The following is a 115,343-nucleotide window of genomic DNA, read 5'->3' as shown; positions in this document are numbered from 1 at the left end:
GATATGAGTTTATATAAGTGGTATAAAGATGAGTCAGGAAATACCCCTTTAACTGATCCACGGGATTTTTGTAATTTGTGGGATGGGGGTGTTTATGATAACCTTGGTCTTGAAGTATTATATAGACCAGGATTTGGACTTAAAAAAGGAATTGATTTTTTAGTTGTAAGTGATGCATCTTCTCCAATTTATGAACAAGAATACTCTAGGGAGAACAGATTAGAAAATCTTCAACGTATTTGGGATATCAGTGTTAAAAAATTAAATGAATTAGTAGTTAGAAGCTTATTTAGAGATGTGATAAATAAGGGGAAAGGCGCTTATTTAAAAACAGGTACTTTTGTTTTGGATGTTCTAAAGAAGTTACCTATTCCCCACAAAATCATAATAAAACTTGGTGAAACATCTCTATCTCATGAGAGAGTAATACTTGCAATGAATTATCCTACAACTCTAATAGCTCCAACTTCTGAAGAATTTAAGTTGATTTTAAGACATGGTTATGAAACAGCATCGTGCATTAGGATAAAATCCATATTTGAAAAGTTATAGATATTTTTATCTTTAAGCTAACTAAGTGGAACAAGATTCTTCATACTTATATCTAAACATGGAGAAGAGTGAGTAAGTGCACCTAAAGATATAAAATCAACCCCCAAAGAAGCATATCTAGAAATATTGTCTAAAGTGATATTCCCGGAACATTCAACTAGAGCCTTGTCCTTAATTAAGCTCAAGGCTTCTTTTATGTTATCAAGGGACATATTATCTAGCATTATAATATCTGCTCTTGACTCTAAGGCCTCTTTTACCATATCTAAGGTTTCAACCTCAACTTCAACTTTTCTAACAAAAGAAGAATTTTCACGAGCTTTAGTTATGGCAGATTTAACTCCCCCTGCAAAAGCAACATGATTGTCTTTTAAAAGTATTCCATCAGATAAATTGAATCTATGATTTTGTCCACCGCCAATTTTCACAGAATATTTTTCTAAGGACCTTAGATTAGGAGTGGTTTTTCTTGTATCTAATATCTTTGTTTTTGAATCTTTTATAATGGATACAACTTTATTTGTATAAGTTGATATACCACTCATTCTTCCTAAAAAATTTAAGGCAACTCTTTCACCAGATAAGATAATTCGTGTACTTCCAGTAAGTTCACCTATTTTTTCTTTATTATAGACCTTATCTCCATCTTTTTTATATAAATCAACTTTAACCGAAAATTCAGAGTTTAAAGAAAGAAGTTCAAATACTCTTTTAAAAACCTCAAGTCCAGCTAAGACTCCATCTTCTTTTGCAATCAAATCAACTTTGCTTTTTGATTCAAGGGGTATAATAGCTTCTGTAGAAATATCTCCATTTGGAATATCTTCTATTAAAGCATCTCTAATTATTTTATCCAGTATAAGCAAATTCAACATTTATATTTCCTGCCTTTCTTTTAAATTCCTCAATTGTACTTATTCGATTTCTTGACAATATTTCCATAGGGGTACCTTTTATTTTAGGTGGATTGAAATTTATAAGAGACATGCTATTTATTGAAAGATTAATTGAGTTAGCAGCTCTTCTAGAAAACACAAGTGCTTCAAGAATAGAGTTAGAAGCAAGTCTGTTTGCACCATGAACTCCAGTACAACTGGTTTCTCCTACAGCATATAAGTTTCTAAGAGAAGTATAGGAATTTAAATCAACCTTTATTCCTCCCATAAAGTAATGCTGTGCTGGAGATACTGGTATTGATTCTTTAGTAATATCTATTCCCTTATTTAAGCAATTTTCATAGATAGCTGGGAATCTATTTATTAAGTAATTGCTGTTTAAAAAAGATATATCCAAATACACATGAGAACTATTTGTTTTCTTCATTTCCTCATATATAGCTTTTGATACCACATCTCTAGGCAAAAGTTCATTTACAAATCGTTCTCTTTTAGAGTTTAGTAAGATTCCTCCTTCTCCGCGCACAGATTCAGAGATTAAAAATCTTCTTTTAGAGGCATTCATCTCATATAAAGCTGTGGGGTGAATCTGGATATATTCTAGATCTTTAAGTTTTATGTTGTGTTTTAAAGCAATACTTATAGAATCTCCAGTTAATGCACGTTGATTTGTAGAATTTACAAATAGGCCACCTATACCACCAGTAGCTAAAATCACAATTTTTGAATGAATAAACAATTGAGAATTATCCTTTAGAAAAATACCACCTACACAAGTTTCTTCCTTTTCCATTAAATCTATAAGAGTAGTTTTTTCTAAAATAGTTACATTATCTAAGGATTTCACCTTATGGATTAAAGTTTCTTGAACTGATTTACCTGTAGTATCTTTTACATGTACTATTCTATTAACACTATGAGCACCTTCCTTTGTGAATTCAAAAGAGGAATCTTCCTTAAAGTCAAAAGGAACTCCTAAGGATTTTAGATTAAGAATGTTTTCCATGGATTCTTCTGCTAAAACCTTCACGGCTTCTTTATTGTTTTTATATTGTCCAGCTTTTAGGGTATCCTCAATAAATAAAGGAATATCTTCTTTAGATAAGGTAGTGGAAATTCCTCCTTGAGCTAAAAAACTGTTTGTATCTGCTATACTTTCTTTTGATACAATAGTTATATTTAAATCTTTTCTTAGATTTAAGGTTAGGTAAAGTCCCGAAATTCCGCTACCAACTATTAAAACATCAGTGAATAACTCCATATTAATCCCTTCTTTTAGATAATTTGTGTATTTAATTTAAGACAATAGGTGTAAGGAACTTAAGACAATATGTGCATGTTTTCTAGTGCTTTATAAGCTCTCATTCTGACATCTTCATCTAAAATTATTTCATTGGTTTCTTCTTTTAATGTAATATAGATGTCTTCTAATGTGGTTTTCTTCATATTAATACAAGTCATAGTAGTTCCAGGAACATAGAACTTTTTGTGAGGACTTCTTTTTTTCATTTCATGAAGAACTCCAGATTCAGTTAACACTATAAATTCATCTTTAGGGGAGCTTACCGAATAATCTATAATTTCACCTGTACTTCCTAAAAAGTTTGCCATATCCCTTATTTCTTTTTCACACTCAGGATGAACTAATACTTCTGCAAGAGGACGTAAATCTTTCAAGGCTTGTACAGTTTCTTTTTTTACTTTCTTATGAGTAATGCAATAACCATCCCAAAGATAAAACTTTTTATTTGGAAACTGTTCCGCTATATATTCTCCAAGATTTTTGTCAGGTAGAAAAATAATTTTTTCATTAGGTATGTTTTTCATGATGTTTAGAGCAGAAGATGAAGTAACACAAACATCACACAAGGCCTTAACATCTGTATTTGAATTGATGTAGCTTACAACTAAAGCATTAGGATGTTTCTCTTTTAGTTTAGATAAGCTTTGAACATCTGCCATGTCAGCCATAGGACAGCCGGCATCTGAGTTTGGTAAATATACTTTTTTATTTGGAGATAAAATTTTAGCGCTTTCAGCCATAAATTTTACGCCACAAAAAATTATAGCTTGCTCAGGACTATTCATAGCTATCTTACTTAAATAATATGAATCGCCAACATAATCAGCTATATCTTGAACTTCATCTCTTTGATAATAATGGGCTAAAATCAAAGCATTTTTTTCTTTTTTAAGATTTTTAATTTCATCTACTAGATTCATAAGTTAAACTCCTAAATAAATATTTTGTTAGTGTATATACAGCAGTATACTCCTAAAGTTTTGATAATTCAACCTAATAATAATTCACTGAATTTTGTTAAAATGTCAGTGTTTATATTATCCCATTAAGTTCACACTAGAAGTTAATAGTTTATTCATTGACCAAAAGTAGGAATTATGGCATAATATGAGGTATAAGATAACCTTTAAAATAATATGATTAACTGGGATGGGATAAGATGAGTACGATTGAGAATATTATAAATACATATAACAATATTAAAAACAAGTTAAGATTTGATGGAGAATATTTAAATTATTTTGCTTCAATACTTTCTACTGTTAATAAAAATATAATTAATTATGATAAAATAAAATATATAAGAAGATTTTTTTCAGATAGAACAGCTTGGCATTCATCTTTTAGAGGGACAGGACTTTATACAATATCAATAATTCTTTCTTTTGAAGAGGACTTAGATGAAAAAATGGAGAAGATTATAGAGATAGAGCAGGAGTTAGTATCTAAGGGTTTTAGAGAAAGTTCTTATTTGGCTTTAGCAAGTTATATTTTACATAAGAGTAAGGATAGCAATGTTATTCAAAGATTTATAGATATGTATGATGTTATACATGGTAAAAGTGATAAGATAACTTGTGAAGAAGATTATCCAATGATAGCGCTTGTTGTATACAAAAATATAAGTGGAGAAATTCTTACAAGTAAGTATGATGACTATTTTAGTGTGTACAAATTTGTTGAAGTTAAGAGTAATGACATCACTCAGGATATGGTGATTTCTTCTATAATTTTTAATAATGGAATAAACCTTAATGATAATATGATGAAGGAAAAGATTGAAGCACAATATGCTATTTTATATCCTATATTTTTTAATAAAACTGAAAATACAGTTAAGATGTTAGATATATGGGAGGGAAAACTTGAAGAGCATGTGGAGCTTCAGTTATTTATGGATGGAAGCTTTAGAAGATTTTTAGCCATGGTTTTAATATTACAAAACAACAAGGATATATCAAATGAAGATCTAGAAATGCTCATATCTTTATGCGTATTAAACTTTACTAAAACTCAGGAAACATCAATATTAAGTGATCTAGTGTAATGAGGGATAAATATGAATAAAAAGATTATTCATGTGGATATGGATGCGTTTTTTGCCTCTGTAGAAGTTATGGATAACCCAAAACTTAAAGGGAAACCAGTAATAGTTGGAGGAACAAGTGAAAGAGGAGTGGTAGCTACTTGTTCTTATGAAGCTAGAGCCTTTGGAGTTCATTCAGCCATGCCTTTATTTATGGCAAAGGAGAAGTGTCCTCATGGGGTATATCTGCCAGTTAGATATGGAAGGTATAAGGAGATATCAAGAAGGGTTTTCTCTATTTTAGAAGAGATTACGTCTATAATTGAACCAGTATCTATAGATGAGGCGTACTTAGACGTTACAAACAGTAAATTAACTGCTATGGAAGCTGCTTTATATATTAAAAAAGCTATTAGAAGAGAACTTGGAATTACTATTTCTGCAGGAATTTCTTACAATAAGTTTTTAGCTAAAATAGCTTCCGAATGGAACAAACCAGATGGAATAAAGGAAATAACTGAAGATATGGTTCCAGAAATACTTTTTCCACTATCAGTTTCCAAAATTCATGGATTAGGGGAGAAGTCTGTAAAAAAATTAAATAACATAGGAATATTCAGGGTAAAGGATTTATATGCTTTACCCAATGAGCTTTTCACTTATTATTTTGGTAAGTATGGAGATGATATATATAACAGAATAAGAGGAATAGATAACAGAGAAGTTAAGATAAATCATGATAGAAAATCTATAGGAAAAGAAACAACTTTAAGAAAAAATACAAATGATAGAGAAGAACTTTTAGAGTATATAGATAGATTTTCTAAAGAAATTTCAGATATTTTAATAGATAGAAATCTATCAGGAAGAACCTTAACTATAAAATATAAAACCTGGGATTTTAAATCTCATACTAAAAGTAAAACCTTAATGAACTATGTAGATAAATATGATGAGATATTTAAAAATGCAATAGACATATTAACTGATGAATTAATTGAAGAAGAACTTAGACTAATAGGATTATCTATATCTTCTTTAAAAGAAAATAAAATACAGCAATTAAGATTATTCTAGTAAAAGAATAGACATAAATTAATATATAATTTATAATCACTTAATGTAGAGAGAAATTAGTAAACCAATTCTTTTGAAAAAGTTTACTCAGGAGGAATGTATATATGAATAATAATGAATTATCAAAATTTATTGACCACACTGTATTAAAGGCTGAAACTTCAGAAAAAGCTGTAGAGAAAGTTTGCAAGGAAGCTTTAGAGTATAAATTTGCCTCTGTATGTATTAATCCTTGTAATGTTAAGTTGGCTTCAAAGCTATTAGAAGGAAGCGAAGTTAAGGTATGTACAGTTATAGGATTCCCTTTAGGTGCAAATACTTCAAAGGTTAAAGCATTTGAAACAGAAGACGCAATAGCAAATGGTGCTCATGAAGTGGATATGGTTATAAACATAGGAAAGCTAAAAGATAAGGACTATGACTACGTTAGAGAAGATATAAAAGCAGTTGTAAATGCAGCTAAAGGTAAAGCGCTTACAAAAGTTATAATAGAAACTTGCTTACTTACAGATGAAGAGAAAGTAAAAGCTTGTGAACTTGCAAAAGAAGCTGGAGCAGATTTTGTAAAAACTTCTACAGGATTTTCTACAGGTGGAGCAATACCTGCTGATATAAAGCTTATGAGAGAAACAGTAGGACCAGAGATGGGAGTTAAAGCATCAGGTGGAGTTAGAAATATAGATGATGCAGAAGCTGTTATAAAAAATGGTGCTACAAGAATAGGGGCCTCATCATCAATTGATATAGTTGAAGGAAGAACATCAAAAAGCAATTACTAAAATAAAAGAAGTACTCTTAAAGAATATGCATCTTTAGAGTACTTTTTTATTATTTTAATTGAAAAAAACTATTCCTAAAATTGGCTAATAAGAATATTTATATATTAAACAATTAAATAAGGAGGAAACTACTCTACCTTAAGAAGAGTGGTAAATTTTATGAAAAGAGAGTTAACTCCAAAAGAAGTAATTTACAATATTGATTTAAATCAAGCCTTTCCCTTTAATAATAGGAATAATGTACAACAATACTCAGATGTTTATAAAAAAATTCAGTTAGCCTTTGGAATTAATAAGGAAGGATATAATGTTTATGTTGTAGATACTTTTTCAAAAGATAAAATAGATGATATAACAAACTTTATTAAAGATATTCTAAAGAAAAGAGAAAAACCTAAGGATATTTGTTACGTGATTTATGAAGATCCTAGATATCCAACAGGTTTATTTTTAAGTAATGGCAATGGATTAAAAATGAAAAAGGTAGTTGAAGAGATAAAAGAATTATATTATGATTCTATAATTGATTTTTATAACTCATCTAATAATAAAGATAAAGAGGATATATTAGATGAGGTATACAAAAAAAGAAGCGAGCATATTGGAACTTTAGTAGATATGGCTAAGGAGGAAGGTTTTGATTTAAAGGCAACCACTCAAGGATTTGTGTTTATCCCACTTAAAGAGGGGGAGGCCATGAGTGAGAAGGACTATGACAATCTTATACAAAATGATAAAGATAATATTATTACAAGAGCAAGTAAACTCAAGACTGGGGCAGAAGAAATTCTAGAAGAACTTAAAGAGCTAGAACTAGATTCTATAGAAAAGATCAGAGATATTTTAGAAAAATATCTAGAAGATGTTATGAAAAATAACAGAGAAAGGTATTGTAATATATTTAAAGAAGATGAAGCTGCCTTAGAGTATTTAGAGTTTATTTATAAACATGTAGAAGAATCTATAATAAATAGCTATACAATTAACTTAGAAGATGATGAGGGAAAGATAGGAGAAATTCTTAATAAGTTTCAAGTAAATGTTATAGTTGATAACAGCGAAAATGAATATCCACAAGTAATATTTGAAGAAGATCCAACCGTAAATAATCTTCTAGGAAATATAGAGTATGAAAACCATAATGGTGTATATTCTACCGATGTATCATTAATAACTTCAGGTTCTATTTTAAGAGCAAATGAAGGTTGCCTTATAATAAGGATGAGTTCATTAATTAATAGTCCAGGTAGTTATTTTTATCTTAAAAAAGCACTTCTAAATAAAAAGGTATCCTATGATTATAACAGAGGATACTTTGAATTTCTTTCATTAAATGGATTAAAGCCGCTACCAATAAATATGAATTTAAAGGTGATATTAATAGGAGATTTTGAAATCTATGATTTATTATACTCAAATGATGAAGATTTCAAAAATATATTTCCTATAAGAGCTCATATGAAATCAACAATAGATGTTGATAATGATGTAATAGCTCAAGTGGTGAATTTAATATTTAAAATAGTAGATAACAACAAACTGCTTAAGATAACTGAAGATGGTATAAAGGAGATTTTTAAATTTTTAGCTAGAAAAGCATCTTCGAAATCAGAAGTCTTGGTAGATGAGTTAGAAATAGAAAAACTTTTGTTTTTGGCAAATAATTCAGCAGCTTTAGATGGGGAGATTAATGCTAAACATATAATAAAAGCTTATTATAATGAAGAGCATATAGAAGAAGAGATTTTTAAGATGTATAAAAGTAAAAAGATGATAATAAACGTAAAAGATAAGATTGTAGGTTCAATTAATGGGCTTGCAGTAATAGATTTAGGATATTTGAGTTTTGGAAAACCCATGAGAATTACTTGTGTATGTACAAAAGGAGAAGGCAGAATCATTGATGCTCAACGAGAAAGTAATTTAAGTGGTAAAATTCATGGTAAATCTTTAGGAATACTAAAGGCAGTTTTAAATAAATTTTTTTCACCTTATGAAAGAATACCTGTAAATTTTCATTTGAGCTTTGAGCAAACTTATGGAATGGTTGAGGGAGATTCAGCATCAGTAGCTGAGATAATAGCTATAATATCATCTCTAAGCAAAAGAGGAATAAAACAATCTATAGCCGTTACAGGCTCTATAAATCAATTTGGAGAGATTCAGCCTATTGGTGGTGTAAATGAAAAGATAGAAGGTTTTTTTAAGGTATGTGAAATTCTAGATACTGTAAAAGGTAAGGGGGTTGTTATACCAGCTGCAAATAAAGACGAATTAGTCTTAAGTCCTAAAGTTGAGGAAGCTGTAACTCGAGGAGATTTTAAAATTTATACAATGGATGATTTAACAGATGCTATGAAAATACTCATTCAAGAAGAAGGCGAAACCTTAGAAGAGTTATTAGCATTTATGAAACAGGAACTGAATAAGTATGGAAAGTAATGATTTAGAGGGCGTAAAGCCCTCTATTTTTATAAAAGAGTAAAAAAAATAATAAATTTATGTAAAACCTTTGACTACTCAAGTAAATTTATGGTAATATTATGGAAAAAGAAGGAAATATTCCTGCTGCTAGAGTAGAGGAGGTGAAATACTCTAAGGTAATTGCTTTAGAGTAATGATTATGTACTTAAAATTTAACAGGGATGAAGATAAATTAATAGTAACATTAAACGGGGAATTAGATCATCATAGCGCTGAGGAAGTGCGTGTGAAAATTGATGACAGACTTGATAGAGATAATGTTAGAAAGCTAATATTAAATTTTTCAGGTGTGACATTTATGGACAGCTCTGGAATAGGTGTGGTTATTGGAAGGTATAAAAAGCTTATAACTAAAGATGGAAAGGTAGTTATAGCGGAACCAAAAGGAAGTGTTAAAAGAGTATTTGAACTTTCAGGCTTATTTAAAATTGTTAAGGCGTATGATAGTATAGAGGAAGCTATAAACTGCCATTAATAGGGGGATAGAGGTATGGTTGATAATAAGATTAAATTAGAATTTTTAAGTAAATCACAAAATGAGGGTTTTGCTAGAGTAGCTGTGGCAGCCTTTATTTCTCAGTTAGATCCAACTGTAGAGGAACTTACTGATGTAAAAACTGCGGTATCTGAGGCAGTTACAAATTCTATTATACATGGATATGAGAACAGAGAAGATAAAATGGTTAAAATTGAAGCGTCTATAGAGAAAACTGAAGTAACTATAGTAATAGCTGATGAGGGTTTAGGAATTGAGGATGTTGATCAAGCTATGGAACCTTTATATACTTCTAGACCAGATTTAGAAAGAAGCGGTATGGGTTTTACCGTTATGGAAAGTTTTATGGACTCTCTTCAAGTTGAAAGTGAAAAAGGTAAGGGTACAAGAATTATTTTAAAGAAAAAATTCAACTCAATATAGGCCAGGTGATGAATTTATATGGATAAAGGGAATTTGAGAAGAGAGGAATATAATTATGAGGATAACTCAGAATTAATTAGAAGAGTCAAAGCTGGAGATAAAGAAGCCATGAATAGGCTTATAGAATTAAATACACCTCTGGTTTCTTCATTAAGTAAAAAGTTTATAAATAGAGGATATGATTATGAAGATATAATGCAGATAGGTTCTATTGGACTAGTTAAAGCGATTAATAACTTTGATGATTCATATAATGTAAAATTTTCTACCTACGCTGTACCGATGATAGTAGGTGAAATAAAAAGGTTTTTAAGAGATGATGGAATGATAAAAGTTAGTAGAAATACTAAAACTTTAGCTAAAAAGCTCCATTATTTCAGGGAAGAACTAACAAAAAAGCTAAATAGAGATCCAACTATAGATGAACTTGCAGAATACTCAGGGTTTAATAAGGAAGATATAGTTTTTGCCTTAGAGTCAGCTTCATCTATGCAGTATTTATATGACACCATACATCAAGATGATGGAGCACCTGTTTTGTTAATAGATAAGCTCAGTGAAACTGGTGAAGAAGATACAAGTATGATAGATAAAATTGCATTAAAAGAAGCACTTAGAGCACTTGACATAAAGGCTAGACAGATTATAGTACTTAGATATTTTAAGGATAAAACACAGGTTCAAGTTGCAAAACTTTTGGGAATATCTCAAGTACAGGTATCTAGGATAGAGAAGAAAGTTCTTCTAGAAATGAGAAAAAGACTTAGTGATTAGTACCTAAGTTCTATGAAAAATTCATAGAACTTATTTTTTTTGGAATAATATAAGTAAATAACTATGAAAAGGTGATGAATAGATGAAAAAAAAGGAAGAACAAATAAAGCAAAAGTTTAATACTTTATCAAAGGAAATAGAGCCTAAACCTAAGCTTTTAAAAAATTGCATACATGCTTTTTGGGTTGGTGGATTAATTTGTGTAATAGGACAGATGATATATAACTTTTTTGCATCTTATGGGCTACCAGAAGAGCAGGTATCAGGTATTACTAGCATAATATTAATTTTCCTAGGAGCTTTACTGACTGGCTTAGGTATATATGATAAGATTGCATCTTTTGCTGGAGCGGGTACAGTTGTGCCTATTACAGGTTTCTCTAATGCTATAGTTTCACCAGCTATAGAATTTAAAAAAGAAGGATTTGTATTTGGAGTTGCGGCTAAAATGTTTACTATAGCAGGTCCAGTTTTGGTTTATGGAGTAGGAACGTCTGTAATAATTGGAGTTATACATTATATTGTAATTATGATTTGGTAGAATTGGAGGATTATTTATGTATTTACATGACAAAAGAAGAGGGGAACAAACAGTTGAGTTCACAAATCCACCTAAAATAATTGCTACAACTTCGGTGGTAGGACCTAAGGAGGGGCAAGGACCCTTAATGGATTATTTCGACATTATTTTAGAGGATGATATAAATGGAAAAGATAGTTTTGAAAAAGCAGAAAGTTCTATGATGTACACTGCAATAACAGAAACCATAAAAAAAGCTAAACTTAAAGAAGAGGATATACATTACTTATTTGCTGGAGACCTATTAAATCAGCTTACTTCTTCAAGTTTTGTAGCTAGGGATTTAAATATACCTTTTTATGGACTTTTTGGGGCATGCTCTACTATGACAGAGTCCTTATCTTTAGCCTCTCTACTTATGGATGGAGGGTTTGGTGATTATATAGTTGCAAGTACATCATCACATTTTTCATCGGCTGAAAGGCAGTTTAGATTTCCGTTAGAGTATGGTTCTCAGAGAAAAGAAACTGCTCAGTGGACAGTTACAGGATCTGGCGCTATGCTTCTTGCAAAAGAGGGGAATTTCCCTAAGGTTACTCACGTAACTACAGGTATAGTAAAAGATTATGGAATATTAAATGCAGACAATATGGGTACAGCTATGGCTCCAGCAGCAGTAGATACAATATACAGACATTTTAAAGATTTAAATAGAAGGCCAGATGATTATGATTTAATTGTTACAGGAGATTTAGGTAAAGTAGGAAGAGAGCTTACCCAAAAACTTCTTTTAGAATATGGATATGACGTAAGTAAATGTTATATAGATTGTGGTGAAATTATTTTTGATAATGAAAAGCAGAAAACCAATTCAGGTGGAAGCGGATGTGGATGTTCAGCAGTGGTATCCTGTGGATATCTATATAAAAGAATGATGGCAGGAGAACTACATAGAATACTTTTAGTTTCAACTGGTGCTTTAATGAGTACTACTTCTTCCCTTCAAGGAGAAAGTATACCGGGAATAGCACATGGAGTAGTAATTGAATTTAATAAAGAAGGAGATAAATAAATGGGTGATTATATAAGTTCATTTATAGTAGGAGGAATTTTTTGTGTAATAGCACAAATACTTATGGATAAAACAAAACTTACTCCTGCTCGTATATTAGTCATTTATGTAACAGTAGGTGCAATATTAACATACTTCAACATATATCAAAAGATAGTAGACATAGGGCATGCAGGAGCTACTGTGCCATTACCAGGCTTTGGTTATTCTTTAGCTAAGTCTACGATAAAGGAAGTAACAGAAAAAGGTCTTATAGGTGCTTTCACTGGAGGGATTAAGGGGACTGCAGGTGGTATAGAAGCAGCTATATTTTTTGGGTACGTAATGGCACTAATATTTAATCCTAAAACAAAGAAATCCTAAAGCTGGGGCTTTAGGATTTCTTTGTTTTATGCGATAATATATATTATTGATTTATATTTAGCAAGAATTGTGAATTCTTTAGAGGAGATATTAGTGTGATTAATTGGTATTTAAACACTTGGAGTAAAGTTGTTGAATTTTTAGAAAGTAATAGTGAAGATGGTTTATCACAAAATGAAATAGATGAAAGAAGAAAAAAATGGGGAGAAAACAAAATAAGGATTCTTTATGATACAAAAGTTCTTAATACTTCTTTAAAGTATTTTTTGAATCGTTGGTTTTTATTGCCGTTACTTTTGTTTTTATATGGGGTGTACATAGGTAGATATTTTTCTTCCATAATACTTATAATAGTTCCATTAGTTGTTGTATATTTTAAAATAAGCAAATTACAGTTAAAGAAAAAAGAGCTTAAGGCACTTTCAGACATTAGTTATGGACAGGCGGTTGTAATAAGGGATGGATTTCCTTCAAGAATTAATTCAGAGGAATTAGTTATAGGAGATATTGTTGATATTAGACCAGGGGTGACGGTTCCAGCTGATATAAGATTAATAAAATCTGAAAATCTTAAGGTTAATGAAAAAAGTTTAACTGGAGAAGATTTTATATCTGATAAATATGAAAGTAAGTTAGATTATGAGGTTTCAAACTTAGCAGAAATAAAAAACGTAGTATTTAAAGGTACGGTAACTGTTTCTGGAAGAGCAAAAGGAATAGTTGTATCTACAGGAAACTATACTCAACTTGGTAAAATTATGAACATGCTTACATCAACTAATATTAGAAAAGAAACCATTGATGAGAAAGCAGAGTTTTATTGGAACAAAACTTTATCATATAGTTTTTTAGTAGGGTCTGTTTTATCCTTAATAGGAGTAATTATAAAAGGAGTAAACTATGAATTTATATATAATGTACTTATAAGCTCATTATCTTTTGGAGGAATAATTATTTTTCTATTATTCTTTAGACATATAAAGAAGATAACCTTACAGAATGACGTGCATATATTAAATCATTCTTGGTTTGACGTAGTTAATGATATAGAGATTTTATTTATAGATAAAACAGGGTCAATATCTAAAAATGAAATGCATGCAAAAAAGATATACACCGATGAAAAGCTGTACGATATAGATGACATCCATAAAGAAAATCTAAACTTTAATAGAATGATGGAGATAGGTCTTATAGCAAATAATGCAACCTATAATACTTCAGAGGATAAAGGAACAGGAGATATACGTGAAATAGCATTGTTAAAACTTGCAGCTATAAAGAAGGTTTATAAAGGGAGCATTGATTCACAAAATAGAAGAATATTCGATATGCCCATGGACTTTAATAAAAGAATATACACATCTGTAAATAAGATGTCTAAGGGGTATAGAGCTAATGTAACAGGAAATGTTGACGAACTTTTAGATTATTGTACTTTTATAATGAAAGATGGCATGGAAGTAGAACTTTCAGAAGAAGATAAGACAATAATAAGAGAAAAAGACTATGAGCTATCTAAAGATGGATTAGTAACCATGGGAATAGGTTATAGAAGTTTTAACTATGAACCATCGGCTAAGGAAAATATAGAAAGCAATATGGTTTTTGTAGGAATCATTGGTCTTGAAAATCCTATTGTAGATGGAATAGAGGAACTTATTACTAGACTTAGGAAGGAAAAAATTCTTCCTATATTAATAACAGAAGACAATAAGATTGCAGCAACCACTGTAGCTAAAAAAGTTGGAATTATAGATGATGATTCAGAAGTTATTTCAGGAATTGAACTTCTTAATGCTACAAAAGAAGAAAAGATAGAGGTACTTTCTAAAACTAGAGTATTCTCTAAAATTGCACCTGAACTTAAGAATTTTATTTTTACAATATTTAAAGAGGATAATTACAAAATCTCTTCAACAGGAGAGGAGATAGTTGATCTACCTTTACTTACATTATCAAACTTATCAATAGCTAAAGGCAAGGCTTCATCTTTAGTAAAGAAGGTAGCAGATTTATATATAAAAGAAGATTGTTTAGAGAAGTTAATATATTTAAAAAACTTAAGTAGAACTATTAATCTATTAGTAGATAGAGGAATCGGTTTATATTGGATATTTATGTTATCGCGAGGAATATCATTAAGCTTAGGATATATAATTTTTGATAGAATTTTAATAGATGAGTTTAGTTTGTTAATATTGAATGTAATAATATTGCCTCTTATAGTGTTTTATTCAATAGTAAAAAATGAGATTAAAGAGTTAACACAAGAATCAATGGCAGTTAGAATAAGTATAGTTGTTTTTGTACTTTTAGTTAGCAGTTTTGTTATTGGAGATATGGAGTATAGCTCTGTTATATTAGCACTAATTTCAGCTGTGACTATGTTTTTAGTTTCTTTGGAATATACTATTCCTAAAATTTTCATTAGAAAGTGAATTAACAGCACCTCCCAGGGTAAGAATTCTATAGGGAGGTGCTATTTTTATGAAAAATGAACAAATATTATTAAAGAAACCTCTAGTAATTATATTTTTATCTGTTTTATTAGGAAGTGTTTTATATTATTTAGGATTTAATGTATATAGCTTGATTTTAGTTGGGTTATTTATTTCGAGTTTATATGTTTTTGGAGGAAGAAAAGAGATTTTACTTTTCTCATTTTTTATAGTAATGAGTTTAGGAACAAATCATTTATATTATAAAGTTCAAACTAAAGATATTAGCAATTTTAAAGTAAGGATAAGAGAGAGTTATTACAATGAATATCTAGCTACCTATAAGGGCAGAAAAATATATGTTAAAGGAAGCAAGCTTAAGTTAGATAAGGGAAGAGAGTATGTCATAAATGGTTATTTTAAAACAGAAGTTGATAAAAATAAAGGAATAGTTGGTACTCTTGAAGGAAAGTATGTTTATGGAGAAAAAGAAGATGTAATAACTAAATTATATGAATATAGAGAATATTTATATAACAGAATGAAGTCGGTTTTAAGCGAAGAAAATGCGGCTCTTGTTTCTGCGACCTCCTTTGGATATGTGGATGGACTTACTTCTGAGCAAAAAGACTATATGAAGTATTATGGACTAATACATATAATTTCAGTATCAGGTTTTCATATGGCCCTTATATATAAGATTTTAAACAAGCTCTTTGACTACAGAATAACATTATTGATTTGTGTAGTTTATGCAGTTTTTACAGGAGCTTCAGCAGCTACTTTAAGATCTCTTTTTATGATTATTATATTAAAGCTTGGAGAAGCATTATATAAAAAGTATGACGACTTATCAGCTCTTTGTTTTTCAGGTATAATTCTTTGTTTAATAAGTCCCTATAATGCCTTAGATTTAGGATTTCAGCTATCATATTTAGCGACCTTAGGGATAGTACTATTTAATAATAAACTAGATAGATGTTTTTATAAATTTCCTAAGTACTTAAGAGAAGCGATGGCTATAAGTATATCTCCACAGATTTTAACGTATCCAATTTTAGGAGTAACCATTGGATACTTTTCTTTAAATGTAGTAATAAGTAATATAATATTGATGCCCTTCTTTACACTTATAGTTATACTTGGAAATCTTCTGCTTCTATTAAGTGTTTGGGATAAACTATTTATAATAACTTTAAAAGTTTGCGAATTCATAAGTGTAATAATAGATGGACTAATAAATTTATTAAACCATGTTTCTATTCCTCTTATTCCATTAGAGCGAGAAGTAATGTTTTATTATATAATATGTTTTGGAAGCTTTATATTTGTTAAAAAAGGTATAAATGCCTTTAGAAAACTTCCTATAGTTTTTTTTATTCCTGTTGCTATAAGCATTTACTCTCCTTTTCCAAAGGTAGATATAGATAAAAATAAGGAAATAAGAGTAAGCTATAGAGGAGAAATTTCTAAATATATAGTGGAAGATAATAAGATAAAAGAAAAGGATGCCTTAACTGGGATAAACAAAAGATACATAGATAAAATACCCTTAGCTAAAGGAGAAAGTTATATAATATTATCAAAAGGACTACTTGGAATAAAGACTCCATCTAAAGAAATATATTGCTTTTCAATAAATCAAAATAATCCTAACTATGATATAATACAATTGAATAACAATGAGAGATTTTTAGTAGTTAAGAATAAAATTATAAGATTTTGATAGTTAAGGAGATATATAGAGTTGATAAAACTTCAAGAGTTAGAGAAACAGATAAAAGATGGTAAACTTAATAATTCTTATTTGTTAGCTGGAACAGATGAGGCTTTAATGAAGAGTTTGATAGATAATATTACTGATAAAGTTCTTCCAAAGGATTTAAGAGATTTAAATTATATAAAACTAGATGGATTTAAAGTGAGTTATGAAGATATAGTTAATGCTTGTGAAACTCTGCCCTTTATGAGTGAAGTGAAGGTAGTTGTAATTTATAGAGCAAACTTCTTTAAAAGTCAAAAAGAGTTCTCTGAAAGTGAGTTTAAAAAGGTATTAGATTACTACAACAACACACCTTCTCACATAGTATTACTTTCTTATGTACTTTTAGATGATAAAAGAGATAAACCTCTTAAGCATAAAGGGATTTTAAATATAGATAAAAAAGCTACTGTAGTACATATAGATAGACAAAAAGAAGATAGATTAATAAGGGAAGCAGAAAATGTATTTAAAACTTATAATAAAGAAATAGGAAAAGTAGAGCTTAGATATTTTATAAATAAGGTTGAGAAAAACTTTGAGATAATAAGAAATGAAATAGGAAAGTTAGTTAACTATACAGAAGGTAGAGAAATAAAAAGAGAAGATATAGATACACTTCTACCAAGTAAAAGTGAAGAGGATATATTTGACTTAATAGACTTTATTTCAGATAAGAAGCCTGAAAAAGCAATAGTTCTTATGAATGACTTAGTTTTTAAAGGTGAGAACTTAAACAAACTACTTACACTTATAGAAGGTCAGTTTAAGAAATTATATGAAATCAAGTTTCAAGCAGAAAAAAACTTAAACCCTCAAGTTATTGCAGGTAACTTAAAGTTACATCCTTTTGTAGTTGAGAAATTAATAAAACAAGGAAAGAAGTTTTCTTTTAGACAACTTGAAGATTGTATGAGACTTTGTGTTGATACAGAAAAAAGAATGAAGAGTTTATCTACGAATGTACTTACTGAGATGGAGTTTCTACTTATATCTACAGTTAGAACATCATCAAGGTAGTAGTTTATAGTTGTCATTACTAGTTAATGGCAACTTTTTTAACTCTACCATGTAGAGTTAGAGTTTCTCAAACTTAGTTAAAGTTTGAGAGAGTTTTAATAAGTTATAGAGTTAACTTACTGAGTTTGTCAAAGTAACTTGATACTTTAACAAAAAAGCTTCATAAAAGTAAATTAACCGACCCAAACTAATTGGATCGGTTTATAAAATTAAGCCATAGCGTTTAATTTTGCAGCTAATCTTGATTTTTTTCTAGCAGCCATGTTTTTATGTACTACTCCTTTTGAAGTAGCCATATCTAAAGCTTTAACTGCACCAGCAAAAGTAACTTTTGCTTCATCAGCGTTGCTAGCAGCAACAGCAACTTCGAATTTCTTTATAGCTGTTTTTAAAGCTGATTTAATCATTCTATTTCTTAAAGTTTTAGTTTCAGCAACTTTAATTCTCTTTTGAGCTGATTTAATGTTTGCCATTCCTTTTCACCCCCTTCATTTTATTAGGGCCTCAGCACAGTTTTGGGGAAATCTGCGTTCGAGTTCACATTCAACAAACCATATTATAGCATTGAATATTTTTTTATTCAAGAAAAAAATTAAAATGCCACTAAAAATTATATGTAATATGAAATAATTTATCAATATATTGGGAAAATATAATATTACAATATATTTCTAGGAGGGTGTTTTAATGTTTAATGTACGTACGGATTTAGCTATTGAAGCTAGAGAGATTTATGCTAAAGAACATAAAAATAAAAGTGAAATAGATGGAGTAATAGTAAAGGAAGAAAATAAAAATAGAGTTAAGGTTACTAAGGTTGAGGTAACTAGTGAATCAGGAGCACAAAAAATAGGTAAACCAGTAGGTAACTATATAACAATAGATATGCCAGAGCTTACAAGTTATGATGGAGAAGTGATAGATGATATTTCAGAAGTTTTAGCAGATAACATCTCTGAGTTAGTAGATACTTCTAAAAGCAGTAGCACCTTAGTAGTAGGACTAGGAAACTGGAATGTTACTCCAGACTCTTTAGGGCCTAAGGTTGCAGAAAAAATAATGATAACCAGACATTTAAAAACTATGATGCCTGACTCTATAGATGATGCTGTAAGATCAGTTTGTGCTATAGCTCCAGGAGTTTTAGGGACAACAGGAATTGAAACTGGAGAAATAATTAAATCCTTAGTAGATAAGATAAAACCATCTTTAGTTATTTGTATAGATGCATTAGCGTCAAGAAGACTTGAGAGGGTAAATAGAACTATACAACTTGGGGATACAGGAATCGCTCCAGGTGCTGGAGTTGGTAATCATAGAATGCAGATAAATAAAGAAAACTTAGGAGTGCCGGTTTTAGCTATAGGAGTACCTACAGTTGTTGATGCAGCAACTATAGCTAATGATACTATAGATCTACTTCTTGATGAAATGATAGAAAACTCCGATAAAGGTGGAGAGTTTTATAGTATGCTTAAAACTATAGATAAAAAAGAAAAAAGCAAACTTATTAAAGAGGTTTTAAATCCTTATGTAGGAAGTTTGATGGTTACACCTAAAGATGTTGATACTATCATAGAAGCAGTTTCTAGAATAATATCAAACGGAATAAACTTAGCACTTCAACCAGATTTAGAAATTGAAGATATAAACAAGTTCATGAATTAATACAATATTGAATATATAAATAAATAATAAAGTAATAAAAAATTAATAATAATTATGTAAATTCTCCCATATAAATTTATAGAGATAAAATTTAAGGGGGAATTTACTTTGGTATATAGAAAATTTGCTAATAAAAAAGGTAATAATATAGATATAAAAAAAATCTTAATACTTCTTTTGGCGGGAATTTTTTTAATTAGATTTGGATATGTTGCTCTTTCTACAAAGAAAGATAACTCTAAAGCATACATTTCACTACTCAATAAAGGATTGCCCTATGCAGAGGCTGTTAATTCTACTGACACTACAAATAACCTTTCTATAAAGGATATGCTTATAGAAACAGTTGGATTAAGTAAACTAAGTTTATTTAGTCTTATAAAATCTGAAGTACCTTATTTTAATAACATCTCCACTCAAACAATAAGTCATGAAGATAATTCTATAGCAACCCTAAATCCTTTTGAATTGGATAATAATAGTCTTATAAAGTATACACCTGAAGAAGCTCCAGATCCAAATGCTGTTGCTTCTAAAGCTTATGAACCTAGTTTGAAGCAAACTTTAGATATAAACAAACCGAGAGTATTAATTTATCACTCTCATACTATGGAATATTATAATCCTGCAACTAAGGAAACAGCCAATGAAAATGATAGTGTTGTTGGAGTGGGAAATGCCTTAGCGAAAGAGTTAGAACAAAACTATGGAATAGCAACATTACATGATAAAACTAACCACTCTGTATCCTATGATGACAGCTATAAAAGATCAGGAGAAACGCTACAAAAGTATTTAAATCAGTATAAAAACTTTGATATAATCATAGATCTTCATAGAGATGCGGTAAGTGGCAAGGTACTCACAGCAAATATAAATGGAGAAGAGCTTGCACCAATAATGTTTGTAACAGCAAAAAACAATCCTCATTATGCAGAAAATCAAGCTTTAACTGATAAACTAAATGGGTTATCAAGAAATCTATTTCCTGGACTTAGTAGAGGGATAACAACTTATACAAGAGGTAAAGACTCTTTTAACCAAAGTAAAAATCCTAATGTTATCTTAATAGAAGTTGGATTTAATACTAATACAAACACCCAAGCTCAAGCTAGTGCAAAATATATAGCTAGACTAATAGCAGAAGCCCTAAAGAAAAGCTAGAAGTATAAAATTGGCAAAAAGTGAGCATCCTTATAGATAATATACCTAGGGGGTGCTTTTTTGAAAAAGTTAAAATTTTTAATACCTTTAGTAGTTTTTTTAGTTGTTACTTTTACAGGGGTAGTTAAGATAAATATGATTAATACTAAAGCATTAAGTGAAAGAACAGCTGAAACTCAAGGAATGGACCTGCAAAAAATAAAAGATGAGTTTGGAGAAGAGTTCTCTAGCTTCATTGTAGATAGCTCAAACATTAAAATACATCAAAGAAATAATAATAAATATTTACTTGAAGTTAATGGAGATGACTATGAAGTTAGTGGAGTTTTTAAAATTTTTAATAAGATAAATAATTCGATTGAATATTTAACCAATCAAATAAGAACATTATTTATGTAGAAGCTTCTTCTCAAGCTTCATTAAATTCTTAAAAAAGCCTACAAGAAATCTAAGAAGCATAGAGCATTGGTAAATTTTATTGACACTCTAAAGGTAAGTTGTGTTATAATTTATCAGAACCTAAATTAAGTTCTATTTATGATTTATTTTTACACGGGGGTGAGTACTATTCTGAGAATTTTAATTCTTAAGAATAGATGATGATATGAATAAGAATAGAAGGCAGTACATTAGAAACTTTTCAATAGTTGCACATATAGACCACGGTAAGTCTACACTTGCAGACAGACTCTTAGAGCAAACCGGAACCTTGACTCAAAGAGAGATGGAAGAGCAAGTTTTAGATAACATGGAGCTTGAGAAAGAAAGAGGAATAACAATAAAATCTCAAGCAGCTAGATTGATTTACAAAAGAGACAATGGTGAAGAATATATTTTAAATTTAATAGATACTCCAGGGCATGTAGACTTTAACTACGAGGTATCTAGAAGTTTAGCAGCCTGTGAAGGTGCTATTTTAGTTGTAGATGCTACTCAAGGAATACAAGCTCAGACTTTAGCAAACTGTTATTTAGCATTAGATAATAACCTAGAGATAGTTCCAGTAATAAACAAGGTAGATCTTCCGAGTGCTAGACCAGAGGAGATAAAAACAGAGATAGAAGATATAATAGGTATAGAAGCTCATGATGCACCTTTGATTTCTGCAAAAACAGGATTAAACATAAAAGATGTTTTAGAAGCTGTAGTTGAGAAAGTACCTGCACCAGAAGGAGATGAAGAAGCACCTTTAAGAGCACTTATATTTGATTCATATTATGATAGTTACAAAGGTGTTGTTTCTTACGTAAGAGTAAAAGACGGTATAGTTAAACCAGGAACTGAAATAAAATTAATGTCTACAAACAAGGTTTATGAAGTAACTGAGGTTGGAGTATTTACACCAGCATTTTTACCTATAGATCAATTAAGCGCTGGAGATGTTGGATACATAACAGCATCTATAAAAAATGTTAGAGATGCTAGAGTTGGTGATACCATAACAGAAAAAGGAAGAGAAACTAAAGAAGCTCTTGCAGGTTATAAACCAGCAGTTCCTATGGTTTTCTCAGGTATATATCCTGTAGATGGTGCAAAGTATGGTGAACTTAGAGAAGCTTTAGAAAAATTGCAGATAAATGATGCTGCATTAAACTTTGAACCTGAAACTTCTATAGCATTAGGTTTTGGATTTAGATGTGGCTTCCTTGGATTATTACATATGGAGATAATTCAAGAAAGAATAGAAAGAGAGTTTAACTTAGATATCATAACTACAGCTCCATCAGTTATATATAAGGTTTATAAAACAGATGGAACAATGATAGAGTTGACAAACCCTACTAATCTTCCACCAATGACTGAGATAGATTATATGGAAGAGCCTATGGTTAAGGCATCTATAATAACTCCAACAGACTATACAGGAGCAGTTATGGAGCTTTGCCAAGAGAAGAGAGGAAGCTTTATAGATATGGAGTATCTTGAAGCTACTAGAGTAGTTATTCATTATGATATTCCACTAAATGAAATTGTTTATGACTTCTTTGATACTTTAAAATCAAGAACTAAAGGATATGCATCTTTAGACTACGAGTTAACTGGATATATACAAACTGAGTTAGTTAAGTTAGACATACTTCTAAATGGAGAGTCAGTAGATGCACTTTCAATGATAGTACCTAAGGAAAGATCATATGCTAGAGGAAAAGCTATAACAGAGAAACTTAAAGAAATAATACCAAGACAGATGTTTGAGATACCTATACAGGCGTCAGTAGGTTCTAAAATCATAGCAAGAGAAACAGTTAAAGCTATGAGGAAAGATGTATTAGCTAAATGTTATGGTGGAGATATATCAAGAAAGAAGAAACTTTTAGAAAAGCAAAAAGAAGGAAAGAAGAGAATGAGACAGGTTGGATCTGTAGAAGTTCCACAAGAAGCATTTATGGCAGTTTTAAAAGTAGATTAGTTAATAAAGGGGATTGCAATTTAAATTGTGATGCCCTTTATTTAGTTGAGAATTGTTAGTTTATAGTGATGTATAAAGGTATCCTTAACTCTCAATTCTCAACTTTCCACTCTCAACTAATTAAAGGAGGATTTTATGAAAAAAATATCATTATACATACAGATACCTTTTTGTAAGCAAAAGTGTAAGTACTGTGACTTCTCATCTTATAGTGGGAAAGAAGATGTGATAAGTAAGTATGTAGATGCTTTAAATATAGAAATCAATAACGCTTCAAAGGACTATAGTTTTAAGACTATATTTATAGGTGGTGGAACTCCGAGTTATTTACCTTATGAGGAGTTAGAGAAACTACTTAAGAATGTAAGTAGTTTAAACTTAGAGGAAGATGTAGAGTTTACAGTAGAGTGTAATCCAGGAACTTTAACTAGAGACAAGTTAGAACTTATGAAGAAGTACAAAGTTAACCGACTTAGCTTAGGTTTGCAGAGTTCAAATGAAAGTTTGCTTAAAAGTTTAGGAAGAATTCATAGTTTCACAGAGTTTAAAGAAAACTACGACTTAGTTAGACAAGTTGGGTTTAAAAACGTAAATGTTGATTTAATGTTTGGTTTACCTAGTCAAACTCTGAAAGACTTTGAAGAAACTCTAAGTTCAGTAGTTGAACTTAATCCAGAACATATATCAGCTTACTCTTTAATAGTAGAAGAAGGTACTCCATTTTATAAACTATATGAAAAAGGAAAACTTAAGCTACCATCTGAGGAAGAAGAAAGAGCCATGTATGAGGATGCAGTAGAGTATCTAGATTCTAAAGGGTATAAACAATATGAAATATCTAATTTCTCAAAAGATGATAAAGAATGCAAACATAATTTAGTTTATTGGGAACTTGGAGAATATTTAGGCTGTGGAGTAGCTGCTGCATCACTACTCAATGAAACTAGAACTAAAAATTATGATAAAATTGAAGATTATATTTTGTCAGTAGAAAAAAAATCAAATGGTATTGAAGAAACTAATCATTTATCAAAAGAAGAACTTATGGAAGAGTTTATGTTTTTGGGACTTAGAAAAACATCAGGAGTAAGTGAAAAAGATTTTTTTGAAAGGTTTAATGTATCTATGGAAAGCATTTATAAAGATGTAATTAATAATCACGTAAAAAAAGGATTATTAAATAAAGATAATGGGAAAATATATTTAAATAAAGAAGGCATTCAACTAAGTAATTACGTTATGAGTGATTTTTTATTAAGTTAATAATAAGGAAAATATAAACAATAGCAATATAGAGAAAATAGCAGAAATTTTAAGTAATATATAGATTATTTCTCTAAATTGAGTCATAGCATAGTTAATTAATATTTCTGTTTATTGACAAAAAAACTTATAAATAATATATTAAATACGTAGTCGTTAGCACTCGATGATAGTGAGTGCTAATAAAAGAGGTGATACTATGGCAATAGATGAAAGAAAAATTAAGATTCTACAAGCCATAATTAGTGACTTTATAAACACTGGAGAGCCAGTAGGATCTAGAACTTTAGCTAAGAAATACGAATTGGGAATAAGTTCTGCAACAATTAGAAATGAAATGGCAGACTTAGAGGAGTTAGGCTACTTGGAACAACCTCATACATCTGCCGGAAGAGTACCCTCTAGTAAAGGCTATAGACTTTATGTGGATAAACTTATGTCTTACGAGAAACTAAGTTTAGACGAAGAATTAATGATTAAAAAGTATATTATTGATACTGCTTTATTTGAGGTGGATAGTATATTAAAGCAAGTCTCTTCACTTTTATCTGAACTAACTAGATTAACTTGTGTGGTTAAGGCCCCATCAGTTAGAAAAAGTTCAATGAAATCTGCACAATTAATACCTATAGATATAATAAATATTCTATGTGTAATTGTTACTGATAGTGGAGTAGTTAAAAATAGACTGCTTAAGATAAATAAACCTTTAAGTATAGAGACGGTAACAAAAATAAATAATATACTGAATGATAGGCTTGTTAATTTGAGTATAGAAGAAATTAACCTTGAAGTAATAAACAGGCTTACTCATGAATTAAAAGGGTTTGATGAAATATTAAATGGAGTTTTAGCTCTTTTATATGAAACATTAAAATCATCGGATTCTTCTGAGGTATTTATGGAAGGAACCACCAATATATTCAATTACTCTGAATATAACGATATTGATAGAGCTAAAGAGATTTTACAGCTTCTTTATAACAAGGATACTGTAAATCAATTAATAAGTACAGATCATGGAATATCAATAAAGATAGGTGATGAGAATTTCTTACCTCAAGCAAAAGACTGTAGTATTATTTCTGCTGAATACATTTTAGGAGAAACAGCTCTTGGAACAGTTGGATTAATTGGACCTAAGAGAATAAATTATTCTAAAGTTATTTCTATAATGGCAGAGGTAATGAAGGAGCTTAATAATGTTCTTAACAATCAGAGCTTAAAATAATACTAGAGAGAAGGGGTGTAAGGATTTTGGAAAAAGAGAATATTAACACTGAAGATTTAAAAAATGAAAACTTAGAAGGAGAGCAGATTACTGAAACAGAAGATACTTCTAAAGACGTAGAAGAAAATGTTGAAGAAACTGCTGAAGAAGCAGAAGTTTTAGAAGATAAAGAATTTGAAGAAGTAATCTCTATTGAAGATGTGCTTAAAGGAAAAAATTCTAAATTAAAAGAAGAAAATACAAAACTTAATAACGAAGTTGAGGCATTAAAGGAAAGACTAGTAAGATTAAGTGCTGAGTATGAAAACTTTAGAAAAAGATCTCAAAAAGAAAAAGAAGGTATATACACTGATGCATGTTACGATGTAATAAAAGAAGTGCTTCCTACTCTTGATAACTTAGAGAGAGCAGTATCAGTTGATGGATCAGTTGATGACCTTAAAAAAGGAATAGAAATGACTATAAGAGGCTTCAAAGGTTCTCTTGAGAAGTTAGGCGTTGAAGAAATAGATGCTTCAGGAGATTTTGATCCTAATCTTCATCAAGCTGTAATGCATGATCAAGATGAAAATTTTGGACCTAACAAGGTATCAGAAGTATTCCAAAAAGGATACAAAAAAGGTGAAAAAGTAATAAGATATTCAATGGTTAAAGTTGTAAACTAATTTAACTGAATTTAAGGAGGAAATTTAACATGGCAAAAGTAATAGGAATTGACTTAGGAACTACAAACTCATGCGTAGCAGTAATGGAAGGTGGAGATCCAGTTGTTATTGCAAACGCAGAAGGTGCAAGAACAACTCCTTCAGTAGTATCTTTTCAAGCAAATGGAGATAGATTAGTAGGTCAAGTAGCAAAGAGACAATCAATAACAAATCCAGATAAAACGATAATATCAATAAAGAGACATATGGGAACTAGCCATAAAACTAACATAGATGGCAAGGACTATACCCCACAAGAAATTTCAGCTATGGTTCTACAAAAAATTAAAGCTGATGCAGAAAGTTATTTAGGAGAAACTGTAACTCAAGCAGTTATAACTGTTCCAGCTTACTTTAATGACTCTCAAAGACAAGCAACAAAAGATGCTGGAAAAATAGCAGGATTAGAAGTGTTAAGAATAATAAATGAACCAACAGCAGCAGCACTTGCTTATGGTTTAGATAAAATGGATACTAACCAAAAAATATTCGTATATGACTTAGGTGGCGGTACTTTCGACGTATCTATACTTGAACTTGGAGATGGAGTTTTCGAAGTTAAAGCTACTAACGGAGATACAAAACTAGGTGGAGATGACTTCGACCAAAAAATTATAGATTTTATAGCTGAAAGCTTTAGAGCTGAAAATGGTATAGATTTAAGAAACGATAAGATGGCACTTCAAAGATTAAAAGAAGCTGCTGAAAAAGCTAAGATAGAATTATCTTCATCAACTCAAACAATAATAAACTTACCATTTATCACAGCTGATGCTACAGGTCCAAAGCATATAGATTTAACATTAACTAGAGCTAAATTCAATGAATTAACTCATGACTTAGTTCAAAGAACTATAGAACCAATGAGAAAGGCTTTAAATGATGCAGGTCTTAGCATAGGAGAAATAGATAAGGTATTACTTGTTGGAGGATCTACAAGAATACCAGCTGTTCAAGAAGCTGTTAAAAACTTTACTGGAAAAGATCCATCAAAGGGAGTTAACCCAGATGAATGTGTTGCTGTAGGAGCAGCTATTCAAGGTGGAGTATTAACAGGAGATGTTAAAGATGTATTATTACTAGACGTTACACCTTTAACTTTAGGAATAGAAACATTAGGTGGAGTTGCTACACCATTAATAGAAAGAAATACAACTATACCAACTAGAAAGAGCCAAGTGTTCTCAACAGCAGCTGATAGCCAAACTAGCGTTGAAATTCACGTAGTTCAAGGTGAAAGACAAATGGCAGCGGACAACAAAACTTTAGGTAGATTTACTTTATCTGGAATAGCTCCAGCACCAAGAGGAATTCCTCAAATTGAAGTTACTTTTGATATAGATGCTAACGGAATCGTTAAGGTTTCTGCAACAGATAAAGGAACTGGTAAGGAAGCTAATATAACAATTACTGCATCAACTAACCTTTCAGATGATGAAATAGATAAGGCAGTAAAAGAAGCAGAAAAATTTGCTGAAGAAGATAAGAAGAGAAAAGATTCTATAGAAATAAAGAATAATGCTGATCAAGTAGTTTACCAAACAGAAAAGGCTTTAACTGATTTAGGAGATAAAGTATCAGCTGAAGATAAGAGCAAGATACAAGCTAAATTAGAAGAAGTTAAGAAAATCAAGGATGGAGAAGACTTAGAAGCTATAAAGAAAGCTACAGATGAGTTAACTCAAGAATTCTATGCTGTTTCTTCAAAAATTTATCAAGATGCTAATGCTCAAGGCCAAGGATTTGACCCAAATAACATGGGAGCAAACCAAGGAGCAGCTCAAGATGATAATGTTGTAGATGCTGATTTTAAGGTAGAAGACGATAAATAGTTGAAACCATAGTGATAAATAGCATATAATATTTTGATAGGGAAGGGAGAACTACTCTTCCCTTTTAATTAAGTTTAATAGGTGGTGGATTTATGGCGTCAAAGGATTTATATGAGGTTTTAGGTCTTCAAAAAGGAGCCTCAGATGATGAAATTAAAAAAGCCTTTAGAAAGCTAGCGATTCAATATCACCCTGACAAAAATCAAGGAAATGCAGAAGCCGAGGAGAAATTTAAGGAAATAAATGAAGCATATCAAGTTTTAAGTGATCCTCAGAAAAAGGCTCAATATGATCAGTTTGGTACAACTGACGGATCAGGTGGATTTGGTCAAGGTGGTTTTGATTTCTCTGATATGGGAGGCTTTGGAGATATATTTGAAAGCTTCTTTGGAGGAGGCTTTGGGGGCGGTGGTGGCTCAAGAAGAAATGCCCCAAGGGAAGGTTCGGATCTTGAATATACTCTTCACTTAAGTTTTGAAGAAGCTATATTTGGAGTAGAAAAAGAAATTTCAGTAACAAGAACGGAAAATTGTGAAACTTGTCATGGAACAGGAGCAAAAGCTGGAACTTCACCTAAGACTTGTTCTAAGTGTGGAGGCTCTGGTCAAGTAAGAGTTGAGAGAAGAACTCCACTAGGAAACTTTGTTAGTTCTTCAACTTGTGATGTTTGTGGTGGAACAGGTAAAGTAGTAGAAGCACCTTGTGATACTTGCAGAGGTAAAGGAAGAGTAAGAAAAAATAGAAAGATTAAAGTTAATATTCCTGCTGGAGTTGATACAGGAAATGTTATGCCGTTAAGGGGACAAGGAGACCATGGTGTAAATGGAGGTCCTCCAGGAGATTTATATGTTAAAATATCAGTAGCTCCATCAAAGATTTATACAAGGAAAGGCTTTGATTTATATATTGATGAACATATCTCTATGGCAAAAGCAGCACTAGGAGTAGATATTAAGGTTCCTACAATTGATGGTGAGGTTAAATATAGCATACCGTCAGGAACTCAATCTGGAACATTATTTAGACTTAAAGGTAAGGGTGTTCAAAGAGTTAACTCATCAGCTCGTGGAGATCAATATGTTAAAGTTATAGTTGATATTCCAAAAGCTTTAAATGAAAAACAAAAAGAAGCATTAAGAATGTTTATGGAAGCTTCAGGGGAACTTCAAAATCAGGAAGTATCTCATGAAAAACATAAAGATTCAAAAAATAAAAAGAGCTTTATGGATAAAATATTCGGAGAATAATTTGTACTAAAGTATCTATAAAAAAATCTAGCTTATGCTAGATTTTTTTATTTTAAGTAATTGAAATAAAAGAGTTTATTTGCTTTAATTAAACTATAAACTTACATGTAAGAGGAGGAGCACTTATGGCTCAAAATATCGACTATACTATTCATGGAGATGACATGCAATTTGTTGAAGTATTATTAGATCCTAATGAAACTATGATTGCTGAAGCAGGTTCTATGATGATGATGGATAATCCCATAGAGATGGCAACAACATTCGGAGATGGTTCTTCTAAGGGCGGCGGATTCATGGATAAACTTTTCTCAGCAGGAAAGAGGGTAGTAACTGGAGAAAGTCTTTTTATGACTACTTTTACTAATATGGGTTATGATAGAGCCATGGTTTCTTTTGCGGCACCTTATCCAGGAAAGATACTACCTATTCAGTTATCTCAGTATAATGGAACTTTAATTTGTCAAAAAGAATCTTTTCTATGTGCTCAAAAAGGAACACAAATTGGTATAGAATTTACTAAAAAATTTGGAGCGGGAATTTTTGGAGGGGAAGGGTTTATTCTTCAAAAGCTTCAAGGAGATGGGTTAGCCTTCGTTCATGCAGGAGGAACCATACTAGAAAAGGAATTATATTCAGGACAGATTTTAAAGATAGATACAGGTTGTATAGTTGCTATGACAACTTCAGTAGACTATGATATTCAATTTGTAGGTGGAATAAAAAATGCATTATTTGGAGGAGAAGGGCTATTCTTTGCTACCTTAAAAGGACCAGGAAAGGTATGGATTCAAAGTTTACCGTTTAGCAGATTAGCATCAAGAGTAATGTCTGCTAGTATGGGAGGAAGAGCAGGAAGAGAAGAAGGAAGCATACTAGGAGGGTTAGGAAACTTCTTAGATGGAGATGGTTTTTAAAAGATACTTAGAGAAGTATAGTGAATGGATTAATCAACACTCAAATGGCAATTGTCAATTGAGTGTTGTATTATTAAGTTGAGGAATAACAAATTTTAATTGTGAAAGGATAAGAGATGATATACATAGTTTCACCAGCAAAATCATTAAATTTTAGTGATAAATCAAATGTAGTTAGTGATAGAACTCCTAATTTCATAAATGAATCAGAGAAACTTATAAAAGAATTGAAAAAGTTTAGTCCAGAGGATATATGTTCTTTAATGAAAATTTCTGAGAAACTTGGAGAACTTAATTTTTATAGATTTCAGCAGTATGAATTAAACCCTGTTAAAGAAGCTGTATTTGCATTTCATGGAGATGTTTATAGGGGATTAGATATAAACTCTTTAAAATATGAAGAAGTTTTGTATGGAGATAAACATTTAAGAATATTATCTGGTCTTTATGGGGTTTTAAAACCACTAGATAGAATTAAAGAACATAGATTAGAGATGGGAACAAAGCTTAAGAATAAAGCAGGAAAAGATCTATATGAGTTTTGGGGACATAAAATAGTTGATTTTTTAGATAGTGAATTAAGTAAAGAAAAAACTAAAGTTCTAGTAAACCTAGCATCAGAAGAATATTCAAAGGCAGCAAGGCTTGAGGAATTAAAGAAAAAGTATAAGGTTATTACACCTGTATTTAAAGATTATAAAAATGGAAGCTACAAGATAATTAGTATATATGCTAAAAGAGCTAGAGGTCTTATGGCAAGATATTTAATTGAAAATGAGATAGAAAGTATTGAAGGTATTAAAGATTTTGAGAGTGAAGGATATAAATATTCTGAAGAGAAATCTAACGAAAATTTTTTGGTTTTTATAAGAAATTAATCGCCAGTTGACATTGTAAAAGCCTTATTATATCATGGTTAAGTCAGTCAAAAAGTACAAGCCCATATATATCTGATAATATGGTTCAGATGTTTCTACGAAATTCCGTAAAAATTTCGCTATGGGTAAATCAATGGTGATGTTAAGTATTTACTGTACCAGTTTGGTTTACCTATTCCAAGCGGGTACTTTTTTATTGCATTACTTATGAGGAGGCTTTTTATGAAAACTAAAGAAAATAACATTTTAGAAAAAATCTTTAAGTTAAAAGAAAACAAAACAGATGTAAAGACAGAAATATTAGGTGGAATTACAACCTTTGTAACCATAGCTTATGCTTTACTAGTTGTTCCTAATATTTTAAAACTTGGAGGGATGAACTCTTTAGGTTTAAAGGGTGATGAGGCAGCAGTTTTAACTATAGCAAACGACCCTGTAGTTGGTTCTGCATTTGCATCAGTATGTATTGCAGCAGCAGTAGGTACACTTATTATGGCTTTTTATGCTAATATGCCTTTTGTATTGGCTCCAGGTCTTGGATTAGTTAGTTTCTTTGCTTTTAATATTTGTTTGAAATTAGGATATACATGGCAGCAAGGATTAGCAGCTGTATCTATATCAGGGATACTATTTATAATTATAACTTTAACATCTATAAGGGAAAAAATAGTTTATGCTATGCCACATAACTTGAAACTTGCTATAACAGCAGGTATAGGATTATTTATATCATTGATAGGTTTAAAAAGTGGAGGAATAGTAGTAGCTAATCCTGCAACCTTAGTAGCCTTTGGAGACTTTAGGAATAGTTCAGTTATACTAACAATAGTAGGTTTAGTTATTATGGCTGTATTAATGGCTAGAAACGTTAAAGGCGCCATGCTTATAGGAATTATAATAACTACTATAATAGGAATTCCAATGGGAATAACTAAACTCGATAATGTACATGTATTTTCACTTCCACCAATAGGAAATACTTTCTTAGCTTTAGACTTTAAAGGACTATTGTCTCATAATGGAGGAGGGCTAGTAGGAGCTATACTTACTATATTTATGGTTGTAATAACTTTGAGCTTAGTTGACTTATTTGATTCTTTAGGAACTTTAGTTGGAACTGCCCAAACTTCAGGAATGATAGATGAAAATGGAGAAGCTAAAAACTTGAGAAAATCTCTATTTGCAGATGCTATGGCAACAACTTTAGGTGGATTTTTAGGTACAACAACTTTAGCAACAGTTGTAGAATCAGCAGCAGGTATAGCAGCAGGTGCTAGAACAGGACTATCTAATGTAGTTGTAAGTATATTATTTATATGTTCATTATTCTTTAGCAGTCTTATAGGGGTGGTTCCTTCAAGTGCAACAGCGCCAGCTCTCATAATAGTTGGAGTACTTATGCTAAGTGCTGTTAAGGAAATAGACTTCTCAGACTTTACAGAAGCTGTACCAGCTTTCTTCACAATAGCTATGATGCCATTTACGTATTCAATAGCTAATGGAATAGCTGTAGGAATGATATTCTACCCACTGATGAAGGTATTTACAGGTAAAAGAAAAGATGTTCATCCAATTATGTACATAATGGCATTCTTATTTATATTAAGATTTATATTAATGCCAGATTAATATAAGCAATAGAGGGGACAGTTAATGATTATTTTCATTAACTGTTCTCTTTTTTAACTAATAATAACTATTGACAAGCAAGAATTATTTGGTAAAATATAGTTGTATAGGAAAAGTAGTAAGTGTATATAATGAATATAGATAAAATTAATAATTGAATATAATAATATAGATAAAGTGAGAGGAGATAGGATTATGCAAGTAAATTTTAAAGGAAATCCAGTAACATTAGTAGGAAAAGAAGTTAAGGTAGGAGATACATTTAGAGACTTTGTTGTTTCAAAAAATGATTTATCTCCATTAACATTAAAAGATACAAAGGGAGTAAGAATTTTTTTGGCGGTCCCATCTGTAGATACATCTGTTTGTGATTTAGAGGTTAGAACCTTTAATGAAAAAGTATCTGAACTTAAAGGGGTTACAGTTTACACTGTATCAATGGATTTGCCTTTTGCTCAAGCAAGATGGTGTGCAGCAGAAGGAATTGAAAATGTTGTAACTGTTTCTGACTATAAAGATAGAGCTTTTGGAGAAGCTACTGGAACATACGTTAAAGAGTTAGGGCTTTTAACTAGAGCAGCTTTTGTAGTTGATTCAGATAATAAGGTAACTCATGTAGAATATTTAGGTGAAATAGCAGAGCAACCTAAGTTTGAAGAAATAATAAATGCAGCGAAGGCAGCAAAATAATTAAATAAGTTTATAAGGGCTATGTAGTAAGGCTTTAGAAGATCCTTATTACATAGCCTTCTTTTTGGTTTTATGTGGTAAAATAGAATTGCTAATAAAATTCAAATTGACCATTTGTTAGATTTTAACATGGCTTTTAAAAGGTGAGGTAAAGAAATGAAGACGGATAAAAAGATAGTAGTACAATTTACGATTTTAACATTTTTTATAGCCTATATTGTAGCAGGTATATTGATTGTTCTTGGGCAATTTGGATATTCGGTTCATAATTGGGTTAACTCGTTAGGGGAATTCGTAATGAATATTCCTTTTGCCATATATATTTTATCGCCTGCTATTGCTTCATATATTGTTCTTAAGAAAAATAATAAAATAGCAGATTTTAAGGAGTGGCTCAAAACTGTATTTTATGTCAAAAATAAAATATATCTCTATTTGTTTGTTATTGGAGGACTTGCGCTTTATTTTTTGACTCATATGGTAGTCACAGGAACCGCTAAAATGGTCCTTCCATTTTATATGATTTTTCTTTCTTTGCCTGGTAATCTTATTATTGGTGGCTTAGAGGAATCTGGATGGATGTACGTATTGCAGCCTAGACTTGATAAAAAATATGGTTTTATTATATCTTCTATTTTGGCTGGGCTCATTTGGATTCCATGGCATATCCCACTTTTCTTTATTCCAGGGACGAATCATGGAGATGGACTAATTAACTTTTGGATGTTTTCGGTTCAACTCATTGCGTTTCGTTTTTTCAACGGAGCAATTTACAAGATATCAGGAAAAGGCCGTGTGTTTATGTGTGTATTATTTCACACCATGTTTAACGCAGCATCTCCTCTCTTTGGTACAATGACTATGACTTGGGCGGGGACTATTGCTGCGAATTCTGTTATTGTTCTTGTGTCAATTATAACAGTTGTAATATACAACAAAAAGAGTAAACCAATAGTACAAAATAAGGTGAGCAAGTGATATTTGATAGTCAATTGTTAATTCTAAAATGCCATAGACATAATTACTCTTTACGTGTAAAATATTATATTAGTCAATGGATGTAGAAAGGAATGAATTTAATGCAAGGAACTTGGATGGAAGTTAAGGTAATAACAAAAAGTGAGGCTCTTGAACCAGTATCAGCTATTTTTTACTCGTTAGATTGTAAGGGGGTAGCTATAGAGGATCCTAATGATATATTAGATAGAGAGCAAGGACCTTTAACTTGGGATTTTGCAGATTTAAATATATTAGAATATAAAGGAAAAGCAGCTTGTGTAAAAGGGTATTTTGCAGAAGAAGATAAGATAGAAGAAGTAGTTACTTATATTAAAGAGAAAGTTGAAGAGCTAAAAGAAATGGGCTTCGATTTGGGAGATGCAGAAGTTATCTCTACAAAGATGAAAGAAGAAGATTGGGCAAACAACTGGAAGCAGTACTATAAACCAACTAAGATAGGTAAGAAGATTGTAATCAAACCTATATGGGAAGACTATAAGGCTGAAGGCGAGGATTTAATAGTTGAACTAGATCCAGGTATGGCTTTTGGGACAGGAACTCATGAAACTACTAGAATGTGTGTTGCGGCTTTAGAAAGATACACAAAAGAAGATACTGTAGTTTTTGATATAGGAACTGGTTCAGGAATTCTTGCAATAGTTGCAGCTAAACTTGGAGCTAAGCATGTAGTTGGTGTTGACTTAGACCCCGTAGCAGTAGACTCTGCAAAAGAGAATTTAACATTTAATGATGTTAACAATATAGAAATACTAGAAGGTAATCTTTTAGATGTAGTTGATGGAAAAGCAGATTTAGTTGTTGCAAACATCATAGCAGAAATAATCTGTATTTTAACTCCAGATGTTAAAAAGGCACTTAATAAAGATGGAATCTTTATAACATCAGGAATAATTCATGATAGAAGAGAAATGGTTATAGCTAACCTTGAAGAAAATGGGTTTGAAGTTATAGAAGTTAATAAAGATGGCGAGTGGAATTGTATAATTGCAAAGTTGAAATAAGGAGAGAAGAGAATGCATAAGTTTTTTACTCCTAAAGAACTGTTTTATGAGAATGAGGCTAGAATACTAGGTGAAGATGTTAAACATATATATAGAGTTCTAAGACTTGAAGAAGGTGAAAAAGTAGTTATAAACAATCTTCAAGGAGAAGAGTTTTTAGGAAGAATAACAGAAATAACTAAGACTGAAGTTAAAGTAGTTATAGATGAAAAGTTAGAAGTTAATAATGAAAGCCCACTTGAAGTACATCTTTATCAAGGACTTCCTAAAGCTGCAAAGATGGACTTAATTGTTCAAAAAGGAACAGAACTTGGATTTAAAGAAATAACTCCAATAATAACTGAGCGAGTTGACGTTAAGTTAAAGGGTGAGTTTAAGAAGTTAGACAGACTTGAGAGAATAGCTTTAGAAGCTTCAAAACAAAGTAAGAGAACTTTTATACCTAAGATAAACTCTCCTATTTCTTTTAAAGAGTTAGAGGAAGAGTTAAAACTTATGGACTTAGTTGTAGTTCCTTATGAAAATGCTGAAAACTTTGGAGTTAAGTCTTTAGTTAAGAATATAGATAAAAGTGTAAACAAACTTGGGATTATAATAGGTCCTGAAGGTGGGTTTGAAGAAGAAGAAATAAACAAACTTAAAGATAATGGAGCTTATATTGTAACTTTAGGACCAAGGATTCTAAGAACTGAAACAGCTGGTTTTGTTTGTGGATCATTGCTTCAATATGAGCTTGGAGATTTAGGAGGAAATGAGTAATGAAAGTGGCATTTGCGACATTAGGTTGCAGAGTTAATGTATATGAATCAGAAGCTATGATGGAAAAGTTTATAAGAGAAGGATATGAAGTTGTAGACTTTAGCGAAGTTGCAGATGTTTATGTTATAAATACCTGCTCCGTTACTAACATGGGAGATAAAAAATCTAGACAGATGATTTCTAGAGGAAGAAGACAAAATCCAGATGCTGTTATTGCAGCGGTAGGATGTTACTCTCAGATAGCTCCTAATGAGGTTAGTAGCATAGAAGGCATAGATGTAGTACTAGGTTCAAGAAACAAGGGAGAAGTGGTCTATTGGGTTAATAAAGCTAAAGATGAAGGTAAGATGCAGGTTCAAGTTTCAGAAGTTCTTAGAAATAAGGAATTTGAAGATTTGAGAATCGAAGAGTATCAAGATAAAACTAGAGCTTTCTTAAAAATACAAGACGGTTGTAATAGATTTTGTGCCTATTGTTTAATACCATATACTAGAGGTGCAGTTTGTTCTAAAGATCCTAGAAAAGTTATTGAAGAGATTAAAGTTTTAGCTGAGAATGGATTTAAGGAAATAATACTTTCAGGAATACATATAGCCTCTTATGGAGTTGAATTAGATCAGAAGATAACACTTATAGATATAATTGAAAAAATTGAAACTATAGATGGAATCGAAAGAGTAAGAATAGGATCTATTGATCCAACTTTCTTTACTGAAGAAGTAGTTGAAAGAATCACAAAGTTTAAAAAACTTTGCCCTCACTTCCATCTTTCATTACAAAGTGCTTCTAATGGAACTCTTAAAAGAATGAATAGAAGATATAACATAGAAGAATATGAGAGTATAGTTAATATTTTAAGGGGAAAGATAAAAGATGTGTCTTTAACTACAGACATAATAGTTGGATTCCCAGGTGAAACAGAAGAAGAGTTTAATGAAACTTATAAGACTTTAAGTAAAATAAAGTTATCTAAGATGCATATATTTAAATATTCTCCTAGAAAAGGTACTAGAGCTGCTGACATGGAAAATCAGATAGATGGAAATGTCAAAGAGGAAAGAAGTAAAAAACTAATAGAGTTAGACCTAAAAAATGAAAAAGAATTTATAGAAAAATATATAGAGACAGAGATACCTGTTTTATTTGAGCAAAAGGTAAAAAATGAACAGGACTTATATGAAGGATATACTCATAACTATATAAAGGTTATAGTTTGTTCTAAAGAAAAAAACTTAATAGGTAAAATTATTAAAGTAAAAATAAATGATGCAGGAAATGGAGTAGCCTATGGAGAAATAATAGATTAAGGGGGTGAAAACATGAATGATTGTATTTTTTGTAAAATAGCAAAAGGAGAAATTCCGTCAAAAAAAGTCTATGAAGATGATAAAGTGTTTGTTTTTCACGATATAAACCCGGAAGCTCCAGTACATGTATTAGTTATTCCTAAAGAACATATAGCGAGTGCTAATGATATAGATGAAAGTAAAAGCGATATAATAGCACATATATACTTAGTTATCCATAAGATAGTAAGAGAACTAGGTATATCAGAGACTGGCTACAGAATAGTTAATAATTGTGGTGAAGATGGTGGTCAAACTGTAAATCATCTACATTTTCATATTCTAGGAGGAAGAAGTCTTAAATGGCCTCCAGGCTAACAATAATTATATGAAGTTCTTGACATTGTAAAATATAGTATTGTATAATATAGCGTGTGTTGTTTAAAGCCCACGGCTGTGCATTATAACATATTAGCTAGCGGAGGGAGGGATAGTAGATGTCAGAAATTAGAGTTGGAGAAAATGAAACACTAGAAAGTGCTTTAAGAAGATTCAAAAGAAAATGCGCTAGAGCAGGTGTTCTTTCAGAAGTAAGAAAAAGAGAACATTATGAAAAACCAAGCGTTAAGAGAAAGAAAAAATCAGAAGCTGCTAGAAAGAGAAAGTTTAAATAATAGCAGAGTTCTATAAAAGAATTTCTTTGAAAGAAGGTATTATATTGCCAACAATAAAAGAAAGACTTCAAGAGGACTGGAAACAGGCTTTAAAGGCAAGAGAAAAATTTAAGGCTGAAGTTTTAAGCATGGCTAAAGCAGCTGTACTTTTAGTTGAAAAAACTAACAATGTCAAAATTGAAGATGAGCAAGTTATAGAAATTTTAGCAAGAGAAATCAAGCAAAGAAAAGAAGCTATGCTTGAGTTTGAAAAGGGAAATAGACAGGATCTTGTAGATAAGTCTAAGACTGAGATTGAGATTTTGCTAAATTACCTTCCTCAACAGTTAAACGAGAATGAAATTCTTGAAATTGTAAAACAAGCTGCGCTTGAAGTTGGTGCCAACTCTCCTAAGGAGATGGGAAAAGTTATGGCGAAAGTCAGACCTTTAACTGTAGGCCGTGCTGATGGTAAACTTGTAAGTTCAATTGTTAAAGAATATTTAAGTAAATAATTTTACGTTATAAAAGGAGTTCACTTTGTGAGCTCCTTTTTTACATGCCATGAAATATCAATATAAATGATATTTTAAAATTTGTAATTTAATAAACCACATCATCATAAATTAATATGAAATGATTTTTTTTTGAGGGGTTTTATGGAGTCTAAGTGGAATAGAGCAAAAATGAAGTTAGCTGAAAACCTAGAAATACCAAATGATGTCATATTAAGTACGCCGAAAATAACTATCTCAAGTAATAATGAAATATCTATAGAGAATCATAAAGGGATAATAGCCTTTGAAAGAGAGTATATAAAGATAAATTCTAAAATAGGGACTATAACCATAAATGGAAAAGACTTTGAGATAGCTTTTATTGGAGGTCAGACTATAGTAATTCAAGGAGAGTTCAAATCAGTAATTTATGAGGGGATGGGGTAAATGGAGATATTAAAAAAACTTAAAAAGGGAACAATAACTATAGAGGTAAGAGCTATGATTCCAGAGAAATTTATCAATTTACTTTGGAGTCATGGCATTTATTCTAAAAATATTAGAAAAGTTGATTTAACAACATTTCTTGTGGAGATAAACTTAGTAGACCTTAAAGAAGTTCAAACTATAGCCAAAAGAATAAATGCAAAAGTAAAGGTTGTTGGAAAAAAAGGTTTAGCTTTTTATCTTATAAAAGCTAAAAGGCAAGTTTCTTTATGTGTAGCTGGAATAATATTTTTGGGGGTTATGTTCTACTTGTCTACATATATTTGGAGTATAGAGATTAACACTAAAAAAATATTGTCACCTTTTGAGATTAGAAGACAATTAAATTCATTAAATGTAAAACCTGGTGTTAAGAAAACATCTTTAGATGTTTATGCTTTAGAAAAGCAGCTAGAAGACACTAATAGCGATATAATGTGGGTAAAAGCAAGAATAGAAGGATCTACCTTAAAGGTAGATATTGAAGAGAAGGTAAACCCACCAGAGATTAAAGAAAAAGAAGACAATGAAGGTGTAATTGCTAAGATGGACGGGGTTATAAAAAGGATTTATACAATTTCTGGAACTGCTGTTGTTAAGCCTGGTGATATAGTTAAGGCTGGAGATTTGCTTATAAAGCCATATCAAGGAAAAGAAGGGCTTGAATATAAAATCAAGGCAGAAGGTAAGGTTATGGCAAGTACGGCCTATGAAAAGATATTAGAGGTACAAATAAGCGGTAAGTCAAAAGAGAGAACAGGAGAAAAAGACAAAGCTATATATGTCGAAGTTCTAGGAAAGAAAATTTATCTAAAAAAGCCTATAAAAACATATAAGGACTATGATAAAATAGAAGTCAAAGATAACTTTATAAAAAGTGAAGTTTATTATGAGGTATCAGAGAAAGAGCTAAACTTAAACGAAGATGAAGTTAAGCTTGATGTGCTAAATAAGTCAAGAGAAGCAGTTTTAAAAGAGATTGATAAGAAAGATACCATAGTACAAGAAATTCAAGATGTTGAAAACATAGGGGATGGAAAAATCATAATAAAAAATAAGTTTATAGTAGAGCAAGATATATCACAAATGAACAATTAACTTTAATAATAAAAAGTAGGTGAAACTATGGCTAAGAAATTGGATAACCAAAGAAATATACAACTAAAAAGAATTTTAACTTTCTTCTTCACCTTCTTATTAGCTTTTTTGATTTTAATGACTGCTATTGTCACTAAGAAATATAATTTAAATCCAGGGGATATAGCTAATGCGGATATAAAGGCCCCTAGAGATACAATAGATCAGATGGCTACAAAGGCTAAGGAAGATGAAGTTGTCCAGCAAATAGATAAACAGTATACATTGAAGACAGATGTATCAAAAACAGCAGAGGATAACGTAAAGAACTTTTTTCAAAAGATAATAGCACTTAAAGATTCTACAGTACAAGAGAATGACAAAATAGCTGCTATAAAAACCTTAAATGTAGTTAAGTTAGATGATGAAGACTATAAATATTTACTTTCTGTATCTAAAGAAGACATCACTTTATTTCAAAATAAGTCCTTAGAGATAATAGGACTTGTTTACAAGAAGAACATAGAAGAAGATAAGGCAGAAGATATACAAGCTGCAAAAAATGAAGTTGAAAACAACTTAAACAACAGTAGCTTTAATAGAAGACCTAGAGATATATTGAATCTTCTTATAACTTCTCAAATAAAACCTAACTTCTTTTATGATAAAGAAAAAACTGATGAAAAAATTCAAGAAGCACAGAAAAATGTTCCTAAGATAGTAATAAAGAAAAATCAAACTATAGTAAAAGAGGGAGAGCCTGTTACTGAGTCTCAGATAGAGCTTTTAAATGAATTAGGACTTCTTAAAAATTCTGCAGCTGGAGATAGTCTATATGTATATTTTGTATTAGGTATATTTGTTGCTGTAATATTAACTATTGAATATTTTTATATTTATAAATATTACAGAAAGATTTTTGATAATACAAACAATCTAATACTTATAAGCATAATTAACATAATATCTTTAGTTTTAGCAAGAAGTACGGCGCTTATATCACCTTATTTAGTGCCAATGATATTTGGACCAATAATGCTTACTTTGTTATTAAACTATAAAATAAGTTTAGTAGTTAGTTTGTTAAACTGTGTACTAATAAGTGGAGTTATAAGCTTTAAACCAGAAGTTATGATTTTAGCTTTTGTTTCTAGTGTTTTAGGGTCAACTTCTCTAAGAAAAATGCAACAAAGAAATGATATTCTTTTATCAACTGCATATATAGCACTTATGTGTGCAGTGCTTACATTTTCAACAGGTACATTATTATCAAATGACATGATGGAAGTGCTTGAAAGTACAGCTATGGGGGGAGTCGGGATACTTTTATCGGGAATACTTGCTATAGGATTTTTACCCGTATTTGAAACTACATTTGATATAGTAACTACTGTTAAGTTACTAGAACTATCTAATCCTAATAGTCCGCTGCTTAAGAAACTTTTAATGGAAGCACCAGGTACTTATCATCACTCAGTTTTAGTATCTAACTTAGCTGAACTTGCAGCAGAAGAGATAGGTGGTAACTCAGTATTAGCTAGAATAGGTTCTTTTTATCATGATATAGGAAAAACAAAAAGACCTTATTTCTTCAAAGAAAACCAAATAGGGAAAGACAATCCTCACGATAAAATAACTCCGAACTTAAGTACATTGATTATAACATCACATGTTAAAGACGGACTTGAGATGGCTAAAGAATACAATTTGCCAAAGGTAATAAGAGATATTATAGCTCAACATCATGGTACAACCTTGGTTAAGTATTTTTATTATAAGATGAAAAACTCACCAGAGGGTGGAGAAGAAGTTAAGGAAGCTGATTTTAGATATCCAGGACCAATACCAGAAAGTAAAGAAGCGGGAATAATAATGTTAGCTGATTCTGTAGAAGCTGCGGTAAGGAGTATAAGTGAACCAACAAAGGGGAAAATAGAGGAAATGGTTAATAATATAATTAAAGATAAGTTGCATTCAGGTCAGTTAGACAACTGTGATTTAACTTTAAAAGACTTAACCAAAATAAGACAATGTTTTTTAAAAGTTTTAAGTGGAATATATCATGAGAGGATTGAATATCCCACAGAAGAAAAAGGAGTAAAATAAATTGGTATATACTGATAATAGACAATCTAAATTAGAAGTGACTAAGGAATTTCAAGAGTTTATAGAAAGTACTATAGAGTTTGCACTTAAAGAAGAAGAGGTAAAGTGTGAAACTCAGATATCTTTAATATTTGTTGATAATGATGAGATAAAAGATATAAATAGAGAAACAAGATCTATAGATAAGGAAACAGATGTATTAAGTTTCCCAATGATAGACTATGAAAAGGGAAAAGTATTTAAAGAGCAGTATAGTAATTATGAGTTTGATGAAACTTATTTTGATGGTGAAGAGTTAGTACTTGGGGATATAGTAATATCTTTAGAAAAAGCTGTTGAACAGAGTGAAGAGTATAATCATTCCTATGATAGAGAAGCTGCTTATTTAGCAGTTCACTCTGTTTTGCATCTTTTAGGATATGATCATATGGAAGAGGATGAAAAGCAAGTAATGAGAGATAGAGAAGAGGCTATACTTAACAAGTTAAATATAACAAGAGATTAGAGGGGTGAGATTATGAAGGTTAAAAATTTGGTGGATAGCTTTAATCATGCTATAAATGGTATAATTCATTCTGTAAGAACTCAAAGAAATATGAAAATCCACATGTTCGCAGCAATATGTGTTTTAGGAGCATGTTTCTTTTATGATATTTCTAAGGTTGAGTTTCTTATATTGGCAGTAACTATAACAATGGTAATAAGTGCAGAATTAATAAATACTGCTATAGAGTATGCCATAGACTCTACCACAAATTTTTATCACCCTTTAGCTAAAATAGCTAAAAATGCTGCTGCTGGAGGCGTTTTGATAACAGCAGTTAATGCGATACTAGTTGGATATATAATATTTTGGGATAAGTTAAATAGAGCAACATTTGAGGTGGTAAACAAAATAAAAAACTCTCATCCTTATATGATATTTATTGTATTGATTATAGTGTGTATTGCAACAATAATAGTGAAAGCTATATTTGGTGAAGGAACGCCATTAAAAGGTGGTATGCCATCAGGACATAGTGCGTTAGCGTTTTCATTAGCTACAGCGATTTCTTTAATAACAGAGGAGCCCATTATAATAAGCTTAAGCTTCATAATGGCCTTTATAACAGCCCAGAGCAGGGTAGACTCAGAAGTACATTCTGTGGCAGAAGTTATCGTTGGAGCCATTTTTGGAACGGTTATGACTTTCATAATTTTTAAGCTTTTTAGTTAAAATAAGAGGAGGATTACGTATGGATATAAATGTTGAAGAGCTGGTTTTAGCTGCTATAGAGATTAGAGAGCAAGCTTACGTTCCTTATTCAAAATTTAAGGTAGGAGCAGCTGCTTTATTTGAAGATGGAAACATATATAAAGGATGTAATATAGAGAATGCTTCTTTTGGAGCAACAAATTGTGCTGAAAGAACAGCAATATTTAATGCAGTATCAAAAGGTAATAGAACATTAAAAGCAATAGCCGTTATAGGTGATACAGAAAAGTATACTGCACCCTGTGGTATATGCAGACAGGTAATGGCTGAATTTGCAGAAAATGAAAATATAAAAGTGATAATAGTAAAAAATTCAAAAGACTATATAATAAAAACATTAGATGAAATGTTACCAGGATCATTTACTAAAAAGGATCTTGAGATTTAGGAGGAAGAATGTTTAAATCAGGTTTTATAACTATAGTGGGAAGACCAAATGTAGGGAAGTCCACTTTAACTAACTATATTATGGGAGAGAAGCTATCAATAGTTTCTAATAAACCCCAGACAACTAGAAATAATATACAAACTATATTGACTGAGGAGGAGTATCAAATAGTGTTTGTTGATACTCCTGGAATACATAAACCAAAACATAAGTTAGGCGAATACATGGTTAACTCAGCAAAGGATTCTATAAAAGATGTAGATGTAGTGTTATTTTTAATAACTCCAGATGTAACAATTGGAAGAGGCGATAGATTCATATTAGAGTCTTTAAAAAATCAAAAAGCCCCTGTTTTTCTTGTAGTTAACAAAGTAGATGAAAACACTCATGATAAAGTTGCTGAAACTTTAGTAAACTATTCAAAAGAATTTGAGTTTGCTGAAATAATACCTATATCTGCCTTAAAGGGTAAAAACGTAGATACACTTAAAGAATTAATAGTTAAGTATTTACCAGAAGGTCCTAAGTACTATCCGGAAGATATGATTACAGATGTACAGGAAAAGTTTGTTATAGCTGAAATTGTTAGAGAAAAAGCCTTAAAGACCCTTAGAGATGAGGTTCCACATGGTATTGCTGTAGATATAATTCAAATGAAACAAAACGACAAGGGAATGTACACAATAGAAGTAGATTTAATCTGCGAAAAAGACTCTCATAAGGGTATAATTATAGGTAAGAATGGACAGAGTTTAAAGAAGATTGGAGAAACGGCAAGATATGAAATAGAACGTTTCTTAAGAGAAAAAGTAAACTTAAAGATTTGGGTTAAAGTTAGAAAAGAGTGGAGAGATAATCCACTACTACTTAAAGATCTAGGTTATAAGAAGCTTAAGTAAGCGGGTGGAGATATGTCACTTTTTGAAACTCAAGGAGTTATTATAAAAACCCAGGATTTTAAGGAAAATGATAAATTAGTTTGGATTTTTACAGAAAAGTCTGGAAAAATTACTACAATTGCAAAAGGTGCAAAGAAAGCTAAAAGTAGACATTTTTCTATAACACTTCCTTTATGTTATGGAGAGTATATGATGTTTAGAGGTAAAAATCTTTACTCATTATCAGAAGGTAAGATTATTAATTCCTTTCAAGGGTTATTAGGTAATTTAGAAAAACTTACTTATTCATCTTATCTTTGTGAACTTATAGATATATCTTTAATAGATGGAGAAAGTAATCCAAACTTGTTCAAAGATTTTGTTACTTGCTTATATTTATTAAATACCGATGCCATAGACTATGAACTTTTAGTAAGAAGCTTTGAACTTAAACTGCTTAAGTCTACAGGCTATGGTTTGAACCTTAATAACTGTGCAAACTGTGGCAAAAAGATTAATACTAGTAGTTACATCAGTCTTGCAAATTATGGAGGAATATGTGGAGAATGTACGAAAGAATATAGTATTCGTATTTCTACTGCCGCTTATAATGTATTAAGGTTTCTAAATTCTTCACCAATGGATAAGGTTCATAGGGTTAATGTAAATACAGAAATTAAGGATGAGATATTTAAAGTAACATCAAGTATCTTTTCTTCAAACTATGCTAAAAAACCTAAAAGTTTAGAAATGTTAGAATATATAAAGGAGAGATAGCTGTGAGTGAAATAACATTAGAAAAAGTAGATAAAGTAAGAGAAAGAACTAATACTACTTATGCTGAGGCAAAATATGCTTTAGAACAATGCGACGGAGATGTTTTAGAAGCTATAATATATTTGGAAAATATAAAAACATCAGAAAAAGAATCTCAAAAAGAAGGAAAGTATGAAAGCTTTGAAGAATTTAAAGCTTACATCAAAGAAGTAGTTAGAAAAGGAAATGTTACAAGAATCAAAATTAAAAAAGATGATAGAACTGTGGTAGATATACCTGTAAATGCTGGAGTAGCAGCAGGGGTTATAGCTATAATGCTTCCACAATTATTAGCTATAGGAGTAGTTACGGCTATAGTTACTAAGCTTACTATTGAGATAACTAGAGAAAATGGAGAAGTTGAAGTAGTAAATAAGTATATAAAAGGGGCATATGATGATATAAAAGACAAAGCATCAGATGTTGCAGAAAGTATAAAAAGCAAAGTTTCAGAAGTGAAAAACGGAGCTTATAACAAAAGTAATACCCAAAAAAGCTCAAATGAAGAAGAAACTTTTTATACCTACACTGTTAATTTTGAAGAAGAAGAAAAAGAAACAGATTGATAAGACTGTAAAATAAAGAAAATAGAAGCAAATTAACATTAATGAGATGAAAATTAAAGAATCATGGGAATATTCAGTAAATTTAATTAATTATTCAGAAAATTTAGTATAGTAAAAGTTGTATAACATGTTATAATAATCTTGTAAATATTATAACTAATTTGAATTGTCTGAATATTCCTTGATGAAACGAGGGATAGTATGAAGTTTTCCAATAGACAAGAAGAAATCATTAGGTTGGTGAAAGAAGGACAGCCTATAACATCAGAAGCCTTAGCAGAAAAATTAGGAGTAACAAGAGCGGCAATAAGACCAGATTTATCTGTATTAACAATGATGGGAATATTAGATGCAAGACCTAAGGTAGGATATGTATATTCATCGAAAACTACAAAAAGTCGAGTTTATGATTTTATTTCCAACATAAAAGTTAAAGATATAATGTCAAAGCCAACAATTGTTTCAGAAGAGACTATGGTATATGACGCTATTGTGTATCTTTTCCTTAAGGATGTTGGAACTCTTTTTGTTGAAAACGATGGAAATTTGACGGGAGCTGTTTCTAGAAAAGATTTTCTAAAGATAGCAATTGGAGGTACAGATATACATAAGGTACCTGTAGGCGTCATAATGACAAGGATGCCTAATATAATTTATGCTAGTCCAGAGGATTCGGCGTTTGTTGTGGCAAAGAAAATAATAGAACATGAAATTGATAGCATTCCAATTATAGAAAGAGAAGCACGAGAAGATAGAGAAATAATAAAAATGGTAGGGAAGGTATCCAAAACAAATATTACGAAGCTTTTTGTAAGACTAGGAGATAGTTAATAGTGCAACTTTCGGGAAAGTCCCGTTAGTATATATAACAATAATTTTCGTATCGAACGGAGGAGTATTGAGATGGAAGAAAAGAAGTACGTGTACCTTTTTAGTGAGGGAAATGCATCAATGAAAAACCTTTTAGGGGGAAAGGGTGCTAACTTAGCAGAAATGACAACTCTAGGAATACCAGTACCACAAGGTTTTACAGTAACGACTGAAGCATGTAACAAATATTATGATGATGGTAGAGTTATAGCTAACGAAGTTATAGATGAAATTTATGAGAAAATGCATGAACTTGAAAAAATTACTGGCAAAGAATTTGGAAATGTTGAAAAACCTCTTCTTGTTTCAGTAAGATCTGGAGCAAGAGCATCAATGCCGGGTATGATGGATACAATATTAAATTTAGGGTTAAATGATGAATCTGTTGAAGCAATGGCAAAACTTACAAACAATCCAAGATTTGCTTATGATTCATACAGAAGATTCATACAAATGTTCTCAGATGTAGTTATGGATGTTGAGAAAAGATTATTTGAAAATCTTATCGATGAGATGAAGGAAGAAAATGATGTTCATCTTGACACTGATTTAACTGCTGATGACTTAAAAGAGTTAGTAAAAAGATATAAAGCTCTTTATAAGAAAGAAAAGGGAGAAGAGTTCCCACAAGATCCTAAAGTACAGTTAATTGAATCAGTTACAGCTGTATTTAGATCATGGGATAATCCTAGAGCTATAGTTTATAGAAGACTTAATGACATTCCAGGAGCATGGGGAACTGCTGTAAATGTTCAAGAAATGGTATTCGGTAATAAAGGGGAAACTTCAGGAACAGGGGTTGCTTTCTCAAGAAACCCAGCTACAGGTGAAAATGCTATATATGGTGAGTACTTAATGAATGCACAAGGTGAAGACGTTGTTGCAGGTATTAGAACACCACTCCCAATTTCTAAATTACAAGTTCAAAATCCAGAAATATATAAACAGTTCGAAGATATTGTTAATACATTAGAAACTCACTACAAAGATATGCAAGATATGGAGATAACTATAGAAGACGGGAAATTATATTTCCTACAAACAAGAAATGGAAAGAGAACAGCTCAGGCTGCACTTAAAATAGCTGTAGATTTAGTTGAAGAAGGAATGCTTACTAAAGAAGAAGCTATATTAAAAGTTGAACCTAAGCAATTAGATTCATTACTTCATCCAAACTTTGATGAAACTGAATTAAAGAACACTGAAGTAATAGCTAAAGGATTACCAGCATCACCAGGAGCTGCTTCAGGAAAAATAGCATTTACTGCCGAAGAAGCTAAATTAAGAGCTGAAAATGGTGAAAAGGTTATCTTAGTTAGACTAGAAACTTCACCAGAAGACATAGAAGGTATGATTGCAGCACAAGGTATACTTACAGTAAGAGGAGGAATGACTTCTCATGCTGCGGTTGTTGCAAGAGGAATGGGAACTTGCTGTGTTGCAGGTTGTGGAGCTATTAAAGTTAATGAAGCTGCTAAAACAGTAGAAGTTAATGGAAAAGTTTTAACTTCAGAAGATTGGTTATCTATAGATGGATCAACAGGAAATGTTTATCCTACAGCATTAAAAACTGTTGCGCCTGAAATATCAGGATATTTTGCAACTTTCATGGGTTGGGCTGATGAAGTTAGAAAGTTAAAAGTAAGAACTAATGCAGATACACCAAAAGATACTATGCAAGCTGTTGAGTTTGGTGCTGAAGGTGTGGGATTATGTAGGACAGAGCATATGTTCTTTGCAGAAGATAGAATAATGGCTGTTAGAGAGATGATAGTAGCTAAAAATGAAGAGCAAAGAAGAAAGGCCTTAGAAAAGCTTCTTCCTATGCAAAAAGGAGACTTTGTTGGAATATATGAAGCCTTAGAAGATAGACCAGCTACTATAAGATTCCTAGATCCACCACTACATGAATTCTTACCACATTCTGATGAAGATATAGAAGCATTGGCAAAAGAAATGGGATTAACTTTTGAAGATTTAAAAGCTACAGTGGAAAGTCTTCATGAATTTAACCCAATGATGGGACATAGAGGATGCCGTTTAGCAGTTTCTTATCCAGAAATAGCTGAAATGCAAACAAGAGCAGTTATAGAAGCTGCAATTGAAGTTAAAAACAATAAGGGATACAATGTAGTTCCTGAAATAATGATTCCTCTTATAGGAGAAATAAAAGAGCTTAAGTTCGTTAAAGATGTTGTAATTAGTACTATCAAAGCAGTACTAGAAGAAACAGGAGCAGAGTTAGAATATAAAGTAGGTACTATGATAGAGATACCTAGAGCTGCAATTACTGCAGACGAAATAGCTAAAGAGGCAGAGTTCTTCTCATTTGGAACAAATGACTTAACTCAAATGACATTTGGATTCTCAAGAGATGATGCTGCTAAGTTCCTAAATGCTTACTATGAAAATAAAATATATGAGCAAGATCCATTTGCTAAGTTAGATCAAAATGGAGTTGGAACATTAGTTAAGATTGCAGTTGAAAAAGGAAGAGCAACTAGACCAGACATTAAACTTGGTATATGTGGAGAACATGGTGGAGATCCATCATCAGTTGAGTTCTGCCATAACATTGGTTTAGACTATGTTAGTTGTTCACCATTTAGAGTTCCGCTAGCAAGACTTGCAGCAGCTCAAGCACAAGTTAAAAATCCAAGATAATTAAATATAAAAAGGAGGCTTCAAGTAAAATCTTGAAGCCTTTAAATTTTTATTTTATAATTTTCTTCAATTGCAGCTATTATGTCAGTTGAAAAACTAAGTTGAAAATCAGTTCTATCAACAACTTTAGATAAAAGCAAATTAAACGAATTTTTATTGCACTTCTTTATATTTTTATAGTAGTCACGTGAAAGCTTCCAATACTTTTGTGGAAATATTAGATATGCTAAAATATACTTTATATCGTCTTTATTAAGTTTATTAATTGATAAATAGTTATTTATTAAAGATAAAGCTAACTCCACATTCCATTTAGTATTTTCTCGTTTTAATAATCTTCTCAAAAGATAGGAAATATCTTTTGCTACATAATCATATCTACACTTGTCAAAATCGATAACCCAAACATAACCATCAACATTAAAAATTATATTTTTATTAACATAATCACCGTGACATAGAGATTTTGTAAGATTATCAAAGTTTACAGTAGAAAGAATCTCTAATGATGTTTTAGCTAAATATTCATTAGCATCAAAATGTTTTAAATAGGTCTTAGAAAATTTATCTTTGTATTTAAATGCATAGTTTGAACAATTAAGCATGTGAGAAAAGTGTTTCATTGTAGATATGTATAAATTATCAAAACCCTTTCTAATAGTTGCGCCGTTAATAGGTAAAAAGTTTTCTCCTTCCTTATGCATTGTTGCTAGGTTTCTTATTGAATATATAACATGTTCTAAGTTATCAAAATCACATTTCACTCCATCAACCCAAGGAGTTAATATAAATAACATGTCTTTATAAGATACATATCTTCCTTTATTTATATTTGGTATTAGGTTAGGTACTTTAATACCTTTTTGGTGATACCACTCAATTGCAGAGTACACAAAAAGAAGATCCTGTTCACTATAATAAACTTTTTTTAAACAGAAATCCCCATAAACAGAAGAAATTTTATATACAGCACGTTGTTTTGCAGTATCCTTAAATTTTACTGGAGTAATGTCGCAATCAAAAATATTATATTGTGATAAAATAAATTCCTTAATCTCGTATATACTTAGTAACTCTCTTTTTTTATCTACAGCCTCTTTTGCCATAAATACCTCCTCTTTAAAAGCTCCTATTAATATGATATTAATGAATTTATTTATTTATTCTAATGGATAATAAAATTAAAGGATAAAATAATTATATGAAATAAAATATTAAAAACTTTCATAAATAATATATAGTGATTAAAAAATGAAGGAATTTTATGATTGATATAGAATAATAATTTAAGAGGTGAATTATATGAACATTAGGGAAAAAATTGAAAGAAATGAAGAGTTGACATTGATAAAAGAAGCCTCCTTTTCTAGTAAAACATTAGGTAGGAATACTCCTGAGGAAAAGGATGTTACTAGAACTGATTATATGATAGACAGAGATAGGGTTATACATTCTAAATCTTTTAGACGTTTGAAACATAAAACGCAGGTTTATATAAAAACTTTTGGAGATCATTACAGGACTAGATTAACTCACACTTTAGAAGTAGCACAGATAGGAAGAACAATTGCAGCAGGAATTGGGTTAAATGAAATATTAGTTGAGGCTATAACTTTAGGTCATGATTTAGGTCATGTTGCTTTTGCACATAATGGAGAAGAAGTTCTTAATGAATTTTTACCAGGTGGATTTAGACATAATGAACAAAGCGTTAGAGTGGTTGAAAAATTAGAGAAAAACGGCAAGGGACTTAATTTAACAGCTGAAGTTATAGATGGGATTTTAAATCATAGTGGATTTTCAAATGGAAAAGCAAAAGCAAAAACTCTTGAAGGGCAAGTTGTTAAATATAGTGATAAGATGGCATATATTAATCATGACATAGATGATTCTATAAGAGCAAATCTTTTAAGTGAAGATATGCTTCCTAAAGAAATTATAAAGGTTTTAGGAAATACCCATGGAGAAAGAGTGGATACATTAGTTAATGATTGTATAGAAAACACATTAAAAAACATAAATGATAATAATATTAAGGTTAGTTTAAGTAAAGAAGTTGGAGATGCTATGGCTGAACTTAGAAAGTTTATGTTTAAAAATATTTATTTAGGTGATGTATTAAAGGTTGAAAGAAACAAAGCTAAGTTTGTCTTAGAGAATGTAATAGAACATTTTTATAAAAACCCACAAGAAATGCCAGAAATTTATCAGAACATAGTGAAAGCAGAAGGATTACATAGAGGAGTTGCAGATTATATAGCAGGAATGAGTGACGATTATTGTATCAATATCTTCAATAATCTTTATGTTCCAAAGTTTGTAATTTATTAAAGAATTAAGAATAATAGAAGATGATTTTTGGTAAAATAAGTGAAGCTGGAAAGAATTTTGAAAATTTTACAGGAGTATACGATTGGTTTTAACAAATAATCGTAAAAACTTCTATATTTATTAAATTTCCCAAGAAGGATTTATAAAATTTATGTCGAATATAAATATAATTGTTGAAAAAAATATCAAAGTAAGGAGGGGAACTCCTTGCAGATTCAAGAAGCATTGATAGAAAGGATAAAGCAGGAAAATGATATTGTAGAAGTCATTTCTGAAACTGTAAGGCTTAAGAGATCAGGAAGAAATTATATGGGGTTATGTCCATTTCATAATGATAAGACTCCGAGTTTTTCCGTGTCTCAGGACAAACAAATTTATAAGTGTTTTAGTTGTGGAGAAGCTGGAAATGTTATTACTTTCTTAATGAAAAGTAAAAAACTAACCTTTATGGAAGCGATAAAAGTTTTAGCAGATAAAGCTAACATTCCTCTAAATTTAGAAAATGGAGAAAAAAATTCAACTGCAATTAAAAAAGAGTTGATGTATAAGATTAATACAGAGGCAGCTAGATTCTTTTTTTCTAATTTATTTAAAAGTAGAGATGTTATGAGTTACTTCCAAAATAGAGGGCTGTCTTCAAAAACAATTAAAAGTTTTGGATTGGGTTTTGCTAAAAATGATTGGAATAGTTTAAGATTTTATTTAAAATCTAAAGGTTACAATGAGGCAATACTTGAGGAAGTAGGGTTAATAATTAAATCAGAAAAAGGAAACTATTATGATAGATTTAGAAATAGAGTTGTATTTCCGGTTTTTGATTTTAAAGGTAGAGTAATAGGATTTGGAGGTAGAGTACTAGATGATTCTAAGCCAAAATATCTTAATTCTCCAGAAAGTTCAATCTTTGTTAAAGGCACTAATTTATATGGATTAAATTTTGCTATTAAAGATGGGCTTCCAGAAAGATATTTTGTAATAGTTGAAGGTTATATGGATTGTATATCCCTTCACCAACATGGAATTAAAAATGCAGTTGCATCACTAGGTACAGCACTGACACTAAATCAAGCAAGATTATTAAAGCGATATGCAGATAAGGTTATAATATCTTACGATGCTGATGCTGCAGGACAAAATGCTACCATAAGAGGATTAGAGATTTTAAGAAGTGCAGGTTTTGATGTTAGAGTACTCACAGTTCCTAAAGGAAAAGATCCTGATGAGTATATAAGAAGTAATGGTAAAGAGGCCTTTTTAAAACTTATAGATGAATCTCTTCCACTAATTGAATATAGGTTAAAAAGAGCAAAAGAAGGAATAGATTTTACTAACAATGAGCATGTAATTTTATATGGGCAAAAGGTTACAGAAATATTAGCAGAGTTAAATCCAATAGAAAAAGATGTTTATGTTAAGAAGATTTCAGAAGAAACAGGAATAAGAGAGCAGGCATTATATGACCTACTTTCTAAAAAAGTGACAAAATTCCAAAAAGATGAAAATTTTATGAATAATAAGGAAGAAAATGGAACAAAATCATATATAGAGCCTGCTTACCTTAAGGGAGAGAGGCAACTTCTTAAACTAATGACAAAAGATGAATATTTTCAATTAATAAAAGAAAATATAAGTGAACAGGAGCTAATTTCAAAAGCTCATCAAAATATTTACCGACTCATTATAGAAGGTAAAGAAGAAAAAAAAGACCACTTGGAGGATTTTGTAGAATACAATTGCAAAGATACAAATTCTCAAAGTGAATGGATTAAGATAAGAGAATTAGAAATATTAGAGGGTAATATAGAAGCATCTATCAAAGATTATATTTATAACATAAGAAAATATAGATTAGAGAATAAAATGCATACTATAAAGAAAAAGCTAAAGGAAAGTGAAGATAAAGGGGTTTTTGAGGATTTAATTAATCTAGCGAAAGAATTAAAGAATGTTGATTTAGAACTCAAAAGATTAAAAAGAGGTTAAATGGCGTAGCGGAAGGAGGTATTTTAATGGCTGAAAAAATTACTAAAGGTAAGGATAAGGTTGAAAAGACTGAGGATTTAAAAGATAAAAGTACAAAAATGACAGTTGTTAAGAAGTTAATTGAGAAGGGTAAGAAAAGTGGAAGCATAACATACAAGGAGATAATGGATGAACTTGATGAAATAGATCTAAACCCTGAACAAATAGAAAAGATATATGAAGTATTAGAATCCATGGGAATTGAAGTTTTAGGTGATATTGGAGAAGCAGAAGTCGAAGAAGAACTTGATTTATCAATCCCAGAAGGAATTGCTATAGATGACCCTGTTAGAATGTATTTGAAAGAAATAGGTAAGGTTCCACTGCTATCTTCTGAGGAAGAAATTCAACTTGCTCAGAGAATTGAAAATGGGGATAGTTATGCTAAAAAGAAGTTAGCAGAAGCTAATTTAAGATTGGTTGTATCTATTGCCAAAAGATATGTTGGTAGAGGAATGTTATTTCTAGATTTAATTCAAGAAGGTAATTTAGGACTTATAAAAGCCGTTGAAAAATTTGATTTTACTAAAGGATTTAAGTTTTCAACATATGCTACTTGGTGGATAAGGCAGGCTATAACAAGAGCTATAGCAGACCAAGCAAGAACAATAAGAATACCAGTTCATATGGTTGAAACTATAAATAAACTTATAAGAGTTCAAAGACAACTATTACAAGAACTTGGAAGAGATCCTTTCCCAGAAGAAATATCTAAGGTTATGGATTTACCTGTAGATAAGGTTAGAGAGATTCAAAAGATAGCTCAAGAACCAGTTTCATTAGAAACTCCTATAGGAGAAGAGGAAGATTCACATCTTGGAGACTTTATTCCAGATGATGATGCTCCAGCGCCAGCAGAGCAGGCAGCATTTACAATGCTTAAAGAACAATTGATTAATGTATTAGATACACTAACTCCTAGAGAAGAAAAAGTTTTAAGACTAAGATTTGGTTTAGATGATGGAAGAGCTAGAACTCTAGAGGAAGTTGGAAAAGAGTTTAATGTAACTAGAGAAAGAATAAGACAGATAGAAGCTAAAGCTTTAAGAAAGCTAAGACATCCTAGTAGAAGCAAAAAGTTAAAAGATTATTTAGATTAGTTATTAGCACCTTTTTAGGTGCTAATTTTTATATCCTATGCTATAATGATTTTTGAGGTGATTTTAATGGAAGAATTTAAGCCTAAAAAAGGCTTAGCATTATTGGAAATTATAATGTATATAGTAGTTGCTAATGGGCTGTATTTAGCAGTAAATAGCTTTGTAAATTCTTACATAGAATTAACATTACTGCAGCTTTTAGTTATTTTATTTAATATATATTGTATTTACTATTTATTAATCACACTAACTTTGAAGTATCAGATAGAAAATAATATAGTAATAATAAATTCGTTAATGGGTATAAGAAAAATAAAAATATACTTAGATGATATCGATGGATACAATGTTAGTACAGGTCCTATAAAAGGGTTTAAACTTTCGGGATTTGGAAGAGATAGGTATGGATTTGGTAATTATGTTGTTGATAAAGTTGGGGTTACCCATATGTTTGCATCCTCTAATAGTGAAGTAATATACTTACATTCATCAGAGATAAGTTATGGAATATCACCAATAGACGCTGAGAAATTTAAGAATATAATAGAAGAAAAAGATATAGAATTACAGGAATTTGAAACTAAAGTAAACAAAAATAGAAGATTATATAAAGATAAAAAGTTATTTGTTCCATTTATATTAACTACAGTAATAATCTTTTATATAATCTTAAATCCATTTATATTATATTTAAAACAAGCATTGCCAGCATCAATGCCACTAAGCTTTGATGGTAAATTTAAACCCATAGTAATGGGAACTGGTAAAAACTTTGCGTTTAAGCAAATGTCATATGGAGTTTTAAATATGATTATTCTATTTTGCATGTATTATGCTTCACATTTTAATGCAAAATATGATAAGAGATCTGCATATAAATTTATATATATAGCTTTAGCTATAGCCTTAGCATTTCTCTTGTTTCAAATTAAGATATTAAATGTCTATCTATAGAACGGAGTAATTATGGAGTTAAGCAAAAGATTAATGTGTATAGTGAATAACATGGATAAGTGTGAAAGTGTGATTGATGTTGGAACAGACCATGGATATATTCCTATTTATGCAGTTAAAAATAAAATATGCACTAAAGCGATTGCTTCAGACATAAACAAGGGGCCAAAAGAGAAGGCAGAAAGCAATGTTAGGTTTGAGGGTGTTTCTGATAAGATTCAATGTAGATTAGGTGCAGGTTTAGCCACTGTAAGATTAGGAGAAGTTGAAGCTGCTATTATTGCGGGAATGGGCGGTAATTTAATAAGAGATATTATTGTACAAGACATAAAGAAGGTACAAAAATTTGAATATATGATTTTACAACCAGCTCAAAATGCAGAAATCTTAAGAGAGTTTTTATATAAAGGTCCTTTTGAGATTTTAAAAGAAGACTTAGTTATAGATGAAAATATATTTTATGAGGTTTTTAAAGTAAAGTACAATAAAAATAAAATAGATGAAGTAAAAGTTAAGGAAGATTACTTTTATTATGAAGTTAGCACAAGACTTATAGAGGATAAACATCCATTGATTAAAGATTTTATAGAAAATAAACTTTATAGATACAAAACTATTCTTTCTTTTATAAAAGAGGATACTGAAAGTGCTGTTAAAAGAAAAGAAGAAATAACAGCTAAAATAAAAAGATTAAAGGAGCTAATAATATGAAGTTAGAACAAATAATTAATATTATGGAAAAGATAGCTCCACCTATATTAAAAGAAGATTATGATAATGTTGGGCTTATGGTTGGAGATAAAACATCGGATATTAAGAAGGTGTTAATAGCATTAGATTGTACACTAGATGTAATAGAAGAAGCTAAAGAACATACTGTGGATCTAATTATTACTCATCATCCATTAATTTTTAGAAAACCATCTACCATAACTACAGATACTTTGATGGGTAAAAAAATAATTAATCTTATAAAAAATAATATAAATCTCTATTCAAGTCACACAAACTTTGATTCTGTTAAAGAAGGTTTAAATGATAAAATAGTTGAACTTCTTGGATTTTCAGCTAAATCCATATTAGAACCAACAAAAGTTAAAGGTTTTGATGAGAGTGGGATAGGAAGATTTGTGGAATTAGAAGAAGTAATAACATTAGATGAGTTAATAGATAGAGTTAAAATCTCTTTAAATATTAGTAATTTGAGATATGTTCCATCTGGAAATGATAGAATTAAAAAGATAGCTATAATAAATGGAAGCGGTCAAGATTTTTTCTCTATAGCTTATAATAATGGGGCAGACTGCGTAATCACAGGTGATACTACTTATCATTATGCAAGTGATTATAAAGAAATGGGATTAAATATTCTTGATATAGGACACTTTGGAAGCGAGTGGCCAGTGTTTATGGAACTATCTAAAAAAATTATAAAAGACATTAAATCAGTTGAAGATGTTGAAATTTTAATATCAAAAAAATCAGAAGATCCATATAGATTTATATAGAGTTGATATAATAAGAGCTAGAGATAGCTTTTATTTTTTTTAATAGAGTATTTAGTTGAATAAGATTTTTATCATAAAACGAAACTAAAGCATATATATGTAGTAATATAATAACAATACTTTTAGAGGGAAAAAATGAGTAAAAAAAGAGAAAGCAAATATAAACCAGGGGTAGGTTATGTTAGCGGTAATAGGGAAAACTTAGCGGAAGATTCTAAAAAAGTTCTTGAAGATATAAAGGATATATATGAAAGTTCTAAATTAAAGAAGAATATAGAGTCAGGAAAAATAGGTAATATGAAAATCGGAAATATGAAGATCGGAAAGTACATTAGTAAGAAGAAATATTCTTCTATTGAGCTAACACCAACTAAACTTGGGATACTTGGAGTCATGTTTTTAGTTTTGTTATTTTCAGGAGTTGGAATGTTTGGTGTGGTTATTATTTTTCTTTTACTTATCGCATTGAGTATTTGTAAGTAATTCACTAAAGTTAGTAAAATAAATAATTTGCAAAATACACTCTTATATGATAAGATAAATCTTGCGAGTAAGCCAGTCAATCGCTGCTGACTTACGTCAGGAGAGGAAAGTCCGAGCTCCGTAGAGCAGGGTGCTGGTTAACTGCCAGTGGAGGCGACTCTAAGGAAAGTGCAACAGAGATATACCGCCCAAGTTTTTGGGTAAGGGTGGAAAGGTGAGGTAAGAGCTCACCAGCATATAGGTGACTATATGGCTATGTAAACCCCACCTGGAGCAAGACCGAATAGAGAGGCAAATGGGGCTGCTCGTCCCGCCTCTGGGTGTGTCGCTTGAGCCTATTGGGAACAATAGGCCTAGATAGATGATTGACTAATACAGAACTCGGCTTATAGACTTATCTCGCACAAAAAACACTAAGTTTTAGACTTAGTGTTTTTTATTATAAAAATTTTGGATTATAAGTTAACACTATAAAATAAGTGTCTAAAGTACCACGCTAACAGCGCCATCTTTTTCTTCTAACTTTCTATTGCTTTTAATAACAACTTTATCACGGTATTGATAAGTATCTAATATCAAACCGTTTGGGTACTTAAATAAGTTTCTAGTGTATTCATTAGTTTGTGTAACTTCTGTTTTAACTTGATCAAAATCAACTTCGAATGGTGTAAGAACTTCTATAACGTTAGTAAATGTATATTCAAACATAATTGTCACCCCCTTTAAAAAGTAATTCTACATGTAGGATGAAAATCCTTTAATAATAGATTAAAAATTGAATGAGGAATTTTAAACTGATTTTGTGTATAATATATTTATCAAATTTTATAAGGAGTCATAAAATGGATAAGATAATATGTATAGTAGGTGAAAGTGGAAGCGGAAAGTCTACTATTGCAGAAAGATTAGAAAAAGAAGGATATAATTATATACAAAGTTATACAACAAGGAAAAAAAGATATGATGGAGAAAAAGGCCATATATTTGTAGATGCTGCTACATACCATGAGTTTGCAAGTAGGGAAGATGAAGTAATAGCATATACATATTTTAATTTAAATCATTACTGGGCTACTAGAGAGCAATATAGGAATAAAGGTGTATCCGTTTATGTAATTGATCCAATTGGAGTAGATAAAATAAGAAAAGAGATAAAAGATGCTAAGATAATAGTGCTATATATAAAGACAGATAAGGAAATTAGAATTGATAGAATGTGTTTGAGAAAACATAATAGGCTTAATGTAATAGATGAGGATATTTTGCAAAGAGTAGAGCATGATAGTAAAGCTTTTAATATTATAAAATGTGATTATGTTATTGATGGCAACAGAAGTAAGGAAAGTATATTTAAAGATGTTGTTAAAATAATAAATTATAAATAACTATTTTGGAAAACATTAAAAAGCTAACCTTCTAATAATACATATAATAATTGAGAATACTATAGAATAATTAGGAGGTGCAAAATTGCAAATAAATGAATATATATTAAATATAAAAGAATTAACAAAGGATTTTATAAAAGAAAACCTAGGAGAATTAATTGATTTTGATGTAATGAGCCTTCCAGAAGAAAGAGGGATTTTCTTTATATATAAAAAAGACAGTAATGAGCTAGAATATATAGGAAGCGCAGATGAAGCTAACTCTAACATTAAAGATACATTATCAGAATATTTAAAGCCAGAGTTTACTCAATTAGAATTTCGTAATAAAGTTATGCACAGTATTTATAACTCCATTAATTGGGTGGAAAATGAAATAGGGGAAGAAGTAAAAAATGTAGAACAAATAAACAAAACCATAGAATATATTAAAGGGAATTATAAGATAAGAGTAATAGTATTTCCTTCAGATACAGAGCTTAAAGATATAAAACTTATAAAAAAGGCTTGTATATCTTTAGAAAATCCAAATTTAAATGATTAAAAATGGTAGTTCACGAATGAACTACCATTTAATTTTAAAGTATAGATCCTAATAAGAACCAAGGAAGTGGATTAAATCCTTGATTAGGGTATGGATGATAAGGGTAGCCGTAACCATATCCATAATTCCAATGTGGATTCATAGGATAAGGAGGTCTAGGTCTTGGTCTAGGCCTTTTCTTTTTTCTCATATCTTGAGATTCATCAAGTTCTGATCCAATAGGCATATAATAAGGATTAAGTACAAAAGGAATTTGGTGAATATCCGTATTAAAAGGGGTATATTCGCTATCTTCGTAGTCGTCATCATAAGATAAAGATCTGAAATAGTTACTGTAATCATCCAGACTCTCAGTTCTTATTTCTTCATCGATATTAACGTACATTTACATCCTCCAAAAAACATTCTTATATGTATAGTGTATAGATTTAGTGATTAAAATGTGAATTAATTATATAGAGAATTTAAAAAAAACTATATAAATCTATATTTAGAAGCATAAAATGATAATAATTATCTATTGAAACTATTTATTATTTAGTAGTTATAGTGTATAATGAAAGCAAATATTTTATAAAAAGGATGGTTGTACATGGAGAATACACAAAATAAAAAACAATGTCGCTGTGGAGGCAATAAATCAGTTGAATTAGTAAAGGATCCAAATGCAACATGCTCATGTGGCAAAAGAAAGTTAAGTGAAAAGAAAGAAGAGGGCTGTGGCTGCGGTTGCGGGTGTAGTTAGTTAAATTTAGCTGTTTAGGAGGTTTTACTTCCTAAACAGCTTTTTTATGTTATCCTTCACAAAATAAATGTATTTATGATATATTTATTTAGTAATGGAGGCGTTATAATGAAGAAATCTATAAATTTGAAAACACGCTTTACAATAAGCTTTAGTATAATAATCTTAGTACTTACTTTTATATTGAGCAGTGTAATTAGTATTAATTCTATAAGCATATATAAAAAAGAGATTGGAAACTCTTTATCAGAGAGAGTGTGGCAAATGTCTAATAGACTTGACCAATATATGTGGGCAAGATATGGTGAGATAAATGTTTTAAGTAAGTTAGAAATATTTAAAAATACATCTAATACTAAGGAAGTTAGAAAAGTTTTAGATGAGTTGAAGCTTAACTTTCCTTCATATTCATGGGTAGGTCTTATTGATCCAAATGGAGAGGTATTAGAATCTACTGATGGAATACTTAAAGGGAAAAATATATCTGCTAGACCTGTATACAATCAGGCTCTAAATAGTACATATATAGGAGATGTTCACGATGCTGTATTGCTCTCAAGTTTGCTTCCAAATCCTACAGGAGAAGCTATGAAGTTTGTAGATATAAGTACACCTATATTTTCAGATAATGGAGAACTTACAGGGATTTTAGCCTCACATTTAAGTTGGGGTTGGGCTAAAGAGGTTGAAGGAACTATGGTTCAGTCTAATAATAATAAGGAAAAAATGGACGTCTTTATTGTAAGTAAAGGAGACAATGCTGTTTTACTTGGACCAACTGAACTTATAGGAACAAATCTTAACTTGGAAAGTATAGATAAAGCAAGAGCAGGAGAAAATGGATGGTCGGTTGAAACTTGGCCAGATGGTAAAAAATATCTGACAGGATATATTTTAGAAAGTGGATATGAAAATTATCCAGGTCTAGGATGGGTTATCCTAGCGAGGCAGCCAGTAGAATTAGCCTATGAAGCTATACAAAATCAAATTATTTTTTCAGTGACATTTGGAATTTTGGCGGTAATAACATTTGTTATATTTGGAGTTATTAGTGCTAATATAATAACTAAACCTCTAAAACAACTTACTTTTGTAGCTAACAAACTTAGAGAAGGTGAAGATGTTGATGTGCCTAAATTTAAAGGAATACGAGAAATAGAGGTTTTATCATCCTCATTAGATAGTTTGATTAAAAGTTTAATAAAAACAAAAGGTGAACTCGGGGAGATGGAGGAGTTAGCTAATTACGATAAATTAACTCGCTTACCTAATAGAATAGCTTTAGGAAACTATTTAGAAAAGTTAGTATTAACAAAGGATGAAAATTTAACATTCACAATTCTTTATATGGATTTAGATGGATTTAAATCCGTAAATGATACTTATGGACATCATGTTGGCGATATACTTCTTCAGGAAGTAGCGGATAGAATTAAAGAAGATATAGGGAGTGGTGAACTTGCTGCACGTCTAGGTGGAGATGAGTTTGTGGTTGTCGCAATAAATTCTAATGAGGATGTAAAAGCTAGAGGAAGTCTAGTAGCAAATAAAATAATAGAAGATCTAAGCAGACCATTTGTCATAGAACAAAAAGAAATAAGAGTTGGATGTAGTGTAGGTGGTGCTGTATGGAATATTGATAGTACAGATACAATTGAGCTTACAAGAATGGCAGACCAAGCTTTATATAAATCCAAACGAAGTGGTAAAGGGAAATTTACGTATTATAATAAAGAAAACTAATAAAATGCTGTATACAGAAAATGTATGCAGCATTTGACTTTTAATTACTATTTATATATATTCTTTTAATTGAGCTATCAGCAATAATAGGAGAAAGTTTAACTGTTATAATATCTCCAACTTTTAGATTTGTAGCATCTATTAAAGTATTATCCATGTTTGGTTGACTAATTATATTGGTAGGCTTATCTTCAAAATATAGTTCCTTTAGAGGTACAAAAAATCTATAGATTATTCTTAGTAGATTTATTAAAGATAAACCATGTCTATTTACAGAACAATAAAAATTATGAATTTTACCGATGGGTAAGACACCGATAAGCATATCTTTCGGGGCTTTATATTTATCTCCATAACCAACAGTATTACCTTTTGAGACCTTAAAAGATTTTAGTATTTTGCTTTTAAAAGAATAGGTTTGTTTAAATCCTTTATCTAATCCGCTATATCCATAGAGTAAGTTCCCGATTCTAATAAAATTAGTAAAATCACATGCCTCATATAAAACATCATTTAAAAAGCCATTAGAATTTAAACAATGTATATTAGGAATAATTCCAATATAGGGAGTTACACATCTTTTAAAATTCTCAATCTGCTTTAAAGAATAATTAGTGTTTTTAGTATTATGAAGGTGAGTATAGATACCCTCAATGATAACATTTTTATAATTACTTTTTATATAGTCTATAAACTTAGGAAGTTTATCTATTTCAATTCCAAATCTATTCATACCAGTGTTAACATAAATATGAACTCTATATTGTTTTTCCATATTTAGATAAGATAAATCTTCTTCATCATCTATAGTTAAAATAATATTACTATTTATATCGTTATAATCGTGAAATACGCATAAAGGAGTTAAAACTAAAATATCTTTTTCTATAGTTAGACTTTGAGCTTCTTCTAAAGTTGAAACAGCAAAACTATCAACTAAAGGACTTAAGATAGAAGATATTTCGTTTATACCTAATCCGTATGCATTGGATTTAATTACTGCCATAAGTTTTTTTGAAGATTTCTTTTTTATAAGGTCTACATTGTGAATTATTTTATCTTTATAAACCTCACACCATACATTCATATTCATCACCTAATTTAAATATAGCCATAATTTGTTTCGTCTAATACAGTAGTTGTATCTAAGTTGTAAAAAGTAATAGATTATTTTTTTAAGTTACTTCTGATTTCCTTAAACTTTGGAAAGGCAGTTTTATATAGAAAATATAACAATTTACTTCTGATTATATATATTTCTCCTATAAACTCTATGAAGTCTCCACCAAAGCCTTTCTTAAACTTATATAGTCCAGAAAGATTTTTGTTTGCTTCAGTAGGTTTAGGGGTTCCTCTAAGGTCATAAAGCTCTAAGCCTAAGTCAATTGAGTGCTTAATCATTTCCCATTGCATTAAATAATTAGGCATAGTATTTCTTAAGATATCGTGTGATGCACCATAGAGATACCAGGCTTTATTCCCATAGTGAGCATAGATAGCTCCACTTAAGTATATAGTTTTACCTTCATATACACTTATGGAGGCGATTTTAGCTTTAGTTTCAAGTATCTGTCTGTCTAGATCTTTAATTGAGTTTTTTAGTTTATCACTTATATTTATGTTTGATGAATCTTTGTTAAGTTTATCAAGAAGTATATCTTGTTTTGCTCTCAACTCCGTGAGTTTTGCATTCATATATGAAAAATCTTTTTCATAATCATATTTAACTAAATACATTGTTATGTTAGGATGCAATTTATTTAAAAGTATATTAAAATAATTCCTGTCTCTTATTAAAAAACCATCTCGTTTGCCTGTTATTTTCATAAGTTCATAGAAGTTAGTTAATGTTTCCTGAGATATGTTAGTGGAATCATAACACTCAGTAGTTAAACCTCTAGAAGAAGCTGTTTTTATATTACGTTTAGTAGTTGAAGAAAATTTATTAAATGTAGCTGCTTTTATAGTATCTTTATCCCATTTAGGAAGAGCTAGTCTGAAAACAGTTCCAGGTTGTATAGAATCAAAATTAGTAGATGAGTTAACTTTGATTTTTTTTGAGGATAAAAATTTAAGTAATTTAGCCGATTTAGAGTTTATGGAGTCATTAACTTTGTAAGGAATGTCAGGATCTAAAGTTATAAAAGCTATCTTATTATCTTTCATAAACTTATCTAGGTATCTAAAAAATTCTTCTAAGAGGGTTTCATTTTCATAATTACAAATAAACCCTCTAGGAATATAACCTATATATCTAGGTAGAAAGGGCAGTTTTCTTATTAGGATTAAAGAACTTAGAACCATCTCATCGGTGTTTTCTTTAAAGCCTCCAATATATTTAGAAATCCAACTTTCTTTAACTTCTCCCCAGTTAGAACATTGAAATAAATGCCCTTTTTGAGAAGAATAGTTGAAATTATTAACTTCATCTTTTGATATATATTTAAAAACGTACATATTAAAACCTCCTAGGAAAAGAGTTCCTAGGAGGTATTTTATAATACTGATGTATCAAAATAACTAGATATTGTATCTAAGTTGTAAATTATTTGAAGGAGTAAGTATAGATAACATTGTTTCCATTATAGCCATCAGTGACTTGAAAAGCTAGTTTGTTATCATTACTCCAGCTTATGTTTGAGATAGCGTTTTTGTTTTGAAATATTTCTGTAGCAGTTAAGTTAGGATCATTTAAATTAACTAAACTTAATTTTGTAAAATTACCTCTCTCAAGAAATACAAGCATACTTTTATCATTACTAATATAGAATTCAGTTGAAGTTGTAGTAATTTTGTATCTTGAGTGTTTTTCAACATCATAAGTAAATATAATACCACTAACTTGGTCCGTAAGTAGAAGTAAGTTATTATTGATAACTTCTATAGCTGGTCTAATATACATATCACTAGGTATTTTTTTTGGAGACATGTCTTCTTTACTCATTTTATAAATTGAATACAATTCTAATTTATAATCATAACAAGAAAAATAATAAGTTGAACCATCGTTTGAGATGGAGATTGGTGATATTTCAGTTACATCTATATCAAAAGAACTATCAATAAAAGTGCGAGTACTCTTACTATCAAAATCATAAATAACTAAACTACTAAAATCATTTGAACTTGCTATAAATCCGCTACCATCAGGGAGCCAATTCATAGGAATTAGCCCTTCAGGAATTGGAGTAGATGCATTATCTAAAAGTGAATAGTAATAATATTTAGTGACATTGTTATACATTTTTTTATATACTTCTGGATTAAAACCATTAATAAATTTATTAGTGTAGTCCTCTCTACTTCCATATAAAAATCCATTACCTAAAGGAGATACCAAAATCATTGAAGATAAATTTTTAATATCTATTTTGGTAGAAGAATTAGTTTTTGTATTTAATATTTCTATATTGCTATTTAAACCCTTATAATAAAACATGTTTGATAGAAAAATTTCATCGTTATTTATCCAGAAACTGTTATCAAAAGGTTTATCTATATTAAAGCTGTCTGTAGAGTCTACTTTAACATAAGAGGAGGTATCTTCAATAGATGAAATATTAATAGGTCTATCATTAAGTACTATAGTATTTGTTTTTTTCCTAAAAATAGATGTTGGATTAAACCATAATGAAAGTATAGAGAAAGAAATAAATAAGACTAAAACTTTTAATACAAAATGTTTTTTCATCTCTAAACCTCCATTTTAGGAAAAGTAAGTGTAACCTTAGTTCCAACATTGACCTTACTTTTAATATCTATAGAAGCATTGTGTTTAGTTAAAATGTTTTTAACAATGCTTAACCCTAAACCTGTACTTCCTTTTTCTTTAGACTCAATCTTAGTAGCTCTATAAAAAGGTGAAAATATATTTTCTAGCTCAGTTTGTTTAATACCTATACCTTCATCTTGAACTATAAGTTTATAAGATGAATTTTCAGTTAAAGAAGTAATCTTAATAGAAGAGTTAGGATAACCGTATTTTATAGAGTTATCTAGAATATTTATTATAACTTCTTTAATCTTATCTTCATCACCATATATAGTCATATCTTCTTGTACATTTAAGTTTATAGATATACCATATCTATGAGCCTTAATACTTAGTTCTTCTGCAGTACTTTTTATGACTTTAGATAAGTTTAATTCTTTAAACTCATAACTAAAATCATTTGATGAGCTTTTAGATAGTTCGAGAAGTTGAACAACCATACGATTTAATCTATTTCCTTCAGAAACAATCTTATTAATGCCTCTATTAAAGAATTCTTCATCTGTAAAACCGTTATCTTTTAAGATTTCACCATAACCAACAATTGTTGTAATAGGAGTTTTAAGTTCATGAGTAACATTGTCAAAGAAGTTTTTTTGCTGAGCAGACAACTCTTTTAAAGTATCTCTATCTTTACTTATGATGTCTAGTTGACTCTTTATCTTATCAACCATGAGTTTAAAACTCTTACTTAACTTACTTACTTCATCTTTGTTAGAGTTAGTTTTAAGGGAGACATTCCAGTTGCCTTCTGTAATCTTTTCTGCTTGAGTTGTAAGAGTTGTTATGGGTTTTGTTATTTGCTTAGAGATTAAGTAAGAAAGAAACACACTTACAATGAATATAAGCACAGAAACTGGAATAACTCTGTTTAAGAAGCCGTAACTCTGATTAAATAAGTAAGTATAATCTCTAGAATATCTTAGAACAGCTATAACTCCATCATTACTGACTATTGGATAAGAAAAATAAACTGTAGTTTCTTGATTTTTATTATCAATAGTATAGGATATGTTTCCAGCTAAGGCTTGAGTTAAATCTTTAGAGTTAGTCAAAGAACTATTTCCCATAGAGTATAAAACTTGAGAGCCAGTGTTATATAAAGTTACACTAGTACCTAGCTTATTACTGATCTCTTTAGATAAGTTAGGGGCTTCAATCCTAATAGAAGTCTCATTAAGCTCTATTGTTTTTCCCAGGAAATATTGCTTCAAATATAAGTCGATACCATTTTTGGTATCAGTTACTTCTTTATTAATAAAATACTCGTTATTACTATTTAAAACTTCATAAGATGAACTTATTAAAGCCATTAGGGAGATAGATGTAATAAATATAAATGAGATTAAAAGTTTGTTTCTTATAGATAAACTCATATTCACCTCTTAATTAACAAGCTTATAGCCAATGCCAAAAGCTGTTTCTATAATAGAGTTGTTCTTATTTTCATCAAGTTTTTTTCTTACTCTTTGAACATGAATATCAACAGTTCTAGTATCACATACAAAATCTATTCCCCACACACTATCTAAAATCTGACTTCTTGAAAGGATTCTTCCTTTATTTTGAGCTAAGTAAAGTAGTAGGTCATACTCTTTATTAGTTAAGTCTACAACACTATTATCCTTAATTACAGAACGTTCATCAGTATGAATTTCTATATTATCTCTCAATTTAATTACATTAGAGTTATAAGAAGAAACATTAGAAGAGATTAGTTCAATTCTCCTAAACAAAGCTTTAACTCTTGCTATAACTTCTCTTATATTAAAGGGTTTAGTTATATAATCATCAGCACCCAATTCAATTCCTAAAATCTTATCTACCGGATCAGATTTAGCTGTTATCATAATTATAGGTACATTGTAGTTTTTAGTTATTAATTTACATAAATCCAAACCATTTATATCAGGTAACATTAAATCTAAAATAACTAAGTTGGGGATAAACTTATCTAATAACTCGCGAGCCATAGCTCCATTATTAGCAACTTTAGTTAAAAAGCCCTCTTTACTAAGAGCATAGGAAAGAATATCTCCTATAGACTCCTCATCTTCAACAATCAAAATTTTTTTATTCATGTTTAACACCTCGCATAAACATAGCTTAAACTTATTTTAGCATATAATACGTAATTTAAAGATAGGAACACCTAATTTGTTACAATACTGATACAAGTTAAGATAAAAGATTAATAGTTATTTTAAAATATTTAAATAATAGTAAAAATTACATTTATATAGTAGCTTAAGTGTGATAAAATAATGTCGATAATTAAAACACAGGCATGATAAATAATAAGGATTTTTGTCATTTATCACAATAAAAGGGGGAGTTTAATTGCCTAGAAACAGGAAAATGAACATAAAAGGGATACGTACTAAGCTAATGGTTAGTCTTATATCCATATGTCTAATACCATTAGTTATATTGGGATTGTCAAATTATAGACAAGCAAAAAACACTTTAAGTAAAAATTTTGAACTTACAAGTAAACAAACAGTAGGTGAAATTAATACATCACTTAATTATTATTTTGATGCGATGTCTATTCAACTAAAGATGGCAAGTCAAAATGTTAACTTTACAAAACCAGAAGGCACTGCTGATAGAAGTCAGTATACGGAAGCTTACTTAAAAGATATAAAAGCAAGTAATGTTGATGTTTTAAATGCTTATTATGGTACAGAAGGTGGAAAGTTTTTAGTTTATCCTAAAGTTGAATTACCTAGCGACTTTAACCATAAAGAAAGAGATTGGTATAAAGAAGCTATTAAAAATAAAGGAAAAGTTTTCTATACAAGTCCCTATGTAGATGTAGCAACTGGACAAACAGTTGTAAGTTTAGTTCAAACTGTAGAGGATAATGGTGCTATTGTAGGGGTTGTAGGAGTTGATGTTTCACTTGAAAGAATGACAACTACTTTTGAAAACTCTAAGGTTGGAAAAAATGGTTATGCGTATATAAGTGATAGTAACGGCGTTATAATAGCACACCCAAATAAAGAGATAGTAGGTACAGAAGAAGCAAGTAAGCTTTCTGTTTGGAATTACATAAAAACAAGTACAAGTGGATTTACAGATTATGAATATAATGGTGATAAGAAGTATGCAACTTTCACAACTAATGAAAACACTGGTTGGAAGATAATTGGTTCAATGAGTGAAGATGAAATAAGTGAAGATGTAGATTCAATAAATAATGCAATGTTTATTACAATAGGAGTAATGATTTTAATATCAACTATATTATCCTATTTTTTAAGTAAGTCAATGGCAAGTCATGCAAAGGCTTTAAGAGATGCATTTAGTAAAACTGCAAAAGGTGACTTAACAACTAGAGTAGATATAAAGTCAGGAGATGAATTTGGATTCTTAGGAAAAGACTTCAATATGATGATAGATAATATATCTGGTCTTATGTCAGAAGTTAAAGTGTCATCAGAAGTTGTATTAGAAACTTCTACAAACCTTGCAGCTATGGCAGGGGAAACAACAATATCCATAACTCAAGTTTCTAGAGCAATAGAAGAAATATCTCAAGGTGCTACAGAACAAGCATCTAATGCTCAAGATGGTGCAATGGGTATGAGTGTATTATCAGAAGGAATAGATGAAATTGCAGATACCACAAACCATTTAGAACAAGTAGCCTATGATGCATTAGATTTAGGACATATTGGATTAGATGTAGTTAAGGAACTTGCAGGTAAGTCAGACAGGACCAAAGAAGCTTCTAATGAAGTAAGTCAGATAGTTACAGACATGAGTCAGAAAACAGAACAGATTAATATGATTTCTGATGCTATAGCAGATATTACTGAACAAACAAACCTTTTATCTTTAAATGCAAGCATTGAAGCTGCAAGAGCAGGTGAAGCTGGAAGAGGTTTTGCAGTAGTAGCAGATGAAATAAGAAAACTTGCAGAACAGTCTAAACAATCAACAGAGGAAATCAGAAAAATAATTGAAAGCATACAAACTATGTCTAAAAATGCAGCTAAGGCAATGAATGAATCAAATGACTTAGTAAAAGACCAAGATATAGCAGTAGAAGAGACAGAAAAGATATTCATAAAAATATTGGATGCTATAAATGATTTAACTGAAAGAATCAAACAAATAGGTAGTTCGGCAAAAGTAATTGATGCTAAAAAAGATGAAGTAGTAGGACAAATTGAAAACATATCTTCTGTATCAGAAGAAACTGCTTCAGCATCAGAAGAAGTATCAGCTTCAACAGAAGAAATAAATGCAACTATGGATGAAGTTACAAGATATGCACAAGATCTTCAAGAGTTAGCTAAAGCTCTTGAATTAGGAATACAGAGATTTAAATTATAGTAAAAAAAGGTCATTCTGCTTAGGTGGAATGGCCTTTTTTAGTTTATAAAAGCGAAATAAATAAAAGTAATTATTATGTAAAAATAATTATGGACAAATATTGTAAAATAGGCTATAAAATAGTATAATTTTAAGAAATAATATTTTAGGGGGTGAAATTATGGTTAGTGAATTATTTATAAATACACTGTTACTTATTTCTTTTACATTCATAGGGGGACATTTATTAAAGGAATTACCTCAAAATATTATGAAAGATGTAAAAGAAAGAATATTATTAGGAATAGCTGGAGGAATATTAGGTATTTTCATGATGATCTATACCATAAATATTTTTGAAACGCAAACATTCTTAGATCTTAGAATATTAACTATAATGATTGTGGATATAGTAGGGGGAATAGCAAGCGCAGCAATAGCAGGAGTAATTATTTTATTTTTTCGTATAAATTATTTTGGATTAAATCAATCTTCTTTAGTTGCAATTATTCAAGTGATATCCTGTCTAATATGCTTTTATATTTTAAATAAAAAGATTAAAGAGTTTAATAAAAGATGGTTTACAGCCTTGGGAATTTCATGGGTGATTTTATTTTTAACTTATGGATATTTATTAAATGAAGTAGAAAAAAATTATTTGATTATATCAGAATTTTCTATAGCCTTTTTATTTGCTGGAACACTAGAATATTTTTTATTAAAATATGCGTTAAAATCAAATGAACTCTATAGAATATATAAAAAAAATTCCACTCAAGATTTTTTAACTGGACTAAATAATACAAGAAATTTTGATAAATTAGTAAATGAAACTTTTGTACAAGCTAAGGAAAACAAATTTAATTTATCTTGTTTAATGGTAGATATAGATCACTTTAAAAGAGTAAACGATACTTATGGACATCCTGTAGGAGATATAGTGTTGAGGGAGCTTGCAGATATTCTTAAAAATAGTGCTAGATCTTTTGATATCATAGGTAGAGTTGGAGGAGAAGAGTTTTGTATATTGCTTTTAGATTGTGGACAAGAAGAAGCCTTCCAAATAGCATCAAGAATAAGAAAAGCAGTAAAGATATATGATTTTGAAATCGGGAATAAAGAGTATATTAACATAACTGTATCCATAGGAGTATCAACCTATCCAGATAAAGTAGTTGATTTAGATAAGTTAAAAGAAATGGCAGATAGAGCATTATATACAGCAAAAAGAACTGGAAGAGATAAGATTTGTAATGATGATAGATGTATATTTGAGATATAGTAATTTTAGCTAAAAGAGTGAGACAAACGTATTAAAAGAAGATTTGTAGCACTCTTTTTATGAGATAAAATTACATATATTTGTTTTTTCTAAATAAATATATTTCTATGATTATTATTAAAATTAATAAAACCATAGATAAGGTAAAACCATAATAGTTATGAAGAAGAGGCATAATATCAAAGTTCATACCAAATATACCTGTAATTATAGTTGCAGGTAGGGATATAACAGTAATTATAGTTAAAACTTGCATTGTTTTATTCATCTTATTAGATGATAGGGAGTTATACATATCTATACATGAATATATTGAGGATTCTATATTTTCAACCATGTTTATAGTATTATCTAGAACAAAAATCAACTTTTCATATAGAGGTAAATCGTCTAACTCATCATCAAGATAACTTATCATAGACTTATAGAAAGCAGTATTTCTTTTTATTAAGGAACTTTCTTTTTTCATTATAAGAAGTTTTTTGAAATCAATATGACCTTTATCTATAGCTTTCTCAAATAGTTCATTTAAATCATCTTCTAAACCTAATAAGGTATCAGTGTAGGTTATAGCTAGATATTGAAAAAGGAAAAGTAATATAATTATAGAATTAAACCTGCCAGCGATAGAACCTTTTTCTTTTAAAAAGTCTATAAAATCTTGTTCTTCAAAATCTAAAATAAGAATATCATTGTCTATAACTGCACGTATTTGTATATTGAGATTATTAGTATTATAGGGAATCTTTAAAAATATGTTCTTTTTATCCTTTACAACTATATCAGTATGTATATTAGTAGTAAATTTTTCGCCCATACTTATGGTGTGATCTTCATCAATTATATAAGAAACTAAATTTGGAATATCTTTATTCCATTCTTTATCATATTCAATATTTAAATCGGAGAAAATAAGTGTGCTCATGTATTCACCATCCTTAAAAATAATTTTAACACAAATAATATATAGAGCAACTTTAAAAAAATTAGTAAGTAATATATAATTAGCTTAAATATAAACTAAAATATTGGAGGTAGTCTAATGGCAAAAATATTTGATACTTTTAAAATCAAAAACATAACTTTTAAAAACAGAATTATGATGGCACCTATGTGCATGTATTCAAGTGATGAAAGTGGAGAAGTTAAGGATTTTCATATTCATCACTATATAACAAGAGCAATAGGAGGAGTTGGCGGAATAATTATTGAAGCTACAGCTGTTGAAGAAAGAGGTGTAATATCTCAAAAAGACTTAGGTATATGGAAAGATGAACACATAGAAGGATTAAAAAAGCTAACAGATTCAGTTAAAGCTTATGGTGCACCAATAGGAATTCAACTAGCTCATGCAGGAAGAAAATCTGAATATCCAGGAGATATAGTTGCGCCATCTGAGATAGCTTTTGACGATAAAAGCAAAACTCCTAAAGAGTTAACAAAGGATGAAATTAAAGATGTAGTAGAGTCATTTAAAAAAGGTGCCCTTAGAGCTGTAAGAGCAGGCTTTGACTTTATAGAAGTACATGGAGCGCATGGATATTTAATAAATGAGTTTTTATCACCACTATCAAATAAAAGAGAAGATGAATATGGTGGAACTTTAGAAAATAGGGCTAAATTCTTAGACGAAGTATTAAAAGCAATAAAAGAAGTAGTTCCAGAAACTATGCCTATAGTTTTAAGAGTATCTGCCTCAGACTTTACTGAAGGTGGAAACACTCCAGAAGATACAGCTAAGATAATAAACTTAGTAAAAGAAAATGGAATAGATTTAATAAACGTAAGTGCAGGAGCTGTAGTTCATGCAAAAATCAACCTATATCCAGGTTATCAAGTAAAGTTTGCAGAAGTTATTAAGAGAGATACAGGAATACTAGTTATGGCTGGAGGATTAATCTCAGATAAGAAAATGGTAGATGAGATACTTGGAAATGAAAGAAGCGAGTTTGTCTTCCTAGCTAGATTACTACTTAGAGATCCATATGTGATTTTAAAATGGGCTAAAGAAGAAGGAAGAGATGACTTAATACCAGAACAATATAAAAGAGGATTTTAATATAAATATAGCTGCACACCAAGGATTTAGTGTGCAGCATTTAATAAATAACAAGCTTCATCATAATCATTTTTATGAACATAAATGTAATACATGGTTGAAACTGTAGAATTTTCACCAAAGCTTCCCATAGTTGCTCTACGTGAAGCAATTAAGTTAGGACTATTATTGCTAGAAAGTTTAATCTTATAATTAATATTATTCATTTGAAGGAGATGTTGAGCTCTATTAAAATTCTCAAGAGAATTACCTATAAAAACCTCTCTTTGATTCCAAAACATAATCATGAAAATCACTCCTTATAGTCTTTAACCCAATTATAACATATCTTAATTATGCTAGAAATCACTTTAGCAAAAAAAGACAGGATTTATAAAAAACCATAAACTATAATATAATCAACAGATATAAACAAGGTAGGTGTTTAAGCTTGAACTATGATGCCTGTATTAAAGAATCTATTGAATACATTGAAGACAATTTAGATAACAAAATAGAGTTAAAAGAACTTGCAGATAAAGCTTTTTTATCAAAGTATCATTTTCATAGAGTATTCCATTCTGTTGTTGGGGAACCAGTGGCAGAATATATAAGAAAAAGAAGACTTAAAGAGGCAGCAAGTGAACTAGTAACTACAGATAATAAGATAGTGGATATTGCGTTAAAATATCAGTTCAGTTCTCAAGAGGCCTTTACAAAAGCGTTTAAAAGGATTTATGGAGTTCCTCCAAGAGAATTTAGAACAAGTAAGGTTATGGTATTTGATAGAAGAAGTTCTAATGTAACTAAACTTTCTATGGCAGCATAAAGTTAAAAGGAGTGATAAATATGAGTTATGTACCAATGGTTGTTGAACAGACTAATAAAGGGGAAAGGTCTTATGACATATATTCAAGACTTCTAAAGGATAGAATAATAATGTTAAATGGAACGGTAACAGATGAAAGTGCAAATACTATAGTTGCTCAATTATTATTTTTAGAGTCAGATAATCCTGATAAAGATATTAACTTGTATATAAATAGTCCAGGAGGTTCTGTAACAGCAGGCATGGCTATATATGATACAATGCAATATATAAAGTCAGATGTATCAACTATATGTTTAGGATTAGCTGCAAGTATGGGATCTTTTTTATTAACAGCAGGAGCTAAAGGAAAAAGATTCGCTCTTCCAAACAGTGAGATTCTAATACATCAGCCTTCAGTACATGGAGGTTTTCAAGGACAGGCGACAGATATAAAAATTCATGCTGATTGGTTATTAAAGACTAAAGCTAAGCTAAACAGAATATATAGTGAAAGAACAGGTCAACCTCTTGAAAGAATAGAGCAGGATATGGAGAGAGATTACTATATGACGGCAGAAGAAGCTTTTAAGTATGGAATAGTTGATAAGGTCTTATAAAGAAAACACACTTCTAGGATTTTAGAGGTGTGTTCTTTTTTATAACTAATTACTTTGGGTCGTTATTTTCTCCTCCAGTTGAGAATATAAGATATTCATCTTCACCAATCTTAAGATAGATAGTTCTTGCAGGTCCTTTAAAATCTAAAGTATCACTATAGATTTTTTTGCCTGTAAGTTTATGTAATGGATCAGAAATATAATATTTAGGTTTATTTTCCCCAGTTAGTGTTATAGTATTTTCGTAACTAGGAAAACTAAAGCTGTCAAAAGTCAGTTTAGTTGGATAAGCAAAAATATTAAAAGTTCCGTAGATTGCTCTATTACTAAGCGCAATAAATAACAATAGTAGTATAAAAATTTTCAAAAACCTTAGTTTTGATATTTTCATATTAATCACCATAAAACCTTATTTAAAAGATGTTCTCAACTTAATTATAAAGGGCATTTACAATGTTTTCAATTAATTGGAATAATGGTAAGAAACATTTAAGATATTCATATTTATGTCTAAATAACATTAATCTAATTAAATTTCCGTGACGATGGTAACATTAGTTACTGAATTTATAAACTTTATTTACTATAATTTAAATATAAGTTAATAGTGGAGGGGTTAAAATGATTAGAAAAATTGTTAATATAGATAAAGAAAAATGTAATGGTTGCGGTATTTGTATAACAGCATGTCATGAAGGAGCATTAGAACTTGTAGATGGTAAGGCTACTTTAGTTAGTGATATATATTGTGATGGACTTGGGGATTGTCTTCCAGGATGTCCAATGGATGCTATTAATATAATTGAAAGATCAGCAGAAGAATATGATGATGATGCAGTTCAAGAAAGAATCAAAAGCAAAAATGAAAAGAAGAATAGAAGCATGGATATAATGGACTTTACACCATTTGGGATAGCTTCTCAAAATAATAAGATTAAGTCAACTAAAGATAAGGAAAAATCAGAAGAGGATGAGGTTTCTGCATTAAAACAATGGCCATGTCAGATAAAATTAGTTCAGCCAACAGCAGGCTTTTTTAGAGATGCTGAACTTTTAATAGCAGCAGATTGTACTGCTTATGCTTATAGAGACATGCATAGCTTAATGGAAGGAAAAGTTACCCTTATAGGGTGTCCTAAACTAGATGAAGGAGACTATTCTGAAAAACTTGCCTTAATATTAGAGAAAAATAATATAAAAAGTTTAAAACTTGTTAGAATGGAAGTACCTTGCTGTGGTGGTTTAGAAGTAGCTATTAAAAATGCTATGCTTAAGAGTGGTAAGGTAATACCTTGGGAAGTAGTAGTTATAAGTAGAGACGGAAGAATATTATAATAAAGAAGGTCACTTTATAGTTAAACATTATAAGGTGACTTTTTGTTTTTAGGCATGGTATAATTCTCCTATATCAATAAAGATAAGAGGAGGAATTATTATGAGAACTATAAAGTGGGGAATAATAGGACTTGGTGGTATAGCAAATAAGTTAGCTCAAGCTGTAACTTCAATGAGTAATGTTGAGTTAGTAGCAGTTGCTTCAAGAAGTAAAGAGAAGTCAGAAGCTTTTGGAAATAGATATGGTGTAACTAAAGATAAGTGTTATGGAAGTTATGATGAAATAGTTAAAGATAAAGAAGTTGAAGTAATATATGTAGCAGTTCCACATAATTTTCATAAGGAACTTTCTATATTGTGTCTTAAAAATGGTAAAGCAGTATTATGCGAAAAACCTGTAACTATAAGTGAAGAAGAGATAAGAGAAGTTATTAAAGTTGCAGAAGAAAACAAAGTATTCTTTATGGAAGCTATGAAGACTAGATTTTTACCAGTTCATAGAAAGACCAAAGAATTAATTGAGGAAGGAAAAATAGGGGAAGTTAGATTACTTCAAGCGGACTTTGGAAGTTTAGTTCCTTTTGACCCAGAAGGAAGAATATATAACAAGGATTTAGCTGGAGGAGCATTGTTAGATGTTGGAGTATATAATATATCCTATAGTGCATTTATATTTGGAAACAAGCCAAAGGCTATTGATAGCACTCTTTATATAGGTAAAACTGGTGTGGATGAAAATGTATCTGTAACCTTAACCTATGAAAATGGGGAACAAGCACAGCTTTATGGTGCAGTAAATGCTCCAACAATAAGAGAAGCTAACATAATTGGTACCAAGGGAAGAATATGCATCCCAAGATACTCAAGTGGAGAAAAAGTTATTTTAATGTCAGATGGAAAAGAGGAAGTAATAGACCTTCCTTTTGAAATAAATGGTTTTGAATATCAAATTGAAGAAGTAAGTAACTGCATAAGAGAAGGAAAACTTGAAAGTGAAGTTATGAGTTGGAAAGACTCCATAGAAGTAATGAAGATTATGGATGAAGTTGCTAGAGGAAAGAGAGTATAATTAATATATAGTTACTGGAGGTAATATGATGTATAATCATGAACCACAAGGATATATTTGTCCATTTTGTAACATAGTTAAAGGGATAGAAAATGAACATGTATATACAAAACAAAAAGATATAATATATAAAGATGAGTATATAACAGCATTTATAGCTTCAGGATGGTGGGAGAATAATAAAGGACATGTTATTATAATTCCTAATAAACACATAGAAAATTTATATGATTTATCTTCTCAAATATCTTATAAAATACATGATTTTGAAAGAGAAGTTGCAATTGCATTAAAAGAAGTATATAAATGTGATGGAGTTTCTACAAGGCAGCATAATGAACCTTCTGGGGATCAAGATGTCTGGCATTATCATCTTCATGTATTTCCAAGATATAAAAATGACAATTTATATGAAACAGATAGAAGGAACTCAGAACCAGAGGAAAGAATAGAGTATGCAGAGAAACTTAGAGAATATTTCAGAAATAAAAGGTCAGAATAAGAACTAACTTATTCTGACTTTTTAACTACCACTCTCTCCCTGGATCATTAGCCATAGAATTTACTGTTCCTTTGGGATAAAGAACAGAATAATGATCTAGTTTAGGATCACTATTAGTTTTAGTAGGAGAAGAGAATACAAATAATAATTTATATTCATCCCCAGCTGTATAACCTATGATTTCTTCTCCATTAGATTTTACATCATGAGCTGGTGTTCCATAGGCACTTTTTATTTCTGAAAGGGTTAGGTTTTTTAAGCTAGGATCAAAAGATCTTGCTTCAAATATCTGAGCTCCTTTATTAGAACCAAATACTAAATTATGTTTTGAGAAAGTTGAGTAGTTGCCTTTTGCAGAGGCTACCCAATCAGTTTTGTCAGCTGTACCTAATTTCTTTTCTATATCTGAAAGATTTGAGTTTTTCACTCCAAATTCACTGTTTATTATTTTCCCTTCCATAGCAAGCTTTTTAATATTATCTAAAATAATTTTATTATCAGCTTGACTATTAGAATTAGAAGGTGTTTGTGGCGTTGTATTTGGTTTAGAAGAAGAGTCACCACCAGTATTTCCGCTCTCATTAGTAGGATTTTGTGATACATTATCTTCAGATTCAGTAGAAGGTTTATCTTCGTTTGTAGGTTTTGAGAAATTAGAGCAACCTACAAGAAAAACAAATGAAAGAGTAAAAATAGTACAAATAATAGTTTTTTTCTTAAAGTATTTTAACATAGTAATCCTCCTTCAATTTAACTTATAAGAAGCCAATAGTTCTTATAATATACAATTAAAGATTATGCTTCTAGAAAGAGAAAGTCAATTACTATAAGGTTACAATAAAAGTATAAAAATGGTAAAAGGTTAATAATATCATGATGGGAAATGGTTATACATAGATAGAGTAGATGATGAAATAGCTAAAGATATAGAACAATTATTATTAATAAAGAAAAGACCAAATAAAAAGTTTAAGAGTAGTTAGAGAATTTATAAGAGGTAGAGGTGTGCTGGATTTTTGTGTGATTATAACTATTGACAAGTTGATTTAAAGTATGTATGATGAAAAGTTAAATGTTTTTTGAGAACATCCTTTGCCTAACAATATTATTCTAACTTAAAAACTACAAGTGTACAAGAAAAAATAAGAATGTTTAAGTATATATTTGAAGCTTGGGTGTTAGTTAATACTAGTATATAGTAGAGGGATATATGAGACTTAGTACTTTTAATAACTAATGCTATAATGTTTTTGGATAGAGACGTCTTTATACTAATTGCAGATAAATTTGGAGAGTGATTTTAGTGAAAACAGTTTATGAAACTGAAAGACTTTTATTAAAAGTAGTGGATAAATCCTATTCAGAAATGGTTCTTGATTATTATTTAAGAAATAAGTCCTTTTTAGAAGCCTGGGAACCAGTGAGAAATGAAGAGTTTTATACAAAAAAATATCATGAAGAGCAGCTAGATAAAGAACTAACAGAAATTAAAAATAATAACTCATTTAGACTATGGGTATTTAAAAAGGAAGATGATTCTAAAATAATAGGTTCTATAGCTTTTACAAATATAGTAAGAGGGATATTTTTATCAACTTATCTTGGTTATAGATCAGACCAAGACGAAATAAATAAAGGATATATAACGGAAGCAATTCAAAAAGGAATTGAAATTATATTTAATGAGTATGGGTTGCACAGGATTGAAGCTAATATTATGCCAAAAAACAAAATGTCTTTAAGAGTAGTTGAGAAATTAGGTTTTTATAATGAAGGATTATCATATAAATATTTAAAGATAAATGGAAATTGGGAAGATCATATACATATGGTTTTATTAAATAATAATATTAAATAAAAGTGTAAAAAATAAGGAGCACTTCATAAACGAAGTACTCCTTATTTTTATTTAGAATATTCTCCATACTCACAGCCAGTATTTCTAATTTCCATATGATCAATTAGAACTTTTTCACATAGTTTAATTTCATCATATCCAATACCTCATTGCAATAATTTTAATTTTATTATAACATAAATAATAACAAAACTTGAGGATTCACAATTCTTAAAGAAAAAATAACTATATTTTAATCTGTTTCTAATTAAAATGGTTAATAATATAAACAATAAGAAAAAAGGGGGCACAAAATGGATATATTAAGAAGAATACATACATTTGATAATTATATACTATTCACTATAAGTAGACGTATTAAAAATAGATATTTAGATAAAGCGATGCCCATGATAACTAGCTTAGGCAACTTGGGTATTATATGGATTATAATAGCTGGGGTTTTGATGATAAATGAAGAGCGTAGATTAATTGGAGAAGTAGTTCTATTAACTTTGATTATCAGTACTTTAGTTGGAGAAGGAATTATAAAACATATAGTTAGAAGAGCAAGGCCATGTAGTTACAAGGAGAGTATGCACTTATTAATTGACAAGCCTTTATCATATTCTTTTCCATCAGGGCATACATTATCATCTTTTGCTGTTGCAGAAGTTTTATCAGCGTATTTTGTGCAGTTTAGAATAATATTTTTAGCTATAGCTTTCTTAATAGCTTTATCAAGAATTTATTTATATGTTCATTACCCAACAGATGTAATAGCAGGAATGATAATTGGTATAGTCTGCTCTAAGATAGTGTTTATAATATTGCAGGGGGGATATCTTCAGGGAATGATTTTATTAGATAGAATATTTACATATTAGCATAGAAATCTTTATTTTAATGACAGGGAACGTATATTCTGGTATAATGTACAGGCATTAAAATAAAGGGTGCTTTTATAAATTACTTCCTAAATATAATTTAAAGTTGGAGAAGTTTTTAAAATCAACTTAACTAAAAAGGTATCATCTGTTTTTAAGGTGTGAAATTCTCCTTTATGGAGGGCTATAATTTTTTTGCAGTTTTTAAGTCCTATACTAGTACTATCAACTCTTTTTAGAGTATCTATTTTATTTTCTACGGTAATAACTATTTTTTCATTTTCTATATAGTATTTAATATTAACTTCTTTAGAAGTATCAGCATATTTAGATATATTAGAAAAAATGTTATCAAAAACTCTACGAATTGATATTAAATTAAGTTCTACAAAAAACAGCCTATCCCAGGAATCAACATTAAAGGTAAAACCGTTATTGCCTAAGGTTAAAATTTGCTCTTGAATTAACTGTTCAAATAGTTCATTTCCATTAAATATTTCTAATTTTAAGTCATCGCTAGTATTGAAGACTGTAAAGTATTCAAATAATTTATCAGATAAATATTTAATTTGGTATGCCTTTTCTCTACTATTATGAATATATTGATTAAAAGCTTCATTAGTTTTATATTTTTTGTATTCTATAATATCAAGATATCCAACTAATGCTGTAAGAGGAGTTCTAAGGTCATGAGATAGTGCAGTTATTAATTCACTATTAGCAAGTCTTGCTTCATTTTCGCTTTCTAGCTTTTCTATAAAAGACTTTCTCATATCATCAATACTTTGAGCTAAGGATGAAAGTTCATCATTACTTTTTATAGATATGTTATAATTCAAATCTCCACATTCTAATATTTTTATTTCCTTTTCAAGCTGACCTATGTAGCCTATCTTCTTATTAATAAAAAACAGCATAAGTATTATGAAAAGTAGTGCTGATATAAAGACTGAAAAGAATATTAATATATAGTAGTATTTATACTCAAAAAAACACTCCATATGTAGTTTAGCATTACCATCAACAAAAGGAATATCAACAAGAACATTAGTAGGAAATATAGGAGCTTCCTTGTATTGTTCATAATTTGTTACTTCGCTAGTTAAGTTAGAAGTATAAACTAGGTTATTATCCTTATAAAGATATATGTCTACATACTTTTCATTACCAGCCCAGTTTTTTAGAGAATCATAATCATTTATAGATAGCTTATTATATGAAACATAGTCTTTAAATTCTGATATAGCTTGCTTTTTTTTATCTAATAAAAAGGATGTTTTATTAAAATAGTTGTTTAATAATTTTTCACCAAGGTTATTTATTAAGAAAAAGATTAAAATAGATACTATAAACGAAAAGATTAATGATAGTATTAATTTTACTTCTAACTTAGTAAAGAAAGCTTTTCTACTCAATTCGATACCCCTTTCCCCAAACTGTTTTAATATATTCAGGATTTTGTGGATCTTCTTCTAATTTACTTCTTAAGTTTCTTATATGAACCATAACTGTATTATTACATGAATAGAAGTAAGGCTCTCTCCAGATGCTTTCATAAAGGTTTTGGGCTGAAAAGATTTTTTTTCGATTTTGTGCCATTAATAAAAGAATGTTGTATTCTATCTCTGTCAAAATAAGCTCTTTTCCATCTACTGAAGCTTCATTTGAACTTGTATTTATTATTAAGCTATTAATACTTATTGAATTGTCGCTATCTTTTATCTCTTTTCCTTTATATACATAATATCTTCTAAGCAAGGCTTTAACTCTTGATACTAATTCTGTATATGAAAATGGTTTAGATAGATAATCATCACTTCCAGCTGAAAAAGCCATATATTTATCTGAGTCTTGGGACTTTGCAGTTAAAAATAAAATAGGAGCACTTGTTTTTTCTCTAATTTCTATACATGCTTTAAAGCCAGTCTTTTTAGGCATTACAACATCAAGGATTATTAGATCAATTTCATCATCCACTTTGTTTATAGCATCCTCCCCATCTACTGCCTCAACTACATTGTATCCTTCACTTTCCAATAAAACTCTGACTATTTCTCTTATATCTTCATTATCATCTGCAATTAAAATATTTTTCATAATGCATTGATCACCTCCGCATGTTATTAGTATATATCTCAAAATATCTTAAATCTATACATTTAAAGCTACTTAAGATTTCTTAAGATTTGATGTACCTAAATCTTAAGATGTTAAAGATAAACTTTAGAATATCAAGTCAAAGCATAGATGAAGAAGGAGATAGTTATGGAAAAAACAAAAAAAATATTATTAGGGAAAATAGCCTTGATAATTTTAGGGATCATAGTTGTAATATTAGCATTTAGATATTTACCACAACTTATTGAATTAACTACATCACTTGATAAGTTTAGAGATTATATAATTTCTACAGGAAAGTTTGGGGCTTTTTTAGTTATATTTTTTCAAATAGTACAAACTGTAATTGCACCAATTCCAGGAGAAGCAATTCAGCTTGCTGGAGGTTATGTATATGGTGTCCCTTTAGGATTACTTTATTCAGTTATAGGAATGATGATTGGGTCAGTTATGATTTTTTACTTTACAAGATTCATAGGTGCCTCCTATGTAGAAAAACGAATAGATAAGGAAAAATATAAATGGCTTTTTGATATTATGGATAGCAAAAAGTTTACTGTTACCTTATTTGTGTTTTTTATTATCCCAGGATTACCAAAGGATTTTTTGATATATCTAGCAGGATTAACACCAATAAAACCAATAAAGTTTTTTGTAATTTTACTGGTAGGGAGGTTACCTTCAATAGCCGCTCCTGTGGTAATAGGTGCTAATATACATTATGAGAACTATACCTCAATAATAGTAATTTCAATTATAGCAGTGGTATTATTTATTTTGGGTATGGTATATAAAGATAAGATTATAGAAAAACTTTCAGGAGCTGAAGCTGAAGAAGTATAGTCATTAGGGATAGACTGTAAAAGAAAAGTAGTTTTGATAACATATATGTAACAATTATAGGAGGAGAATTTATGATAGAAACTAAAAAAGAAAATATAGTTACACTAACCATAGCTAAAAAAGAGGAATTACAGAAATTTAAAAAAGACCTACAAGAATCATTTACTTATGCAATAGTTAAAGAATTTGGGGAGGATTCAGATAAACCTATCCCTTCAGATAAAACTATAGAAGAATCTTTTAATGCTAAAGGAGCCATTGTTTATCATATATTATCAGATGGAAAAAAGGTTGGTGGAACTGTAGTTGTTATAGATAAAGAAACACAACACAATTCTTTAGATCTACTTTTTATTAATATAGATGCCCATAGTAATGGAATTGGCTATAAGGCTTGGAAAACCATCGAAGAAAAACATCCTGAAACTAAGGTTTGGGAAACTCATACACCATATTTTGAGAAACGTAATATCCACTTCTATGTAAATAAATGTGGATTTAAAATAGTAGAATATCTAAATAAAAATCATCTAGGTTCACATGAATCAGAAGATGAAGAATTACCAGGAGGAGAAGATTTCTTTAGATTTGAAAAAGTTATTCATCAATAGTTTTAATAAAGAAGTAAAAAATAATAAAAGGCTAAGTTGAATTAAAATATGTTCAATTTAGCCTGTTAAAGATTTCATCTTTTTTATAAATCCCAGTAGCAACAAGGGTTTTATCTATATTACTTTTATCAACTGCTATTGGAACAACTATTCTTTTAATTGCAGCTAAGTCAGCATCTTGACCAGTTACAGCCGTTTTTCCAGCTAAACCATGTTCACTTAAAGCTGCTATTACAGCACCAGCAGTTGCATCATTTGGAGCTAAAACACCATCTATTTTATCGGAAACATTATTTAGAATATCAGATACAATTGTGTATGAATCTATAGGAATCCATCCTTCAATTACCTTATCTGCTATTATTTTTACTGATCTATTTAGGACTAAAGGAGTTATATATTCCATAGCCCCTTCTTTGAACAGCTCTCCTTTAGGTGATCCAGATAAAAGAATGTAATTTCCTTTTGGAACATATGTTGTAAGGTACTTTCCTTGAAGTTCTCCCACTCTTATATTGTTAAAACCTATAAAAAAGTCTATATCGGAATTTATTGCAATTGCCTCATAGGAAATCACTTTTATTCCTACAGCATGAGCATCTTCCACTAGTTGTTTAGTACTTTCCTCATCTATTGGGACAATAATTATTATACTAACTTGTTCAGTTATCATAGTAGTAACTTGTTGAGCCTGTTTAACTGGGTCGAAATCAAAGTATTCTATTTCTAAAGTAGCTCCTTGAGCATCAGCTTCTTTTTTCATGGCAGCAGCGTCCCTAATCCATCTATCTTCTCTTTGATTAGGAAGGGAAACTCCTATTAATATTTGCCTAGGGATGTTTTGATTAGGGGTAAATAGATTTTTATTATTTAGTAAACGACTAACAGGAACATAAAAAACATCTGGAATTGATACATATATGCGGTTCACCTATTATGTTTAATATATTAATAGTTTATTGTTGTTATTTTATTATAGTTCAATAAAATAGAAATATTATTAATGTTTTATGGGTTTGACAAAAACACCCCCTTTACATGAGAACGTTAGTTCGATATAATAATATTAATTTCATTAATATTGGTAATAGAGGAGTAGTGAAAGATGAATGGGAATAAAAGATTAATATTTCATATAGATGTTAATAGTGCTTATCTTTCATGGGAGGCTGTTTATCGCTTGCAGCATGGAGATAAAGTTGATTTAAGGAATATATGTAGTGTAGTTGGTGGAAGTGAGCAAAGTAGACATGGAATAGTCCTAGCAAAGTCTATCCCAGCTAAGAAGTTTAAGGTGACAACTGGTGAAACTCTTTATAATGCAAGACAAAAGTGCCCGGGCTTGTTGGTAGTTCCACCTCGTTATGAGCTTTATATGCAGTGCAGTAATGCCTTAAATGAAATATTACAAGAATACACTAATAAGATACAACGTTTTTCAGTAGATGAAAGTTTTCTTGACTTTAGCAATATGGAGAACTTATATCCTGATCCAATAAAGCTTGCTGAGGAAATAGGAACCAGAATTAAAAAAGAATTAGGATTTACTGTAAATATAGGTATATCAAACAATAAACTTTTAGCTAAAGTGGCCTCGGATTTTCAAAAACCAGATAAAATACACACCCTATTTCCACATGAAATAAAGAATAAGATGTGGAAACTACCTGTGGAAGATTTATTTATGGTAGGAAGAGCTACACTACCTAAACTCCATAAATTAAATATCTATACTATAGGGGAACTTGCAAATTATGATCTTAGTCTTTTAACTTATCACCTCAAGAGTCATGGCAGACTTATATGGAACTATGCAAATGGAATAGATGATTCTGAGGTAAAAGCAGATAAAAATATTGATATGAAGGGGATAGGAAACTCTACTACTATACCTTATGATGTTAGAGATAGAGAAACTATTCAGTTGATAATTTTATCTCTTGCAGAGATGGTTGGAGAGAGGCTTAGAAAGTCTGAAAACTACTGTAAGGTTATTTCTATTTCTATAAGAAGTAGCGATTTCACAAACTATTCTCACCAAAGAAAATTAGTTTGCCCAACTGATTCAACACAAAAGATTGCAGAAACTGCATCAGAACTATTTAATGAAGCATGGAAGGGAGAACATGTGCGTCATGTAGGTGTTCATGTTACGGATTTATCTACAAATGCGTTTTATCAATATGATATTTTAGATTCTAGAAATGTAGATAAGATGCGTGACTTAGATAAGGTAATAGACAAAATTAGGCTAAAATACGGACAGAAATCAATAGTGCGTTCATCCTTCATAAAATCAGGAGTTAAAAACATGTCTGGTGGAGTAGGAGAAGATGAATATTTAGTTATGTCTAATTTATTATGAGGAGCTGGTATTAAGTGAAAGTTATAGCTAAATCCATCGATGTAATTGCCTGGTTTACTGAAGCTGGTGAGCCTAGTCCTATAAGATTTAGAATGAAAAATGAGGACCAATCTACTACCATAATTAAAGTAGATAAAGTGATTTTTAAAGAAAAAGAAAAACTAGCTGGAAATCCCATGCTAGTTTTTAGATGTCAAAGTATGATTAATAAAATAAATAAAATTTATGAATTAAAATATGAACTCCAAACCTGTAAATGGACTTTATTTAAGATGTAGAAGCAATAACACTTTAAAAGGCTAAGTTGAATTAAAACTATTCAATTTAGCCTTTTAAAGATTTCATCTTTTTTATAAATCCCAGTAGCAACAAGGGTTTTATCTATATTACTTTTATCAACTGGTATTGGATCAACTAGGATTGAGGGAACGTCCTTTAATCCGTTATTAATATCATTAGTTACATCAATTACACTTCCATTAACTAATCTAATAGCTGTATCCACAGCTGTTTTAGCAAGTTCTCTACTGTCCTTAAATACAGTCATCAATTGAGTCCCATCAACTATTCTTTTAACTGCAGCTAAGTCAGCATCTTGACCAGTTACAGCCGTTTTACCAGCTAAACCATGTTCACTTAAAGCAGATATTACTGCTCCAGCAGTTGTATCATTTGGAGCTAAAACACCATCTATTTTATCAGTAACATTGTTTAAAATATCAGATACAATTGTATATGCATTTAGAGGAAGCCATCCTTCAATTACCTTATCTGCTATTATTTTTACTGATCTATTTATAACTAAAGGGGTTATATACTCCATTGCTCCTTCTTTAAACTGTTCTCCTTTAGGGGACCCTGATAAAAGAATGTAATTTCCTTTTGGAACATATGAGGTAAGGTACCTTCCTTGAAGTTCTCCCACTCTTATATTGTTAAAACCTATAAAAAAGTCTATATCTGAATTTTTTGCAATTACCTCATAGGAAATCATTTTTATGCCTACAGCATGAGCATCTTCCACTAGTTTTTTAGTGCTTTCTTCATCTATTGATGCAATGATTATTATATTGACCTTTTCTTTTATCATTTCAGCTACTTGTTCAGCTTGTTTTACTGGATCGAATTCGAAATATTCTATTTTTAAAGTAGCTCCCTGAGCATCAGCCTCTTTTTTCATGGCAGTAGCATCCCTAATCCATCTATCTTCTCTTTGATTAGGAAGGGAAACTCCTATTAATATTTGCCTAGTGATGTTTTGATTAGAGTTAAATAGATTTTCATTATTTAGTGAATATCTAACAGGAACATAAAAAACATCTGGAATTGATACATACATGCGGTTCACCTATTATGTTTAATATACTAATAGTTTATTGCTGTTATTTTATTATAGTTCAATAAAATAGAAATATTATAAAAAAGGTGGTTGAATAAAATCCAACCACCTTAAATATATTACTTGTTTTTCTTAAAATCGATTTTCTGAGTCTCTTTAGTAGTTATTTTTGCACTATAACTGTCTATAAATAACCCATTTTTACTCAAGAAAACTTTTCTCTCTACGATTGTATCCATTAATGAAAGTATCTCTTCATCACTTAGGTTATCTTTAATGCCTGCAATTGTTAAAGTTGATTTATCGCCATTTTCGTTAAGGAAAGTTAGCGTTAGGGCTCTATCCATAATATTGCCTCCTCTTGTTAATAAACTTTACTTTTTTAAACTTCAATTAATTCTGATAGATCACTTTCAAGAAATCTACCTGTATTATCAGCTAAAACAGCCTTTATAGCTTTTGCTACAACAAGAAGATCCTCAGGTGTAGCATTAGGATTTAATCCAGAAAAGGTCTTTTTTCTATAGAGTATTTCTCCAGAACTTTTTGTTCCATTTTCAATTTCTAATATTAGTGATTTAGAAACTAAACTTGTTTCTGCAGGCATTTACATCACCTCCTCAGAAATTACTATCAATATAAAATACGCACAATTAAGATATTTTAACAAAGTACAAGTATAAAATTTGAACGAAAAATGTTTAAAGATATATTAAATTGTCTAATAGGAATTAGAAATACAGTTGTACAAACGTACAGCTGTACAACTGTACAATTGTACAGAAATACAAAAAATAAAGTGTACAATATTACAAAAATTAAACTGTACAGATGTACAAGTGTACAAATGTACAAAAATTCTTTTAAAAGCATATAGTATTATATAAATATTTTATAGGAGGTTTAAAATGAGTAGAGAAAATGATTTAGAACCAAAAGTAGAAGATGAAAATTTATTAGAAGAAGATATAATAGAAGATTGGGCGGAAATGCAACCATATGATAACATTGAAAGAGAATTCTTTCATAGCAGCATAAATAAAACTGCTAATATAATAAGTAGTGAAACAAAGTTAGAAAAAGAAAATATAGATAAAACTGAGATAGTAAATAATATTGAAAAAATGAGAAAGTTGTCTTTCAAAGATGATGTTGAGGTAAGGAGAGCCTTTTCTATTAGAAGTTCATCCTATAGAAAGATGAATGAGCTTAAGAATATACATCCAGATATAAACATTTCATTAAATAGAATAGTGGATGCTGCTTTTAATCATTATTATGAATATATAAAGGGCGGAGGAGAATTTGAGGATTATTAAAGGGATACGTTATTTTTAGTATCCTTTTTAAAATTGATTTTCTAAAATTTGTATTCATTTTAAGGTAATGTTAAAATTAATTTATGAAAGGGGAGATTATAAATGGAATATAAATACGTACTATTTGATTTAGATGGAACAATAACAGATTCAGGAGTTGGGATAATAAATTCAATTGTATATGCCCTTAAGAAATACGGAATTGAAATTGAGGACAAGGGTCAATTAAATAAATTTGTAGGTCCTCCTTTAGGAGATTCCTTTGAGAAGTATTATGGATTTTCAAAAGAGAAAGCTATAGAAGCAGTGGACTACTATCGTGAATACTACAAAGAAAAAGGTTTGTTTGAGAATCTAGTTTATGATGGTTTTGAGGATTTAGTTAAAACTCTAAAAGATGAAAATAAGGAGTTAATTGTAGCAACTTCTAAACCGGAAATATTTGCAAAACAGATATTAGATCATTTTAATTTATCAAAGTATTTTACATATATTGCAGGTAGTACTCTTGATGGAACTAGAGTTAAAAAGGGAGATGTTATTAGGTATGCCTTAGAGAGCTGTGAGATAAAGGATCTATCACAAGTAATTATGATAGGGGACAGGGAACATGATGTTATAGGTGCAAAACAAGTAGGTATAAAATCCATAGGGGTTTTATATGGATATGGAGATAGGGAAGAACTTGAGGGCGCAGGAGCTGACTTTATAGCTGAAAATGTTATGGATATATTAGACGTTCTTAAGGTATCATAGATTAGTCTCCTTTAGATACCCCTTGAGGAGTTAAGTGAACTTTTTCACCAATCTCTTTAAGTGGGGTTTTGGAGTTGCTTTTTAAGATATCTATGATTTTCAAATCTATTTAATCAAACATAAAGCTTAAAATCCTTTCATTTTTAAAGTGAAATTTATCCTCATAACAGTCTTAAAAATATATTAAAGGTTATGGATTATGCTAAAGCTAATAAGATTCTTGTTATAGGTGTTCAGCATACCTCTCTTTCTGGAGATACCTTTATTAAAAATACAAATGAGTGGGAGATACACCCTAAGGTTCTTGAGAAGCCTTTCATAAAGGATATAGAGTTGATTTTTTATCAGATGCTACTGGGACTATAGATGTAAAAAATAAGGTTGGAAGTATAAGTAGTAAAGAGTGGATGAGGGGTAATTAATATTAATTTAGAAAGTGAGATTATTTAAAAATATCATTCTGTAATATGAGCTATAGCTCTTGCAATAATGTACTATATGACTTTAATTTTAAGATGTATAATTTATAAAAATACTTACAAAGGAGTTTCTTTTATGAATATTACATCTTTTTTTATATACTGCATTATTGTTACAGTTACACCTGGACCTACAAATATTGTCATATTGTCTACAGTAAATAATTTCGGCACGAAAAAAGCGATTGAATATACATATGGAGCAACCATAGCATTTGGTTTATTACTTACCATTTCATCTGTTTTAAATACTATGCTTGTATCGGTAATACCTAAGATTTTGCCTATTATGCAGATAATAGGGAGCAGTTATATTGCTTATATTGCTTACCAAATATATAAAATGGATACCTCAAAAACAATTGAAAAACAGAATGTTACCTTTATGTATGGATTTCTTATGCAGTTTATCAACCCAAAGGTTATACTATTTACAATGACAGTAATTCCAAGCTTTGTTATGCCGTACTACACAAAACTATCTACGTTGATGATATTTGTTGTATGTATAACAATTATAGGATTTATGGCATTTGCTACATGGATACTTTTTGGTACAATCTTTAAAAGTTTTTTACAGAAACATCAAAAGGCTGTTAATATAATTATGGCATTATTTTTAGTTTATTCTGCAATAATGGTATCAGGTGTGGACAAGATGATTAAGGGGTGATTTATATGGAAAAGTTTATATATAAAAAGTCAGCAGATATTACTGTGTTGTCAGCAAGTATGTCAAATTTTAGATATAAGAAGCATGCTCACAAGGAATATGCAATGGGTGTAACCTTGCGTGGTATTCAGCAGTATAACTTGAATGGGAGTATTCAATCATCTCATAAAAATCGAGTTATGCTTTTTAATCCAGAACAACCTCATGACGGAATGGCACATGATGAGTCAGGTATTGATTATGTTATGCTATATATTGAGCCAAAATTATTTTTAGAAATTATTGAAAAAAAGGATATAGTTACTTTTGATTCTCCTATTGTATATGATTATAGGCTTGAACAAAAAATATTAAGTCTTTCTAATGCTATATTAAAAGAGAAAGATGAAGCATTATGTAGTGAGCTACTTTTATCTCTTGCAGATAGCTTTGCTCAAACTGATTTTGGTAGAAGCTACAAGAAAGAGAATACAGTAGTTAAAAAAGCAAAGGATATGATTTCTTGTAACTCAAAAGATATATTAAGTCTTGATGATATATGTAAAGAACTTGAAATGTCAAAATTTAAGTTTATAAGATTATTTAAAGAAAACACTGGAATATCACCATATCAGTATTTTCTTAACTATAAGGTAGAGCTTGCAAAGAAGTTAATAGAGAAGCATAGAGATGTTTATTCAGCTGTTGTAGAGTGCGGGTTTGTTGATTTAACTCATTTAAATAAACACTTTAAAAGAATGTATGGAATAACAGCATTTGAATATATGTCATACTTAAATTAGGGGATACTGTTAGGGTGATAAAAGGAGTTAAGTTGAAAGAGTAGATTACCATTAAAAGAATAAAGTAAATGATATTTTTAGATACCGTATAATTCAGAAGTGAGTTTGCGGTGTTTTTTATTTTTGAAATTCAAAAGTGCTACAAGAAATCTCTAAATACTAATATGTAGAATAACATCTTCTGTTATTCTACATCAATAACTATATTATGGTTATATTGGTTTGGAAAAGTGCCATTAGGACGAATTAATGCGAGTGTAGACGAGCTTGGTGAAATACCTGATAACGCATCGGCGACAATTGAAATAGTAAGGGATTAGAAGGTAAAAACTATAACATCATTTTTAAGAAAAAAAGCTAGTTCTAAATGAAAACTAGACTTTTTTGATAGGCAGAGGTTGGATTTTCGCCACCTCTGCCATATGATTACAGAATCATTATATATATCTTAGAATAAACTTTGCTGAATTTCTTCTAAGAACATCTTTGCAGCTTTTGTAAATATCTGATACTTCTTCCAAACAAGATAAAGTCCTGTTTCTACCTTCGGTTCCAATGGACGGAAGCAGAGATTGCTGTCACCTGAAGTATTCACAAGTTTATCAAAGGTAAAAGCATAGCCAAGTCCAGCCTCTACCATCATTGCAGGTGTAGTTATGAGGTTGAAAGTTGAAACAATATTTAAGTTTTTGGAATCATCCCCTAACCAACCTGACAAAACATTTCCATCAACCTGTTGATGGGCACATAGAACAGGTTGATTCTTTATGTCATCTGGAGAAATGGAGTTAAGTTTTGCTAAAGGGCTATCCTTTTGCATCAAGACTCCAAAAATATCATTTATCGGAAGCTTTAGATAATCATATTTTTGCAAATCTACTGGTGCAACCAGAACTCCGAAATCAAGTAATCCTTTATTAAGCTGATCCGTTACCTCTATGGTACTGCCGCTGAAAATATTATATTGAATCTGTGGATGAGTTTCTCTCAGTGACAGCATGGCATCAGCAATAAGCCGCATGGCATGAGTCTCAGCTGCACCTATGTGAACCACACCGCTAACCATTTCATCAAAGGAGGAAAGGGCTGTTTCTGTTCTTTCTACTAATTCAATGATTTCTTTTGCTCTTTTGCGCAGAAACATTCCTTCTTCTGTCAGTGTAATTTTTCTACTGCCTCTTTCAAATAACTTTCTGCCTACCTCTTCCTCAAGTTCGGTAAGCTGTCTTGAAAGATTCGGCTGAGTAGTACGTAAAACTTCAGCGGCTTTTGTTATGCTTTCTTCCTGTGCAACTGCAAGAAAATATTTTAAAATACGAACATCCATAATAACCCTCCTGGATTGTTATACTGTACACAAAGATTATTAATCGTTGTGCCTCCGTTATTTTTATAATACTACAGCAAACTATAAATAAAAAGCATGGTATAGCATAAAATATAAGTATTTGTAATTTTATTTTTTTGGAGCATAATAAATATATAAGAGGTCTGAACCTAAAGGAGGAGAAAAAATGAACAGTTTTATTTATGACATTCCAGTAAAAGTTTATTTTGGAGAAAATCAATTAGGACATCTTGGTGAAGAACTTGCTAAGTATGGAAAACGTGTTTTATTGACTTATGGCGGCGGTTCAATTAAGAAATCAGGATTATATGACACCGTGGTAGAAGAAATTAAAAAAAGCGGCTTAGAACTCCATGAGTTATCTGGAATTGAACCTAACCCTAGAATTGATTCTGTACGTGCGGGAGCTAATATCTGTAAAGAAAAAAACATAGATGTATTGCTTGCTGTAGGGGGTGGATCTACTATAGATGCAACAAAATGGATGGCAGCGGGAGCATGTGTTGAGCATGATCCCTGGGATTTCTTCAGTAAATGGGCACCTGTAGAAAAAGCATTACCTATTATAACAGTGTTAACTCTATCAGCAACAGGTTCTGAAATGGATAATGGAGGAGTTATCAGTAATCTTGAAACAAAAGATAAAATTGGCCGTGGGGAAAAACCCCTATTACCAAAGGTTTCTTTTTTAGATCCTACTAACACATATACCGTAAGCTCTTACCAAACAGCATGTGGTGCAGCAGATATAATGAGTCATATCATGGAAGTCTATTTTAATATGGAACAGGATTTATATATGTTGGACTGTTTTATGGAACAAATGATGAAAACAATTATTAAATATACACCAATTGCTATGAAGGAACCTGACAATTATGAAGCAAGAGCTAACTTGATGTGGACATCTTCCTGGGCAATCAATGGGTTTGTTAATGGAGGAAAACAACTAGCTTGGAGCTGTCATCCTATGGAACATGAATTATCAGCAATCTATGATATTACGCATGGATTAGGATTAGCTATTTTGACACCAAGATGGTTAAAATACTGTCTGGATGAAACAACTGTATCTAAATATGTTCAATTTGGTGTTAATGTATTTGGAATTGATTCATCCTTAGATCCAATGACAATTGCTAATAAAGCTATTGAGAAATTATCAGATTTCTTATTTAATACATTACAATTAGATGATACCTTTACAAAAGTAGGGATTGAAGTAAAGGATTTCCCTATTATGGCTAAAAAATCTTGTGGAAACAGTGTTTTACCAGGGTTCAAACCACTAACTCAAGCAGATATTGAGAAAATATTTGAAATGTGTGTATAGAGAGTATTAAGTTTAGGGGAGAGAAGATGAAAATAAAAAGAATTATATTATGTTTTTTAATGATTATACTGGTATCATTTGGAGCTTCTTTAACACTTAAAGCAGCGGTTGGTGTGGGTGCTTGGGATGCATTAGCTCTAACAGGAAGTTCAATAACTGGAATTCAAGTTGGTACAGTAGGAATGATACTTAATTTTCTATGTATTTTTATTGAGTTGGTAATACTAAGAAAAGATTTTAAGCTTAAACATGCTTTACAAATTGTTCTTTGTTTTATTATTGGATATACAGTGAATTTCTTTTTCTATGATGTATTAGGTGGAATTAATTTATCAAACTATTTTGTTAGAGTTGCTGTCTTAATCATAGGATATGTTATCAATGCCTTTACAGTTGCAGTGATTATGTTATTGGATGTTGTGACGTTTGCCTTAGAAGGTGCTTGCAAAGCAATATCTGATAAAACAAAGATTCTGTTTCATAATTTTAGACAGGGTGTAGATGTTGCATTCATTGTTATTACAATTATTATGGCATTTGTATTTAATGTTCCGTTGTCTGTAAGAGAAGGTACTGTTATAGGAATGATTATTTTTGGACCAATAATGGGAGTATTCATGAAACTATTAAAACCAATATTCCAAAAATATGATTTGACTGACTATAATTAAACCAGTGCGGATCATTAGTTTAATCATAAACTTTATATAGTAATTATGCCTCTATATTTGGTTGTAGAAAGAGTTAAATGAATGGCAAATCTTAAGGGGGTGAAAGTATGGAATATGAAATATTAAATAACGGTATAAAAATACCAAGAATAGGTTTTGGAGTTTATCAAGTATCATCAAATATTGCAGAAAGATGTGTAATAGATGCTTTAAGTAGTGGATATAGACACATTGATACGGCTAGAAATTATGATAATGAAAGAGAAGTTGGTAATGCTATTAAGAAATGTGGAATCACAAGAGAAGAGATTTTTCTAACAACAAAAATATATGGAGCCTACAGTTATAGAGAAGCTTGTGGATATATTGATGAAGCGTTAAATAAATTACAAACAGATTATATTGATCTTTTATTATTTCATTGGCCATCTGGCAATATTGTAGAGACTTATAGAGCTATGGAAGACTATTATAAAGCCGGTAAATTAAAAGCAATAGGTTTATCTAATTTTTATGGAAAAGATTTTAAGAAAATAATTAGTAACTGTGAAATAACTCCAATGGTTAATCAAGTTGAAGCTCATGTGTTTATGCAACAAAAGCATTTTAAAGAAGAAATGGATAAATACAATATAAGATTAGAAGCATGGTCACCATTAGCATGTGGAAAAAATAATATTTTTAATAATAAGATATTAAAAATAATTGCTGATAATCATAATAAATCAGTGGCACAAGTTGCATTAAGATTTTTATATCAGAAAGATATATTAATAATCCCTAAAACAGTAAATATTCAAAGAATGAAAGAAAATTTAGATATATTAGACTTCGAATTAAGTCATAATGAAGTTAAAGAAATAGAAAAATTAGATACCGAAAAAAGTTTATTCGGTTGGTACTAATTGAAGAAGACAAACGAATAGATGAGTAGTAAGGGAAAATAATAAGGAGATTGTCTTGTACAACCTCCTTTAAATTTCTCTTTTCTACTATAAGAGCCTTTGCCTTTTTTAGCTTTTTGAATTCCAGTGCCTCTTGATACCTCTTTATTGTGAGAATGAATGTCTTCAATTGGAGTTTTCACATAGCCGCCTTTTATTACTATTTTTTCTGGTTTTTTATTTTTCATAGCTTATCACCTCAATATAATTATTACACTAATAGTTTATATTATGCAATACAAGTGTGATAATATAATTAGCACATAAAGACAATTTTACATAAAGCATAAGGAGAGAGGGAAGTAATGAATATTAAGGAAATAGATATTTTAACAGAACGATTAGAATTGATAGGTATTAAGCCTTTGGACGCTAAAGCAATTTAAGAAAAGTTTTTGGTTTAATAATGAATGGACAGATGATGTAATATATGCAATCTTAAAAGAAGAGTGGGAAGAAGGGAAGTAGATTATGATTACAATTTATGATTGGTTTGGATATGAATTGCCTATAAAGGAACGTTACAAGTTAATAAAAGAAATAGGATTTGATGGGGTTTTATTATGGTGGAGTGAGAATTTTGGACGTAACGAATATAGAAAAGGACCACAAATTGCTAGGGATGCGGGTCTTTTTATAGAAAATATTCACACCCCAATACAAAATCAAAACAACCTTTGGAGTAACAATTTAGATGGAGAAGCTTTAACTCTATGTTATTTAAAATGTATTGAAGATTGTGCTGAATTTGATATTCCAACAATGGTTGTACATCTGCCTGATGAAGATCATACACACAATGAATTAGGACTTGAGAGAATGAAAAAAATTACTGAAAAAGCTGAGCAGCTTGGGGTTAATGTTGCACTTGAGAATTTAAGGAATCTTGTTAATTTGACATATATATTAGAGAAAATAGATTCTAAGCATATAGGATTTTGTTATGATTGTGGACATCATTATCGCTACTATCCTGAAAAGGATTTTTTATCTATGTATGGTTCAAGGTTAATGGCTCTGCATCTACATGATAATAACGGAAGTCGTGGGCAGCATGGTTTACCTTTTGATGGAACTACTGATTGGTCAAAAACGATGAAAGAAATAGCAAAAACTAATTACTCAGGAGCCATTGCAATAGAGCCTATGAACTGGGCTTATGAGGATTTATCTCCTAAAGAATTTTTACATAAGGCTTATGAAAAAGCTAAAAGGCTTGATGCATTAAAGAGTATCGTTAACTAAGGGCTTAGCTTTGAAATTGAATAATAGGACGTTAGAATAATATGATTTAATTAATTCTCAATTGTAATTTATTATTTATATGGAGGAAAATAAAATGCAGAGAATATGGATAACTGGCTCATCAGGGTCTGGTAAAACTACTTTGGCGAATATTATCGGAAGTAAACTTAATATACCAGTTTATCATAACGATAAAATTTTCTGGTTAGATAATTGGCAGAAACGTCCAGTAAATGAACAGATAAACATAGCTAAAGGTATATCAGAAAAAGATAGGTGGATATATGAAGGTAATAGGTTTAATTATTACAAAAAAGATGGTAGGTATAATAGATGTGATACAATTATTTTCCTAGAAATAAATAGATTCACGTGTTTGTATAGATTTGTGAGAAGATATTTAAAGTATCGAGGTACTCACCGTCCTGATATTACGGAAGGGTGTATAGAAAAAATTGATATTGATATTGTGAAGTATATCTTAATTGATTATCCGAAGAGGAAAAACGAAAGGCAAAAGTTATTCAACGAGGCTAAAAAAGATAAAAAAAATGTAGTTATTTTAAGTGGGAAAAAAAGTATAAATAAGTGGCTGGAAATATAATACTCTCAAATACCGTATTATTCAGAGATGAATTTTGAGGAGTTTTTTATTAATGGTGATAAAAAATAGTACCAAGTATTTTAAAATTATTATGAAATAAGTATTTATTTCATAATATAGCATTAGAAAAATATGTGAATTAAGGTATATAATTATATATGAGATGTTAAGCAGAAAGGGGAAGTAGCTTTATGAAAATAAAAATTTCTTTTGAAGTGAAAAACTTTGATTCTGTTAGGGTTATAGGTAAAGAGGTTATAGTAGGTAAGAAAAATCCTGTACCAGAATTATGGAGGAAAATGTTAAGTGATGGAACAAATGATTTTCTTCAAAGCATGCCTGAACGTGTATCTCCCATGGGAGATACAATTGGATGGATGGGGGAATATATTCACAGAGAAAAGAGTTTACTTATATTGCAGGCGTATTTGTAAAGCCTAACACCACTGTTCCAAAAGGCTTTTCTTATAGGGATATTCCTGATTGTATGATGGGTGTTGGATGGATACAAGGAAACACATCTAATTTAGAGAACGGAGCTCATAGTAAAACAGAGAAAATCATGAAAGAAAATGGATATATTCCTGATTATTCAGAAGTTGCAATCTCTATGGAATACTATTCATTCGATAAATATGTAAATATTGAGGATAATGGGAATAATATATTTACTTTTGGATATTTTTTACCTTGTAAAAAAGTAACAATATAATATAAAAAATAAGGGGAAGAGACTATTGTGCAATAAAAATGTTTTTCTGATAATTAAGTAATTCCATAAAAACATGTTATAATTTATCTACAGCAAAGATTAAATTATAGTTTTGAAGGAGAATAATTATGGGAATTAAAGTTTGTTCAAAGTGTCAGATGTATCCTGTACTTGAGAATGATGAACTTGGAATGAAATATTGGTATGAGTGCCCTGAATGTGGTGAAAAAACAATTAAGGTAACTAGTAGAACCTCAACTGTTAGAAGGCCTAGAATTGATGAAGAAGCAAAAGATAAATTAAGTGATGAGTGGAATTCTAAAAATTAATACTTATAGTATAAATTGACGAATTAAAAGTTTTTCAAATAGAAGAAATAAATAAAAATGAGCTCCGTTATAGAAATTAAGTCTATTACGGGGCTTGTTTTTTTAATTATTGTGATATAATTATCCTATAATTGTAAAATATAGTTATAAAACCGTATTTTACTATAAGACTTAGTTTTATGATAGATTTTAGAAGAATTATAAATAAAAGAAAAGAGGGATTATTTATGAAGGTTAGTCAAAAAGTATTGTTTATAGTATCAATTATATCTGCCATCATAACAATTAGTTTAGCAGTATTACATTTCTTTGATTTTTTTAATGGAAATATAGATATTATGATGTTATCTTTAGTAATTACATTACTACTTAGTACATTAAATCAAGTTAATAATTATATGGAGAAAAAGAAACTATTGGAGAAAAAATAAACTGAAAGAGTATTTGGATATCGTAAAGTAAGGGGAGAGAATTTATGGAAAAAAGATCATATAAAAATCTTGGTAGATTCATTTTAGCTTTTTCAATTATAGCTTCAGTTTTTATGGTTTTTATAAGTTTTCGTAATGGCGACTTTAAAGAAAACTTAAGTAATGGAAGCTTATTTAGTACGTTGATTTTTAGCTTAACATGCATTGTCCTTATATTAAGTGGAGTGAGTATGAAAACTAAGTATCCAGAATATTATAGATACCAAGTTATAGGTGCAATAATTTTATTATTAACGGTTTTGATAGTAGATATTATTCCTAGGGTGATTTATTTAATCTAAATTAATTTTTGTAAGATTGGGGTAAATGAGATGGGACAATCGTGGAGTGGACTTAGAAGAGAATTAGAAGAGGATTTAATTTGTGATTCTTTGAAAGGAAGAGTTAAATATTTTCTTACTCATTACCATAACGCACCAGATAAGTATGGGAGGGTGTGTGTTAGGGTTGATGGTAAGGAAGTAGTTAAAGGTAATCCTTATGATTTTTATGTTAAAGGGTATAGGTTAGAGGAATTAAGAGTTAAAAATGAGCTTAAAGCACCAAGTAGAGAATACACAGATAAGGAGTATCTGTACGAGGAAGAGAATGAGATAATTGAAGATAAAATTAGAGATATAGCTCATAAAGATGGTGTATTTGAAATTTATGATTTTACAAGGGCTATATATGAATATAAAAATTCAAGTATTATTGAAAGTATAAATTCTAAGAATATGCTTGTAAGAATGCTTGCAGTAATGGATAGAAGAATTGGTAAAAGAACATTGTTAAAGTTAGTTAGTGAAGTAGAAAAGCAACCAAATTGGTTAGCATTTTTTTATAAATTAAGGCTAGATGCAGATGGGATAAAGTTATAGTTAGGGCTATTATAAACTTGGGGGTACAAAATGTTAATACACACTGGAACTGTTCAAATAGAATCTGATTTCATAATAATAAGAAATACAAAGGAGTGCGACCTAGACTTTGTAGTTAAATGCGAAAGAGAACCTAATAATGCTCAGTATGTTGGACAATGGACAAAAGAACAACATAGAAATGCATTAGTTCAAGAGGATATTCTTCATTTAATAGTAGAAGATAAGACTGCAAAGAAAAATGTTGGATATATAATTATAGCAGGATTAACAAATTCAAATAGAAATATTGAATTTAGAAGATTTGTAATATCAAGTAAAGGAAACGGCTTTGGAAGAAAATCATTAAAGTTGATTAAAAAGATTGCTTTTGAAGAGTTAAAAGCGCATAGATTATGGCTTGATGTTAGAGAAAAAAACGAAAGAGCGCAAAATCTATATAAATCCGAGGGCTTTATAGAAGAAGGGATTTTGAGAGAATGTATTTTACATGAAGGAGCTTATGAGTCTTTAATTGTGATGTCAATTTTAGAGAGTGAATATATCAAGGGGAGATAAGAGATGAAAAGACTAAAATTTATATTTATTATGTTTTTAATACTTTCTTTGACCTCGTGTAAGTCAGCTTCGTATAATATGGAATCAGATATTAATAAAGGATATGCAGTTTCTGGGATTTCTAATAAGCATAATGTTGAGAAACTTGATGAATTTTTATTTAAGGTAGAGCAAGGCGAAAGTAGTGACTTAACTATTGTACAGCTCACTAAGGAAGGTGATCCTATTTACTTTAGTTTATCATATAGTGGTGATTCTATAATGTATAAATATGATAACTCAAAAGACAAATATGGAAAGTCTGATATTACAGAAGAGAAGGTTAATAAAAGTGATTTTTACAAAAATGAAAATAAGTATTATATTAAGACTTCTGAAGGTGAAATAGTACTTTTTGATTTAGAGTAGAGAAACATTTTAACCTAAGAAAATTATATGTTGAAAACTTAGCCAAGTAAGCAATATAATATTTATAAACTAATAGATAAATAGAAAGCTATGGAGGGCAATAGATGAATATACAAGTTGTATATGGAGCACCATCAGCTGAGGATTATGTGAGTCTTAGGCTTCGTTCTGGCATGGGGAATAAAGATTTAAAAAGAAGTGAAGTTGCTTTAAAGAACTCTTTGTTCATAGTAGCTCTATATGATGAAGAAAAACTAATTGGTTTTGGTAGAGTAGTTGGTGATGGTGGAATAACCTATGTTGTGAGTGACATTATGGTGGACAAGGATTACCAAAGAAGAGGCTTAGCAGAACAAATTATGAAGGCTATTGATGGTTATTTTGAAGAAAATACACATGAAGATAGTTATATCTGCTTAATAGCAAATCATCCAGCAGACATACTGTATAATAAACACAAGTTTGAGTATTTACCTGAAAACAAGAATGGAATGCTTAGAAATCAAAACAATGATAATAAAAAAATTAAATAGCGAAGGAATTAATGGATATGATAATAAGAAAAGCTGAAATAACAGATTTAAAAGAACTACTAGAAATTTATAATTATGAAGTAAAAAACGGAGTTGCTACTTTAGATTTAGAACCAAGAACCTTGGAGCAAAGAGAAGAATGGTTTTATAAGCACAACATACACAACCATCCATTATTTGTTGCGGAGATAGATAATTGTGTTGCAGGTTATGCTAGTTTATCTTCCTATAGAGAAAAAGAAGCCTATAAGAGTACCGTAGAGTTATCAATATATATAGGAGCTGATTACAGAAAAAAAGGAGTTGCATCCAAGCTTATGGAATTCACTTTAGATGAAGCTAAAAAAGACGAAAGAACTCATACTGTAGTTTCTGTTATAACAGCAGGAAATGAAGCTAGTAGAAAACTTCATGAGAAATTTGGATTTGAGTTTTGTGGAACAATAAAAGAAGTGGGAATGAAGTTTGGAGAATACAGAGATATTGAAAATTATAGATTAGGTGTATAGAAATATTAAGAAGTCGCAATATTCATAGATTGAATTTGCGGCTTTTTTACACTTAAATGCCTATATGATGTAAATCTTGTCCAATTATATACCATGATATGATATAATTGGAATAAATTAATTAGAGATTGTATTTAACTGGAGAAAATAAGATGGAAGGTAGAAAAAATGGAGTTAGTATATAGAAAGCTGTCATTAGAAGAATGTGAATGTATAAAGGAAATAGATCCATCTCAATGAACTATATGAAATTGATAGGAGAGATTATCAACTAGAGTTCTCCTTATAAATAAGTTAGTAAAGGAGTGATATTATGAATACAAGAGTTATAATGATTTTTCCTAAGTTTGAAAACATGCACATTATAAATAATATCAGAAAGAAATATGATCCATTATCAGATTTTGTAGAGCCTCATATTACATTGGTTTTCCCTTTTGAAGATGAGTTAAGTAATGAGGAGCTTAGCCTATATTTAAAAGAGGCTTTAAAAGATATAAAACCATTTGAGATTGAATTACAAGGTTTTAGAAAACAGGTAGACAAGTATGGAAACTACTTATTTTTAAATGTAGTACAAGGTATAGAGGTAATTAAAGAGATTCATGATATTTTATATAAAGATAAATTAAAGAAGTTTGATTTAGGGTATGAATACATTCCACATATGACAGTTGGAAAGCTGCCCTCTATTGAATTACTTGATAAAGCTTTTGAGGATGTACAGAAGTATAGTGATAAATTTAACACTGAAGTAAGAAAAATATCTGTTGAAATGATTGGTGAAGTTGAGGAATCAATTATATTAATAGAGCAGGAATTGGGGTCATAGAAAAATTACTAATTTGATTTAACAAGGTATATATGAAAGAAATAATATGCTAGACTTAGCTAGAGAATATTTTGATAAAGAAAAGGAAATGAAAAAAAGTAATGGCTAAAATGAATGGAATTTTAAGCGAAGTAAGAGTATATAAAGATATAGTAACCACGCATTTTCATAAGTATGGACAACTTATATTACCAATCATGGGTAGGTTAGATATTAAAACTAAATATAAAGAGCTTGAACTTGATGAAAAGCATTTGTTTTATTTACCTCCAAGTAGTATCCATACATTTAAATCAGAAAAGCAAAATGAGTTTTTGGTTTTAGATATACCTGAATATATTATTAATGAAAATAGTATTGGTACATTGCAGAAGGAAGTTGAATTATCCTTAGATGATAAATGGAAAGCAATTAGATTTCTAATCTTAAATGAGCTTAAAGATGGTTATTATAGCAGTGAAAAAATATCAAAGTTATATCATTACTTTAGTTCTTTTATATTTGAAAAGAGGATTGAGGATTCCGTTAAATATATTCATGAACACTATAATGAGGATATTAATTTAAAGACTTTGGCAGATATTGAACATTATAATTCAACTTATTATAGTGAATGGTTTAAAAAGAAAACAGGGGTTTATCTTACTGAATATATACAGAAATTAAGAATACAAAGGGCAAAAGAACTTTTAAGAGATACTGACTTAAACTTAATGCAGATTGCAAATGAAGTTGGATATAATTATAACTCATCACTTACAAAAGTATTTAAGATACATGAGAAAATTACTCCCTTAGATTATAGAAAAAGAATCAGAAGAATGAATAAGAAATAACTTGATTTAGGATAAGAAAATTGTTTTATTTAACATATAATATAAGTTAATAGTATAGAAAAAGAGAGCTATTTAAGACAATAGTTCTTTATTTTTATATATTAGTTTAAAACTAAAGAGTTATATAGGAGAGTGTTATAATGGCAACTTTTGAAGATCTTATGAAGTTAGATATTAGAGTGGGAGAAATAATTAAAGTAGAATTTTTTGAAAAAGCAAAAAAGCCTGCTTATAAATTATGGATTGATTTTGGTGATGAAATTGGAATAAAGAAGTCAAGTGCTCAGATTACTAAATGCTATAACAAAGAGGAGCTTATAAACAAACAGATTCTGGGTGTAGTAAATTTCCCAGAAAGACAGATAGCTGATTTTATGTCAGAAGTATTAGTGCTTGGAATTTATGCTGAGCAGGGAGTAGTACTAATTCAACCAGAGCAGGGCGTTAAGAAAGGCGATAAACTAGGATGATAAGATGATCTATGATATAAGAAAAGCCCCTGTAAGGGGGCTTTCACTTGTATAAAAAATAGGTTAGGAGAATCGGTTATGAACAAAAAACTATTAACTATAATACATCATATGAATATATACAAGTGTTGTTACACATTTTGTTAAAGACTAGAGGATAACACATTTTTCAGAAATGAAAGATGTGTTTTTTTATACGTTTATAAGGATATCTTAAAACAAACTCAAAAAATATTAAATTATTTTCTGAGTTTTGTTGACATTAATTTCATAGTTGCATATAATGAACATATGAACAAGTATTCATATGTTTGTAGATGAGGGAGAAGATTTTATGGAAGAAAAAGAAGTTATTCAAAGCTGTAATTGTACAGTAATTCATGAGGATATAGTTACTAGAGTTAAGGATTGTATACCTAAAGAAGAGGTTCTATATGACTTAGCTGATTTATTTAAGATATTTGGTGATACAACAAGAATAAAAATATTATGTGCTTTATTTCAAGCAGAGATGTGTGTATGTGATATAGCAGCATTACTTGGTATGACTCAATCTGCTATTTCTCACCAATTAAGAGTTTTAAAACAATCTAGACTTGTAAGATACAGAAAAGAAGGAAAGGTAGTCTATTATTCCTTAGATGACGAACATGTTAAAGGAATATTTAATCTTGGATTAACTCACATAGAAGAGAAGTAATTATTTATATTAGGAGGAGATTCCATGGATAAAGTAGTTGAGAAAAACATTAAAAGTGATTTTAAAGTAGTTAACAAAGGTGTAGAAAAACAAGATGATAAACTAATAAAAAAAGAATTTATCCTTAATGGTCTAGATTGTGCAAACTGCGCAGCTAAGATAGAAGATAAGGTATCAAAAATAGCTGGAATTGATTCAGCTTACGTAAATTTTTTGACTAAAACTCTAACGGTAGAAATAAATGAAGGAGATAGAGCTAAGGAATTAGTTTCAGAAATTAAAGAATTAGTTCCTAAAGTAGAATCTCATGTAAAAGTTGTCGAAGTTGGAAGTAAGAAGAAGGCAACAACAAGTCATTCTCATCATCATGAACATGGAGAGGAGCATGACCATGAACACGACCACGATCATGATGGACATGATCACGAACATGGAGAGGGAAGTAAAAAAGAAATAATTAAGTTTATTGTAGGAGCTGCGATATTTGGAGTTGCAAGTATAGCAAAGTTTCCCCCTATTACTGAATTAATACTATACGTTATAAGTTATATTATTGTAGGTGGAGAAATTGTTTTAAGAGCTCTAAAGAATATACGTAGAGGGCAAGTATTTGATGAAAACTTCCTTATGAGTATTGCAACTATTGGAGCTTTTGCAATAGGTCAATATCCAGAGGGTGTAGCAGTTATGTTATTCTATCAAATAGGAGAGATATTCCAAGGTATAGCTGTTAATCGCTCAAGAAAATCTATTACTTCACTTATGGATATAAGACCTGATTTTGCTAACATTATGGTTGGAGATGAATTAAAGAAGGTATCTCCAGAAGAAGTTAGTATAGGTGATATCATAGTTGTAAAACCAGGGGAAAAAGTGCCTTTAGATGGAAAGGTGATTAAAGGAACTTCTATGGTTGATACTTCAGCATTAACTGGGGAATCAGTTCCTAGACAAGTAGAAGCGGGAGACAATGTTTTAGGTGGAGTAATTAATAAAAATGGTCTTTTAACTATTGAAGTTGAAAAAGAGTTTGGAGATTCTACTGTAGCTAAAATATTGGATTTAGTTCAAAATGCAAGTAGTAAGAAAGCACCAACAGAGAAGTTTATAACAAAGTTCTCTAGATATTACACTCCAGCTGTAGTTTTTGCAGCAGTGGCATTGGCTATAATTCCACCACTTGTAATTCAAGGTGCAACTTTTTCAGATTGGCTTTATAGAGCATTAGCCTTTTTAGTTGTATCTTGTCCTTGTGCCTTAGTAGTATCTATTCCACTTGGTTTCTTTGGAGGAATAGGCGGGGCTTCAAAAAACGGTATACTTGTTAAAGGTGGAAACTATCTTGAAGCTCTTAACGATGTAGAAATTGTTGTATTTGATAAAACAGGAACACTTACTAAAGGCGTATTTAAAGTAACTGAAGTTAAACCTCAAGAAAATACCACAAATGATGAATTGATGTATTATGCGGCTCATGCTGAAAGTTATTCAAATCATCCAATAGCTACTTCAATATTAAATGCTTATGGAAAAGATATAGAAAAAGAAGTTGTTGAAAATTATGAAGAAGTCTCTGGACATGGTGTTAAGGTAAGTATTAAAGGAAAAGAAGTTTTAGCTGGTAATTATAAGCTTATGTATAAAGAAGGTATAAACTACAATGAAGTAGAGACAATAGGGACTGTAGTTCATGTAGCTATAGATAAAGAATACTATGGGTATATAGTAATATCTGATGAAGTTAAAGATGATTCAGCCAAAGCTATAAGAGATTTAAAAGCTTTAGGCGTAAAGAAAACAGTAATGCTTACAGGAGATAATAAAGCAGTAGGAAATAAGGTTTCTAAGGACTTAGGACTTGATGAAGTTCATGCTGAACTTTTACCAGATCAAAAGGTTGAAAAGTTAGAATTATTAGATAAACAAAAATCCTCTAAAGGAAAGCTAGTATTTGTAGGAGACGGAATAAACGATGCTCCAGTTTTGGCTAGAGCAGATATAGGTATAGCAATGGGTGGGGTTGGATCAGATGCTGCTATAGAAGCTGCTGATGTGGTTATAATGACTGATGAACCATCAAAAATTGCAGAAGCTATAAAAATAGCAAAGAAAACAAGAACTATAGTAATGCAAAACATTATATTTGCTCTGGCAGTTAAAGCAATTTTATTAGTACTTGTAGCTATAGGATTAGGAACTATGTGGGAAGCTGTATTTGGAGATGTAGGAGTAACTATTCTTGCAGTATTAAACTCTATGAGAGCTATGAAAATTGAAAAGAAATAGTTATATAAATGCAGTCATTTAAATAATGGCTGCATTTTTTAGGAGGTATACATGAATAACATAGATAACATTAAGATATATAAGAGATGGGTGGGGCTGTATGATTTATTATTTGGAAGTAAATATATCAGTAAACAAAGAGAAGCTGAGATATCAATGCTTAATTTGAAGGAGGAGGATAATATATTATTTTTAGGAATTGGAACAGGTGAGGATTTAAGTTTTATACCAAAAGGAATTAATGTGACTGGTGTAGACATTACTAATGAAATGCTCGATATAGCTAGGAAAAAAGTAGATGAATTAGGATTAGAAAAAGCTAACATAATTAATATGGATGGTCAAAAACTAGAGTTTGAGCAAAATCACTTTGATTATGTGGTATTAAATCTAATTTTATCAGTAATACCTGATGGGAATAAGGCCTTAAAGGAAGCTTATAGAGTTTTAAAACCAGGAGGGAAAATTGCTATATTTGATAAATTTATTGAAGATGAAAAAAGTCCTAATATTATGAGATTATTATTAAATAGAATAACTAAATCATTAGGTACAGATATAAATAGAAAATTTTCTAAGATAATAGAGAATGTGAACTTAAAAGTACAAGAAGAAAAGAAAAGCATTTTAGGTGGTATGTACAGAATTATTATTTTAGAAAAATAGAAAGGGTACCCCGTTATTCAGATAAATTTATTAATAAACAAATAAGCTTGTTCACAAAAAATTAATATTTATAAAATATTAAGAAAAATGTAAGAATTACATCCGCCAACTTTCGCAGTATATAAGGAGTGGTGGCATTTTTAAGAAATTGTAAAGGATTATTAATGGAATGAATTGACATTGGCTATTATAGGGACAAGTGTTATTATGATAGTAGTTTACTGATAATCGAAAGGGGAAAGTGTTACTTATTAAGATAGTAATGCTGGTATGAAAATGAAAAAGAGAGTAATATCTGGTTTAATTACGACATCATTAATATTAGGAATAGGAACACAAGCGTGGGCAGAGCCTATAACGCAAGAACAGCAACAAGAGATTAATGACAAAAGTGCAAAGGCTGACATTGCTAAAAGCAAATATGCTGAATTAAAAAATAAAGTTGATGAATTGGATGCACAAATACAACCAATAGCAATCGCATTAAACGATAATAATACTAAAATTAGTAATACAAATAGAGAAATTGATAATACTAAAAAAGACATTGAAAAAAGTAAAAAAGAATTAGCAGAAAAAGAAGAGGTTTTTGGAGCTAGAATGAGAGCTCTATATAAATCAGGTGGACAAGAAAGCTATGTAGGAATTCTGTTAAGCGCTAACAGCTTAGGAGACTTCATATCTAAGGCTCAAGCAGTTGGTAAGATAATGAGTTTAGATAAACAAATTATAGACGAGCTTGAAGCTAAGCAAAAAGAATATGATGATCATATTGCAACACTTAAAACTAAGATTCAAGAACTTGAAGACTTAAATAAAGATAATAAAGTAAAACTAGACGAGCTAAATGTTAAAAAAGCAGAACAACAAGTATATGTGGATCAAGCTAAAGTAGAATATGATAAAATAGCTGGTGATTTAGCTACTACTGAAAGAAACTTATATAGACCATTTGCTAACATAGTAAATAATTCAAGTAGTACAGTTGATGATTTAAACAATGCTATAACTACTCTAAGAGCATTAAGAAAGAGTGTTAAAAGCTCTACTGTTGATAATGAACTAGTTGACTTAATAGAAAAAGCTAAAAGCCTAGTTTCACAAAAAACAGCACCTACTATGAGTAGAGGTGGAAATGGTAATGTATCAGGATCATCATTACTTTCAGTTGCATATAGTAAATTAGGAGCTACATATGTTTATGGAGCTACAGGTCCTAACGTGTTTGACTGCTCTGGATTTACACAATATGTATTTAGACAAGTTGGTGTATCTCTATCAAGAACAACATTTACTCAAGTTAATGATGGTGTACCAGTAAGCTACTCTAACCTTCAAGTAGGAGACTTAGTATTTACAAGTCCTGGACATGTAGGTATATATGTAGGTAATGGGCAAATGATTCATTCCCCTCAAACTGGAGATGTAGTAAAGGTATCTAATATTTGGTCCTTCTATGCTGCAAGAAGAGTAATGTAATAAAAATGAATAATGTAGTTTTGGAATGAGATCCAAAACTGTTAAAGCTGATAAGGTTGAGGTTTATAACTTCAACCTTATTTTTGTGTATGCTAGAATATTAATAAAAGTGATTTGAAATATATCAGAAAGAGAAGTGAATATTATGAATAACAATTTTGAAATAATAGAATTAAAAGAACTTACAAGTGAAACTCTAGAAGAACTTTCATTATTATTAATGGATGTAGTTAATTCAGGAGCTTCAGTTGGATTTTTAGCGCCATTAAGTTTAGAGGATGCAAAAGAGTATTGGAGCAAGGTTTTAAATGATGGGGTTATACTTTTTGTTGTAAAAGTTGATGGAAGGATAATTGGAACTATACAGCTACATTTATGCATGAAGCAAAATGGAAAACACAGAGCAGAAATAGCTAAACTTTTAGTGCAGCCTAATTCTAGAAGAATGGGAGTTGGAAAAGCTCTTATGGAAGCGGCAGAAAAAAGAGCAGTTGAGGAAAAAAGAAGCCTTATTACTTTAGACACAAAAGCTGGCTATATTTCTAATATGTTATATAAATCTAAGGGTTATATTGAAGCAGGAAGAATACCTAAATATGCGAAATCTACTGAAGGTGGGTTACATGATACAGTTATTTATTATAAAAATATAGAATAACTATATAGCAAAGATATGTTAAAAAGATCATAAACTCCGTACTTGATTATATAGAAAGTATTATGATTAAGGGGGAAAATAATTATGGTTGAAGCTATAGAGACGTCTTTATATTTAATAGTTAAATATAAAGCTGGGCTAGATAAGGAAGGAAAGGATATTTTTAGAAACTTAGTTTTTAGAAACATTAATCCAGATTCTTCATATGAGGACTTATATGCTGTAGGAGATAAAATAGGAAGAGCTTTAGGAACTCAGATATATAGCATTTCTAAAGAAACAACTCATGAATTAATAAATATTTAAAAATTTATAAAAAACAAAAAGCTTGAAATGTAGTGATATCCTAGTATAGGAGTCGCTGCATTTTTTTATTTACCTATATTTACCACGCAACATTGTAGGTTTTTGCATATATATAAAATTATAGACTTTATAATGTCAAAATTTATATGATTAGGGGGAAATATATATGTTAGAAATATTAACCTTAAAAAGTGGTAGCAAGATATGGATAGGTATATTTATATAGACGAGATTGTTCTTAAGTGTAAAGAGGGGGATAAGGAAGCTAAAAATTTGCTAGTACAAGAATATTATAATATGGCTAAGAATCTATCTAACCAATATATTAGAAGAAATAAAATAAATGAATATGATATTGATGAGATAATAAATGAGTGTTTATTTAAAGTAGTTTGTTCTGTAGATAGATATAAAGTAGGGGAAAAGACTTTTACTGCTTATGCAAAGGTAGTTATAATAAATCGCCTGGAGGATATAGGTAGAAGTGTTGGGGTTATATCTAAGACTCATGGTTTTGATAGTTTAATCATAGATGAAATATTTGAAAACACCCTAGAAGATAAGGGAAGCAGAGTAGAAGATAGGGTTTATAAGAAGGGGCTTTATAAATCTTTAAGTAAGGTTTTAAAGAAGTTAGATGAAGAAGAATTTGAGTTAATAGAGTTCATATTCTTCAAGAAAAAGCCTGTAATGAGATATTCGGAATATAAAAACATTCCTTATATGCACGCAATAAGATCTAGGAACAAAATTCTTAATAAGCTAAAAAGACTATTAGAGAAAGAAGGTTATACAGAAATTTAAATAAGTTAAAATGGAGATAGCTATGGATTTTATAGCTATCTCTTTTTATGAATATTATTATATTTAATACGTAAAATAAAAACGAAAGGTGTGTGAAAAATGAGAAGATTTATTAAGGTATTTCTAATTATTTTATGTTTATCTTTTAATATAGTTACAAGTAAATCTGCTTTTGCAGTTAGTAATGTATTTAAACAAGGAATTTATACTTTATCAGATCTTAATATATCAAAGTCTGGTGTATTCACTATTCAAAATGTTTCAACAGCAGATAAAATGTACTTATATATATTGGATGAAAATTTAGTTATAGTAGAATCTATACGTCTTTTACCAACTATACAAAAGCTTGATACAGTACCACTAAAATCTAGTTATACTATTTTGGTTGTTGGCAAAGGACAGGTATATCTAAGTCCTAAAGAATAAAGGAGTAATATAATGAAGAAGTGTATCGTTTTATTTTTAATTTTTTTATGTCTATTTTTTAATGTAAATTTCTCAAAGACTGTATTTGCAGTTGAAACAAGTTATAAAGAAGGCATATATAATTTAGCTGATTTTAATATTTCTGAAGGCAACATATACTCAGTTAATAACATTTCAAAAACTGACCCAGTTCTTGTACTAATTTTTGATAAGGAGTATATTCCGATTCAACATATAGAACTTGACCCTAATTCAACTAAAATAGATACAATCCCTATGAAACCAGAATATTTACTTGTGGTAACAGGTAAAGGAGAAGTAACAATTACTCCAAAACAAACCAAAACAAATTAGTCACTAAATAGAAGTATCCTAAAACTCAGAACTGAATTTTAGGATATTTTTTTGTTTAATATGAATAAATTGGAATGTGGTATAATTAGGATAATTCAATAAATAAAAGAGGGGGCTTAGTATGGATTTTAAAACTTGGAATAAACATTTAAAAGAATTGAGGGAAATAATTCTAAAAAAAGATAAAGTTGAGGAAAGTAAGGCTTTAGCTAGGATGGTACATTCTATGGTACACTCATCTTATGTATCAGGAACTGATGAGAAAACTTTTGAAGATGAACTTTTAGAAGACTTAGAGGATGAAATATTTAGAACTTCAATTAATGAAAAAGGACGTACTATAGCATATGGATTATGGCACTCTAGCAGAATTGAAGACATAACAATGAATTTATTAGTTGCAGGAGATGAGCAAGTATTTAATTCTGGAAATTGGAAAGAAAAAATAAATACTGAAGTTATTGACACTGGAAATGCTTTAAGTTCTGAAGAGATATTAGAGTTTAGCAAAAATATAAATATACAAGAGCTAAAAAACTATAGAATAGCTGTAGGTAAAAAAACAAGGACAATCATAGGAAACTTAACTAATGAAGATATGAAAAGAAAGTTTGATAAAGAAAAATTACAAAGGATTATAGATGAAGGAGCGGTTCTAGATGTGGAAGCTTCAAATTGGCTCATAGATTTCTGGGGAAGAAAAAATGTGGCAGGTATCATATTAATGCCAGCAACAAGACATAATATGGTACATATAAACGAATCTTTAAGTGCCAAAAGAAAAAGCATTTCTAAAAGATAAAGGAGGATTAACATGAATCAAACAATTAAAGATTTACTAGAAAGAAGAAGTATAAGAAAATACAAATCTGAACAGATTTCAAGTGAAGAGTTAGATATAATTCTTAAAGCAGGTAGCTATGCTCCAAGTTCTATGGGAAAGCAAAGTGCCATACTAATTGCAGTTCAAGATAAAGAGACTATTGAAGAGTTAGAAAAGTTAAATGCAAGCTTTAGCCCAAATCCTAAGAGCAAGCCTTTTTATGGAGCTCCTACTGTTGTTCTTGTATTAGGGGATAAAAACAATAAAAACAATATAAAAGATGGAAGTTTGTGCATGGGTAATATGATGAATGCAGCTCATTCATTAAACATAGGCTCTTGTTGGATTAATCGTGTTTATGAGACGTTTGAATCAGAAGAAGGAAAAGCTTTGTTAAAAAAATGGGGAGTTGATGGGGAGTATAGTGGAGTTGGAGCTTGTATTCTTGGTTATCCAGACTGTGAACTTCCTAATCCTGCTGCTAGAAAAGAAAATTATATATACTATATTAAATAAAAAGAGAGTAGAATCTATTGCACTTGTTAAATAAATTAGTGTAGTAGATTTTTTTCTTAAAAAGTCTTGACTTGGAGTTAACTCTAAATAGTAGACTAGACTTAAAAGGAATAATAAGAAGATTGTATAGTAGAAAAGAATTTGATAGAACATATAAGTGATGTTAAAAAAACTCATATTAATAATTAATTTTGTTAAAGGAGAGGATTGAAACATGGAATATATAAAGTTTGGTAACACAGGAATGGATGTATCGAGACTTTGTCTTGGAGGCATGAGTTTTGGAGATTCTGAAAAGTGGATTCATCAATGGGTTCTTAATGAGGAGAAAAGTCGTCCTATAATAAAGAAGGCTCTTGAATTAGGGATTAACTTTTTTGATACAGCTAATGTATATTCAGGGGGAACAAGTGAAGAGATTCTTGGAAGAGCCTTGAAAGATTATGCAAATAGAGATGAAATAGTTATTGCAACGAAGGTGCATGGACAGATGCATAAAGGACCAAATGGTTCAGGACTTTCTAGAAAAGCAATTATGAGTGAAATTGATAAAAGTCTTAAACGTCTAGGAACGGATTATGTAGATCTTTATATAATTCATAGATGGGATTATAATACACCAATTGAAGAGACTATGGAGGCATTACATGATGTTGTAAAGGCTGGTAAGGCAAGATACATAGGGGCTTCTTCTATGGCAGCATATCAATTTCAAAAAGCTTTGTATGTAGCTGAGAAAAATGGATGGACTAAGTTTGTATCTATGCAAAACCATTATAATCTTTTATATCGTGAAGAAGAGAGAGAAATGATGCCTCTTTGTATAGAAGAAAAAATAGCTATGACTCCATATAGTCCACTTGCAGCAGGCAGACTTACACGTGATTTGGCTGAAAAAACATATCGTTCTGAAACAGATGAAATTGCCAAGTTTAAATATGATACTACAGCAGATACTGATAGATTAGTGGTAGAAATAGTTGCAGAGCTTGCTAAAAAACGTGGTGTTCCAAGAGCTCAAATAGCACTTGCTTGGCTTCTTCATAAAGAACCTATTACAGCTCCAATAATTGGTGCAACTAAAATATCTCATCTTGAAGATGGAGTAGGGGCGTTAGAT

130 protein-coding genes, 1 other RNA gene, 1 pseudogene and 1 riboswitch (2 of these 133 running past the window's edge) are annotated in these 115,343 nt (G+C 30.1%); of the genes and pseudogenes, 107 read left to right on the top strand and 25 right to left on the bottom strand.

Translation table 11 applies throughout. The features are described from left to right. Positions 1–552 carry the 3' portion of a patatin-like phospholipase family protein gene (locus tag L1S49_RS03325; protein WP_238902545.1) on the top strand. It extends 549 nt beyond the left edge of the window, so 552 of the gene's 1,101 nt are visible here — the last part of the coding sequence; its start codon lies off the left edge, out of view; it ends in the stop codon at positions 550–552. 17 nt (positions 553–569) lie between these two features. On the opposite strand, the gene nadC is transcribed toward L1S49_RS03325, so the two are convergent. From nadC to nadA, 3 genes are read right to left on the bottom strand one after another with little or no spacing between them, the layout of a single operon-like run. Beyond that, on the bottom strand, positions 570–1,424 hold the full coding sequence (gene nadC / locus L1S49_RS03320) for a carboxylating nicotinate-nucleotide diphosphorylase (protein WP_343073968.1): 855 nt from the start codon (positions 1,422–1,424) through the stop codon (positions 570–572). Continuing rightward, on the bottom strand, positions 1,402–2,709 hold the full coding sequence (locus L1S49_RS03315; protein ID WP_238902543.1) for an L-aspartate oxidase: 1,308 nt from the start codon (positions 2,707–2,709) through the stop codon (positions 1,402–1,404). Before L1S49_RS03315 ends, nadC begins: the two co-directional genes overlap by 23 nt. Positions 2,710–2,768: 59 nt before the next feature. Beyond that, positions 2,769–3,671 (bottom strand): quinolinate synthase NadA, encoded by a 903-nt coding sequence (gene nadA, locus L1S49_RS03310; RefSeq protein ID WP_238902542.1) that lies wholly within the window; start codon positions 3,669–3,671, stop codon positions 2,769–2,771. Between the two features lie 239 nt (positions 3,672–3,910). On the opposite strand from nadA, the gene L1S49_RS03305 reads away from it, so the two are divergent. The 13 genes from L1S49_RS03305 to holA all read left to right on the top strand — a co-directional run bounded on the left by L1S49_RS03305 (position 3,911) and on the right by holA (position 17,988). Further along, positions 3,911–4,798, top strand: coding sequence for a DUF4003 family protein (locus L1S49_RS03305; protein ID WP_238902541.1), 888 nt, complete (start codon positions 3,911–3,913; stop codon positions 4,796–4,798). Positions 4,799–4,810: 12 nt separating this feature from the next. Then, positions 4,811–5,854: a DNA polymerase IV gene (locus tag L1S49_RS03300; protein ID WP_238902540.1), complete on the top strand. Its 1,044-nt coding sequence runs from the start codon at positions 4,811–4,813 to the stop codon at positions 5,852–5,854. A 104-nt stretch (positions 5,855–5,958) separates the two neighbouring features. Next, a complete protein-coding gene (gene deoC / locus L1S49_RS03295) occupies positions 5,959–6,633 on the top strand; it encodes a deoxyribose-phosphate aldolase (RefSeq protein WP_238902539.1) in 675 nt (224 codons plus the stop codon). 159 nt (positions 6,634–6,792) lie between these two features. Further along, complete coding sequence (locus tag L1S49_RS03290) at positions 6,793–9,075, top strand: AAA family ATPase (RefSeq protein WP_238902538.1); 2,283 nt, start codon at positions 6,793–6,795, stop codon at positions 9,073–9,075. Between the two features lie 181 nt (positions 9,076–9,256). After that, positions 9,257–9,592 (top strand): anti-sigma F factor antagonist, encoded by a 336-nt coding sequence (gene spoIIAA / locus L1S49_RS03285; RefSeq protein WP_021800984.1) that lies wholly within the window; start codon positions 9,257–9,259, stop codon positions 9,590–9,592. Positions 9,593–9,607: 15 nt separating this feature from the next. Next, positions 9,608–10,036: an anti-sigma F factor gene (spoIIAB, locus tag L1S49_RS03280; RefSeq protein ID WP_238902537.1), complete on the top strand. Its 429-nt coding sequence runs from the start codon at positions 9,608–9,610 to the stop codon at positions 10,034–10,036. A gap of 18 nt (positions 10,037–10,054) precedes the next feature. Continuing rightward, positions 10,055–10,810 carry an RNA polymerase sporulation sigma factor SigF gene (sigF, locus tag L1S49_RS03275; protein WP_021800986.1) on the top strand — a complete coding sequence of 252 codons (756 nt, stop codon included), beginning with the start codon at positions 10,055–10,057 and terminating at the stop codon, positions 10,808–10,810. Between the two features lie 82 nt (positions 10,811–10,892). Beyond that, the gene (gene spoVAC / locus L1S49_RS03270) at positions 10,893–11,351 is read left to right on the top strand and encodes a stage V sporulation protein AC (RefSeq protein ID WP_181601002.1); all 459 of its coding nucleotides are present in this window, start codon (positions 10,893–10,895) and stop codon (positions 11,349–11,351) included. A 16-nt stretch (positions 11,352–11,367) separates the two neighbouring features. Then, a complete protein-coding gene (gene spoVAD, locus L1S49_RS03265) occupies positions 11,368–12,402 on the top strand; it encodes a stage V sporulation protein AD (protein WP_238902536.1) in 1,035 nt (344 codons plus the stop codon). Then, entirely contained in the window at positions 12,403–12,765 is a 363-nt protein-coding gene (gene spoVAE, locus L1S49_RS03260; protein WP_021800989.1) for a stage V sporulation protein AE, read from the top strand. It abuts the gene before it with no gap. Between the two features lie 95 nt (positions 12,766–12,860). Beyond that, positions 12,861–15,206, top strand: a complete 2,346-nt coding sequence (locus L1S49_RS23375; protein ID WP_238902535.1) for a cation-transporting P-type ATPase — start codon at positions 12,861–12,863, stop codon at positions 15,204–15,206. A 49-nt stretch (positions 15,207–15,255) separates the two neighbouring features. Next, positions 15,256–16,932 carry a ComEC/Rec2 family competence protein gene (locus L1S49_RS03250; protein ID WP_238902534.1) on the top strand — a complete coding sequence of 559 codons (1,677 nt, stop codon included), beginning with the start codon at positions 15,256–15,258 and terminating at the stop codon, positions 16,930–16,932. Between the two features lie 21 nt (positions 16,933–16,953). Continuing rightward, positions 16,954–17,988 (top strand): DNA polymerase III subunit delta, encoded by a 1,035-nt coding sequence (holA, locus tag L1S49_RS03245; protein WP_181600997.1) that lies wholly within the window; start codon positions 16,954–16,956, stop codon positions 17,986–17,988. 209 nt (positions 17,989–18,197) lie between these two features. Here holA and rpsT read toward each other — a convergent pair whose 3' ends face one another. Continuing rightward, on the bottom strand, positions 18,198–18,461 hold the full coding sequence (rpsT, locus tag L1S49_RS03240) for a 30S ribosomal protein S20 (protein ID WP_021800992.1): 264 nt from the start codon (positions 18,459–18,461) through the stop codon (positions 18,198–18,200). 214 nt (positions 18,462–18,675) lie between these two features. Here rpsT and gpr point away from each other — a divergent pair, with 214 nt between their 5' ends. The 31 genes from gpr (at position 18,676) to ppdK (ending at position 49,943) form a co-directional block, all read left to right on the top strand. Next, positions 18,676–19,656 carry a GPR endopeptidase gene (gpr, locus tag L1S49_RS03235; protein ID WP_021800993.1) on the top strand — a complete coding sequence of 327 codons (981 nt, stop codon included), beginning with the start codon at positions 18,676–18,678 and terminating at the stop codon, positions 19,654–19,656. A 108-nt stretch (positions 19,657–19,764) separates the two neighbouring features. Continuing rightward, positions 19,765–20,820, top strand: coding sequence for a stage II sporulation protein P (locus L1S49_RS03230; protein WP_238902533.1), 1,056 nt, complete (start codon positions 19,765–19,767; stop codon positions 20,818–20,820). A 60-nt stretch (positions 20,821–20,880) separates the two neighbouring features. Then, positions 20,881–21,219 (top strand): hypothetical protein, encoded by a 339-nt coding sequence (locus L1S49_RS03225; protein WP_238902532.1) that lies wholly within the window; start codon positions 20,881–20,883, stop codon positions 21,217–21,219. A 205-nt stretch (positions 21,220–21,424) separates the two neighbouring features. Beyond that, positions 21,425–23,230, top strand: a complete 1,806-nt coding sequence (gene lepA / locus L1S49_RS03220; protein ID WP_073018749.1) for a translation elongation factor 4 — start codon at positions 21,425–21,427, stop codon at positions 23,228–23,230. A 135-nt stretch (positions 23,231–23,365) separates the two neighbouring features. Continuing rightward, positions 23,366–24,493 (top strand): radical SAM family heme chaperone HemW, encoded by a 1,128-nt coding sequence (gene hemW / locus L1S49_RS03215; protein ID WP_238902531.1) that lies wholly within the window; start codon positions 23,366–23,368, stop codon positions 24,491–24,493. A gap of 199 nt (positions 24,494–24,692) precedes the next feature. Further along, a complete protein-coding gene (gene hrcA / locus L1S49_RS03210; RefSeq protein ID WP_073018753.1) occupies positions 24,693–25,724 on the top strand; it encodes a heat-inducible transcriptional repressor HrcA in 1,032 nt (343 codons plus the stop codon). Positions 25,725–25,750: 26 nt separating this feature from the next. Next, positions 25,751–26,389, top strand: coding sequence for a nucleotide exchange factor GrpE (grpE, locus tag L1S49_RS03205; protein WP_238902530.1), 639 nt, complete (start codon positions 25,751–25,753; stop codon positions 26,387–26,389). Between the two features lie 29 nt (positions 26,390–26,418). Further along, positions 26,419–28,260, top strand: a complete 1,842-nt coding sequence (dnaK, locus tag L1S49_RS03200) for a molecular chaperone DnaK (protein ID WP_238902529.1) — start codon at positions 26,419–26,421, stop codon at positions 28,258–28,260. Positions 28,261–28,352: 92 nt separating this feature from the next. Further along, positions 28,353–29,507 (top strand): molecular chaperone DnaJ, encoded by a 1,155-nt coding sequence (gene dnaJ / locus L1S49_RS03195; RefSeq protein WP_238902528.1) that lies wholly within the window; start codon positions 28,353–28,355, stop codon positions 29,505–29,507. A 125-nt stretch (positions 29,508–29,632) separates the two neighbouring features. Next, entirely contained in the window at positions 29,633–30,424 is a 792-nt protein-coding gene (locus L1S49_RS03190) for a TIGR00266 family protein (RefSeq protein ID WP_238902527.1), read from the top strand. Between the two features lie 116 nt (positions 30,425–30,540). After that, positions 30,541–31,302: a peroxide stress protein YaaA gene (gene yaaA, locus L1S49_RS03185; protein ID WP_238902526.1), complete on the top strand. Its 762-nt coding sequence runs from the start codon at positions 30,541–30,543 to the stop codon at positions 31,300–31,302. A 42-nt stretch (positions 31,303–31,344) separates the two neighbouring features. Next, positions 31,345–31,444, top strand: a riboswitch (purine riboswitch). Positions 31,445–31,524: 80 nt separating this feature from the next. Beyond that, on the top strand, positions 31,525–32,931 hold the full coding sequence (locus L1S49_RS03180; protein WP_238902525.1) for an NCS2 family permease: 1,407 nt from the start codon (positions 31,525–31,527) through the stop codon (positions 32,929–32,931). 195 nt (positions 32,932–33,126) lie between these two features. After that, entirely contained in the window at positions 33,127–33,621 is a 495-nt protein-coding gene (gene tpx, locus L1S49_RS03175; protein ID WP_073018771.1) for a thiol peroxidase, read from the top strand. A gap of 156 nt (positions 33,622–33,777) precedes the next feature. Further along, positions 33,778–34,599: a CPBP family intramembrane glutamic endopeptidase gene (locus tag L1S49_RS03170; protein WP_238902524.1), complete on the top strand. Its 822-nt coding sequence runs from the start codon at positions 33,778–33,780 to the stop codon at positions 34,597–34,599. Between the two features lie 101 nt (positions 34,600–34,700). Next, a complete protein-coding gene (gene prmA, locus L1S49_RS03165; RefSeq protein ID WP_238902619.1) occupies positions 34,701–35,642 on the top strand; it encodes a 50S ribosomal protein L11 methyltransferase in 942 nt (313 codons plus the stop codon). A gap of 12 nt (positions 35,643–35,654) precedes the next feature. Continuing rightward, entirely contained in the window at positions 35,655–36,401 is a 747-nt protein-coding gene (locus tag L1S49_RS03160; RefSeq protein WP_238902523.1) for a 16S rRNA (uracil(1498)-N(3))-methyltransferase, read from the top strand. Continuing rightward, positions 36,401–37,708, top strand: coding sequence for a tRNA (N(6)-L-threonylcarbamoyladenosine(37)-C(2))-methylthiotransferase MtaB (gene mtaB / locus L1S49_RS03155; RefSeq protein WP_238902522.1), 1,308 nt, complete (start codon positions 36,401–36,403; stop codon positions 37,706–37,708). The genes L1S49_RS03160 and mtaB overlap by 1 nt, the downstream gene beginning before the upstream one ends. 12 nt (positions 37,709–37,720) lie before the next feature. Further along, positions 37,721–38,065 carry a histidine triad nucleotide-binding protein gene (locus L1S49_RS03150; protein ID WP_238902521.1) on the top strand — a complete coding sequence of 115 codons (345 nt, stop codon included), beginning with the start codon at positions 37,721–37,723 and terminating at the stop codon, positions 38,063–38,065. A 119-nt stretch (positions 38,066–38,184) separates the two neighbouring features. Then, a complete protein-coding gene (gene rpsU, locus L1S49_RS03145; RefSeq protein WP_021801013.1) occupies positions 38,185–38,361 on the top strand; it encodes a 30S ribosomal protein S21 in 177 nt (58 codons plus the stop codon). Between the two features lie 44 nt (positions 38,362–38,405). Then, on the top strand, positions 38,406–38,855 hold the full coding sequence (locus tag L1S49_RS03140) for a GatB/YqeY domain-containing protein (RefSeq protein ID WP_073018782.1): 450 nt from the start codon (positions 38,406–38,408) through the stop codon (positions 38,853–38,855). 144 nt (positions 38,856–38,999) lie between these two features. Continuing rightward, positions 39,000–39,284: a sporulation protein YqfC gene (gene yqfC, locus L1S49_RS03135; protein WP_021801015.1), complete on the top strand. Its 285-nt coding sequence runs from the start codon at positions 39,000–39,002 to the stop codon at positions 39,282–39,284. After that, positions 39,285–40,421 carry a sporulation protein YqfD gene (yqfD, locus tag L1S49_RS03130; RefSeq protein WP_238902520.1) on the top strand — a complete coding sequence of 379 codons (1,137 nt, stop codon included), beginning with the start codon at positions 39,285–39,287 and terminating at the stop codon, positions 40,419–40,421. Between the two features lie 27 nt (positions 40,422–40,448). Next, positions 40,449–42,506 (top strand): HDIG domain-containing metalloprotein, encoded by a 2,058-nt coding sequence (locus L1S49_RS03125; RefSeq protein ID WP_073018786.1) that lies wholly within the window; start codon positions 40,449–40,451, stop codon positions 42,504–42,506. A 1-nt stretch (position 42,507) separates the two neighbouring features. Further along, the gene (gene ybeY / locus L1S49_RS03120; protein ID WP_238902519.1) at positions 42,508–43,011 is read left to right on the top strand and encodes an rRNA maturation RNase YbeY; all 504 of its coding nucleotides are present in this window, start codon (positions 42,508–42,510) and stop codon (positions 43,009–43,011) included. A gap of 12 nt (positions 43,012–43,023) precedes the next feature. Next, positions 43,024–43,722 (top strand): diacylglycerol kinase, encoded by a 699-nt coding sequence (locus L1S49_RS03115; RefSeq protein WP_073018790.1) that lies wholly within the window; start codon positions 43,024–43,026, stop codon positions 43,720–43,722. 25 nt (positions 43,723–43,747) lie between these two features. Beyond that, positions 43,748–44,149 carry a cytidine deaminase gene (locus L1S49_RS03110; RefSeq protein WP_181603755.1) on the top strand — a complete coding sequence of 134 codons (402 nt, stop codon included), beginning with the start codon at positions 43,748–43,750 and terminating at the stop codon, positions 44,147–44,149. 8 nt (positions 44,150–44,157) lie between these two features. Further along, positions 44,158–45,048, top strand: a complete 891-nt coding sequence (era, locus tag L1S49_RS03105; RefSeq protein WP_238902518.1) for a GTPase Era — start codon at positions 44,158–44,160, stop codon at positions 45,046–45,048. A gap of 12 nt (positions 45,049–45,060) precedes the next feature. After that, the gene (gene recO / locus L1S49_RS03100) at positions 45,061–45,804 is read left to right on the top strand and encodes a DNA repair protein RecO (protein WP_238902517.1); all 744 of its coding nucleotides are present in this window, start codon (positions 45,061–45,063) and stop codon (positions 45,802–45,804) included. A gap of 2 nt (positions 45,805–45,806) precedes the next feature. Continuing rightward, positions 45,807–46,409 (top strand): DUF4342 domain-containing protein, encoded by a 603-nt coding sequence (locus tag L1S49_RS03095; protein ID WP_073018799.1) that lies wholly within the window; start codon positions 45,807–45,809, stop codon positions 46,407–46,409. A gap of 201 nt (positions 46,410–46,610) precedes the next feature. Beyond that, positions 46,611–47,240, top strand: coding sequence for a helix-turn-helix transcriptional regulator (locus tag L1S49_RS03090; protein WP_238902516.1), 630 nt, complete (start codon positions 46,611–46,613; stop codon positions 47,238–47,240). A gap of 72 nt (positions 47,241–47,312) precedes the next feature. Next, positions 47,313–49,943 carry a pyruvate, phosphate dikinase gene (gene ppdK, locus L1S49_RS03085; protein ID WP_238902515.1) on the top strand — a complete coding sequence of 877 codons (2,631 nt, stop codon included), beginning with the start codon at positions 47,313–47,315 and terminating at the stop codon, positions 49,941–49,943. Between the two features lie 41 nt (positions 49,944–49,984). Here the strand turns inward: ppdK and L1S49_RS03080 are convergent, their stop codons facing one another. After that, on the bottom strand, positions 49,985–51,049 hold the full coding sequence (locus L1S49_RS03080; protein WP_238902514.1) for a CotS family spore coat protein: 1,065 nt from the start codon (positions 51,047–51,049) through the stop codon (positions 49,985–49,987). A gap of 196 nt (positions 51,050–51,245) precedes the next feature. Here L1S49_RS03080 and L1S49_RS03075 point away from each other — a divergent pair, with 196 nt between their 5' ends. The 8 genes from L1S49_RS03075 (at position 51,246) to rnpB (ending at position 58,747) form a co-directional block, all read left to right on the top strand. Continuing rightward, a complete protein-coding gene (locus tag L1S49_RS03075; RefSeq protein ID WP_073018816.1) occupies positions 51,246–52,274 on the top strand; it encodes a deoxyguanosinetriphosphate triphosphohydrolase in 1,029 nt (342 codons plus the stop codon). 207 nt (positions 52,275–52,481) lie between these two features. Continuing rightward, positions 52,482–54,257, top strand: a complete 1,776-nt coding sequence (gene dnaG / locus L1S49_RS03070; RefSeq protein WP_238902513.1) for a DNA primase — start codon at positions 52,482–52,484, stop codon at positions 54,255–54,257. 26 nt (positions 54,258–54,283) lie between these two features. Further along, the gene (rpoD, locus tag L1S49_RS03065; protein WP_073018821.1) at positions 54,284–55,396 is read left to right on the top strand and encodes an RNA polymerase sigma factor RpoD; all 1,113 of its coding nucleotides are present in this window, start codon (positions 54,284–54,286) and stop codon (positions 55,394–55,396) included. A 66-nt stretch (positions 55,397–55,462) separates the two neighbouring features. Beyond that, positions 55,463–56,350, top strand: coding sequence for a PH domain-containing protein (locus L1S49_RS03060; RefSeq protein ID WP_238902512.1), 888 nt, complete (start codon positions 55,463–55,465; stop codon positions 56,348–56,350). A 12-nt stretch (positions 56,351–56,362) separates the two neighbouring features. Then, a complete protein-coding gene (locus L1S49_RS03055; RefSeq protein ID WP_238902511.1) occupies positions 56,363–57,061 on the top strand; it encodes a class I SAM-dependent methyltransferase in 699 nt (232 codons plus the stop codon). Next, positions 57,058–57,858: a Nif3-like dinuclear metal center hexameric protein gene (locus L1S49_RS03050; protein WP_238902510.1), complete on the top strand. Its 801-nt coding sequence runs from the start codon at positions 57,058–57,060 to the stop codon at positions 57,856–57,858. Before L1S49_RS03055 ends, L1S49_RS03050 begins: the two co-directional genes overlap by 4 nt. Positions 57,859–57,993: 135 nt before the next feature. Next, positions 57,994–58,341, top strand: coding sequence for a hypothetical protein (locus L1S49_RS03045; RefSeq protein ID WP_073018832.1), 348 nt, complete (start codon positions 57,994–57,996; stop codon positions 58,339–58,341). A gap of 64 nt (positions 58,342–58,405) precedes the next feature. Next, positions 58,406–58,747: RNase P RNA component class A (gene rnpB / locus L1S49_RS03040), an RNA gene on the top strand. A 77-nt stretch (positions 58,748–58,824) separates the two neighbouring features. Here the strand turns inward: rnpB and L1S49_RS03035 are convergent. After that, positions 58,825–59,049 carry a hypothetical protein gene (locus L1S49_RS03035; protein ID WP_073018839.1) on the bottom strand — a complete coding sequence of 75 codons (225 nt, stop codon included), beginning with the start codon at positions 59,047–59,049 and terminating at the stop codon, positions 58,825–58,827. Between the two features lie 134 nt (positions 59,050–59,183). On the opposite strand from L1S49_RS03035, the gene L1S49_RS03030 reads away from it, so the two are divergent. Together L1S49_RS03030 and L1S49_RS03025 are read left to right on the top strand one after the other, a co-directional pair. Beyond that, a complete protein-coding gene (locus tag L1S49_RS03030; RefSeq protein ID WP_238902509.1) occupies positions 59,184–59,726 on the top strand; it encodes an AAA family ATPase in 543 nt (180 codons plus the stop codon). A gap of 85 nt (positions 59,727–59,811) precedes the next feature. Next, on the top strand, positions 59,812–60,273 hold the full coding sequence (locus L1S49_RS03025) for a hypothetical protein (protein WP_238902508.1): 462 nt from the start codon (positions 59,812–59,814) through the stop codon (positions 60,271–60,273). Positions 60,274–60,307: 34 nt separating this feature from the next. On the opposite strand, the gene L1S49_RS03020 is transcribed toward L1S49_RS03025, so the two are convergent. Next, a complete protein-coding gene (locus L1S49_RS03020) occupies positions 60,308–60,658 on the bottom strand; it encodes a hypothetical protein (RefSeq protein ID WP_238902507.1) in 351 nt (116 codons plus the stop codon). Positions 60,659–60,865: 207 nt separating this feature from the next. Between L1S49_RS03020 and L1S49_RS03015 the strand changes: the two genes are divergently transcribed. Both L1S49_RS03015 and L1S49_RS03010 read left to right on the top strand, forming a co-directional pair. Next, the gene (locus L1S49_RS03015) at positions 60,866–61,018 is read left to right on the top strand and encodes a hypothetical protein (RefSeq protein ID WP_156337820.1); all 153 of its coding nucleotides are present in this window, start codon (positions 60,866–60,868) and stop codon (positions 61,016–61,018) included. A gap of 108 nt (positions 61,019–61,126) precedes the next feature. Beyond that, a complete protein-coding gene (locus tag L1S49_RS03010) occupies positions 61,127–62,761 on the top strand; it encodes a diguanylate cyclase (RefSeq protein WP_238902506.1) in 1,635 nt (544 codons plus the stop codon). A gap of 40 nt (positions 62,762–62,801) precedes the next feature. On the opposite strand, the gene L1S49_RS03005 is transcribed toward L1S49_RS03010, so the two are convergent. From L1S49_RS03005 to L1S49_RS02985, 5 genes are all read right to left on the bottom strand, one after another. Continuing rightward, on the bottom strand, positions 62,802–63,848 hold the full coding sequence (locus tag L1S49_RS03005) for an alanine racemase (RefSeq protein ID WP_238902505.1): 1,047 nt from the start codon (positions 63,846–63,848) through the stop codon (positions 62,802–62,804). 80 nt (positions 63,849–63,928) lie between these two features. Then, positions 63,929–65,218 carry a peptidoglycan bridge formation glycyltransferase FemA/FemB family protein gene (locus L1S49_RS03000; protein WP_238902504.1) on the bottom strand — a complete coding sequence of 430 codons (1,290 nt, stop codon included), beginning with the start codon at positions 65,216–65,218 and terminating at the stop codon, positions 63,929–63,931. Positions 65,219–65,306: 88 nt separating this feature from the next. Further along, on the bottom strand, positions 65,307–66,452 hold the full coding sequence (locus tag L1S49_RS02995; protein WP_238902503.1) for a hypothetical protein: 1,146 nt from the start codon (positions 66,450–66,452) through the stop codon (positions 65,307–65,309). A gap of 2 nt (positions 66,453–66,454) precedes the next feature. Continuing rightward, positions 66,455–67,909, bottom strand: a complete 1,455-nt coding sequence (locus L1S49_RS02990) for a HAMP domain-containing sensor histidine kinase (protein ID WP_238902502.1) — start codon at positions 67,907–67,909, stop codon at positions 66,455–66,457. A 9-nt stretch (positions 67,910–67,918) separates the two neighbouring features. Continuing rightward, a complete protein-coding gene (locus L1S49_RS02985; RefSeq protein WP_238902501.1) occupies positions 67,919–68,614 on the bottom strand; it encodes a response regulator transcription factor in 696 nt (231 codons plus the stop codon). A gap of 259 nt (positions 68,615–68,873) precedes the next feature. Here L1S49_RS02985 and L1S49_RS02980 point away from each other — a divergent pair, with 259 nt between their 5' ends. Beyond that, a complete protein-coding gene (locus L1S49_RS02980) occupies positions 68,874–70,877 on the top strand; it encodes a methyl-accepting chemotaxis protein (protein ID WP_238902500.1) in 2,004 nt (667 codons plus the stop codon). 160 nt (positions 70,878–71,037) lie between these two features. Beyond that, positions 71,038–72,138, top strand: a complete 1,101-nt coding sequence (locus L1S49_RS02975) for a GGDEF domain-containing protein (protein ID WP_238902499.1) — start codon at positions 71,038–71,040, stop codon at positions 72,136–72,138. Between the two features lie 70 nt (positions 72,139–72,208). On the opposite strand, the gene L1S49_RS02970 is transcribed toward L1S49_RS02975, so the two are convergent. Beyond that, positions 72,209–73,063, bottom strand: a complete 855-nt coding sequence (locus L1S49_RS02970) for a CorA family divalent cation transporter (protein ID WP_238902498.1) — start codon at positions 73,061–73,063, stop codon at positions 72,209–72,211. Positions 73,064–73,180: 117 nt separating this feature from the next. Between L1S49_RS02970 and namA the strand changes: the two genes are divergently transcribed. Next, a complete protein-coding gene (namA, locus tag L1S49_RS02965; RefSeq protein ID WP_238902497.1) occupies positions 73,181–74,197 on the top strand; it encodes an NADPH dehydrogenase NamA in 1,017 nt (338 codons plus the stop codon). A 26-nt stretch (positions 74,198–74,223) separates the two neighbouring features. Here namA and L1S49_RS02960 read toward each other — a convergent pair whose 3' ends face one another. Next, the gene (locus tag L1S49_RS02960; RefSeq protein ID WP_238902496.1) at positions 74,224–74,484 is read right to left on the bottom strand and encodes a hypothetical protein; all 261 of its coding nucleotides are present in this window, start codon (positions 74,482–74,484) and stop codon (positions 74,224–74,226) included. Between the two features lie 143 nt (positions 74,485–74,627). Here L1S49_RS02960 and L1S49_RS02955 point away from each other — a divergent pair, with 143 nt between their 5' ends. Together L1S49_RS02955 and clpP are read left to right on the top strand one after the other, a co-directional pair. Further along, entirely contained in the window at positions 74,628–75,005 is a 378-nt protein-coding gene (locus L1S49_RS02955) for a helix-turn-helix transcriptional regulator (RefSeq protein ID WP_238902495.1), read from the top strand. A gap of 20 nt (positions 75,006–75,025) precedes the next feature. Next, the gene (gene clpP / locus L1S49_RS02950) at positions 75,026–75,604 is read left to right on the top strand and encodes an ATP-dependent Clp endopeptidase proteolytic subunit ClpP (RefSeq protein WP_238902494.1); all 579 of its coding nucleotides are present in this window, start codon (positions 75,026–75,028) and stop codon (positions 75,602–75,604) included. Positions 75,605–75,653: 49 nt separating this feature from the next. Here the strand turns inward: clpP and L1S49_RS02945 are convergent, their stop codons facing one another. After that, positions 75,654–75,995: a hypothetical protein gene (locus tag L1S49_RS02945; RefSeq protein ID WP_238902493.1), complete on the bottom strand. Its 342-nt coding sequence runs from the start codon at positions 75,993–75,995 to the stop codon at positions 75,654–75,656. A gap of 230 nt (positions 75,996–76,225) precedes the next feature. Here L1S49_RS02945 and L1S49_RS02940 point away from each other — a divergent pair, with 230 nt between their 5' ends. The 3 genes from L1S49_RS02940 (at position 76,226) to L1S49_RS02930 (ending at position 78,510) form a co-directional block, all read left to right on the top strand. Continuing rightward, positions 76,226–76,939, top strand: coding sequence for a 4Fe-4S dicluster domain-containing protein (locus L1S49_RS02940; RefSeq protein WP_238902492.1), 714 nt, complete (start codon positions 76,226–76,228; stop codon positions 76,937–76,939). Between the two features lie 100 nt (positions 76,940–77,039). Beyond that, a complete protein-coding gene (locus L1S49_RS02935; protein WP_238902491.1) occupies positions 77,040–78,008 on the top strand; it encodes a Gfo/Idh/MocA family oxidoreductase in 969 nt (322 codons plus the stop codon). A 28-nt stretch (positions 78,009–78,036) separates the two neighbouring features. Continuing rightward, positions 78,037–78,510 carry an HIT family protein gene (locus L1S49_RS02930; protein ID WP_238902490.1) on the top strand — a complete coding sequence of 158 codons (474 nt, stop codon included), beginning with the start codon at positions 78,037–78,039 and terminating at the stop codon, positions 78,508–78,510. A gap of 25 nt (positions 78,511–78,535) precedes the next feature. On the opposite strand, the gene L1S49_RS02925 is transcribed toward L1S49_RS02930, so the two are convergent. Further along, positions 78,536–79,243, bottom strand: coding sequence for a YjgB family protein (locus L1S49_RS02925; protein ID WP_238902489.1), 708 nt, complete (start codon positions 79,241–79,243; stop codon positions 78,536–78,538). Positions 79,244–79,813: 570 nt separating this feature from the next. Between L1S49_RS02925 and L1S49_RS02920 the strand changes: the two genes are divergently transcribed. Both L1S49_RS02920 and L1S49_RS02915 read left to right on the top strand, forming a co-directional pair. Next, positions 79,814–80,368, top strand: a complete 555-nt coding sequence (locus L1S49_RS02920) for a GNAT family N-acetyltransferase (protein WP_238902488.1) — start codon at positions 79,814–79,816, stop codon at positions 80,366–80,368. A gap of 293 nt (positions 80,369–80,661) precedes the next feature. Next, positions 80,662–81,234: a phosphatase PAP2 family protein gene (locus L1S49_RS02915; protein ID WP_073018895.1), complete on the top strand. Its 573-nt coding sequence runs from the start codon at positions 80,662–80,664 to the stop codon at positions 81,232–81,234. Between the two features lie 89 nt (positions 81,235–81,323). Here the strand turns inward: L1S49_RS02915 and L1S49_RS02910 are convergent, their stop codons facing one another. Next, positions 81,324–82,649 carry a HAMP domain-containing sensor histidine kinase gene (locus L1S49_RS02910; RefSeq protein WP_238902487.1) on the bottom strand — a complete coding sequence of 442 codons (1,326 nt, stop codon included), beginning with the start codon at positions 82,647–82,649 and terminating at the stop codon, positions 81,324–81,326. Beyond that, positions 82,642–83,331: a response regulator transcription factor gene (locus L1S49_RS02905; RefSeq protein WP_238902486.1), complete on the bottom strand. Its 690-nt coding sequence runs from the start codon at positions 83,329–83,331 to the stop codon at positions 82,642–82,644. Before L1S49_RS02905 ends, L1S49_RS02910 begins: the two co-directional genes overlap by 8 nt. A gap of 168 nt (positions 83,332–83,499) precedes the next feature. Between L1S49_RS02905 and L1S49_RS02900 the strand changes: the two genes are divergently transcribed. Continuing rightward, entirely contained in the window at positions 83,500–84,195 is a 696-nt protein-coding gene (locus L1S49_RS02900; protein WP_238902485.1) for a VTT domain-containing protein, read from the top strand. Positions 84,196–84,266: 71 nt separating this feature from the next. Next, entirely contained in the window at positions 84,267–84,806 is a 540-nt protein-coding gene (locus L1S49_RS02895) for a GNAT family N-acetyltransferase (protein ID WP_238902484.1), read from the top strand. A 52-nt stretch (positions 84,807–84,858) separates the two neighbouring features. Here the strand turns inward: L1S49_RS02895 and L1S49_RS02890 are convergent, their stop codons facing one another. Continuing rightward, the gene (locus tag L1S49_RS02890) at positions 84,859–85,737 is read right to left on the bottom strand and encodes a substrate-binding domain-containing protein (RefSeq protein ID WP_238902483.1); all 879 of its coding nucleotides are present in this window, start codon (positions 85,735–85,737) and stop codon (positions 84,859–84,861) included. A gap of 174 nt (positions 85,738–85,911) precedes the next feature. On the opposite strand from L1S49_RS02890, the gene L1S49_RS02885 reads away from it, so the two are divergent. Both L1S49_RS02885 and L1S49_RS02880 read left to right on the top strand, forming a co-directional pair. Further along, positions 85,912–87,171 (top strand): DNA polymerase IV, encoded by a 1,260-nt coding sequence (locus L1S49_RS02885; protein ID WP_238902482.1) that lies wholly within the window; start codon positions 85,912–85,914, stop codon positions 87,169–87,171. Positions 87,172–87,185: 14 nt separating this feature from the next. Continuing rightward, on the top strand, positions 87,186–87,449 hold the full coding sequence (locus L1S49_RS02880; protein ID WP_238902481.1) for a hypothetical protein: 264 nt from the start codon (positions 87,186–87,188) through the stop codon (positions 87,447–87,449). Positions 87,450–87,490: 41 nt separating this feature from the next. Here the strand turns inward: L1S49_RS02880 and L1S49_RS02875 are convergent, their stop codons facing one another. From L1S49_RS02875 to L1S49_RS02865, 3 genes are all read right to left on the bottom strand, one after another. Further along, a complete protein-coding gene (locus L1S49_RS02875) occupies positions 87,491–88,510 on the bottom strand; it encodes a substrate-binding domain-containing protein (RefSeq protein ID WP_238902480.1) in 1,020 nt (339 codons plus the stop codon). A gap of 119 nt (positions 88,511–88,629) precedes the next feature. Then, positions 88,630–88,857, bottom strand: a complete 228-nt coding sequence (locus L1S49_RS02870; protein WP_073022484.1) for a DUF2922 domain-containing protein — start codon at positions 88,855–88,857, stop codon at positions 88,630–88,632. A gap of 35 nt (positions 88,858–88,892) precedes the next feature. Then, the gene (locus L1S49_RS02865) at positions 88,893–89,117 is read right to left on the bottom strand and encodes a DUF1659 domain-containing protein (protein WP_021801143.1); all 225 of its coding nucleotides are present in this window, start codon (positions 89,115–89,117) and stop codon (positions 88,893–88,895) included. 301 nt (positions 89,118–89,418) lie between these two features. Between L1S49_RS02865 and L1S49_RS02860 the strand changes: the two genes are divergently transcribed. Together L1S49_RS02860 and L1S49_RS02855 are read left to right on the top strand one after the other, a co-directional pair. Continuing rightward, a complete protein-coding gene (locus L1S49_RS02860) occupies positions 89,419–89,829 on the top strand; it encodes a hypothetical protein (protein ID WP_238902479.1) in 411 nt (136 codons plus the stop codon). A gap of 102 nt (positions 89,830–89,931) precedes the next feature. After that, on the top strand, positions 89,932–90,585 hold the full coding sequence (locus L1S49_RS02855; RefSeq protein WP_238902478.1) for an HAD family hydrolase: 654 nt from the start codon (positions 89,932–89,934) through the stop codon (positions 90,583–90,585). Position 90,586: 1 nt separating this feature from the next. Here the strand turns inward: L1S49_RS02855 and L1S49_RS02850 are convergent, their stop codons facing one another. Beyond that, the gene (locus L1S49_RS02850; protein WP_238902477.1) at positions 90,587–90,688 is read right to left on the bottom strand and encodes an AsnC family protein; all 102 of its coding nucleotides are present in this window, start codon (positions 90,686–90,688) and stop codon (positions 90,587–90,589) included. 89 nt (positions 90,689–90,777) lie between these two features. On the opposite strand from L1S49_RS02850, the gene L1S49_RS02845 reads away from it, so the two are divergent. From L1S49_RS02845 to L1S49_RS02835, 3 genes are all read left to right on the top strand, one after another. Next, positions 90,778–90,951, top strand: coding sequence for a hypothetical protein (locus L1S49_RS02845; protein ID WP_238902476.1), 174 nt, complete (start codon positions 90,778–90,780; stop codon positions 90,949–90,951). 189 nt (positions 90,952–91,140) lie between these two features. Further along, positions 91,141–91,737 (top strand): LysE family transporter, encoded by a 597-nt coding sequence (locus tag L1S49_RS02840; protein ID WP_238902475.1) that lies wholly within the window; start codon positions 91,141–91,143, stop codon positions 91,735–91,737. A 5-nt stretch (positions 91,738–91,742) separates the two neighbouring features. Beyond that, the gene (locus L1S49_RS02835) at positions 91,743–92,519 is read left to right on the top strand and encodes an AraC family transcriptional regulator (RefSeq protein ID WP_238902474.1); all 777 of its coding nucleotides are present in this window, start codon (positions 91,743–91,745) and stop codon (positions 92,517–92,519) included. A gap of 448 nt (positions 92,520–92,967) precedes the next feature. On the opposite strand, the gene L1S49_RS02830 is transcribed toward L1S49_RS02835, so the two are convergent. Next, the gene (locus L1S49_RS02830) at positions 92,968–93,846 is read right to left on the bottom strand and encodes a LysR family transcriptional regulator (protein ID WP_238902473.1); all 879 of its coding nucleotides are present in this window, start codon (positions 93,844–93,846) and stop codon (positions 92,968–92,970) included. Between the two features lie 187 nt (positions 93,847–94,033). Here L1S49_RS02830 and L1S49_RS02825 point away from each other — a divergent pair, with 187 nt between their 5' ends. The 3 genes from L1S49_RS02825 to L1S49_RS02815 all read left to right on the top strand — a co-directional run bounded on the left by L1S49_RS02825 (position 94,034) and on the right by L1S49_RS02815 (position 96,776). Then, entirely contained in the window at positions 94,034–95,200 is a 1,167-nt protein-coding gene (locus tag L1S49_RS02825) for an iron-containing alcohol dehydrogenase (protein ID WP_238902472.1), read from the top strand. Between the two features lie 26 nt (positions 95,201–95,226). Next, positions 95,227–95,871 carry a hypothetical protein gene (locus L1S49_RS02820; protein ID WP_238902471.1) on the top strand — a complete coding sequence of 215 codons (645 nt, stop codon included), beginning with the start codon at positions 95,227–95,229 and terminating at the stop codon, positions 95,869–95,871. Between the two features lie 107 nt (positions 95,872–95,978). Beyond that, positions 95,979–96,776 carry an aldo/keto reductase gene (locus L1S49_RS02815; protein ID WP_238902470.1) on the top strand — a complete coding sequence of 266 codons (798 nt, stop codon included), beginning with the start codon at positions 95,979–95,981 and terminating at the stop codon, positions 96,774–96,776. Here L1S49_RS02815 and L1S49_RS02810 read toward each other — a convergent pair. Next, a complete protein-coding gene (locus tag L1S49_RS02810) occupies positions 96,773–97,003 on the bottom strand; it encodes a hypothetical protein (protein ID WP_238902469.1) in 231 nt (76 codons plus the stop codon). The two genes, L1S49_RS02815 and L1S49_RS02810, sit on opposite strands and share 4 nt — an antisense overlap. A 193-nt stretch (positions 97,004–97,196) precedes the next feature. Here L1S49_RS02810 and L1S49_RS23370 point away from each other — a divergent pair. From L1S49_RS23370 to L1S49_RS02675, 28 genes and pseudogenes are all read left to right on the top strand, one after another. Next, positions 97,197–97,283, top strand: a pseudogene (locus L1S49_RS23370) (N-acetyltransferase); the annotation flags it as partial. Positions 97,284–97,286: 3 nt separating this feature from the next. After that, positions 97,287–98,060 (top strand): sugar phosphate isomerase/epimerase family protein, encoded by a 774-nt coding sequence (locus tag L1S49_RS02805; RefSeq protein ID WP_238902468.1) that lies wholly within the window; start codon positions 97,287–97,289, stop codon positions 98,058–98,060. A 94-nt stretch (positions 98,061–98,154) separates the two neighbouring features. Continuing rightward, complete coding sequence (locus L1S49_RS02800; RefSeq protein WP_238902467.1) at positions 98,155–98,664, top strand: DNA topology modulation protein FlaR; 510 nt, start codon at positions 98,155–98,157, stop codon at positions 98,662–98,664. A gap of 191 nt (positions 98,665–98,855) precedes the next feature. After that, entirely contained in the window at positions 98,856–99,098 is a 243-nt protein-coding gene (locus L1S49_RS02795; RefSeq protein WP_238902466.1) for a hypothetical protein, read from the top strand. Then, entirely contained in the window at positions 99,038–99,376 is a 339-nt protein-coding gene (locus tag L1S49_RS02790) for a GyrI-like domain-containing protein (RefSeq protein ID WP_238902465.1), read from the top strand. The genes L1S49_RS02795 and L1S49_RS02790 overlap by 61 nt, the downstream gene beginning before the upstream one ends. A gap of 128 nt (positions 99,377–99,504) precedes the next feature. Continuing rightward, positions 99,505–99,705 (top strand): hypothetical protein, encoded by a 201-nt coding sequence (locus tag L1S49_RS02785; protein ID WP_073022472.1) that lies wholly within the window; start codon positions 99,505–99,507, stop codon positions 99,703–99,705. 227 nt (positions 99,706–99,932) lie between these two features. Beyond that, positions 99,933–100,136 (top strand): hypothetical protein, encoded by a 204-nt coding sequence (locus L1S49_RS02780; protein ID WP_238902464.1) that lies wholly within the window; start codon positions 99,933–99,935, stop codon positions 100,134–100,136. Positions 100,137–100,180: 44 nt separating this feature from the next. After that, complete coding sequence (locus tag L1S49_RS02775; RefSeq protein WP_238902463.1) at positions 100,181–100,477, top strand: hypothetical protein; 297 nt, start codon at positions 100,181–100,183, stop codon at positions 100,475–100,477. A 30-nt stretch (positions 100,478–100,507) separates the two neighbouring features. Beyond that, positions 100,508–101,056 carry a hypothetical protein gene (locus L1S49_RS02770; protein WP_238902462.1) on the top strand — a complete coding sequence of 183 codons (549 nt, stop codon included), beginning with the start codon at positions 100,508–100,510 and terminating at the stop codon, positions 101,054–101,056. Between the two features lie 30 nt (positions 101,057–101,086). Further along, a complete protein-coding gene (locus tag L1S49_RS02765; RefSeq protein WP_238902461.1) occupies positions 101,087–101,614 on the top strand; it encodes a GNAT family protein in 528 nt (175 codons plus the stop codon). A 3-nt stretch (positions 101,615–101,617) separates the two neighbouring features. Further along, positions 101,618–102,022, top strand: coding sequence for a DUF4362 domain-containing protein (locus tag L1S49_RS02760; RefSeq protein WP_238902460.1), 405 nt, complete (start codon positions 101,618–101,620; stop codon positions 102,020–102,022). Positions 102,023–102,126: 104 nt separating this feature from the next. Next, on the top strand, positions 102,127–102,555 hold the full coding sequence (locus L1S49_RS02755) for a GNAT family N-acetyltransferase (protein ID WP_238902459.1): 429 nt from the start codon (positions 102,127–102,129) through the stop codon (positions 102,553–102,555). 17 nt (positions 102,556–102,572) lie between these two features. Beyond that, positions 102,573–103,064 (top strand): GNAT family N-acetyltransferase, encoded by a 492-nt coding sequence (locus L1S49_RS02750; RefSeq protein ID WP_073022495.1) that lies wholly within the window; start codon positions 102,573–102,575, stop codon positions 103,062–103,064. Between the two features lie 313 nt (positions 103,065–103,377). Then, positions 103,378–103,896, top strand: coding sequence for a 2'-5' RNA ligase family protein (locus L1S49_RS02745; protein WP_238902458.1), 519 nt, complete (start codon positions 103,378–103,380; stop codon positions 103,894–103,896). A gap of 110 nt (positions 103,897–104,006) precedes the next feature. Next, entirely contained in the window at positions 104,007–104,732 is a 726-nt protein-coding gene (locus tag L1S49_RS02740) for an AraC family transcriptional regulator (protein WP_238902457.1), read from the top strand. A gap of 140 nt (positions 104,733–104,872) precedes the next feature. Continuing rightward, entirely contained in the window at positions 104,873–105,202 is a 330-nt protein-coding gene (locus L1S49_RS02735; RefSeq protein WP_073022463.1) for a tRNA-binding protein, read from the top strand. A 334-nt stretch (positions 105,203–105,536) separates the two neighbouring features. Next, positions 105,537–105,902 (top strand): metalloregulator ArsR/SmtB family transcription factor, encoded by a 366-nt coding sequence (locus tag L1S49_RS02730; RefSeq protein WP_021801173.1) that lies wholly within the window; start codon positions 105,537–105,539, stop codon positions 105,900–105,902. 24 nt (positions 105,903–105,926) lie between these two features. Beyond that, on the top strand, positions 105,927–108,188 hold the full coding sequence (locus L1S49_RS02725) for a heavy metal translocating P-type ATPase (protein WP_275299501.1): 2,262 nt from the start codon (positions 105,927–105,929) through the stop codon (positions 108,186–108,188). Between the two features lie 51 nt (positions 108,189–108,239). Further along, positions 108,240–108,854, top strand: coding sequence for a class I SAM-dependent methyltransferase (locus L1S49_RS02720; protein ID WP_238902456.1), 615 nt, complete (start codon positions 108,240–108,242; stop codon positions 108,852–108,854). A 276-nt stretch (positions 108,855–109,130) separates the two neighbouring features. After that, on the top strand, positions 109,131–110,333 hold the full coding sequence (locus tag L1S49_RS02715; protein WP_238902455.1) for an NlpC/P60 family protein: 1,203 nt from the start codon (positions 109,131–109,133) through the stop codon (positions 110,331–110,333). Positions 110,334–110,478: 145 nt separating this feature from the next. Then, a complete protein-coding gene (locus L1S49_RS02710; protein WP_238902454.1) occupies positions 110,479–110,991 on the top strand; it encodes a GNAT family N-acetyltransferase in 513 nt (170 codons plus the stop codon). Positions 110,992–111,075: 84 nt separating this feature from the next. Beyond that, a complete protein-coding gene (locus tag L1S49_RS02705) occupies positions 111,076–111,297 on the top strand; it encodes a DUF1659 domain-containing protein (RefSeq protein WP_073022459.1) in 222 nt (73 codons plus the stop codon). Between the two features lie 204 nt (positions 111,298–111,501). Beyond that, entirely contained in the window at positions 111,502–112,101 is a 600-nt protein-coding gene (locus L1S49_RS02700) for a sigma-70 family RNA polymerase sigma factor (protein ID WP_238902453.1), read from the top strand. Positions 112,102–112,200: 99 nt separating this feature from the next. Further along, positions 112,201–112,530 (top strand): hypothetical protein, encoded by a 330-nt coding sequence (locus L1S49_RS02695; RefSeq protein WP_073022457.1) that lies wholly within the window; start codon positions 112,201–112,203, stop codon positions 112,528–112,530. Between the two features lie 12 nt (positions 112,531–112,542). Then, positions 112,543–112,884, top strand: a complete 342-nt coding sequence (locus tag L1S49_RS02690) for a hypothetical protein (RefSeq protein WP_238902452.1) — start codon at positions 112,543–112,545, stop codon at positions 112,882–112,884. A 121-nt stretch (positions 112,885–113,005) separates the two neighbouring features. Continuing rightward, positions 113,006–113,686, top strand: a complete 681-nt coding sequence (locus tag L1S49_RS02685) for a DinB family protein (RefSeq protein WP_238902451.1) — start codon at positions 113,006–113,008, stop codon at positions 113,684–113,686. 12 nt (positions 113,687–113,698) lie between these two features. Then, positions 113,699–114,223, top strand: coding sequence for a nitroreductase family protein (locus L1S49_RS02680; protein ID WP_238902450.1), 525 nt, complete (start codon positions 113,699–113,701; stop codon positions 114,221–114,223). A 214-nt stretch (positions 114,224–114,437) separates the two neighbouring features. Continuing rightward, positions 114,438–115,343: the 5' portion of an aldo/keto reductase gene (locus L1S49_RS02675; RefSeq protein WP_238902449.1), read on the top strand. The gene runs 75 nt beyond the window's last position; only the first 906 of its 981 coding nucleotides appear in the window; the start codon lies at positions 114,438–114,440; its stop codon lies off the right edge, out of view.

This window comes from Clostridium sp. YIM B02506 (assembly GCF_022324845.1).
Lineage (GTDB): Bacteria > Bacillota > Clostridia > Clostridiales > Clostridiaceae > Clostridium_T > Clostridium_T intestinale.
This window is presented reverse-complemented; position numbering and strand designations above follow the sequence as displayed.

Bases quoted from the DNA above. Each gene is read 5' to 3' on its own strand.
- L1S49_RS02775 (WP_238902463.1), top strand. From the start codon at position 100,181: ATGGAAAAAAGATCATATAAAAATCTTGGTAGATTCATTTTAGCTTTT.
- ppdK (WP_238902515.1), top strand. From the start codon at position 47,313: ATGGAAGAAAAGAAGTACGTGTACCTTTTTAGTGAGGGAAATGCATCA.
- L1S49_RS03055 (WP_238902511.1), top strand. From the start codon at position 56,363: ATGGAGTTAAGCAAAAGATTAATGTGTATAGTGAATAACATGGATAAG.
- L1S49_RS02750 (WP_073022495.1), top strand. From the start codon at position 102,573: ATGATAATAAGAAAAGCTGAAATAACAGATTTAAAAGAACTACTAGAA.
- rpoD (WP_073018821.1), top strand. From the start codon at position 54,284: ATGGCTGAAAAAATTACTAAAGGTAAGGATAAGGTTGAAAAGACTGAG.
- L1S49_RS02945 (WP_238902493.1), bottom strand. From the start codon at position 75,995: ATGAAAATATCAAAACTAAGGTTTTTGAAAATTTTTATACTACTATTG.
- era (WP_238902518.1), top strand. From the start codon at position 44,158: ATGTTTAAATCAGGTTTTATAACTATAGTGGGAAGACCAAATGTAGGG.
- clpP (WP_238902494.1), top strand. From the start codon at position 75,026: ATGAGTTATGTACCAATGGTTGTTGAACAGACTAATAAAGGGGAAAGG.
- L1S49_RS02860 (WP_238902479.1), top strand. From the start codon at position 89,419: ATGAGTAGAGAAAATGATTTAGAACCAAAAGTAGAAGATGAAAATTTA.
- tpx (WP_073018771.1), top strand. From the start codon at position 33,127: ATGCAAGTAAATTTTAAAGGAAATCCAGTAACATTAGTAGGAAAAGAA.
- L1S49_RS02800 (WP_238902467.1), top strand. From the start codon at position 98,155: ATGCAGAGAATATGGATAACTGGCTCATCAGGGTCTGGTAAAACTACT.
- L1S49_RS03005 (WP_238902505.1), bottom strand. From the start codon at position 63,848: ATGAATGTATGGTGTGAGGTTTATAAAGATAAAATAATTCACAATGTA.
- L1S49_RS02915 (WP_073018895.1), top strand. From the start codon at position 80,662: ATGGATATATTAAGAAGAATACATACATTTGATAATTATATACTATTC.
- L1S49_RS02825 (WP_238902472.1), top strand. From the start codon at position 94,034: ATGAACAGTTTTATTTATGACATTCCAGTAAAAGTTTATTTTGGAGAA.
- namA (WP_238902497.1), top strand. From the start codon at position 73,181: ATGGCAAAAATATTTGATACTTTTAAAATCAAAAACATAACTTTTAAA.
- L1S49_RS02795 (WP_238902466.1), top strand. From the start codon at position 98,856: ATGAAAATAAAAATTTCTTTTGAAGTGAAAAACTTTGATTCTGTTAGG.
- L1S49_RS03115 (WP_073018790.1), top strand. From the start codon at position 43,024: ATGAAGGTTAAAAATTTGGTGGATAGCTTTAATCATGCTATAAATGGT.
- L1S49_RS03300 (WP_238902540.1), top strand. From the start codon at position 4,811: ATGAATAAAAAGATTATTCATGTGGATATGGATGCGTTTTTTGCCTCT.
- L1S49_RS02960 (WP_238902496.1), bottom strand. From the start codon at position 74,484: ATGATTATGTTTTGGAATCAAAGAGAGGTTTTTATAGGTAATTCTCTT.
- L1S49_RS02705 (WP_073022459.1), top strand. From the start codon at position 111,076: ATGGTTGAAGCTATAGAGACGTCTTTATATTTAATAGTTAAATATAAA.
- lepA (WP_073018749.1), top strand. From the start codon at position 21,425: ATGAATAAGAATAGAAGGCAGTACATTAGAAACTTTTCAATAGTTGCA.
- rpsT (WP_021800992.1), bottom strand. From the start codon at position 18,461: ATGGCAAACATTAAATCAGCTCAAAAGAGAATTAAAGTTGCTGAAACT.
- L1S49_RS02745 (WP_238902458.1), top strand. From the start codon at position 103,378: ATGAATACAAGAGTTATAATGATTTTTCCTAAGTTTGAAAACATGCAC.
- L1S49_RS02995 (WP_238902503.1), bottom strand. From the start codon at position 66,452: ATGAAAAAACATTTTGTATTAAAAGTTTTAGTCTTATTTATTTCTTTC.
- L1S49_RS02885 (WP_238902482.1), top strand. From the start codon at position 85,912: ATGAATGGGAATAAAAGATTAATATTTCATATAGATGTTAATAGTGCT.
- L1S49_RS03250 (WP_238902534.1), top strand. From the start codon at position 15,256: ATGAAAAATGAACAAATATTATTAAAGAAACCTCTAGTAATTATATTT.
- spoIIAA (WP_021800984.1), top strand. From the start codon at position 9,257: ATGTACTTAAAATTTAACAGGGATGAAGATAAATTAATAGTAACATTA.
- dnaK (WP_238902529.1), top strand. From the start codon at position 26,419: ATGGCAAAAGTAATAGGAATTGACTTAGGAACTACAAACTCATGCGTA.
- L1S49_RS02700 (WP_238902453.1), top strand. From the start codon at position 111,502: ATGGATAGGTATATTTATATAGACGAGATTGTTCTTAAGTGTAAAGAG.
- L1S49_RS02725 (WP_275299501.1), top strand. From the start codon at position 105,927: ATGGATAAAGTAGTTGAGAAAAACATTAAAAGTGATTTTAAAGTAGTT.
- L1S49_RS02840 (WP_238902475.1), top strand. From the start codon at position 91,141: ATGAATATTACATCTTTTTTTATATACTGCATTATTGTTACAGTTACA.
- L1S49_RS02690 (WP_238902452.1), top strand. From the start codon at position 112,543: ATGAAGAAGTGTATCGTTTTATTTTTAATTTTTTTATGTCTATTTTTT.
- L1S49_RS03015 (WP_156337820.1), top strand. From the start codon at position 60,866: ATGGAGAATACACAAAATAAAAAACAATGTCGCTGTGGAGGCAATAAA.
- L1S49_RS02985 (WP_238902501.1), bottom strand. From the start codon at position 68,614: ATGAATAAAAAAATTTTGATTGTTGAAGATGAGGAGTCTATAGGAGAT.
- L1S49_RS02905 (WP_238902486.1), bottom strand. From the start codon at position 83,331: ATGAAAAATATTTTAATTGCAGATGATAATGAAGATATAAGAGAAATA.
- L1S49_RS02680 (WP_238902450.1), top strand. From the start codon at position 113,699: ATGAATCAAACAATTAAAGATTTACTAGAAAGAAGAAGTATAAGAAAA.
- L1S49_RS02900 (WP_238902485.1), top strand. From the start codon at position 83,500: ATGGAAAAAACAAAAAAAATATTATTAGGGAAAATAGCCTTGATAATT.
- L1S49_RS02740 (WP_238902457.1), top strand. From the start codon at position 104,007: ATGAATGGAATTTTAAGCGAAGTAAGAGTATATAAAGATATAGTAACC.
- L1S49_RS02930 (WP_238902490.1), top strand. From the start codon at position 78,037: ATGTATAATCATGAACCACAAGGATATATTTGTCCATTTTGTAACATA.
- L1S49_RS03090 (WP_238902516.1), top strand. From the start codon at position 46,611: ATGAAGTTTTCCAATAGACAAGAAGAAATCATTAGGTTGGTGAAAGAA.
- L1S49_RS02785 (WP_073022472.1), top strand. From the start codon at position 99,505: ATGGGAATTAAAGTTTGTTCAAAGTGTCAGATGTATCCTGTACTTGAG.
- spoVAE (WP_021800989.1), top strand. From the start codon at position 12,403: ATGGGTGATTATATAAGTTCATTTATAGTAGGAGGAATTTTTTGTGTA.
- L1S49_RS02770 (WP_238902462.1), top strand. From the start codon at position 100,508: ATGGGACAATCGTGGAGTGGACTTAGAAGAGAATTAGAAGAGGATTTA.
- L1S49_RS02865 (WP_021801143.1), bottom strand. From the start codon at position 89,117: ATGCCTGCAGAAACAAGTTTAGTTTCTAAATCACTAATATTAGAAATT.
- L1S49_RS03000 (WP_238902504.1), bottom strand. From the start codon at position 65,218: ATGTACGTTTTTAAATATATATCAAAAGATGAAGTTAATAATTTCAAC.
- L1S49_RS02940 (WP_238902492.1), top strand. From the start codon at position 76,226: ATGATTAGAAAAATTGTTAATATAGATAAAGAAAAATGTAATGGTTGC.
- spoIIAB (WP_238902537.1), top strand. From the start codon at position 9,608: ATGGTTGATAATAAGATTAAATTAGAATTTTTAAGTAAATCACAAAAT.
- rpsU (WP_021801013.1), top strand. From the start codon at position 38,185: ATGTCAGAAATTAGAGTTGGAGAAAATGAAACACTAGAAAGTGCTTTA.
- L1S49_RS03020 (WP_238902507.1), bottom strand. From the start codon at position 60,658: ATGTACGTTAATATCGATGAAGAAATAAGAACTGAGAGTCTGGATGAT.
- L1S49_RS02975 (WP_238902499.1), top strand. From the start codon at position 71,038: ATGGTTAGTGAATTATTTATAAATACACTGTTACTTATTTCTTTTACA.
- spoVAC (WP_181601002.1), top strand. From the start codon at position 10,893: ATGAAAAAAAAGGAAGAACAAATAAAGCAAAAGTTTAATACTTTATCA.
- L1S49_RS02755 (WP_238902459.1), top strand. From the start codon at position 102,127: ATGAATATACAAGTTGTATATGGAGCACCATCAGCTGAGGATTATGTG.
- L1S49_RS03010 (WP_238902506.1), top strand. From the start codon at position 61,127: ATGAAGAAATCTATAAATTTGAAAACACGCTTTACAATAAGCTTTAGT.
- L1S49_RS03180 (WP_238902525.1), top strand. From the start codon at position 31,525: ATGAAAACTAAAGAAAATAACATTTTAGAAAAAATCTTTAAGTTAAAA.
- prmA (WP_238902619.1), top strand. From the start codon at position 34,701: ATGCAAGGAACTTGGATGGAAGTTAAGGTAATAACAAAAAGTGAGGCT.
- L1S49_RS02805 (WP_238902468.1), top strand. From the start codon at position 97,287: ATGATTACAATTTATGATTGGTTTGGATATGAATTGCCTATAAAGGAA.
- L1S49_RS02875 (WP_238902480.1), bottom strand. From the start codon at position 88,510: ATGTATGTATCAATTCCAGATGTTTTTTATGTTCCTGTTAGATATTCA.
- spoVAD (WP_238902536.1), top strand. From the start codon at position 11,368: ATGTATTTACATGACAAAAGAAGAGGGGAACAAACAGTTGAGTTCACA.
- L1S49_RS02815 (WP_238902470.1), top strand. From the start codon at position 95,979: ATGGAATATGAAATATTAAATAACGGTATAAAAATACCAAGAATAGGT.
- L1S49_RS02765 (WP_238902461.1), top strand. From the start codon at position 101,087: ATGTTAATACACACTGGAACTGTTCAAATAGAATCTGATTTCATAATA.
- nadA (WP_238902542.1), bottom strand. From the start codon at position 3,671: ATGAATCTAGTAGATGAAATTAAAAATCTTAAAAAAGAAAAAAATGCT.
- L1S49_RS02760 (WP_238902460.1), top strand. From the start codon at position 101,618: ATGAAAAGACTAAAATTTATATTTATTATGTTTTTAATACTTTCTTTG.
- L1S49_RS02820 (WP_238902471.1), top strand. From the start codon at position 95,227: ATGAAAATAAAAAGAATTATATTATGTTTTTTAATGATTATACTGGTA.
- L1S49_RS02925 (WP_238902489.1), bottom strand. From the start codon at position 79,243: ATGTTAAAATACTTTAAGAAAAAAACTATTATTTGTACTATTTTTACT.
- L1S49_RS02780 (WP_238902464.1), top strand. From the start codon at position 99,933: ATGAAGGTTAGTCAAAAAGTATTGTTTATAGTATCAATTATATCTGCC.
- L1S49_RS02710 (WP_238902454.1), top strand. From the start codon at position 110,479: ATGAATAACAATTTTGAAATAATAGAATTAAAAGAACTTACAAGTGAA.
- L1S49_RS03075 (WP_073018816.1), top strand. From the start codon at position 51,246: ATGAACATTAGGGAAAAAATTGAAAGAAATGAAGAGTTGACATTGATA.
- L1S49_RS03125 (WP_073018786.1), top strand. From the start codon at position 40,449: ATGGCTAAGAAATTGGATAACCAAAGAAATATACAACTAAAAAGAATT.
- L1S49_RS02870 (WP_073022484.1), bottom strand. From the start codon at position 88,857: ATGGATAGAGCCCTAACGCTAACTTTCCTTAACGAAAATGGCGATAAA.
- L1S49_RS03150 (WP_238902521.1), top strand. From the start codon at position 37,721: ATGAATGATTGTATTTTTTGTAAAATAGCAAAAGGAGAAATTCCGTCA.
- L1S49_RS03170 (WP_238902524.1), top strand. From the start codon at position 33,778: ATGAAGACGGATAAAAAGATAGTAGTACAATTTACGATTTTAACATTT.
- hemW (WP_238902531.1), top strand. From the start codon at position 23,366: ATGAAAAAAATATCATTATACATACAGATACCTTTTTGTAAGCAAAAG.
- L1S49_RS02790 (WP_238902465.1), top strand. From the start codon at position 99,038: ATGGATGGGGGAATATATTCACAGAGAAAAGAGTTTACTTATATTGCA.
- L1S49_RS03045 (WP_073018832.1), top strand. From the start codon at position 57,994: ATGAGTAAAAAAAGAGAAAGCAAATATAAACCAGGGGTAGGTTATGTT.
- L1S49_RS02935 (WP_238902491.1), top strand. From the start codon at position 77,040: ATGAGAACTATAAAGTGGGGAATAATAGGACTTGGTGGTATAGCAAAT.
- recO (WP_238902517.1), top strand. From the start codon at position 45,061: ATGTCACTTTTTGAAACTCAAGGAGTTATTATAAAAACCCAGGATTTT.
- L1S49_RS02685 (WP_238902451.1), top strand. From the start codon at position 113,006: ATGGATTTTAAAACTTGGAATAAACATTTAAAAGAATTGAGGGAAATA.
- L1S49_RS02695 (WP_073022457.1), top strand. From the start codon at position 112,201: ATGAGAAGATTTATTAAGGTATTTCTAATTATTTTATGTTTATCTTTT.
- L1S49_RS02720 (WP_238902456.1), top strand. From the start codon at position 108,240: ATGAATAACATAGATAACATTAAGATATATAAGAGATGGGTGGGGCTG.
- L1S49_RS02855 (WP_238902478.1), top strand. From the start codon at position 89,932: ATGGAATATAAATACGTACTATTTGATTTAGATGGAACAATAACAGAT.
- L1S49_RS02810 (WP_238902469.1), bottom strand. From the start codon at position 97,003: ATGAAAAATAAAAAACCAGAAAAAATAGTAATAAAAGGCGGCTATGTG.
- L1S49_RS03315 (WP_238902543.1), bottom strand. From the start codon at position 2,709: ATGGAGTTATTCACTGATGTTTTAATAGTTGGTAGCGGAATTTCGGGA.
- gpr (WP_021800993.1), top strand. From the start codon at position 18,676: ATGTTTAATGTACGTACGGATTTAGCTATTGAAGCTAGAGAGATTTAT.
- L1S49_RS03035 (WP_073018839.1), bottom strand. From the start codon at position 59,049: ATGTTTGAATATACATTTACTAACGTTATAGAAGTTCTTACACCATTC.
- L1S49_RS02970 (WP_238902498.1), bottom strand. From the start codon at position 73,063: ATGAGCACACTTATTTTCTCCGATTTAAATATTGAATATGATAAAGAA.
- L1S49_RS03160 (WP_238902523.1), top strand. From the start codon at position 35,655: ATGCATAAGTTTTTTACTCCTAAAGAACTGTTTTATGAGAATGAGGCT.
- dnaJ (WP_238902528.1), top strand. From the start codon at position 28,353: ATGGCGTCAAAGGATTTATATGAGGTTTTAGGTCTTCAAAAAGGAGCC.
- L1S49_RS02830 (WP_238902473.1), bottom strand. From the start codon at position 93,846: ATGGATGTTCGTATTTTAAAATATTTTCTTGCAGTTGCACAGGAAGAA.
- L1S49_RS02895 (WP_238902484.1), top strand. From the start codon at position 84,267: ATGATAGAAACTAAAAAAGAAAATATAGTTACACTAACCATAGCTAAA.
- L1S49_RS03030 (WP_238902509.1), top strand. From the start codon at position 59,184: ATGGATAAGATAATATGTATAGTAGGTGAAAGTGGAAGCGGAAAGTCT.
- L1S49_RS03290 (WP_238902538.1), top strand. From the start codon at position 6,793: ATGAAAAGAGAGTTAACTCCAAAAGAAGTAATTTACAATATTGATTTA.
- hrcA (WP_073018753.1), top strand. From the start codon at position 24,693: ATGGCAATAGATGAAAGAAAAATTAAGATTCTACAAGCCATAATTAGT.
- L1S49_RS02735 (WP_073022463.1), top strand. From the start codon at position 104,873: ATGGCAACTTTTGAAGATCTTATGAAGTTAGATATTAGAGTGGGAGAA.
- L1S49_RS03190 (WP_238902527.1), top strand. From the start codon at position 29,633: ATGGCTCAAAATATCGACTATACTATTCATGGAGATGACATGCAATTT.
- yaaA (WP_238902526.1), top strand. From the start codon at position 30,541: ATGATATACATAGTTTCACCAGCAAAATCATTAAATTTTAGTGATAAA.
- L1S49_RS02715 (WP_238902455.1), top strand. From the start codon at position 109,131: ATGAAAAAGAGAGTAATATCTGGTTTAATTACGACATCATTAATATTA.
- mtaB (WP_238902522.1), top strand. From the start codon at position 36,401: ATGAAAGTGGCATTTGCGACATTAGGTTGCAGAGTTAATGTATATGAA.
- L1S49_RS03305 (WP_238902541.1), top strand. From the start codon at position 3,911: ATGAGTACGATTGAGAATATTATAAATACATATAACAATATTAAAAAC.
- L1S49_RS02845 (WP_238902476.1), top strand. From the start codon at position 90,778: ATGGATTATGCTAAAGCTAATAAGATTCTTGTTATAGGTGTTCAGCAT.
- L1S49_RS02730 (WP_021801173.1), top strand. From the start codon at position 105,537: ATGGAAGAAAAAGAAGTTATTCAAAGCTGTAATTGTACAGTAATTCAT.
- yqfC (WP_021801015.1), top strand. From the start codon at position 39,000: ATGGAGTCTAAGTGGAATAGAGCAAAAATGAAGTTAGCTGAAAACCTA.
- L1S49_RS03080 (WP_238902514.1), bottom strand. From the start codon at position 51,049: ATGGCAAAAGAGGCTGTAGATAAAAAAAGAGAGTTACTAAGTATATAC.
- L1S49_RS02990 (WP_238902502.1), bottom strand. From the start codon at position 67,909: ATGAGTTTATCTATAAGAAACAAACTTTTAATCTCATTTATATTTATT.
- L1S49_RS03060 (WP_238902512.1), top strand. From the start codon at position 55,463: ATGGAAGAATTTAAGCCTAAAAAAGGCTTAGCATTATTGGAAATTATA.
- L1S49_RS02835 (WP_238902474.1), top strand. From the start codon at position 91,743: ATGGAAAAGTTTATATATAAAAAGTCAGCAGATATTACTGTGTTGTCA.
- deoC (WP_238902539.1), top strand. From the start codon at position 5,959: ATGAATAATAATGAATTATCAAAATTTATTGACCACACTGTATTAAAG.
- L1S49_RS03050 (WP_238902510.1), top strand. From the start codon at position 57,058: ATGAAGTTAGAACAAATAATTAATATTATGGAAAAGATAGCTCCACCT.
- sigF (WP_021800986.1), top strand. From the start codon at position 10,055: ATGGATAAAGGGAATTTGAGAAGAGAGGAATATAATTATGAGGATAAC.
- yqfD (WP_238902520.1), top strand. From the start codon at position 39,285: ATGGAGATATTAAAAAAACTTAAAAAGGGAACAATAACTATAGAGGTA.